At 70.3% G+C, this 114040-nt stretch carries 104 protein-coding genes and 1 riboswitch (2 of these 105 running past the window's edge); of the genes, 62 read left to right on the top strand and 42 right to left on the bottom strand.

Going from position 1 to position 114040, the window contains the following annotated elements:
- The 3 genes from OG246_RS03595 to sucD all read left to right on the top strand — a co-directional run.
- Nucleotides 1-584 carry the 3' portion of a hypothetical protein gene (locus OG246_RS03595; protein ID WP_266455683.1) on the top strand. The gene continues 547 nt to the left of window position 1, outside the view, so 584 of the gene's 1131 nt are visible here — the last part of the coding sequence; its start codon lies beyond the left edge, outside the window; it ends in the stop codon at nt 582-584.
- A gap of 454 nt (nt 585-1038) precedes the next feature.
- Complete coding sequence (gene sucC, locus OG246_RS03590; RefSeq protein ID WP_266455681.1) at nt 1039-2232, top strand: ADP-forming succinate--CoA ligase subunit beta; 1194 nt, start codon at nt 1039-1041, stop codon at nt 2230-2232.
- A gap of 21 nt (nt 2233-2253) precedes the next feature.
- Nucleotides 2254-3138 carry a succinate--CoA ligase subunit alpha gene (gene sucD, locus OG246_RS03585; protein ID WP_266455678.1) on the top strand — a complete coding sequence of 295 codons (885 nt, stop codon included), beginning with the start codon at nt 2254-2256 and terminating at the stop codon, nt 3136-3138.
- A 91-nt stretch (nt 3139-3229) separates the two neighbouring features.
- Here the strand turns inward: sucD and OG246_RS03580 are convergent, their stop codons facing one another.
- Complete coding sequence (locus OG246_RS03580) at nt 3230-4390, bottom strand: helix-turn-helix domain-containing protein (RefSeq protein WP_266463838.1); 1161 nt, start codon at nt 4388-4390, stop codon at nt 3230-3232.
- A gap of 108 nt (nt 4391-4498) precedes the next feature.
- Here OG246_RS03580 and OG246_RS03575 point away from each other — a divergent pair, with 108 nt between their 5' ends.
- Nucleotides 4499-6073: a DUF6350 family protein gene (locus OG246_RS03575; RefSeq protein WP_266455675.1), complete on the top strand. Its 1575-nt coding sequence runs from the start codon at nt 4499-4501 to the stop codon at nt 6071-6073.
- 222 nt (nt 6074-6295) lie between these two features.
- On the opposite strand, the gene OG246_RS03570 is transcribed toward OG246_RS03575, so the two are convergent.
- Entirely contained in the window at nt 6296-7210 is a 915-nt protein-coding gene (locus OG246_RS03570; RefSeq protein WP_266455672.1) for a hypothetical protein, read from the bottom strand.
- Nucleotides 7211-7638: 428 nt separating this feature from the next.
- Here OG246_RS03570 and purN point away from each other — a divergent pair, with 428 nt between their 5' ends.
- The 3 genes from purN (at nt 7639) to OG246_RS03555 (ending at nt 10350) form a co-directional block, all read left to right on the top strand.
- Nucleotides 7639-8268 carry a phosphoribosylglycinamide formyltransferase gene (gene purN, locus OG246_RS03565; protein WP_266455669.1) on the top strand — a complete coding sequence of 210 codons (630 nt, stop codon included), beginning with the start codon at nt 7639-7641 and terminating at the stop codon, nt 8266-8268.
- Nucleotides 8265-9833 (top strand): bifunctional phosphoribosylaminoimidazolecarboxamide formyltransferase/IMP cyclohydrolase, encoded by a 1569-nt coding sequence (purH, locus tag OG246_RS03560; RefSeq protein WP_266455666.1) that lies wholly within the window; start codon nt 8265-8267, stop codon nt 9831-9833. Before purN ends, purH begins: the two co-directional genes overlap by 4 nt.
- A 154-nt stretch (nt 9834-9987) precedes the next feature.
- Complete coding sequence (locus tag OG246_RS03555) at nt 9988-10350, top strand: hypothetical protein (RefSeq protein WP_266455663.1); 363 nt, start codon at nt 9988-9990, stop codon at nt 10348-10350.
- Between the two features lie 127 nt (nt 10351-10477).
- Here the strand turns inward: OG246_RS03555 and OG246_RS03550 are convergent, their stop codons facing one another.
- Nucleotides 10478-11065, bottom strand: coding sequence for an RDD family protein (locus OG246_RS03550; protein WP_266455661.1), 588 nt, complete (start codon nt 11063-11065; stop codon nt 10478-10480).
- Between the two features lie 255 nt (nt 11066-11320).
- On the opposite strand from OG246_RS03550, the gene OG246_RS03545 reads away from it, so the two are divergent.
- The 4 genes from OG246_RS03545 to OG246_RS03530 all read left to right on the top strand — a co-directional run bounded on the left by OG246_RS03545 (nt 11321) and on the right by OG246_RS03530 (nt 16252).
- Complete coding sequence (locus OG246_RS03545; protein ID WP_266455658.1) at nt 11321-12175, top strand: bifunctional methylenetetrahydrofolate dehydrogenase/methenyltetrahydrofolate cyclohydrolase; 855 nt, start codon at nt 11321-11323, stop codon at nt 12173-12175.
- On the top strand, nt 12165-12848 hold the full coding sequence (locus OG246_RS03540; RefSeq protein WP_266455655.1) for a DUF3017 domain-containing protein: 684 nt from the start codon (nt 12165-12167) through the stop codon (nt 12846-12848). The genes OG246_RS03545 and OG246_RS03540 overlap by 11 nt, the downstream gene beginning before the upstream one ends.
- Before the next feature lie 682 nt (nt 12849-13530).
- Nucleotides 13531-14799: an XRE family transcriptional regulator gene (locus OG246_RS03535; protein ID WP_266455652.1), complete on the top strand. Its 1269-nt coding sequence runs from the start codon at nt 13531-13533 to the stop codon at nt 14797-14799.
- A 463-nt stretch (nt 14800-15262) separates the two neighbouring features.
- Nucleotides 15263-16252: a malate dehydrogenase gene (locus OG246_RS03530; protein ID WP_266455649.1), complete on the top strand. Its 990-nt coding sequence runs from the start codon at nt 15263-15265 to the stop codon at nt 16250-16252.
- Nucleotides 16253-16336: 84 nt separating this feature from the next.
- Here OG246_RS03530 and OG246_RS03525 read toward each other — a convergent pair whose 3' ends face one another.
- Entirely contained in the window at nt 16337-17206 is an 870-nt protein-coding gene (locus tag OG246_RS03525; protein WP_266455646.1) for a bifunctional helix-turn-helix transcriptional regulator/GNAT family N-acetyltransferase, read from the bottom strand.
- Nucleotides 17207-17444: 238 nt separating this feature from the next.
- On the opposite strand from OG246_RS03525, the gene OG246_RS03520 reads away from it, so the two are divergent.
- The 5 genes from OG246_RS03520 to OG246_RS03500 all read left to right on the top strand — a co-directional run bounded on the left by OG246_RS03520 (nt 17445) and on the right by OG246_RS03500 (nt 24857).
- Nucleotides 17445-18965, top strand: coding sequence for an aldehyde dehydrogenase family protein (locus tag OG246_RS03520; RefSeq protein ID WP_266455643.1), 1521 nt, complete (start codon nt 17445-17447; stop codon nt 18963-18965).
- A 103-nt stretch (nt 18966-19068) separates the two neighbouring features.
- Nucleotides 19069-20601: a GMC family oxidoreductase gene (locus OG246_RS03515; RefSeq protein ID WP_266455640.1), complete on the top strand. Its 1533-nt coding sequence runs from the start codon at nt 19069-19071 to the stop codon at nt 20599-20601.
- Nucleotides 20598-21893: a glycine betaine/L-proline ABC transporter ATP-binding protein gene (locus OG246_RS03510; protein WP_266455638.1), complete on the top strand. Its 1296-nt coding sequence runs from the start codon at nt 20598-20600 to the stop codon at nt 21891-21893. The genes OG246_RS03515 and OG246_RS03510 overlap by 4 nt, the downstream gene beginning before the upstream one ends.
- The gene (locus OG246_RS03505) at nt 21893-23848 is read left to right on the top strand and encodes a proline/glycine betaine ABC transporter permease (RefSeq protein ID WP_266455637.1); all 1956 of its coding nucleotides are present in this window, start codon (nt 21893-21895) and stop codon (nt 23846-23848) included. Before OG246_RS03510 ends, OG246_RS03505 begins: the two co-directional genes overlap by 1 nt.
- A 70-nt stretch (nt 23849-23918) precedes the next feature.
- Nucleotides 23919-24857, top strand: a complete 939-nt coding sequence (locus OG246_RS03500) for an ABC transporter substrate-binding protein (RefSeq protein ID WP_266455636.1) — start codon at nt 23919-23921, stop codon at nt 24855-24857.
- 223 nt (nt 24858-25080) lie between these two features.
- On the opposite strand, the gene OG246_RS03495 is transcribed toward OG246_RS03500, so the two are convergent.
- Both OG246_RS03495 and OG246_RS03490 read right to left on the bottom strand, forming a co-directional pair.
- Complete coding sequence (locus tag OG246_RS03495) at nt 25081-25794, bottom strand: isocitrate lyase/phosphoenolpyruvate mutase family protein (RefSeq protein WP_266463835.1); 714 nt, start codon at nt 25792-25794, stop codon at nt 25081-25083.
- A gap of 74 nt (nt 25795-25868) precedes the next feature.
- Nucleotides 25869-26381 (bottom strand): carboxymuconolactone decarboxylase family protein, encoded by a 513-nt coding sequence (locus OG246_RS03490; protein ID WP_266455634.1) that lies wholly within the window; start codon nt 26379-26381, stop codon nt 25869-25871.
- A 47-nt stretch (nt 26382-26428) separates the two neighbouring features.
- Here OG246_RS03490 and OG246_RS03485 point away from each other — a divergent pair, with 47 nt between their 5' ends.
- Nucleotides 26429-27826 (top strand): PLP-dependent aminotransferase family protein, encoded by a 1398-nt coding sequence (locus OG246_RS03485; RefSeq protein ID WP_266455632.1) that lies wholly within the window; start codon nt 26429-26431, stop codon nt 27824-27826.
- A 111-nt stretch (nt 27827-27937) separates the two neighbouring features.
- On the opposite strand, the gene OG246_RS03480 is transcribed toward OG246_RS03485, so the two are convergent.
- Nucleotides 27938-28795: a hypothetical protein gene (locus OG246_RS03480; protein WP_266463832.1), complete on the bottom strand. Its 858-nt coding sequence runs from the start codon at nt 28793-28795 to the stop codon at nt 27938-27940.
- Between the two features lie 145 nt (nt 28796-28940).
- Here OG246_RS03480 and OG246_RS03475 point away from each other — a divergent pair, with 145 nt between their 5' ends.
- Both OG246_RS03475 and OG246_RS03470 read left to right on the top strand, forming a co-directional pair.
- Nucleotides 28941-29291: a hypothetical protein gene (locus OG246_RS03475; protein WP_266455630.1), complete on the top strand. Its 351-nt coding sequence runs from the start codon at nt 28941-28943 to the stop codon at nt 29289-29291.
- A gap of 31 nt (nt 29292-29322) precedes the next feature.
- Complete coding sequence (locus OG246_RS03470) at nt 29323-30519, top strand: glutathionylspermidine synthase family protein (RefSeq protein ID WP_266455627.1); 1197 nt, start codon at nt 29323-29325, stop codon at nt 30517-30519.
- 6 nt (nt 30520-30525) lie between these two features.
- Here the strand turns inward: OG246_RS03470 and rocD are convergent, their stop codons facing one another.
- Entirely contained in the window at nt 30526-31740 is a 1215-nt protein-coding gene (rocD, locus tag OG246_RS03465) for an ornithine--oxo-acid transaminase (protein ID WP_266455625.1), read from the bottom strand.
- Nucleotides 31741-31854: 114 nt separating this feature from the next.
- Nucleotides 31855-31941, top strand: a riboswitch (ZMP/ZTP riboswitch).
- Nucleotides 31942-31982: 41 nt separating this feature from the next.
- On the opposite strand from rocD, the gene OG246_RS03460 reads away from it, so the two are divergent.
- Nucleotides 31983-33431 (top strand): glycine hydroxymethyltransferase, encoded by a 1449-nt coding sequence (locus tag OG246_RS03460; protein WP_266455623.1) that lies wholly within the window; start codon nt 31983-31985, stop codon nt 33429-33431.
- Nucleotides 33432-33505: 74 nt separating this feature from the next.
- On the opposite strand, the gene OG246_RS03455 is transcribed toward OG246_RS03460, so the two are convergent.
- The 3 genes from OG246_RS03455 to OG246_RS03445 form a co-directional block, all read right to left on the bottom strand.
- On the bottom strand, nt 33506-34249 hold the full coding sequence (locus OG246_RS03455) for a hypothetical protein (protein ID WP_266455621.1): 744 nt from the start codon (nt 34247-34249) through the stop codon (nt 33506-33508).
- 301 nt (nt 34250-34550) lie between these two features.
- Complete coding sequence (locus OG246_RS03450; RefSeq protein WP_266455618.1) at nt 34551-35432, bottom strand: hypothetical protein; 882 nt, start codon at nt 35430-35432, stop codon at nt 34551-34553.
- The gene (locus OG246_RS03445) at nt 35425-36138 is read right to left on the bottom strand and encodes an RNA polymerase sigma factor (RefSeq protein WP_266455616.1); all 714 of its coding nucleotides are present in this window, start codon (nt 36136-36138) and stop codon (nt 35425-35427) included. Before OG246_RS03445 ends, OG246_RS03450 begins: the two co-directional genes overlap by 8 nt.
- A gap of 77 nt (nt 36139-36215) precedes the next feature.
- Between OG246_RS03445 and trpS the strand changes: the two genes are divergently transcribed.
- A complete protein-coding gene (trpS, locus tag OG246_RS03440) occupies nt 36216-37229 on the top strand; it encodes a tryptophan--tRNA ligase (RefSeq protein ID WP_266455613.1) in 1014 nt (337 codons plus the stop codon).
- Nucleotides 37230-37429: 200 nt separating this feature from the next.
- Entirely contained in the window at nt 37430-38014 is a 585-nt protein-coding gene (locus OG246_RS03435) for a 2'-5' RNA ligase family protein (protein ID WP_266455611.1), read from the top strand.
- 30 nt (nt 38015-38044) lie between these two features.
- Here OG246_RS03435 and OG246_RS03430 read toward each other — a convergent pair whose 3' ends face one another.
- Both OG246_RS03430 and OG246_RS03425 read right to left on the bottom strand, forming a co-directional pair.
- On the bottom strand, nt 38045-38800 hold the full coding sequence (locus OG246_RS03430) for a decaprenylphospho-beta-D-erythro-pentofuranosid-2-ulose 2-reductase (protein WP_266455608.1): 756 nt from the start codon (nt 38798-38800) through the stop codon (nt 38045-38047).
- A complete protein-coding gene (locus OG246_RS03425) occupies nt 38797-40158 on the bottom strand; it encodes an FAD-binding oxidoreductase (RefSeq protein WP_266455605.1) in 1362 nt (453 codons plus the stop codon). The genes OG246_RS03430 and OG246_RS03425 overlap by 4 nt, the downstream gene beginning before the upstream one ends.
- 142 nt (nt 40159-40300) lie before the next feature.
- On the opposite strand from OG246_RS03425, the gene OG246_RS03420 reads away from it, so the two are divergent.
- The 3 genes from OG246_RS03420 to OG246_RS03410 all read left to right on the top strand — a co-directional run bounded on the left by OG246_RS03420 (nt 40301) and on the right by OG246_RS03410 (nt 42955).
- Nucleotides 40301-40909, top strand: a complete 609-nt coding sequence (locus OG246_RS03420) for a phosphatase PAP2 family protein (protein WP_266455603.1) — start codon at nt 40301-40303, stop codon at nt 40907-40909.
- Nucleotides 40910-41055: 146 nt separating this feature from the next.
- Nucleotides 41056-41931, top strand: a complete 876-nt coding sequence (locus tag OG246_RS03415; protein ID WP_266463829.1) for a decaprenyl-phosphate phosphoribosyltransferase — start codon at nt 41056-41058, stop codon at nt 41929-41931.
- A 76-nt stretch (nt 41932-42007) separates the two neighbouring features.
- Complete coding sequence (locus OG246_RS03410) at nt 42008-42955, top strand: YihY/virulence factor BrkB family protein (RefSeq protein ID WP_266455601.1); 948 nt, start codon at nt 42008-42010, stop codon at nt 42953-42955.
- Here the strand turns inward: OG246_RS03410 and OG246_RS03405 are convergent.
- Nucleotides 42909-44195 (bottom strand): D-alanyl-D-alanine carboxypeptidase, encoded by a 1287-nt coding sequence (locus OG246_RS03405; protein ID WP_323178275.1) that lies wholly within the window; start codon nt 44193-44195, stop codon nt 42909-42911. The genes OG246_RS03410 and OG246_RS03405 overlap by 47 nt on opposite strands.
- A 91-nt stretch (nt 44196-44286) precedes the next feature.
- On the opposite strand from OG246_RS03405, the gene OG246_RS03400 reads away from it, so the two are divergent.
- The 5 genes from OG246_RS03400 (at nt 44287) to OG246_RS03380 (ending at nt 48918) form a co-directional block, all read left to right on the top strand.
- Nucleotides 44287-44550, top strand: a complete 264-nt coding sequence (locus OG246_RS03400) for an SCO4848 family membrane protein (protein WP_266455595.1) — start codon at nt 44287-44289, stop codon at nt 44548-44550.
- 16 nt (nt 44551-44566) lie between these two features.
- A complete protein-coding gene (locus OG246_RS03395; protein WP_266455593.1) occupies nt 44567-45898 on the top strand; it encodes a metallophosphoesterase in 1332 nt (443 codons plus the stop codon).
- A gap of 65 nt (nt 45899-45963) precedes the next feature.
- Complete coding sequence (locus OG246_RS03390) at nt 45964-46647, top strand: hypothetical protein (RefSeq protein WP_266455590.1); 684 nt, start codon at nt 45964-45966, stop codon at nt 46645-46647.
- Between the two features lie 181 nt (nt 46648-46828).
- The gene (locus tag OG246_RS03385) at nt 46829-48385 is read left to right on the top strand and encodes an ABC transporter substrate-binding protein (RefSeq protein WP_266455587.1); all 1557 of its coding nucleotides are present in this window, start codon (nt 46829-46831) and stop codon (nt 48383-48385) included.
- Nucleotides 48386-48513: 128 nt separating this feature from the next.
- Nucleotides 48514-48918: an ATP-binding protein gene (locus OG246_RS03380; RefSeq protein WP_266455585.1), complete on the top strand. Its 405-nt coding sequence runs from the start codon at nt 48514-48516 to the stop codon at nt 48916-48918.
- A 106-nt stretch (nt 48919-49024) separates the two neighbouring features.
- Here the strand turns inward: OG246_RS03380 and OG246_RS03375 are convergent, their stop codons facing one another.
- Nucleotides 49025-50500, bottom strand: coding sequence for a HAMP domain-containing sensor histidine kinase (locus tag OG246_RS03375; RefSeq protein ID WP_266455582.1), 1476 nt, complete (start codon nt 50498-50500; stop codon nt 49025-49027).
- Nucleotides 50497-51186 (bottom strand): response regulator transcription factor, encoded by a 690-nt coding sequence (locus OG246_RS03370; protein WP_266455579.1) that lies wholly within the window; start codon nt 51184-51186, stop codon nt 50497-50499. The genes OG246_RS03375 and OG246_RS03370 overlap by 4 nt, the downstream gene beginning before the upstream one ends.
- Nucleotides 51187-51344: 158 nt before the next feature.
- On the opposite strand from OG246_RS03370, the gene OG246_RS03365 reads away from it, so the two are divergent.
- A complete protein-coding gene (locus tag OG246_RS03365) occupies nt 51345-53753 on the top strand; it encodes an MMPL family transporter (RefSeq protein WP_266463826.1) in 2409 nt (802 codons plus the stop codon).
- 58 nt (nt 53754-53811) lie between these two features.
- Here OG246_RS03365 and OG246_RS03360 read toward each other — a convergent pair whose 3' ends face one another.
- The 4 genes from OG246_RS03360 to OG246_RS03345 form a co-directional block, all read right to left on the bottom strand.
- On the bottom strand, nt 53812-54573 hold the full coding sequence (locus tag OG246_RS03360) for a TetR/AcrR family transcriptional regulator (RefSeq protein WP_266455576.1): 762 nt from the start codon (nt 54571-54573) through the stop codon (nt 53812-53814).
- Between the two features lie 10 nt (nt 54574-54583).
- On the bottom strand, nt 54584-55207 hold the full coding sequence (locus OG246_RS03355; protein ID WP_266455574.1) for a thiol-disulfide oxidoreductase DCC family protein: 624 nt from the start codon (nt 55205-55207) through the stop codon (nt 54584-54586).
- 5 nt (nt 55208-55212) lie between these two features.
- Nucleotides 55213-55620: a hypothetical protein gene (locus OG246_RS03350; RefSeq protein WP_266455572.1), complete on the bottom strand. Its 408-nt coding sequence runs from the start codon at nt 55618-55620 to the stop codon at nt 55213-55215.
- A 114-nt stretch (nt 55621-55734) separates the two neighbouring features.
- Nucleotides 55735-56145, bottom strand: coding sequence for a VOC family protein (locus OG246_RS03345; RefSeq protein ID WP_266455569.1), 411 nt, complete (start codon nt 56143-56145; stop codon nt 55735-55737).
- A gap of 219 nt (nt 56146-56364) precedes the next feature.
- Here OG246_RS03345 and OG246_RS03340 point away from each other — a divergent pair, with 219 nt between their 5' ends.
- The 7 genes from OG246_RS03340 (at nt 56365) to OG246_RS03310 (ending at nt 62899) form a co-directional block, all read left to right on the top strand.
- The gene (locus OG246_RS03340) at nt 56365-56757 is read left to right on the top strand and encodes a hypothetical protein (RefSeq protein ID WP_266455566.1); all 393 of its coding nucleotides are present in this window, start codon (nt 56365-56367) and stop codon (nt 56755-56757) included.
- Entirely contained in the window at nt 56754-59231 is a 2478-nt protein-coding gene (locus OG246_RS03335) for a DUF4132 domain-containing protein (RefSeq protein ID WP_266455563.1), read from the top strand. Before OG246_RS03340 ends, OG246_RS03335 begins: the two co-directional genes overlap by 4 nt.
- A gap of 179 nt (nt 59232-59410) precedes the next feature.
- On the top strand, nt 59411-60124 hold the full coding sequence (locus OG246_RS03330) for a thioredoxin domain-containing protein (RefSeq protein WP_266455561.1): 714 nt from the start codon (nt 59411-59413) through the stop codon (nt 60122-60124).
- A gap of 140 nt (nt 60125-60264) precedes the next feature.
- Nucleotides 60265-60768, top strand: coding sequence for a TM2 domain-containing protein (locus OG246_RS03325; protein ID WP_266455558.1), 504 nt, complete (start codon nt 60265-60267; stop codon nt 60766-60768).
- Nucleotides 60761-61168 carry a DUF2752 domain-containing protein gene (locus OG246_RS03320; protein ID WP_266455556.1) on the top strand — a complete coding sequence of 136 codons (408 nt, stop codon included), beginning with the start codon at nt 60761-60763 and terminating at the stop codon, nt 61166-61168. Before OG246_RS03325 ends, OG246_RS03320 begins: the two co-directional genes overlap by 8 nt.
- Before the next feature lie 308 nt (nt 61169-61476).
- The gene (locus OG246_RS03315; RefSeq protein WP_266455555.1) at nt 61477-61740 is read left to right on the top strand and encodes a TM2 domain-containing protein; all 264 of its coding nucleotides are present in this window, start codon (nt 61477-61479) and stop codon (nt 61738-61740) included.
- 166 nt (nt 61741-61906) lie between these two features.
- On the top strand, nt 61907-62899 hold the full coding sequence (locus tag OG246_RS03310) for a hypothetical protein (protein WP_266455553.1): 993 nt from the start codon (nt 61907-61909) through the stop codon (nt 62897-62899).
- Between the two features lie 77 nt (nt 62900-62976).
- On the opposite strand, the gene OG246_RS03305 is transcribed toward OG246_RS03310, so the two are convergent.
- From OG246_RS03305 to OG246_RS03285, 5 genes are all read right to left on the bottom strand, one after another.
- Entirely contained in the window at nt 62977-63756 is a 780-nt protein-coding gene (locus tag OG246_RS03305) for a succinate dehydrogenase iron-sulfur subunit (RefSeq protein ID WP_266455551.1), read from the bottom strand.
- Nucleotides 63756-65510, bottom strand: coding sequence for a succinate dehydrogenase flavoprotein subunit (sdhA, locus tag OG246_RS03300; protein ID WP_266455549.1), 1755 nt, complete (start codon nt 65508-65510; stop codon nt 63756-63758). Before sdhA ends, OG246_RS03305 begins: the two co-directional genes overlap by 1 nt.
- Before the next feature lie 23 nt (nt 65511-65533).
- Nucleotides 65534-66025, bottom strand: coding sequence for a succinate dehydrogenase hydrophobic membrane anchor subunit (locus tag OG246_RS03295; protein WP_266455547.1), 492 nt, complete (start codon nt 66023-66025; stop codon nt 65534-65536).
- A 5-nt stretch (nt 66026-66030) separates the two neighbouring features.
- The gene (gene sdhC / locus OG246_RS03290; RefSeq protein WP_266455538.1) at nt 66031-66411 is read right to left on the bottom strand and encodes a succinate dehydrogenase, cytochrome b556 subunit; all 381 of its coding nucleotides are present in this window, start codon (nt 66409-66411) and stop codon (nt 66031-66033) included.
- A 166-nt stretch (nt 66412-66577) separates the two neighbouring features.
- Nucleotides 66578-67234, bottom strand: a complete 657-nt coding sequence (locus OG246_RS03285; protein ID WP_266455536.1) for a 2-oxo-4-hydroxy-4-carboxy-5-ureidoimidazoline decarboxylase — start codon at nt 67232-67234, stop codon at nt 66578-66580.
- A gap of 611 nt (nt 67235-67845) precedes the next feature.
- Between OG246_RS03285 and OG246_RS03280 the strand changes: the two genes are divergently transcribed.
- The 5 genes from OG246_RS03280 (at nt 67846) to OG246_RS03260 (ending at nt 72296) form a co-directional block, all read left to right on the top strand.
- A complete protein-coding gene (locus tag OG246_RS03280; protein ID WP_266455534.1) occupies nt 67846-69423 on the top strand; it encodes a glycoside hydrolase family 20 protein in 1578 nt (525 codons plus the stop codon).
- A gap of 171 nt (nt 69424-69594) precedes the next feature.
- Nucleotides 69595-70437, top strand: a complete 843-nt coding sequence (locus OG246_RS03275; RefSeq protein ID WP_266455531.1) for a DUF4328 domain-containing protein — start codon at nt 69595-69597, stop codon at nt 70435-70437.
- Between the two features lie 91 nt (nt 70438-70528).
- Nucleotides 70529-71032: a hypothetical protein gene (locus OG246_RS03270; protein WP_266455530.1), complete on the top strand. Its 504-nt coding sequence runs from the start codon at nt 70529-70531 to the stop codon at nt 71030-71032.
- Between the two features lie 123 nt (nt 71033-71155).
- Nucleotides 71156-71743, top strand: coding sequence for a hypothetical protein (locus tag OG246_RS03265; RefSeq protein ID WP_266455528.1), 588 nt, complete (start codon nt 71156-71158; stop codon nt 71741-71743).
- 172 nt (nt 71744-71915) lie between these two features.
- Complete coding sequence (locus OG246_RS03260) at nt 71916-72296, top strand: hypothetical protein (RefSeq protein ID WP_266455525.1); 381 nt, start codon at nt 71916-71918, stop codon at nt 72294-72296.
- Nucleotides 72297-72393: 97 nt separating this feature from the next.
- Here OG246_RS03260 and OG246_RS03255 read toward each other — a convergent pair whose 3' ends face one another.
- The 4 genes from OG246_RS03255 to OG246_RS03240 all read right to left on the bottom strand — a co-directional run bounded on the left by OG246_RS03255 (nt 72394) and on the right by OG246_RS03240 (nt 77618).
- Nucleotides 72394-75129, bottom strand: coding sequence for an FG-GAP-like repeat-containing protein (locus tag OG246_RS03255; protein ID WP_266455524.1), 2736 nt, complete (start codon nt 75127-75129; stop codon nt 72394-72396).
- A gap of 170 nt (nt 75130-75299) precedes the next feature.
- The gene (locus OG246_RS03250; protein WP_266455522.1) at nt 75300-76871 is read right to left on the bottom strand and encodes an SMI1/KNR4 family protein; all 1572 of its coding nucleotides are present in this window, start codon (nt 76869-76871) and stop codon (nt 75300-75302) included.
- 112 nt (nt 76872-76983) lie between these two features.
- The gene (locus OG246_RS03245; protein WP_266455520.1) at nt 76984-77394 is read right to left on the bottom strand and encodes a PIN domain nuclease; all 411 of its coding nucleotides are present in this window, start codon (nt 77392-77394) and stop codon (nt 76984-76986) included.
- Nucleotides 77391-77618, bottom strand: coding sequence for a type II toxin-antitoxin system VapB family antitoxin (locus OG246_RS03240; protein WP_266455517.1), 228 nt, complete (start codon nt 77616-77618; stop codon nt 77391-77393). Before OG246_RS03240 ends, OG246_RS03245 begins: the two co-directional genes overlap by 4 nt.
- Nucleotides 77619-77807: 189 nt before the next feature.
- On the opposite strand from OG246_RS03240, the gene OG246_RS03235 reads away from it, so the two are divergent.
- On the top strand, nt 77808-78197 hold the full coding sequence (locus OG246_RS03235; RefSeq protein ID WP_266463823.1) for a hypothetical protein: 390 nt from the start codon (nt 77808-77810) through the stop codon (nt 78195-78197).
- Between the two features lie 152 nt (nt 78198-78349).
- The gene (locus OG246_RS03230) at nt 78350-78967 is read left to right on the top strand and encodes an RNA polymerase sigma factor (RefSeq protein ID WP_266455515.1); all 618 of its coding nucleotides are present in this window, start codon (nt 78350-78352) and stop codon (nt 78965-78967) included.
- Nucleotides 78968-79054: 87 nt separating this feature from the next.
- On the opposite strand, the gene OG246_RS03225 is transcribed toward OG246_RS03230, so the two are convergent.
- Nucleotides 79055-79228, bottom strand: a complete 174-nt coding sequence (locus tag OG246_RS03225; protein WP_266455514.1) for a hypothetical protein — start codon at nt 79226-79228, stop codon at nt 79055-79057.
- A 57-nt stretch (nt 79229-79285) separates the two neighbouring features.
- Here OG246_RS03225 and OG246_RS03220 point away from each other — a divergent pair, with 57 nt between their 5' ends.
- The 3 genes from OG246_RS03220 (at nt 79286) to OG246_RS03210 (ending at nt 82616) form a co-directional block, all read left to right on the top strand.
- On the top strand, nt 79286-80296 hold the full coding sequence (locus OG246_RS03220; RefSeq protein WP_266455512.1) for a hypothetical protein: 1011 nt from the start codon (nt 79286-79288) through the stop codon (nt 80294-80296).
- Nucleotides 80297-80676: 380 nt separating this feature from the next.
- Complete coding sequence (locus OG246_RS03215; RefSeq protein ID WP_266455509.1) at nt 80677-81339, top strand: RNA polymerase sigma factor; 663 nt, start codon at nt 80677-80679, stop codon at nt 81337-81339.
- The gene (locus OG246_RS03210) at nt 81339-82616 is read left to right on the top strand and encodes a hypothetical protein (protein ID WP_266455507.1); all 1278 of its coding nucleotides are present in this window, start codon (nt 81339-81341) and stop codon (nt 82614-82616) included. The genes OG246_RS03215 and OG246_RS03210 overlap by 1 nt, the downstream gene beginning before the upstream one ends.
- A 221-nt stretch (nt 82617-82837) precedes the next feature.
- On the opposite strand, the gene OG246_RS03205 is transcribed toward OG246_RS03210, so the two are convergent.
- On the bottom strand, nt 82838-83692 hold the full coding sequence (locus OG246_RS03205) for a L,D-transpeptidase family protein (RefSeq protein ID WP_266455504.1): 855 nt from the start codon (nt 83690-83692) through the stop codon (nt 82838-82840).
- 240 nt (nt 83693-83932) lie between these two features.
- On the opposite strand from OG246_RS03205, the gene OG246_RS03200 reads away from it, so the two are divergent.
- Both OG246_RS03200 and leuE read left to right on the top strand, forming a co-directional pair.
- Nucleotides 83933-85513, top strand: coding sequence for a methylmalonyl-CoA mutase (locus tag OG246_RS03200; protein WP_266455501.1), 1581 nt, complete (start codon nt 83933-83935; stop codon nt 85511-85513).
- 55 nt (nt 85514-85568) lie between these two features.
- Nucleotides 85569-86216 (top strand): leucine efflux protein LeuE, encoded by a 648-nt coding sequence (leuE, locus tag OG246_RS03195; RefSeq protein ID WP_266455498.1) that lies wholly within the window; start codon nt 85569-85571, stop codon nt 86214-86216.
- On the opposite strand, the gene OG246_RS03190 is transcribed toward leuE, so the two are convergent.
- Complete coding sequence (locus OG246_RS03190) at nt 86197-87627, bottom strand: FAD-dependent oxidoreductase (RefSeq protein WP_266455495.1); 1431 nt, start codon at nt 87625-87627, stop codon at nt 86197-86199. The two genes, leuE and OG246_RS03190, sit on opposite strands and share 20 nt — an antisense overlap.
- A 68-nt stretch (nt 87628-87695) precedes the next feature.
- On the opposite strand from OG246_RS03190, the gene OG246_RS03185 reads away from it, so the two are divergent.
- Nucleotides 87696-88346 (top strand): TetR/AcrR family transcriptional regulator C-terminal domain-containing protein, encoded by a 651-nt coding sequence (locus OG246_RS03185; protein ID WP_266455492.1) that lies wholly within the window; start codon nt 87696-87698, stop codon nt 88344-88346.
- A 3-nt stretch (nt 88347-88349) separates the two neighbouring features.
- Here OG246_RS03185 and OG246_RS03180 read toward each other — a convergent pair whose 3' ends face one another.
- Complete coding sequence (locus OG246_RS03180; protein ID WP_266455489.1) at nt 88350-89429, bottom strand: class I SAM-dependent methyltransferase; 1080 nt, start codon at nt 89427-89429, stop codon at nt 88350-88352.
- Nucleotides 89430-89543: 114 nt separating this feature from the next.
- Entirely contained in the window at nt 89544-90653 is a 1110-nt protein-coding gene (locus OG246_RS03175) for an acyltransferase (RefSeq protein ID WP_266463821.1), read from the bottom strand.
- A 282-nt stretch (nt 90654-90935) separates the two neighbouring features.
- Between OG246_RS03175 and OG246_RS03170 the strand changes: the two genes are divergently transcribed.
- From OG246_RS03170 to OG246_RS03160, 3 genes are read left to right on the top strand one after another with little or no spacing between them, the layout of a single operon-like run.
- The gene (locus OG246_RS03170) at nt 90936-92414 is read left to right on the top strand and encodes a glycosyltransferase family 29 protein (RefSeq protein ID WP_266455486.1); all 1479 of its coding nucleotides are present in this window, start codon (nt 90936-90938) and stop codon (nt 92412-92414) included.
- The gene (locus OG246_RS03165; protein WP_266455484.1) at nt 92411-94747 is read left to right on the top strand and encodes a glycosyltransferase; all 2337 of its coding nucleotides are present in this window, start codon (nt 92411-92413) and stop codon (nt 94745-94747) included. Before OG246_RS03170 ends, OG246_RS03165 begins: the two co-directional genes overlap by 4 nt.
- A 3-nt stretch (nt 94748-94750) precedes the next feature.
- Nucleotides 94751-96508: a hypothetical protein gene (locus tag OG246_RS03160; protein ID WP_266455482.1), complete on the top strand. Its 1758-nt coding sequence runs from the start codon at nt 94751-94753 to the stop codon at nt 96506-96508.
- Nucleotides 96509-96575: 67 nt separating this feature from the next.
- On the opposite strand, the gene OG246_RS03155 is transcribed toward OG246_RS03160, so the two are convergent.
- The 5 genes from OG246_RS03155 to OG246_RS03135 all read right to left on the bottom strand — a co-directional run bounded on the left by OG246_RS03155 (nt 96576) and on the right by OG246_RS03135 (nt 101935).
- Complete coding sequence (locus tag OG246_RS03155) at nt 96576-97844, bottom strand: NAD(P)/FAD-dependent oxidoreductase (protein ID WP_266455480.1); 1269 nt, start codon at nt 97842-97844, stop codon at nt 96576-96578.
- Entirely contained in the window at nt 97841-98281 is a 441-nt protein-coding gene (locus OG246_RS03150) for a GtrA family protein (protein WP_266455478.1), read from the bottom strand. The genes OG246_RS03155 and OG246_RS03150 overlap by 4 nt, the downstream gene beginning before the upstream one ends.
- A complete protein-coding gene (locus OG246_RS03145; protein WP_266455477.1) occupies nt 98271-99374 on the bottom strand; it encodes a glycosyltransferase family 2 protein in 1104 nt (367 codons plus the stop codon). The genes OG246_RS03150 and OG246_RS03145 overlap by 11 nt, the downstream gene beginning before the upstream one ends.
- Before the next feature lie 243 nt (nt 99375-99617).
- A complete protein-coding gene (locus tag OG246_RS03140) occupies nt 99618-100949 on the bottom strand; it encodes an alpha-2,8-polysialyltransferase family protein (RefSeq protein WP_266455475.1) in 1332 nt (443 codons plus the stop codon).
- Nucleotides 100949-101935, bottom strand: coding sequence for a glycosyltransferase family 2 protein (locus OG246_RS03135; protein ID WP_266455473.1), 987 nt, complete (start codon nt 101933-101935; stop codon nt 100949-100951). Before OG246_RS03135 ends, OG246_RS03140 begins: the two co-directional genes overlap by 1 nt.
- A gap of 177 nt (nt 101936-102112) precedes the next feature.
- On the opposite strand from OG246_RS03135, the gene OG246_RS03130 reads away from it, so the two are divergent.
- From OG246_RS03130 to OG246_RS03110, 5 genes are all read left to right on the top strand, one after another.
- Nucleotides 102113-103486, top strand: a complete 1374-nt coding sequence (locus OG246_RS03130; protein ID WP_266455467.1) for a DUF6716 putative glycosyltransferase — start codon at nt 102113-102115, stop codon at nt 103484-103486.
- 77 nt (nt 103487-103563) lie between these two features.
- Nucleotides 103564-104874 carry an N-acylneuraminate cytidylyltransferase gene (locus OG246_RS03125; RefSeq protein WP_266455465.1) on the top strand — a complete coding sequence of 437 codons (1311 nt, stop codon included), beginning with the start codon at nt 103564-103566 and terminating at the stop codon, nt 104872-104874.
- 14 nt (nt 104875-104888) lie between these two features.
- On the top strand, nt 104889-105824 hold the full coding sequence (locus OG246_RS03120; protein WP_266455464.1) for an N-acetylneuraminate synthase family protein: 936 nt from the start codon (nt 104889-104891) through the stop codon (nt 105822-105824).
- 29 nt (nt 105825-105853) lie between these two features.
- Complete coding sequence (locus tag OG246_RS03115; RefSeq protein ID WP_266455462.1) at nt 105854-106984, top strand: hypothetical protein; 1131 nt, start codon at nt 105854-105856, stop codon at nt 106982-106984.
- Between the two features lie 89 nt (nt 106985-107073).
- On the top strand, nt 107074-108234 hold the full coding sequence (locus tag OG246_RS03110) for a low temperature requirement protein A (RefSeq protein ID WP_266455460.1): 1161 nt from the start codon (nt 107074-107076) through the stop codon (nt 108232-108234).
- A 13-nt stretch (nt 108235-108247) separates the two neighbouring features.
- On the opposite strand, the gene OG246_RS03105 is transcribed toward OG246_RS03110, so the two are convergent.
- The 3 genes from OG246_RS03105 to OG246_RS03095 all read right to left on the bottom strand — a co-directional run bounded on the left by OG246_RS03105 (nt 108248) and on the right by OG246_RS03095 (nt 110013).
- Entirely contained in the window at nt 108248-109282 is a 1035-nt protein-coding gene (locus tag OG246_RS03105) for a hypothetical protein (protein ID WP_266455458.1), read from the bottom strand.
- Nucleotides 109279-109821, bottom strand: a complete 543-nt coding sequence (locus OG246_RS03100; RefSeq protein ID WP_266455456.1) for a SigE family RNA polymerase sigma factor — start codon at nt 109819-109821, stop codon at nt 109279-109281. Before OG246_RS03100 ends, OG246_RS03105 begins: the two co-directional genes overlap by 4 nt.
- A gap of 66 nt (nt 109822-109887) precedes the next feature.
- On the bottom strand, nt 109888-110013 hold the full coding sequence (locus OG246_RS03095; RefSeq protein ID WP_266455453.1) for a hypothetical protein: 126 nt from the start codon (nt 110011-110013) through the stop codon (nt 109888-109890).
- Between the two features lie 435 nt (nt 110014-110448).
- Between OG246_RS03095 and OG246_RS03090 the strand changes: the two genes are divergently transcribed.
- From OG246_RS03090 to OG246_RS03080, 3 genes are all read left to right on the top strand, one after another.
- Nucleotides 110449-111687 carry an amidohydrolase gene (locus tag OG246_RS03090; RefSeq protein ID WP_266455450.1) on the top strand — a complete coding sequence of 413 codons (1239 nt, stop codon included), beginning with the start codon at nt 110449-110451 and terminating at the stop codon, nt 111685-111687.
- 370 nt (nt 111688-112057) lie between these two features.
- Entirely contained in the window at nt 112058-113113 is a 1056-nt protein-coding gene (locus tag OG246_RS03085) for a BMP family protein (protein ID WP_266455447.1), read from the top strand.
- Nucleotides 113114-113415: 302 nt separating this feature from the next.
- Nucleotides 113416-114040: the 5' portion of a BMP family protein gene (locus OG246_RS03080; RefSeq protein WP_266455445.1), read on the top strand. Its footprint extends 425 nt past the window's final position; the window shows 625 of its 1050 coding nt (coding positions 1-625); its start codon is at nt 113416-113418; the stop codon falls past the right edge of the window.

The raw sequence follows: 114040 nt of genomic DNA, 5'->3' as shown, positions 1-114040 counted from the left end.
ACGACACCGCCTCCGTCCTGCCGCCCGTCGCAGTGACCGCCGTGCACGGCGTCGTCCCGGTCGCCGGGCAGGCAGTCGGGGACGCGGGCGCGCTGGCGTACGGCGTCGTGGGCGACGTCCAGCCCTTCGCGGGCGGTGTCGTGGGCGGGGTCCCGCCGCTCGCGTACGGCGTGGTCGGCCAGGTCGGACCCTTCGCGCAGGGCGTCGTCACCGACGACGTGCAGCCCTTCGCCGGGGGTGTCGTCGGCGCGGTGCGGCCTGTCGTGCGGACGGTCGTCGAGACGGTGCGGCCGGTCGTCGAGACCGTGCACGGCGTCGAAGGCAGCGCCACCGCCTTCGCGTACGGCGTCACGGGTGACGTGCGGCCGCTGGCCGACGGTGTGGTCGGTGAGGTCGACCCGTTCGCGGGCGGTGTCGTCGGCCAGGCCGGCTCCTTCGCGCAGGACCTGACCGGAACGGTCCAGGAGACCGGCGGCCCCCTCGCGGGCAACGCCGTAACCGGCGTCCAGGGCGTGGCCGACTCGATCACGCCGGGCTACGCGCAGAACGCCGAGTACGCCCAGTACGGGACGTACGGCATCTGACCCCGGCCCCCCATGCCGTACTACGGCGGCCGGCGAAGCCGTAGTACGGCATCCGACCGACTCCGCGGGGGCGATGGTCCCGGACGGCCGAATGCCGTCGGTCCGTCCGACCGGAACCTCGCGGAAGGGCCGGGTGGTCCCCATTGGGGTGGAGACCACCCGCCCTGGGCCCCTTCGGGGCTGTTAGAGGGGCCTCGCCAGGCAAACCCCAGCCTGGCGAGGCCCCTGCCCGGCCCTCGCGTCCCTCTCCTGGCCGGATCTGTGACAGGTATCACCGCTCAGGTGTGACCTGCGATTTAGGGACCCGCGTCCGGCGGCGATAACCTGCGAGACGGACATGCCGCGCGCTCGGACACCGTGTGCGCCACCCTTGTGACAGCGGACGTCACGTTGCCCTTCGCGGCACGCCCACGCAGACAACGAACCGCGAGATCACTGATAGGGACGGACGCGCGTGGACCTGTTCGAGTACCAGGCGAGGGACCTCTTCGCCAAGCACGGTGTACCGGTGCTGGCCGGTGAAGTCATTGACACGCCTGAGGCAGCCCGCGAGGCGACCGAGCGTCTTGGCGGCAAGTCCGTCATCAAGGCGCAGGTGAAGGTCGGTGGCCGAGGCAAGGCCGGCGGCGTCAAGCTCGCCGCCACCCCGGACGAGGCCGTCGCTCGCGCGACGGACATCCTCGGCATGGACATCAAGGGCCACACGGTCCACAAGGTGATGATCGCCGAGACCGCGCCCGAGATCGTCGAGGAGTACTACGTCTCGTACCTCCTCGACCGCACCAACCGCACCTTCCTCGCCATGGCGTCCGTGCAGGGCGGCGTGGAGATCGAGGTCGTCGCGGAGGAGAACCCGGAGGCCCTCGCGAAGGTCCCGGTCGACGCCAATGAAGGCGTGAGCATCGAGAAGGCCCGCGAGATCGTCGCGCAGGCGAAGTTCCCGGCCGAGGTCGCGGAGCAGGTCGCCGAGATCCTCGTGACCCTGTGGGACACCTTCATCAAGGAGGACGCCCTCCTCGTCGAGGTCAACCCCCTCGCGAAGGTCGCCTCCGGCAAGGTCATCGCCCTCGACGGCAAGGTGTCCCTGGACGAGAACGCGGAGTTCCGCCAGCCGGACCACGCCGCGCTCGAGGACAAGGACTCGGCCAACCCGCTCGAGGCCGCCGCCAAGGAGAAGAACCTCAACTACGTCAAGCTCGACGGTGAGGTCGGCATCATCGGCAACGGCGCGGGTCTCGTCATGAGCACCCTCGACGTCGTCGCGTACGCCGGTGAGGCGTATACATCGGTGAATGGCGGCGGCGTGAAGCCGGCCAACTTCCTCGACATCGGCGGCGGCGCCTCCGCCGCGGTCATGGCGAACGGCCTGGAGATCATCCTCGGCGACCCGGACGTCAAGTCCGTCTTCGTCAACGTCTTCGGTGGCATCACCGCCTGTGACGAGGTCGCCAACGGCATCGTCCAGGCCCTCCAGCTGCTCAAGGACAAGGGCGAGGAAGTCACCAAGCCCCTGGTCGTGCGCCTCGACGGCAACAACGCCGAACTGGGTCGCAAGATCCTGTCGGACGCCAACCACCCGCTCGTGCAGCGCGTGGACACCATGGACGGCGCGGCCGACAAGGCCGCCGAGCTCGCGGCTGCGAAGTAAGGGACGAGGGAAACAACCGCCATGGCTATCTTCCTCAACAAGGACAGCAAGGTCATCGTCCAGGGCATGACCGGTGCCACGGGCATGAAGCACACCAAGCTCATGCTGGCCGACGGATCGAACATCGTCGGCGGCGTCAACCCGCGCAAGGCGGGCACGTCGGTCGACTTCGACGGCACCGAGATCCCGGTCTTCGGCACGGTCGCCGAGGCGATCGAGAAGACGGGCGCCAACGTGTCCGTCCTCTTCGTGCCGCCGGCCTTCGCCAAGGCCGCCGTGGTCGAGGCCATCGACGCCGAGATCCCCCTCGCGGTCGTCATCACCGAGGGCATCGCCGTCCACGACTCCGCCGCCTTCTGGGCGTACGCGAAGTCGAAGGGCAACAAGACCCGCATCATCGGCCCGAACTGCCCCGGTCTCATCACCCCGGGCCAGTCGAACGCCGGCATCATCCCGGGCGACATCACGAAGCCGGGCCGCATCGGCCTGGTCTCGAAGTCCGGCACGCTGACGTACCAGATGATGTACGAGCTCCGTGACATCGGCTTCTCGTCGGCCGTGGGCATCGGTGGCGACCCCGTCATCGGCACCACGCACATCGACGCGCTGGCCGCCTTCGAGGCCGACCCCGACACCGACCTGATCGTGATGATCGGTGAGATCGGTGGCGACGCCGAGGAGCGCGCCGCGGACTTCATCGCGAAGAACGTGACGAAGCCGGTCGTCGGCTACGTCGCCGGCTTCACCGCGCCCGAGGGCAAGACCATGGGCCACGCCGGCGCCATCGTCTCTGGCTCCTCCGGCACGGCCGCCGCGAAGAAGGAGGCCCTCGAGGCCGCCGGCGTCAAGGTCGGCAAGACGCCGACCGAGACGGCGCAGCTGGCCCGCGAGATCCTCAACGGCTGACGTTTCCTGGTCGAACGCACGGACGGGCCCGCACCCCCTCACCGGGGTGCGGGCCCGTCCGCGTACTCAGCGGGCATCCGGTAACTCGTACTCAGCGGGCCTCCGGTACCAGCCTCTCCGGGCCGCTCACCGTCTGGGACTTGAGGAAGGCGTGCAGTTCCAGCTGCTCGTCGGAGAGCGGGCCCGAGGCGGCACGGGGCGGCACACCGCGGATCGTCGCGCCGGGGGCCATGGGGGGCTCGTAGTGGTCCGGAGCCGTGCGCAGGGTCAGCGAGGTGGCGCCGATGAGCAGGACCGTGAACGCGATGGCGGCGCGGGTCCAGGTGCGGGCGCGGTGTTCGCTGCCGTAGCGGACGGAGCGGGGTTTCGCCGCGCGCAGCCGCTCCGTGGCGGCGAGCACGGTGAGACGCCGGTGCAGTTCCTCGGGAGCGGCCAGTTCCGGCAGGCGCTCGGCGACCGCCTCACGCGCGTGCAGCAGCCGGTTGGCCGCCGCGGGCGTGCTCGCCTCCGTCTCGGCCGCGGTCTCCGGCAGATCGAGCCCGACCCCGTCGTACAGCAGCAGCGTGCGCCGGTACATCGGCGGCAGCTTCAGGAATACGTCGAGCAGCGCGCGGTCCGCCGCATCGGCGGGCGGCGCCTCGGGGTGCCGGTGTCGGGGGCGGAGCCGGTGCCAGGGTGAGAGCGCGTACTCGTACGCCGTCGCCCGCACCCACCCGGCCGGATCCCGGTCCACGGCCACCTCGGGCCAGCGGTGCCAGGCCAGTTGGAACGCCCGCTCCACGGACTCGCGCGCCAGTTCGCGCCGCCCGGTGAGCAGATACGTCTGCCGGACGAGGGCGGGGGTGCAGAACGCGTAGAGAGCGTCGAAGGCCTGAGGTGGCGTCAGGGCGGGGGGTGGGGGTGCGGGTTCCTCGTCGGAATCCGCCTCTGCTTCCGCTTCGGCCTCGACGCTGGGATCCGCCTCGGCTTCGGCGTACGGCTCCTGACGGGCGGTCACCTCGGCCTCGGCCTCGACGCCGGTCCGGCCTTCGGTTTCGGCGCTCGTCGTCGCCGGATCCTGCGCGGTCAGCAGCTCGACGTACGCTTCCAGTTTGCTCCCGCGTGGCGTCGTACGGCCGGTCTCCCATGAGCGCACCGTCTCGCGGGTGACGCCCATCTTGTCGGCAACGTCGGCCTGGCTCAGCGACTTGGCCTCGCGCAGGCGGCGGCGCTCCTCGGGAGAGGGCAGCGGGGGCGCAGGGCTCTGTGTCAGCTCGGACTCCACAGCGCGCCCCTTCGTACGAAAAAGTACATAGCTGCATATTGAGCGACACATCGGGGGTTCGCCTGTTACGACGAGAAAGCGCGTGTCGTTGGGAGCATGACGTGCGTGACCCAAATGACCGACCGCAGGCTGTCGTTGTCGCCCCTGCTCACCCGGATGCGCGACCGATCCCCCGGACTGGCCGCCAGCCTCCTGGGTGGCGCCCTCGCGGCGGGGCTCGGACTCGGCTCGTTCGCCGTCCTCGTCATGGTGCTGTGGATCAGCTCCCCCTACCCCGACAGCGGACCGGGCGGCGCCCTGCACGTGGCCGCGGCCCTCTGGCTACTGGCCCACGGCGTCGAACTCGTCCGCACCGACACCCTCTCCGGAGTGCCCATGCCGGTGGGTGTCACACCGCTGCTTCTCGTCGTGCTGCCGGTGTGGCTGCTGCACCGGGCGGGGCGCGACGCCGCCGACGCCGAGTCGGAAGCCGCGCCGCGGACGGCGTGGGCCGGGGTCGTCGCCGGCTATCTGTCCGTCGGCGGCGCCGCCGCGCTGTACGCCTCGGGCGGGGAGCTGCGGCCCTCCTGGGTGTGGACCGCCGTATGCCTGCCGCTGCTTGCCGCGGGGGCGGCGGGGGCGGGGGTGTGGACGGCGTACGGGCGTCCGCGTGGGCCCATGCCCCCGTGGGGGCACCGGGGGCTCGCTGCCCTGCCTTCGGGTGTACGTCGTCACGTGGACGCCTATGCGCTCGAGCCGGACGCCCGTCGGTTCCTCGCGAGCGCGGCGCGGGCCGCCGGGGCCGGGGCGGCGGTGCTGGTCGGGGGAGGGGCGTTGCTCGTGGCCGTGTCGCTGGTGTGGCACGGGGGTGCGGCGCGCGGTTCGTTCCTTCAGCTCACCGAGGTGTGGTCGGGGCGCTTCGCCGTACTGCTGCTGTGCCTGGCGCTCGTGCCGAACGCCGCGGTGTGGGGGGCGGCGTACGGGCTCGGGCCCGGGGTCGTCCTGGGGGCGGGGCAGGTGGCGGGGCCGTTGTCCTCGGCTGCGCCGGGGTCGCTGCTGCCGGCCTTTCCGCTGTTGGCCGCGGTGCCGGGGGCGGGGGCGCCGTTGAGCTGGGTGGGTGGGGTTGTGCCGGTGGCTGCGGGGGTGACGGTGGCGTGGTTCGTGGTGGCTTCGGCTGTGCCGGGGGGTGGGGTGGTGTGGTCCCGGGGGCGGGCCGTTTGCTGTGTGCTGCTTGCGGCCGGGTTGTGCGGGGTGGTGCTCGCGGTGCTGGCCGGGGTGGCCGGTGGAGCGCTCGGGGTTGGGGGGCTGGCTCATTTCGGGCCGGTGTGGTGGCAGGTGGGGGTGGCTGCGGGGTTGTGGACGGTGGGGGTGGGGGTTCCTGTGGTGGTGGGGGTGCGGGGGTGGCGGGTTCGCGAGCGTCGGGCTTGGAGGGTGGGGGTGTTGTTGCCTTCGTGGCTCTCGCGGGCCGAGGGGGACCGGTCGTCTCCGGTTGAGGCCCCGGAGGGGTCCCCGTCCGATGTCCAGCAGGTGGCGGCTGACCCTAGCCTCGACCTGTACGACTTCCTGCCCTCCGACTCCACGGGGTCTGCGTGGCACGAGGACGTGCCTCGCGAGGCCCGCTGGGCGGCGCTGAAGGAGGCGTCTGCTCCTGGGGAGCCGCTGGAGCCGCCGGAGCCGCCGGAGTCGGGTTGAGGTGTGGGGGCTGGGGGTGGTTTTTTCGCCCCCTCCGCCCCTACCCGTCCCTTGTTTCTGGGGGCTCCGCCCCCAGACCCCCGTGTCGCGCTGACGCGCTCGTCCTCAAACGCCGGACGGGCTGAACAAGCAGGATTTTCAGCCCCTCCGGCGTTTGAGGAGCGGGGTCTGGGGCGGAGCCCCAGGAGCAAGGGACGGGTAGGGGCGGAGGGGGCGAAAAACCTACCCCTGCGTCCCCAGCACCCCCCGCAGCTCCTTCGGCAGAAGGTCGTTGCAGGACTTCTTCGCGACGTTCGTGAGGGCGTCGTTGGTGCAGGCGTAGTAGTCGCTGTAGACGAGCTGGGCGGTGAAGCCGGCGGCGACCATGGCGATGGCGAGGGATGCGGTGACCAGGCCGCTCACCGCGGCGGACTTCTGGGGCCGGGCGTTCGCCGGGTCCGGCGCCGGGCTGTCCGGATCCGGGGTGCGGGGCTTGGCGCGCAGGGCGCTGATGCCCCAGTAGAGGGCGAGCGCGCCGAGCAGCAGAGCCACGTACGGCCAGCTGAAGAGGGCGAAGAAGAACGCCCACATACCGGAGAGCAGGGCGAAGCGCGCTTTGCGCTGCGCCGGATCCGTCGGGTCCCAGCGCATACCGGTACCCGGACCACTGCCGGACCCTTCCGGACCGCCCTGCCCCTGCCCCTGCCCCTGCCCCTGCCCCTGCCCCTGCCCCTGCCCCTGTCCTTGGGACGCACCGGGACGGTCGCCGAAGCCACCACCGCTGGACGGCCCCGGCTGCCGGTCGCTCCACTGGCTGCCCCACGGGGACGACCCGTCGGGCTCACCGTGCTCGCCCGAACCCGACCCCTCGGAGCCCTGCCCGTTCGCAGGCCTCCGCGGCTGCCACGGCCGGTCGGGAGCCCCCTCCGGCGGCGGAGCGAACGGATTGTCGTCCGAGCCAGAAGAGCCAGAAGAGCCAGAGGAGCCCGAGGGAGGCGCGTCCGGGCCCTGCGCGCCCGAGCCCCCGTTGCCGTCGGCCGAGCCGTGCTCACCCGAAGGGGCGGAGTCGGGCGTGCCCCCGCCTTCCCGCGGCGGCACAGGCGAAGGGCGCCGCTCGCGCAGCAGGAGCGGAGGGAGTCGGAGACTGCGGTCCGGCATCAGGTGAGCGTCTTCCCCTTGGTGGTTCTGGCGGGCGGCGTGTCCACGGAGCTTGGTGCCCGCCCGTGACTCGCGCCCCGGGCAGCCGACCGTTCGGCGTGCGTACCCAGGACTGGCGCCCCGAGCTTTCGTGTCCGGGACGACCGCCCCGGACCCTCACGTACCCGTCCCAGATCAACGCCCCGCGTGCGCAAGGCGTTCCCCGTGCTGGACGGTGTTCCCAGGTGGATCCTCCCCAGACGCTACCTTCCGGCCACGCCCCCGTCCCGTGGGGGCCGCCCGGTGTGCCGGTATCGTTGCTGACGGTCGGCCGCTTCGTAGACTTCCCCGTATCCCGGGGCGCGATGCATTCGTACGAATGTACAAGTGTGGGCGAAGGTGCAGAACGAGCCGGCCGTGCAAACGCTCCCCCGAGAAAGGGCCCCACCGTGGCCGCCAAGCCCGTGGCCAAGCGCCTGGTCGTGCTGGTCTCCGGATCAGGTACGAATCTGCAGGCACTGCTCGACGCCATCGCGGAGGCGGGGCCCGAGGCCTATGGGGCCGAGATCGTCGCCGTGGGCGCGGACCGGGACGGCATCGAGGGTCTCGCGCGCGCCGAGCGGGCCGGGCTGCCCACCTTCGTGAACCGCGTCAAGGACTACGACACCCGGGACGAGTGGGACGCGGCGCTCGCCGAGTCGACCGCCGCCCATGAACCCGACCTCGTCGTCTCCGCCGGGTTCATGAAGATCGTGGGGAAGGAGTTCCTCGCCCGGTTCGGCGGCCGGTTCGTCAACACGCACCCCGCGCTGCTGCCCAGTTTTCCCGGCGCCCACGGCGTGCGCGACGCACTCGCGTACGGCGCGAGGGTCACCGGATGCACCGTCCACTTCGTCGACGACGGCGTCGACACCGGCCCGATCATCGCCCAGGGCGTGGTCGAGATCCGGAACGAGGACGACGAGAGCGCTCTGCACGAGCGCATCAAGGAAGTCGAGCGAAGGCTGCTCGTGGATGTCGTGGGGCGGCTCGCCCGCAACGGCTATCGCATTGAGGGACGAAAGGTAGTTATCCAGTGACCGCCACCGCCGAGAGCAACAAGCGGGCCATTCGACGCGCGCTCATCAGCGTGTACGACAAGACCGGCCTCGAAGACCTGGCGCGCGGGCTGCACGAGGCCGGTGTCGAGCTCGTCTCCACCGGCTCCACCGCGTCGAAGATCGCCGCGGCGGGCGTCCCCGTCACCAAGGTCGAGGAGCTGACCGGCTTCCCCGAGTGCCTGGACGGCCGCGTCAAGACGCTGCACCCGAAGGTCCACGCGGGCATCCTCGCCGACCTGCGACTCCCCGACCACCAGCGCCAGTTGGCAGAGCTCGGCGTCGAGCCGTTCGGCCTGGTCGTGGTGAACCTCTACCCGTTCCGCGAGACCGTCGCCTCCGGCGCGACGCCCGACGAGTGCGTCGAGCAGATCGACATCGGCGGCCCCTCGATGGTCCGCGCCGCCGCCAAGAACCACCCGTCGGTGGCCGTGGTCACCAGCCCCGCGCGGTACGCGGACGTCCTTGCCGCGGTCAAGGACGGCGGCTTCGACCTCACCACCCGCAAGCGGCTCGCCGCCGAAGCCTTCCAGCACACGGCGGCGTACGACGTGGCGGTGGCGAGCTGGTTCGCGGCCGACTATGCGGCAGCCGACGACAGCGGCTTCCCCGACTTCCTGGGTCACACCTACGAGCGCAAGAACACCCTGCGCTACGGCGAGAACCCGCACCAGGGTGCCGCTCTCTACGTCGACGGCACGGGTGGTCTCGCCGAGGCCGAGCAGCTGCACGGCAAGGAGATGTCGTACAACAACTTCACGGACACGGACGCCGCGCGCCGTGCCGCGTACGACCACGACGATCCGTGCGTCGCGATCATCAAGCACGCCAACCCGTGCGGGATCGCGGTCGCGTCGAGCGTCGCCGAGGCGCACCGCAAGGCGCACGCCTGTGACCCGCTGTCCGCGTTCGGCGGCGTCATCGCGGTCAACCGGCCGGTGACGAAGGAGATGGCGGAGCAGGTCGCCGACATCTTCACCGAGGTCATCGTGGCGCCCGAGTACGAGGACGGCGCCCTCGAAGCCCTCACCAAGAAGAAGAACATCCGCGTGCTCCGCGCCCACCACGGCCCGAAGACCCCGGTCGAGGTCAAGCAGATCGACGGCGGCGCGCTGCTCCAGGTCACCGACCGCCTCCAGGCCGACGGCGACAACCCGGCGAGCTGGACCCTGGCCACCGGCGACGCGCTCAGCCAGGGCGAGCTGGACGAACTGGCCTTCGCCTGGAAGGCCTGTCGGGCCGTCAAGTCCAACGCGATCCTCCTCGCCAAGGACGGCGCCTCCGTCGGCGTCGGCATGGGTCAGGTCAACCGTGTCGACTCCGCCAAGCTGGCGGTGGAGCGCGCCGGCGCCGAGCGGGCCCGTGGCTCGTACGCGGCCTCGGACGCGTTCTTCCCGTTCCCCGACGGCCTGGAGATCCTCACCGAGGCGGGCGTCAAGGCCGTGGTCCAGCCCGGCGGTTCGGTCCGCGACGAGCTGGTGATCGAGGCCGCGAAGAAGGCGGGCGTGACGATGTACTTCACGGGGACGCGGCACTTCTTCCACTGAGCCGGGCCGTCTTCGGCCCGGCGGCGATTCGTCGGCGGGCCGAAGGGTTCTGTTCCCGCCTGCGGAATGGCGCATACCCGGGTGCAGAACCCCTCGCTCCGCTGGAAGTGTCGGAGGCCGACCCAACTCGGCCCCGGCGCTCGGAGGTTCAGTCATGCGGAGCAGGCTCAGCGGGATCAGTCGTCTTGCCGTTGTCGGTGCGGCGCTGGCCGTCGCGCTCGGTACGACGGCGCTCGGAACGGCCTCCGCCGCCCAGGACGCGGCGGCGGTGGACTGCGCGAAGGGGTACGTGTGTCTCCTGCCCCTGTTCGGGAACGGGACCCCGGTCCTGGTGAAGGAGGGGGACAGCGCCAAGTACGATCCCGCGCTGACGGTCGCGGAGGTCACGAACAACACGGCCGTGACGTACTGCGTGGGCGGTGACCTGAACTATCCGCTGGGGGCCGGCCGGACCCAGACCGGGACCAGCGGGGTGACCTCCGTGACCCCGTCGTCCGGGGGCGCTTGTCTGCTCTGACCGCAAGGCCACGCGAGGGGCGCACCGCCGTGAGTGGTGCGCCCCTTTAGCAGGTATCCGCAGCGACGCGAACTGCCCAGCGGTGCCGGAGTGTTCCGGAGTGCTGTCGCTCGCGTCGGCGTATCCGCTACGACGTGCGGATCACGATCGACGAGCACACCTTGTCGGCGAAGGTCTGCTTCTTGGCGTCCCACGCCGGCCACAGCCAGCCCAGGTAGCACGCCAGGCTGTCGAGGAAGTGGGCGAGCCGGCGGACGAACGCCATGCCGACGCCGAGCGGCTGGCCGTCGATCTCGCGCACCAGGCGGATGCCGAGGGCCTTCTTGCCGAGGGTCTGGCCGGTGCGGCCTTCCTGGATCAGCTGCCAGATCGCGAGGCCGATGAGGGCGATGGCGCCGATCGCCATCAGCGCCGGAGTGTCCTTGCCGGCGATCACGATGCCGTAGGGGACGGCGAACACGAGCATGTCGACCAGGGTGCCGAGGAAACGCTGGCCCCAGTTCGCGTACGGCGGCTGGGCGCCGTAACCCGGCTGCTGCGGGTAGCCGTAACCGGGCTGCTGCGGGTAGCCGTAACCCTGCTGCGGCGGGACGCCGGGGGGTGTCTGCGGGGCGCCGTAGCCGGCGGGCTGGCCCTGCTGGGGATAGCCGTAGCCGGGCTGGCCCTGCTGCGGGTTCTGCGGCTGCTCATACGGGTTGGGTGAGCCGAAACTCATGGCGAATTTCCTCCATGCAAAGGGCGGGGACGGCGCGGATTGCGCGGAGGAACGTCACGATTTTGAGCGGTATGCCCCCCAACACGGACCGCGATGGTGCACCGCATATCGTTCTGCGGCAGGCCAGTTCTTGTCCAGCCGATAGGCACATATGTTGTGCAGCTGCAATCTTCGTGATCTTCCCGGCCGGTCCGCCCGGCCGCGACCACTGCGCCCGATTGGAACCAGGTACCGGTCATCCGGGAGGATGGGGTCATGACCGCCCAGATTCTCGATGGCAAGGCCACCGCAGCCGCGATCAAGTCCGACCTGACCGCCCGCGTGGCGGTCCTGAAGGAGAAGGGCGTGGTGCCCGGCCTGGGGACCGTCCTGGTCGGGGACGACCCCGGCAGCCAGAAGTACGTCGCCGGCAAGCACCGCGACTGCGCGCAGGTGGGCATCGCCTCCATCCAGCGCGAACTGCCCGCCACCGCCACGCAGGAGGAGATCGAGGCGGTGGTACGGGAGTTGAACGAGGACCCCGCCTGCACGGGGTACATCGTCCAGTTGCCGCTCCCCAAGGGCATCGACGAGAACCGCATCCTGGAGCTGATGGACCCGGACAAGGACGCGGACGGGCTGCACCCGATGAACCTCGGCCGCCTCGTGCTGAACGAGCCGGCCCCGCTGCCCTGCACGCCCAACGGTGTCCTCACGCTCCTGCGCCAGTACGGAGTCGAGATCAAGGGCGCCGAAGTGGTGGTCGTCGGCCGTGGCGTGACCATCGGGCGCCCGATGCCGCTCCTGCTCACGAGGCGCAGCGAGAACGCGACGGTCACCCAGTGCCACACCGGCACCCGTGACCTCGCCTCCCACCTCAGGCGCGCCGACATCATCGTCGCCGCCGCGGGCTCCGCGCACCTCGTCCGGCCCGAGGACGTGAAGCCGGGCGCGGCCGTCCTCGACGTCGGCGTCTCACGCGGTTCCGACGGCAAGATCGTCGGTGACGTCCACCCGGGCGTGGCCGAGGTCGCCGCCTGGATCTCCCCGAACCCCGGCGGCGTCGGCCCGATGACCCGTGCCCAGCTGCTCGTCAACGTGGTGGAAGCGGCGGAGCGCAGTGTCGGCTGACGGCAACTCCGGGAAGACCGAAAGCAAGACCGACGGCAAGACCGACGAGCCCGCCGGAGAGCCGGCCGTCGTGCGGAACGCGCTGAGTAACGGCGCGCAGCCCGTCGTACGGGATGTGTCCGGCAACGGCGCCGAGCCGGCCGTACGGGACACACCGGGCGTCAATGGCCAGTCGTCGGCGGCCCGCGCCGGCGATGAGCCCGGCGGGCCCGACGCGGAGGGTGACGCCGACGAGCCGGTCGTCGTCGACCCGGTGAGCGCACCCGATGCCGAAGGGAACGCTCGCCGCACCACTCGGCGCTTCCCGAAGTTCACGCGGGACACCGCGCGGCCCGAGGGCGGCGGCCGGGCGGCGCCGAGGGACGCCCCGGCGCCCGCGCGCCAGTGGCCGATCCTCGCCGTGCTCGCGTTGGTCGGGCTCGGCCTGCTGCTGACCGCCTTCGACGTGTTCCGCTACGGCACGATCCTGATCGGCGCCGCGCTCCTTGTGGGCGGTGTGCTGCGCTGGACACTGCCCGACGTGGGCATGCTCGCGGTCCGCTCCCGCTTCACGGACCTGGTCACGTACGGCGTGCTCGGCGTGGCCATCGTGCTGCTCGCGATGATGGCGCAGCCCGATCCGTGGCTGGAGATCCCGTTCCTGGACGACACCCTGCACTTCACCGTCCGCTGAGGGGACCCCCGGGTTCCCACGCTTTTCCCGCGGCCGGCATGACGCGGCCCGTCCCCTCCCCCGAGCAAGGACGGGCCGCGGTCGGGCGGGTGTTCCGCCCGGAGACAACATTTGTGCACGGGAACAGGCTGTTCAATATCTGTCAGTTCGCTGTGGCACGGAAGTGACCGTTCCGCTACGGTGTCCGCGCCATGCAACGGAGACCGCGCCCGGCGGGCCTCCGTCGAAGCGGAACTCCATCAACTCCCGTCGAGGGAAGGGTAGTTCGTGACCCTCGGGTGAGCTGACCGCTCCCGGGGCGCGTGAGGTCACTCCCGTGTTCCGGATGTGTCGATGTCTTGACAAGTTCAAGGATTTACTCCGATCCAGCCCAACGGTCGAGTTAACGTGGCCAATCGGGACGGTCCGGGACGTCCTGTGCGCAAGCCAGGAGTTCGACCGGTCGTACAACAATGCCGATGGGACACTGGACCGCAGCCAATGGGCGTGCAACGGTGCATGCCTCCGCCCGAATGCTCCCGTGCGCCCCCATCCCGGGAACTGAGATCCTTACCGAGCGCATCCCTGTGGGTAGCCAGAACGGGGACTCGGCGAAGGGGCGCCGTGCGCGGGGGAACAGTGAGTCACGTACGGGGGAAGAGACCAGTCGCGTACGGGGTGAAGGAAGTAGGGGGGAGAAGCAATGCCTCGTTGGAGGGCCTTGCCGGATGAACTCGATCCGCAGGTCAGAGAGTTCGCCAGCCAGCTGCGCCGGCTCGTCGACCGCAGCGGCCTGAGCATCGCCGCCGTGGCCGACCGCACCGGCTACAGCAAGACGTCCTGGGAGCGTTACCTCAACGGTCGGCTCCTCGCGCCCAAGGGTGCGATCGTCGCCCTGGCCGAGGTGACCGGCACCAATCCCATGCATCTGACAACCATGTGGGAGCTCGCCGAGCGTGCCTGGAGCCGTTCGGAGATGCGCCACGACATGACCATGGAAGCGATCCGGATCTCGCAGGCGCGCGCCGCGCTCGGCGAGTTCGGGGCGCCCCCGGCGAACGGGAGCGGCGGCAAACAGGCCCGCAAGGGCGGCAGCGCCACCGTGACACCGGGGGTCGCCGGTCCTGCGGGGGTGTCACCGACGGTGCCGCCGCAGCCGTCGGCCGCCGACGCGGAGGACTCGTCGGGCGGGGGTTCCTCGCGCGGAGCTTCGCCGCACGCCGCTTCGTCGCAGGGGACCTGGTCGCGCGAGGCGCCTTCGTACGGGGGTGGCTCGTCCGGTGGGGCCGGGCGGGGCGGCGGGTGGGGGGTCGTCGCCACGCCGTCCTCCGGCGGGGCCGGGCAGTTCGGGCCGACGGGTCCGTCCGGTCCGTCCAGTCCTGTGGGAGTTGCCAGTTCTGCCGGTTCTGCCGGTGCGGCCGGGGGTCCGCCCCGGGATGCCCGGCCTTCCGGTGGGGGCGGGGGTTCGCCCGACGGGGCGCGGCGCAAGCGGCGGCTCACCATGTTCCTCGCGGGGGTCGTCGGCGCGCTCGTTGTGGTCGCCGCGGCCGTGTACCTCACCAGGGGCGATGACACGAAGGACGAGAGCAAGCCCGAGACGCCGACGACCTCTGTGGCCGCTCCCGATCCCGAGCTGCCGGCCGGAGTGAACTGCTCCGGCGCGGACTGCACGGGCAAGGACCCGGAGAACATGGGCTGCGGCGGCGAACTGGCGACGACCGCCACCAGCGTCACCGTCGGCACGGCCCTCGTCGAGGTCCGTTACAGCGAGACCTGCGCCGCCGCCTGGGCCCGCATCACCCAGGCCGCCGTGGGCGACACGGTCGAGGTGTCCTCCGGCACAGCGGCCAAGCAGACCGGGTCGGTCGACGCGGACACCGACGCCTACACCCCGATGGTGGCCGTGAAGGACGCCGGCGATGCGAAGGCGTGCGCGACGCTGGCGTCGGGCGAGACAGGCTGCACGCAGTAGGGGAGGGGTTCCAGCCCGTCCGGCGTTTGAGGACGAGCGCGCAGCGCGAAAAGGGGGGTCTGGGGGCGCAGCCCCCAGGTACGGGAAGGGTAGGGGCGGAGGGGGCGAAAAAAACCTCCCCCCACCCTGGAATGCCCGCCCGCATCCGGGGCAGACGCACGTTACCCCCACGGGATCCGGAACATCCGGTACCCCATCGGCGGCCGCCGAGCCCACTCTCCCGAGCCCGGCGGCCGCCTCCCACCCCCCTCTGTGGGCTGGGCCACACGGACCCGGACACCGGGGCTCCCGGATGCGCGATAGCCTGACGGCGGATCTCTCTTGACGCCAAGAGATCGATCATCGGTACCCCTGATCGATCAAAGCGATCGGTACCCCTGACCGGTCGAAGCGGCGGACGCAGGGGAGCTCCTGCACCCCGGGGCAGGGACGCCCCACCGCCAGCTGTCATACGGAGAACGCCATGACCCGCACTCCCGTGAACGTCACCGTCACCGGCGCGGCCGGCCAGATCGGTTACGCCCTGCTCTTCCGCATCGCCTCCGGCCAGCTGCTCGGCGCGGACGTGCCGGTCAAGCTGCGCCTCCTGGAGATCACACCGGCGCTGAAGGCCGCCGAGGGCACCGCAATGGAGCTCGACGACTGCGCCTTCCCGCTCCTCCAGAGCATCGACATCACGGACGACCCGAACGTCGCCTTCGCCGGCACCAACGTCGGCCTGCTCGTCGGCGCCCGCCCCCGCACCAAGGGCATGGAGCGCGGCGACCTGCTGTCCGCCAACGGCGGCATCTTCAAGCCGCAGGGCAAGGCCATCAACGACAACGCCGCCGACGACGTCAAGATCCTCGTCGTGGGCAACCCGGCGAACACCAACGCGCTCATCGCGCAGGCCTCCGCCCCCGACGTACCGGCCGAGCGCTTCACCGCGATGACCCGCCTGGACCACAACCGCGCGCTCACGCAGCTCGCGAAGAAGACGGGTTCGACGGTCGCCGACATCAAGCGCCTGACCATCTGGGGCAACCACTCGGCCACCCAGTACCCCGACATCTTCCACGCCACGGTCGCCGGCAAGAACGCCGCCGAGGTCGTGAGCGACGAGAAGTGGCTCGCCGAGGACTTCATCCCGACGGTCGCCAAGCGTGGCGCCGCCATCATCGAGGCCCGCGGTTCCTCGTCGGCCGCCTCCGCCGCCAACGCCGCCATCGACCACGTCCACACCTGGGTCAACGGCACCGCGGACGGCGACTGGACCTCCATGGGCATCCCGTCGGACGGCTCCTACGGCGTCCCGGAGGGCCTCATCTCCTCCTTCCCGGTCACCACGAAGGACGGCTCGTACGAGATCGTCCAGGGCCTGGACATCAACGAGTTCTCCCGCGCCCGCATCGACGCGTCGGTCCAGGAACTGGCAGAGGAGCGCGAGGCGGTCCGCGCCCTCGGCCTGATCTGAGTTCCTTGCTTCTCCTGATCCCCGGGCGGCTTCGGCTGCCCGGGGATCAGTGCGTTCCGCCCCGAGGACCGGCTGAACGACCGGCTACCGCAGCCGCTTCTCGAACCAGTGGGCCGCGTACACGTTGTCGTCGTAGCGCGGGATCTCCGTGTAGCCGCATGCCCGGTACATCGCCTGTGCCTCCGTGAGTACGGCATGGGTGTCGAGCCGCACGAGTTCGTAGCCGCGCGCGACGGCCTGGTGCTCGAGGGCGTCGAGGATCCGTCGGGCGAGTCCGAGCCGTCGGGCGGTGGGGCGGACCCACACGTGCCGGATCTCGCCGACCCCGGGTTCGAGTCCGCGCAGCGCCCCGCATCCCACGGGACGCCCTTCCTCGTACGCGACGACGAAGGCGCCCCGGTCCCCGGACACTTCGTGAGGCCGTACGAGGGCGGCGGGATCGAAGCCTTCCGGGAACCGTCCGTCGATGTCGGCGGCGTACGCGGCGAGGCAGTCGCGGGCGTCGCGTGAGGCGCCGTCGACGGTCTCGACGGTGATCCCGGCCAGCCGCAGCAGCCGTTCGGCGACGGCGACGGCGGCGGTGAGCTCGCCGCGCTGCCGCTCGTCGAGGCCGCCGAGCAGTCCTTCGGCGAGCTTGTCGGCCCGCCGGTTCTGCTCCTTCACCTCGCTCCGCCCGGCCGGCGTCAGCTCCGCGAACCGCAGCCGGCTGTCGTCGGCGTGCACACTCACCCGCAGGAGCCCCTGCGTCTCCAGGGCCCGCACCATCCGGCTCAAGTACCCGGCGTCCAGGCCGAGTCGACTCCTCAGCTCCCTGAGCGAGGCACCGTCCCCGATCTCGAACAGCAGCCTCGCCTCGCCGAGCGGCCGGTCCTGCCCGAGGTAGTGATCGTCGAGCACTCCGATGCGCCGGGTGAAGTAGCGGTTGAAACGCCGCAGCGCACGCACGTCGTCCATTGACACGGTCTCCATATTTCTTTGACTTTAGTCAAAGGAATAGCTCACGTCTACTGGTCGGTTCGCACCCTTATCCCATGGTTTTTCAGTGACACGGCGCACTTTCGGTCACGGATTGTGCATGCACCCGAGGTCGGAGGGCAGGTGCTCACGGTCCCCGGGAGCGACACGCGTGTGACGCATGGGCACGCGTGGGCCCGCAGGGGCACGGAAACAGGAACGGAAGGCAACAGCGAACATGGCCGGACAGCAGGCAGAACAGGCACCGCGGACCATTCACGTGGGCGGGGAGTGGCTCGACGCCGTCTCGCGCACCACCCGCGAGATCGTCGACCCCGCGGATGCCAAGCCGTTCGCCGTGGTCGCGGAGGGTGACGAGCGGGACACGGACGCGGCCGTCGCGGCGGCACGCCGAGCCTTCGACGAGGGCCCGTGGCGCCAGGCGCCCACCGCCGAGCGCGCCGCCCTGCTGCGCCGCGTCGCCGATCTCCTCGTACGCGACCGCGAGGAACTCGGGCTGCTGGAGAGCCGCGACGCGGGCAAGACCCTCGAAGAGGGGTGCGTGGACATCGACTGTGTCGCCGACGCCTTCCGGTACTTCGCCGATCTCGTGGTCGGGGAGGGCGGCGGGCGCGTCGTCGACGCGGGCTCCGACGACATCCACAGCGTCGTCGTGCACGAGCCCGTCGGCGTCTGCGCGCTGATCACACCCTGGAACTACCCGCTGCTCCAGGCCAGTTGGAAGATCGCTCCCGCTCTCGCGGCCGGCAACACCTTCGTCGTCAAGCCGAGCGAGATCACCCCGCTGACCACGATCGCCCTGATCCGGCTGCTCGCCGAGGCCGGGCTGCCCGCCGGTGTCGCCAACATCGTCACCGGGCCCGGACACACCGTCGGCGCCCGGCTCGCCGAGCATCCCGGCGTCGACCTCGTCTCCTTCACCGGCGGTCTCGTCAGCGGCACGAAGGTCGCGCAGGCCGCCGCCGTGACGGTGAAGAAGGTCGCGCTGGAACTCGGCGGCAAGAACCCCAACGTCGTCTTCGCCGACGCCTGTGCGACGGAGGAGGGGTTCGACACCGCCGTCGACCAGGCCCTCAACGCCGCCTTCATCCACAGCGGTCAGGTGTGCTCGGCAGGCTCCCGACTCATCGTCGAGGAGTCCGTGCGCGAGCGCTTCGTCGCCGAACTCGCCCGCAGGGCAGGCGCCATCCGGCTCGGGCGCGGCACCGAGGACGGTGTCGAGTGCGGCCCGCTCGTCTCCGAGCAGCAGCGGGAGAAGACGGAGGCGTACGTCGCCTCGGCGCTCGCGGAGGGCGCGGTGCTGCGCGCCGGGGGCAGGCGCCCCGAGCCGTCCGAGGCCAGGCCCGCCACCGGGTACTTCTACGAGCCGACCGTCCTCGACCAGTGCCACCGCGAGATGCGGGTCGTGCGCGAGGAGGTCTTCGGGCCAGTCCTGACCGTGGAGACCTTCCGCACCGAGGACGAGGCCGTCGCGCTCGCCAACGACACCGAGTACGGACTCGCGGGCGCCGTCTGGACCGCCGACGCGGGCCGTGCCCGCCGCGTCGCCGGACGGCTGCGGCACGGCACCGTCTGGATCAACGACTTCCACCCCTATCTCCCGCAGGCGGAGTGGGGAGGCTTCGGCAAGAGCGGTGTCGGGCGGGAGTTGGGGCCTGCCGGCCTCGCCGAGTACCGCGAGACCAAGCACGTCTACCAGAACCTCGCGCCGAAGCCCGTGCGCTGGTTCGCGGGCTGACCCGCAACTCCCGTAGCCCCACCCTGCTGACCCCCAACTCCCGTATGCCCCACACCGCTGCCCCCAACTGCCGCAAGCCCCCCACACTTTGGAGCACCGCCCCATGCCCGAAAACAGCCATACCTACGACTACGTCGTCATCGGCGGCGGCACCGCGGGCTCCGTCATCGCCTCCCGCCTCACCGAGGACCCCGACGTCACCGTCGCCGTCATCGAAGGCGGCCCCAGCGATGTCGGCCGCGACGACGTCCTCACCCTGCGCCGGTGGATGGGCCTGCTCGGCGGGGAGTTGGACTACGACTACCCGACGACCTCGCAGCCGCGCGGCAACTCCTTCATCCGGCACAGCCGCGCCCGGGTGCTCGGCGGCTGCTCCTCGCACAACACGCTGATCGCGTTCAAGCCGCTGCCGTCCGACTGGGACGAGTGGGAGGCGGCGGGCGCCAAGGGCTGGGGCGCGGTGCCGATGGAGGCGTACTTCGCGCGGCTCCTCAACAACATCGTCCCGGTCGACGAGAAGGACCGGAACGCCATCGCCCGCGACTTCGTCGACGCCGCACAGACCGCGCTCGGCGTGCCGCGCGTCGACGGTTTCAACAAGAAGCCGTTCACCGAGGGCGTCGGCTTCTTCGACCTCGCGTACCACCCCGAGAACAACAAGCGGTCGAGCGCGTCGGTGGCGTATCTGCACCCGGTGATGGACGAGCGGCCCAACCTGACGCTGCTACTTGAGACTTGGGCGTACAAGCTGGAGCTGGAGGGCACGCGTGCGACCGGCGTGCATGTGCGCACGAAGGACGGCGAGGAGATCCTCGTACGGGCTCAGCGCGAAGTCCTGCTGTGTGCGGGCGCCGTGGACTCGCCGCGGCTGCTGCTGCACTCCGGGATCGGGCCCGCGCCGGACCTGGAGCGGCTCGGCATTCCCGTCGTGCACGACCTGCCCGGCGTCGGCGAGAACCTGCTCGACCACCCCGAGTCCGTGATCGTCTGGGAGACGAACGGGCCCATCCCCGAGAACTCCGCGATGGACTCCGACGCCGGCCTGTTCGTGCGCCGGGACCCCGAACACGCGGGCCCCGACCTGATGTTCCACTTCTACCAAATCCCGTTCACGGACAACCCGGAGCGGCTGGGCTACCAGCGCCCGGAGCACGGCGTCTCCATGACCCCCAACATCCCCAAGCCACGCAGCCGCGGCCGGCTGTACCTGGAGAGCGCAGACCCGGCGGTCAAGCCCGCCCTCGACTTCCGGTACTTCACGGACGAGGACGACTACGACGGCCGCACCCTCGTCGACGGCATCAAGATCGCCCGCGAGATCGCCAAGTCCGAACCGCTCGCCGGCTGGCTCAAGCGCGAGGTGTGCCCGGGTCCTGAGGTCACGGACGACGAGGAGCTCAGCGCCTACGCACGGCAGGTGGCGCACACCGTGTACCACCCGGCGGGCACCTGCCGGATGGGCGCCGCCTCGGACGAACTCGCCGTCGTAGACCCCGAGTTGCGCATCCGCGGCCTCGACGGCATCCGGATCGCCGACGCGTCCGTCTTCCCGACGATGCCCGCCGTGAACCCGATGATCGGGGTGCTCATGGTCGGGGAGAAGTGCGCCGAGCTGATCGGGGGTGAGGTGCGATGAGTACGACGCCCCAGACGGTGACGCCGGTCTTCTCCGTACGCAACCTGTGGAAGGTCTTCGGCCCGAAGGCCGACCGCGTCCCCGCGGACCCCGGACTTGCCGCGCTCACACCCGCCGAACTGCGGTCCCGCACCGGCTGCACGGCCGCCGTCCACGACGTCAGCTTCGATGTGCACAAGGGCGAGGTCTTCGTCGTCATGGGCCTGTCCGGCTCGGGCAAGTCCACACTCGTGCGCTGTCTGACCCGGCTCATCGAGCCGACGTCCGGCGCGCTCGCCATCGACGGCGAGGACGTCCTCGCCATGGACGGGGCCCGGCTGCGCGAACTGCGCCGCCACCGCGCCGCGATGGTCTTCCAGCACTTCGGCCTGCTGCCGCACCGCTCGGTCCTCGACAACGTCGCGTACGGCCTGGAGATCCAGGGGATGTCCAAGGCGGCGAGGCGGGAGCGGGCGCGGGAGATCGTCGCCAAGGTCGGCCTCGAAGGCATGGAACAGCGGCGGCCCGCACAGCTCTCCGGCGGTCAGCAGCAGCGCGTCGGGCTCGCCCGGGCACTCGCCGCCGACCCCGAAGTCCTGCTGTTCGACGAGCCGTTCAGCGCGCTCGACCCGCTGATCCGGCGCGACATGCAGGAGGAGGTCATCCGGCTCCACCGCGAGGAGGGCCGCACGATGGTCTTCATCACCCACGACCTGAACGAGGCCCTGCGCCTGGGCGACCGCATCGCCCTGATGCGCGACGGCCGGATCGTGCAGCTCGGCACCCCGGAGGAGATCGTCGGCTCGCCCGCCGACGACTACGTGCGTGAGTTCGTACGGGACGTTCCGCGCGAGCAGGTGATGACGGTGCGGTCGGCCATGCGGGCGGCGTCCGCCGAGGAGGCTGGCGGCCGGGGGCCGGCCGTGGCGCCGGGCGCGACCGTCTCGGAGGCGATCGAGGCGGTGGCGCGGGCGGGCGCTCCCGCACGGGTGATGGAGCGGGGGCGGTGTGTCGGGGTGGTGGACTCGCCCTCGCTGCTCGGGGTGGTGGCCGGGGTGTCCCCGAACGGCGGGGACGGCGGCAATGGCAGCGACGTCGGCCATGGCAGCGACGGCGGCAACAGCGGTGCCGATGGGAGCCGCGGCTTCGATGCCGACGAACGCTTGGTCGGCTTTGGTGCCGACCAACGCCCGGACGGCTTCGATGCCGGCGAAGGCTCGGACAGTTTCGGTGTCGGCGAAGGCTCGGACAGTTTCGGTGCCGGTGAACGCCAGGACAGCTTCGGTGCCGTCCCCGGTGAGGAGGTGGCCTGATGGCCGCAGTCACCGCACCCGCCGGCCATACAGGACCGGCCGACCGGGCCAGAGGCCTCCTCCGCCACCGAGCCGCAGGCAAACTCCTGCTGCTCGCCCTGGCGGCAGCCGTCTTCGTTCCCGTCCTCAACTCCCACTGGGCGAGCGGCACTTGGCCCCACGCCCTCACCGTCGACCTCACCGGACCCCTCGGCAGGGCCAGCGACTGGATCATCGACAACCGGGACAGCCACCCGCTGTTCCTCTACTTCTTCGGGTACGTCAGCAACGCCGTCACCCTCGCCGTACGCGCCGTCTACCTGGTGCTGCTCGGCGCGGGCTGGGCCGGGGTGACCGCGGTGGCGGCCCTCGTGGCCTGGCGCGTCGCGGGTCTGCGGCTGGCCCTCGGTACGGCCGCCGCGTTCTGCTCCTGCGGACTGCTCGGCATGTGGGTGCCCACCATGCAGACGCTGGCGCTCATGGTGGTCGCCGTGCTCGCGTCCGTCGCGCTCGGCGCGCTGCTCGGCCTCGCGGCGGGGCTGTCCGACCGTACGTACCGCGCGCTGCGACCGGTTCTCGACACCATGCAGGTACTCCCGGCGTTCGCGTACCTCCTCCCGGTCGTCCTGATCTTCGGCATCGGAGTCCCGGCCGCCGTCCTCGCGACCGTCGTGTACGCGGCGCCGCCCATGGCCCGCCTCACCGCGCTCGGCCTGCGTGACGCCGACGGAGGTGTCATGGAAGCGGTCGCCTCACTCGGCGCCACGGCCCGCCAGCGCCTCCTCACCGCCCGCCTCCCACTCGCCCGCAAGGAACTCCTCCTCGGCCTCAACCAGACGATCATGATGGCGCTGTCCATGGCCGTCATCGCCTCCGTGATCGGCGCGGGCGGCCTCGGCGACCGCGTCTACCAGGCCCTCGCCTCCGTCGACGTGGGCGCCGCGCTCGCGGCCGGAGTCCCGATCGTGCTGCTCGCGGTCGTGCTGGACCGGGTGACGGGAGCGGCGGGGGAGCGGCTGGGGGAATCCGACGGGAGCCTCCTGCACTGGGGTTACTCCGCCGTCGCAGCCCTCGCCGTCGCGGTCGCCGGACGCCTCACGGGCCGCCTCGACTGGCCCGACGCCTGGACCGTGCCCATCGCCGAGCCCGTGAACCGGGCCGTCGACTGGATGACCGACCACCTCTACTCGGGCGTCCCGTACATCGGCGGAACGGCCGACTGGGCGGCCCACTTCACGACCTGGATCCTCAACCCCCTCCGGGACGGCCTGCAATGGCTGCCCTGGTGGTCCGTCCTGCTGATCGTCGCCGCGCTCGCCTGGCTGATCGGCACCTGGCGCACGGCACTCACCGCGGTCCTCGCGATGGCCGCGATCGGCGTACTCGGCGTCTGGAAGCCGTCGCTCGACACGCTGTCGCAGGTGCTCGCGGCGGTCGCCGTGACCCTCGTCCTCGGCCTCGCCACCGGCATCGCGGCGGCACGCAGCGAGCGCGTCGAACGCCTGCTGAGGCCGGTGCTCGACGTCTTCCAGACGATGCCGCAGTTCGTGTACCTGATCCCGGTGGTGGCGCTGTTCGGCGTGGGCAGGGCGCCCGCGGTGGCGGCGGCCGTCGTGTACGCGCTGCCCGCCGTCGTCCGCATCACCACGCAGGGCCTGCGCGCCGTCGACCCCGCCGCACTGGAGTCGGCCCGCTCGCTCGGTGCAACCAGCGGGCAGCAACTGCGCCAGGTCCAGCTGCCGTTGGCCCGCCCGGCGCTGCTCCTCGCCGTCAACCAGGGCGTCGTACTCGTCCTCGCCGTCGTCATCATCGGCGGTCTGGTCGGCGGCGGCGCGCTCGGCTACGACGTCGTATTCGGCCTCGCACAGGGCGACTTGGCGACCGGCCTGGTCGCCGGCACCGCGATCGTCTGCCTCGGCCTGATGCTCGACCGGGTCACGCAGCCGACGGAACGCCGTGCCAAGAAGGGAGCGTGACATGTCTCGTACGCGGATGACGTGTTGTAAGCGAATGAGGTCTCGTACGCGATTGAAGTCTCGTACGCGAATGACGGCCGCCCTTGCGGTACTGGTCCTGGCGACCGGCTGCGGCGCCGCCGACATGACCAAGCAGGCCTCGCCCTTCGCCAACGCGCAGGGCGCGAAGACCGTGACCCTCTCCGTGCAGTCGTGGGTCGGCGCGCAGGCCAACGTGGCCGTGGCGCAGTACCTGCTCGAACACGAGCTGGGCTACCGCGTCGACACCGTCCAGGTCGACGAGGTCCCCGCGTGGGACGCGCTCAGCCAGGGCCGGGTCGACGCGATCCTGGAGGACTGGGGCCACCCCGACCAGGAGAAGCGGTACGTCGAGGACAAGAAGACGATCACTCCCGGCGGCGGGCTCGGGGTGACCGGGCACATCGGCTGGTACGTCCCCACGTACTTCGCCAAGCAGCACCCGGACGTCACCGACTGGAAGAACCTGAACAAGTACGCCGATCAGCTCCGCACGGCGGAGAGCGGCGGCAAGGGCCAACTCCTCGACGGCTCCCCGTCGTACGTCACGAACGACAAGGCACTCGTCGACAACCTGAACCTCGACTACCAGGTCGTGTTCGCCGGTTCCGAAGCGGCCCAGATCACGCAGATCCAGCAGTTCGCGAAGGAGCACAAGCCCTTCCTCACGTACTGGTACGCCCCGCAGTGGCTCTTCAAGAAGGTCCCCATGACCGAGGTGAAACTCCCGGCATACAGGGACGGCTGCGACGCCGACACCACAAAGGTCGCCTGCGCCTATCCCCACACCTCCCTCCAGAAATACCTCAACACCGACTTCGCCCACTCCGGCGGCAAGGCGGCAGCCTTCCTCAAGAACTTCAACTGGACAACCGAGGACCAGAACGAGGTATCCCTGCTGATCGCCAACGACAAGCTGTCGGCCCAGGAGGCGGCGAAGAAGTGGGTGGGGTCCCACGAGGCGACGTGGAAGGCATGGCTTCAGCCATAACCGCCCCCGCCGTGGGCATGCGTGCCTCCGCAACCGCCCCAGCTGTGGGCATGCGTGCCGCTAGGGGCGGCAGCCCACCCACCCGTCCGTCATAGCTGTGGGCATGCGTGCCGCTAGGGGCGGCACGGGTGGGCACAGCGGCACCCTGCAAGCGCGGGCAAGCGCACCCACCCCGACCCCAGCCCCCACGCCGGGCGCCCCGCAGGAAGGCGCCCGGCAAGCACTACCCCAACCCCGCGACAACCCCGCGCAACGCATCGACAGAGCACCGCAGCAACCCAGGCCCGAACGTAACCCGCGTAGCCCCGAGTCCGCCCAATTCCCTCACCGAGCCCCCCTCAGGCCGCCCGAGAAAATTGACCGGCCCCAGAATCCCCGCCCGCAACAGCGGAACCACCTCCACCGGAGCCCCGATCGGATACACACAGTCCGCCCCGGCCCCCACGTACAACCCGGCCCGCTCAATAGCCGCCCTCGGATCCGCGACCCCCCGTACAAACGTGTCGATCCGAGCGTTGACGAACAGCTCCCCACCCGCCACGTCCCGCACCTCCGCAAGCCAATCGGCATGCCGAGAGGGCTCCTTGAGCACACCCCCGGCGGAGTCCTCGAGGTTGCAGCCGACCGCCCCGGTCTCGAGGAGCCGCTCCACCAGCTCCGCGGGCGCGATCCCGTACCCGTCCTCGACATCCGCGGACACGGGCACGTCGACGGCCCGTACGATCCGCGCGACCGCCGCGAACATCTCGTCCGCCGGCGTCTCCCCGTCCTCGTACCCGAGCGACGTGGCGACCCCGGCGCTGGGAGTGGCGAGCGCCGGGAACCCGGCGTCCGCGAACACCCGCGCGCTGGCGGCGTCCCAGGGCCCGGGGAGAACCAGGGGATCGCCGGGCAGGCGGCTGTGATGCAACGCGCGGAAAACCTCGACCTTGCTCACAACCGATGCCTCTACCTCGCTGACAACCGATACCTCGCTCACAACTGGTACCTCGCTCCCGACCGGTACCGCGCTCACGACTTGTACTGCCCCGCCTCGTAGTGCCCCGGCACCAGCCGGCACGCCACCCCGAACCGGTTCCACGCGTTGATCACCGTGATCGCGGCGATCAGCTGAGCCAGCTCCCCCTCCTCGAAGAGCCCGGCGGCACGCTCGTACACCGCGTCCGGCACGAAGCCGTCCGTCAGGACAGTCACCGCCTCGGTCAGTGCGATCGCCGCGAGCTCCTTCTCGGTGTAGAAGTGCGGCGACTCCTCCCACGCGCTGAGCTGCACGATCCGCTCGACGCTCTCACCCGCCGCGAGCGCGTCCTTGGTGTGCATGTCCAGGCAGAACGCGCAGTGGTTGAGCTGCGAGGCGCGGATCTTCACGAGCTCCAGGAGGACGGGGTCCACGCCCTGCCGGGCCGCCGCGTCGAGCCTGACCATGGCCTTGTAGACATCGGGGGCGAGCTTGGCCCAGGGGAGACGGGCGCTGGGCTCGGGGGCGTACGCCGTGGGTTTCGTCGTCATGGTCTTCGTCGTCATGGTGAGGACCCTACGAGCGGAGTAGCCCAGGGGTATGGTCCATTCCCATGGCAAAAGCATGGGCCAATTTGGGGGTCGACCTGCATGTCGAGCCGACCGGGCCCGGCGTCCGCAGAGGTCTGACGGACGCCCTGCGCGAGGCGGTCCGCAGCGGCAGACTCGCCCCCGGAACCCGCCTCCCCTCCTCCCGTTCGCTCGCCGCCGACCTGGGCATCGCCCGCAACACGGTCGCCGACGCGTACGCCGGTCTCGTCGCCGAGGGCTGGCTCACCGCACGCCAGGGCTCGGGCACCCGCGTCGCGGAACGGACGCTGCCGCAACCGGCGCCCGCGTCGGCCGGGGCGCCCCGCACCCGCGAGCCGGGGCGCCCCGCGTACGACCTGATCCCCGGCAGCCCCGACCTCGCCTCCTTCCCGCGCACCGAGTGGCTCAAGGCCGCCCGCCGAGCCCTGACCCGCGCACCGCACGACGCCCTCGGCTACGGCGACGCGCGCGGCCGCCCCGAACTGCGCACCGCCCTCGCGGGCTACCTCTCCCGCGCCCGAGGCGTACGGGCCGACGCGGACCGCATCGTCGTCTGCTCCGGTTTCTCGGACGCCCTGACGCTGCTCGGCGCGGTGCTGCGGCAGCGCGGTCTGCGTTCGCTCGCCGTGGAGTCGTACGGCCTCGACGTGCACTGGAACCTGCTGCACCGCTCGGGCCTGCGCACCGTCCCCCTGCCCTTCGACGAACTCGGCACCCGCACGGACGACTTGACTGGCGTACGGGCCATGCTGCTGACCCCCGCGCACCAGTTCCCCATGGGAGTGCCCCTCCACCCCGACCGCCGGGCAGCCGTCGTGGACTGGGCCCGCCGCACCGGAGGCCTGATCCTGGAGGACGACTACGACGGCGAGTTCCGCTACGACCGCCAGCCGGTCGGCGCCCTGCAAGGCCTCGACCCCGACCACGTGGTGTACTTCGGCACCGCCAGCAAGTCCCTCGCCCCAGGCCTCCGCCTGGGCTGGCTGGTCCTGCCGCCGTCGCTCGCGGGCGAGGTCATGGCGCTGAAGGACGGCGGCGGTTGGTCCTCCGGTGTCCTGGACCAACTGACCCTCGCGGAGTTCATCACCTCCGGCGCCTACGACCGCCACATCCGCGCCGCCCGCCTCCGCTACCGCCGCCGCCGCGACGCACTCGTCTCCTCCCTCGCCACCCGCGCCCCCGCAGTCCGGGCCACCGGCATCGCGGCAGGCCTGCACGCCGTCCTCCAACTCCCGCCCGGCACGGAGCAGTCGGTCCTACGCGCGGCGGCGTGGCAGGGCCTGGCCGTCCACGGCCTGTCCCGCTACCGCCACGCGGCCGCGGTCACCGAACCGCTCGACGCACTGGTGGTGGGTTACGGCACGCCACCGGACCATGCGTGGTCGGGGGCGTTGGAGGCGTTGTGCAGGGCGCTACCGTAGGTTTTTCAGCCCGTCCGGCGTTTGAGGACGAGCGCGTCAGCGCGATGCGGGGGTCTGGGGGCGGCAGCCCCCAGGAACGGGACGGGAAGGGGCGGAGGGGGCGAAAAAACACTACGCACCCCCCTCCGGCGCCTCCCCGAACCGCGCCAGCGCCAACGCCCCCAGCACCGCAACCACAAACCCGAGCACCGCCAGCCACTCCAACCCCTCCCGCGTACGATCCCCCAGCCACACCACCCCCACCACCGCGGGCCCGACGGTCTCCCCAACGACCATCCCGGCAGTGGCCACGGTCACCGACCCCCGCTGCAAGGCGGACGTGAGAAGAAGAAACGCCGCACCCCCACCGACGAGAAGCGCGTACGTCGCCGGATTGCGAAGCAGGGACCCGACCGCAAGGTCGTCGACAAGCCGCACCGCCACCTCAACCACCCCGAACCCGAACCCGGCCCCGAGCCCCAGGACGAGCGCCCGCCCCCGCTCGGGCAAGCGCCCACCCGCCGCCCCCAGCAGCAGCACGCCCACCGCGGTCCCCAACATCGCGTACTTCAGCGCGATGGACCCCGCCCGGTCCCCCTCGGCCCCCGACGCCAGCCCCAACATGGCGAGCCCCGCACACACCACCCCCACCGCACCCCACTCGACCCGGCTCAGCCGCACATGCAGCAGCCGCGCCGCGACCACCGCCGTCACCGCCAGGCTCGCGGCGAGCGCGGCCCCCACCGCGTAGATGGGCAGCGACCGCAGCGCCACGATCTGGAGCAGGAACCCGACCCCGTCGAGCGCGAGCCCCACGAGATACCGCCACTGCCGCACCGCCCGCAGGAGCAACGCGGCATCCGCACCGGCCCCGCCGCCCGTCCCGCCGTCGCCCGTCCCGCCACCGGCGGACGCCGCCTCGCGCGCGGCCATCGCCTGCAACACCGTCGCCGTACCGAAGCAGACCGCCGCACCGAGGGCGCAGATCATTCCAAAGAGCACGAAGTGACTGTAAGTGTCCCCGGGGGAGGGATTACCCAAGGGGGTCAATGGACGGCCACCGAAGTCGATCTTTAATCTGGTCGCTGAAGAGCATCTGAGCAGGACATCTGAGCAGGACAACGGGGGCACGGACATGGCGGATTCACGACGGCAACTGCGCTCGGGCACGGTCGTGCTCGGCGGCATGGGACTCCTCGCGGTGGCACTGACCGCCTGCTCCTCGGACCCCGACAAGCGCTGCGTCGACCGCGACAGCTACACCGCCACCAAGGGCTACGAGGTCGTAGCCGACAAGAACTGCAAGACCACCACCTCCGTCAACGGCAGCTACTACTACGGCGGCAAGAAGAAGAGCGGCTGGGTCAAGGGCGGCTCCTTCACCAAGTCGGGCTCGGGCAGCGGTTCGGGCAGCGGCGGCAGCGGCGTCGACCGGGGCGGCCTCGGAAGTGACAGCGGCAGCGGCAAGGGAAGCTCCGGCGGCTGAGCGACACGGATCCCGATCGAAGACGTACGCCATGGAACGCCGAACCATCGAGCCCCGCGACGGCTGGCAGCAGACCGTCGAGCAACAGGGCCTGATCTACCCGCTCACCCGCTACCCCGACGACTCCCTGCGCCCCTACTGGGACGAGAGCGCGTACTACGCCTTCTCGCTCCCCGAGGTCGAGGCGCTGGAGGAGGTCGTCGAGGAACTGCACCGCATGTGCCTGGTCGCGGCCGAGCACATCGTCGAGCGGGACCGCTTCGCCGACCTCGGTATCACCGACCCGCGCGTCGCGGGAGCGGTCGCCGAAGCCTGGCACCGACGAGCCGAACTCCCCTCCGTCTACGGCCGCTTCGACCTCCGCTACGACGGCACGGGTCCCGCCAAGCTCCTGGAGTACAACGCCGACACCCCGACGTCGCTCGTCGAGGCGGCCAGCCCCCAGTGGTTCTGGATGGAGGACCGGTTCCCGGGCGCCGACCAGTGGAACTCCCTCCACGAACGCCTCGTCGCCGCCTGGAAGAAGCACGCCGCCCTCCTCCCGCCGGGCAGCCCCCTCCACTTCGCCCACTCCGCCGCCGACGAACTCGGCGAGGACCTCATGACGGTCGCCTATCTCAAGGAGACCGCCGAACAGGCCGGACTTGACACGGACTGGATCCCGGTGGAGGAGATCGGCTGGGACCCCCTCTCCGGCCGCTTCGTCGACAACCAACTCCGTTTCATCCGCAGCTGCTTCAAGCTCTACCCCTGGGAATGGCTCACCACCGACCGCTTCGCCGACCACGTCCTGGACACCCTCGACAACGGCGGCGGCACGGGTACCACGCTGTGGATCGAGCCCGCCTGGAAGATGCTCCTCTCCAACAAGGCCCTCCTCGCCATCCTCTGGGAGCTCTACCCGGGACACCCCAACCTCCTCCCCTCCTACCTCGACGGCCCCCGCGAACTGGCGACGACGACGGGCTACGTCGCCAAGCCCCTCCTCGGCCGCGAGGGCGCGGGCGTGACGGTCCACCAGCCCGGCGCCTCACCCGTCGCCTCATCCGTCGCCCGTGAAGAACCCTGCTGCTACCAGGAATTGGCCCCTCTTCCTTCCTTCGACGGCAACCGTGTCGTCCTCGGCGCCTGGGTCGTCGAGGACGAGTCGGCCGGCCTCGGCATCCGCGAGTCCACCGGCCTGATCACGGACGAATACGCCCGCTTCCTGCCCCACGTGATCCTTTAGCCGGATCTAGGCCCCCAGTACCGCGCGGAGCTGGGCGAGCCCCCAGTCCAGGTCCTCCTTGCTGATGACCAGGGGTGGGGCGATCCGAATGGTGGCCCCGTGGGTGTCCTTGACCAGGACACCCCGGTCCATCAGCTTCTCGGAGATCTCCCGGCCCGTGCCGTACGCCGGGGCGATGTCGACGCCCGCCCACAGCCCGCGCCCGCGCACCTGTGTCACATGGCCCGTGCCCGTCAACAGCCCCAGCTCGCGGTGCAGATGATCGCCCAGCTCGGCGGCCCGCCGCTGGTACTCGCCCGACCGCAGCATCGCGATCACCTCGAGCGCCACCGCACAGGCCAGCGGATTCCCCCCGAACGTCGACCCGTGCTCACCGGGCCGGAACACCCCGAGCACCTCGGCCGAGGACACCACCGCGGACACCGGGACGACCCCGCCCCCGAGCGCCTTGCCCAGCACATACACATCGGGCACGACCCCCTCGTGCTCACAGGCGAAGGTCCGGCCGGTCCGCCCGAGGCCCGACTGGATCTCGTCCGCGATGAACAGCACGTTCCGCTCACGCGTCACCTCCCGCACCCCCTGGAGGTAGCCCTCCGGCGGCACCAGCACCCCCGCCTCCCCCTGGATCGGCTCAAGGAGCACCGCGACCGTCTCCTCGGTGACCGCCTCCCGCAGCGCCGCCAGATCCCCGTACGGCACGATGTCGAAGCCCGGCGTGTACGGGCCGAAATCCGCCCGGGCCTCCACGTCCGTGGAGAAGCTGATGATCGTCGTCGTACGGCCGTGGAAGTTGTCGCTCGCCACGACGATCCTCGCCGCCCCGTCCGGAACCCCCTTGACCCGGTACCCCCACTTCCGGGCCGTCTTCACAGCCGTCTCCACCGCCTCCGCGCCCGTGTTCATCGGCAGCACCATCTCCATGCCGCACAGCTCCGCCAGCTGCGCGCAGAACTCGGCGAACCGGTCGTGATGGAACGCCCGCGAAGTCAGCGTCACCCGCTCCAGCTGCGCTCTCGCCGCGTCGAGCAACCGCCGGTTGCCATGTCCGAAATTCAGCGCCGAGTATCCGGCGAGCAGGTCGAGGAAGCGGCGCCCCTCGACATCCGTCATCCACGCCCCGTCCGCCGTCGCCACGACGACCGGCAGGGGGTGGTAGTTGTGCGCACTGTGCGCGTCGGCCGCGGCGATGTACGCCCGCGTGGTCTCCGTAGTACTCACGGGGTCTCCGTTTCCTACAGCACAGGGGAATGGGGGCCGACTGGTGGCCTATTCCTATCGTCGCTCGCATGGTGGACCAGGGCCCCCTGTGATCCGGCGCGCCCGGTAGGCTGACCGGCGAGCCGTGACTGGCGCGCTGGGATGGGACCGACCATCGGGGAGCGGCTCGGATTGTGAGTGCCGTGCGCCTGGGCCGAACCGTGAATCGTGAACGCAATACGCCACGCCGTCCGGAGGCCGACATGCCAGAGCAGCCCCTTTCCACCGAGTCCACCGCCTTCCGCAGCGCCCTTGACGTGATCCGGGCCGTGGAGCCCCGGGTCGCCGACGCCATCGGCCAGGAAATCGCCGACCAGCGCGACATGCTCAAACTGATCGCCTCCGAGAACTACGCCTCCCCGGCCACCCTCCTGGCCATGGGCAACTGGTTCAGCGACAAGTACGCCGAGGGCACCGTCGGCCGCCGCTTCTACGCCGGCTGTCGCAACGTCGACACCGTCGAAGCCCTCGCCGCCGAGCACGCCCGCGAACTCTTCGGCGCCGAGCACGCCTACGCCCAGCCGCACTCCGGCATCGACGCCAACCTCGTCGCCTTCTGGGCCGTCCTCGCCCAGCGCGTCGAGGCCCCCGCCCTGGAGCGGGCCGGCGTCCGCAACGTCAACGACCTCACCGACGCCGACTGGGCCCAGCTCCGCCGCGACCTCGGCAACCAGCGCATGCTCGGCATGTCCCTGGACGCCGGCGGCCACCTCACCCACGGCTTCCGTCCGAACATCTCCGGCAAGATGTTCGACCAGCGCTCCTACGGCACCGACCCCGCCACCGGCCTCATCGACTACGAGGCCCTGCGCACCTCCGCCCGTGAGTTCAAGCCCCTGATCATCGTCGCCGGCTACTCCGCCTACCCCCGCCTGGTGAACTTCCGCATCATGCGGGAGATCGCGGACGAGGTCGGCGCCACGCTGATGGTCGACATGGCCCACTTCGCCGGCCTCGTCGCAGGCAAGGTCCTCACCGGCGACTTCGACCCGGTTCCGCACGCCCAGATCGTCACCACCACCACACACAAGTCACTGCGCGGCCCGCGCGGCGGCATGGTGCTGTGCGACGAGACCCTCGCCGAGCAGGTCGACCGCGGCTGCCCGATGGTCCTCGGTGGCCCCCTTCCGCATGTCATGGCCGCCAAGGCCGTCGCACTCGCCGAGGCCCGTCGCCCCGAGTTCCGCGACTACGCCCAGGCCGTCGTCGACAACGCCCGCGCCCTCGCCGAGGGCCTGATGCGCCGCGGCGCCACCCTGGTCACCGGCGGCACCGACAACCACCTGAACCTGATCGACGTCGCCTCCTCCTACGGCCTCACCGGCCGTCAGGCCGAGACCGCCCTCCTCGACTCGGGCATCGTCACCAACCGCAACGCCATCCCCGCCGACCCCAACGGCGCCTGGTACACCTCCGGTATCCGCATCGGCACGCCCGCGCTCACCACCCGTGGTCTGGGCACGACCGAGATGGACGAGATCGCGGGCCTGATCGACCGCGTCCTCACCGCAGCCGAGGCCGGCACCACCGCCAAGGGCAAGCCGTCCAAGGCCCAGCACATCCTGGACCCGAAGATCTCCGACGAGATCTCCCACCGGGCCACCGACCTGCTCACCGGCTTCCCGCTCTACCCGGAGATCGACCTCGGCTGACCTCGCGCCCGGGGCTGGTCGTCAGAGGGTCCGCGAGCCTCAGGGGCCTCAGTGGCCTCACGGGCTCGCGAGCCTCACAAGTCGATCAGCTCCTGCCGCGGGCCCGGCTCCCGCTCCTCGCGCTCCTCGCGTCGGCGGGCCGGTGACAGCCGACGTGCCATCCCCGGGAGAATCGGCCGCAGCACCAGCGCCAGCACCGCTCCGGCCGCGACTCCCGGTATCGCCCACCACCAGTCCGTGCCGTCGCCCGTCGTCGCGGCTGCCGTCGTGCCGGACTGCTCGGCGGGCGCGGGTGCAGGTGAGGCTGAGGCGTCCTCCGTCATCTGCCACGGCGCCGGATAGTCGGCGGCCCCGGATCCCTCGCCCGCCGGCTTGCCGAGCACTCCGAGTTTCTTGAACAGAGTGCGCACCTCGTCCGGTTGCCCGGCCTTGTGCCAGAAGCCGTTCATGGACTTCGGCACGTTGGTCGCCGTGTGTATCCAGACGTCCCCGCCCCCTGCCGTGTCCGGATACACGCGGTCGACCCGCCAAGGCGACACGTCATGGACCAGCCACGTGACATTGATCTGACGGCCGCTGCCCACACCCAGCCCAGGCGGCTCCTCGGGTGTGCCTCTGCCCGGCTCGCCGAGCAGGCTCTGCAACTCCCCGTACTCCTTGTCCGAGTAGTACAGCGCCGCGCTCTCCTCGCTCTCCGGCGAGACCACCAGCACACTCGTCGGGCCGCCTGCCGTCGCAGCCGGCGCACTCAGCAGCACCACGGCAACGGCCATCGCCAACGCTCCCGGCGCCGCGACCAGTTCACGAATCCTGCGCATCCGAACCCCCAACCAGCCAGTCGAGCAATGTGCGGCCGCCCACACGCCGCGTGTCACTTCTGGTACACCGCTCGACCCGCCGGGGTTCCCATTCCGCCCGGACCAGTTCCTCGACTAGGACCTGTCCGGCCGATCCCGGCGGAGACGCGGGGTGTGGCACGCACATCTGCGGCGTTGTCGTCGGTCACCGACGCTCCGCGTCGACTCCCTCCTCCGCCTTGCAGCTGCACGCACCACACCCCGCTCACCGGCACCATCAAGGCACCGCGGCTTCCCTCCACCGTGATCGGCCGGACAGGTCCTAATTCCCGGACCGGTTGACGGACTTGGCGATCTCCACCGCCCGCGACCTGGACGCGACGCCCTCCAGCCGAAGGGTCGTGTCACCCCCGTGCATCCAGAGCAGAGTCGGTCCGGCGGTCCGCTGGGAGCGGGTGAACCGGTCGCCGTGCTCGTCCACCAGCCAGAGCTCAAGGAGATGGGGCCTGGGGAACCACAGCGCCTGATTCGCGTAGTCCGTGCTCGCGCCCAGGGGCACATACTCCGGCTGCTCCCGCACCATCTTGGTGAACATCGGGTCGAGTTGGGCCGCGAACTCGTCGAGCCGGACCGTGTGCCCCTGCTCGCGCCAGCACAGGGTCACCAGGAATCGCCCCTTCGGCTCACGCGTCACCACCACCGCCCCCGGCGTCCCCAGGGCAGGGGGCACGAGTGGTGCGAAGCCCGCACGCCGCTCGGCCTCGGCGAGTGTGACCGAGGTGCCGTCGCAGCCGGGCACCTCGGCACCGGGCGAGGGCACCGCCGAAGGGTCGTACCGCACCTCGACCCCGCCGAAGCCGAACCAGTCCGTGACCGCGGCGCGCACCGGAGGCGTGAGCACTAGGACCGTCAGCAGCCCGCACAGCCCCGCGGTCAGCGCGCGCCAGCGCACCCGCGCCCAGCGGCGCACCCCACGGAGCCGCTCGCCGCGCCCTGGAGGCTCGGCGACCGGGATCGGCACCTGCCCGGCGAGTATCTGCTCCAGCACCCGCTCGACCATCGACTCGCTCCCGGCCACCCCCGGCTCGTCCAGCGAGCGCCCGAGCGCCCGCAGCTCATCGGGCAGCCGCGAGACACCTTCACGCCCACGCCGATCCCGGTCGCCGGAGGACCCCGCGCCCCCGGGCTCGTACGGCTCACTCATGCTCATCACCTCCTTCCCGGGACTCCTGACGATCCCGAGACCTCTCACCTTCCCGTGACTCCACACGCCCCCGGGATTCCACACCCTTTCGGGATCCCTCACCTTCCCGGGACCCGCCGGCACCTCCAGGCTCGAAATCCGGCAGCAGTCGCCCCAGCTTCCGCAGGGCGCGGTTGAGCCGTGACTTCACCGTGCCGCGTGGCCAGCCCAGGGCCTGAGCCGTCTCCGGTTCGTCCATCTCCAGCAGGTAGCGGTAGGTGACGACGAGCCGGTGGTCCTCGCTCAACTGGTCCAGGGCGGCCAGCAGTGCCGCGCGGCGCTCTATCTCCAGGGCCGCGGCCGCCGGGTCCGCCGATTCCGGTATCAGCGGCTCCGCTTCCACCAGTGCGGCCTCACGGCCGGCCAGCGTCCGCTGGCGCACCGCCGTCCGCACTGTGTTCCTCGTCTCATTGGCGACGATCGACAGCAGCCACGGCTTGAACGCCGCGCCGTCCCGAAAGCGCCCCAGCGAGCAGTAGGCCTTGATGAAGGCCTGCTGCACCACGTCCTCCGCGTCCGCACCCGCCCCCAGCGCCTTGGCCGCCCTGATCGCGATGCCCGTGTGGGCGCGCACCAGCTCCGCGTACGCCTCCGGGTCTCCGGCGCGTACCCGTGCGATCACCACGGCCTCGTCGACGACGATGCGGCCCCCCTCCCGCGTCCTCACACTCTTGTTACACCGCCCGGGCCCAATCGGTTCCCACCTGTTCCCGAGCAATGAGAGACACTTGAGAGAATGAGGGCATGGCCTCTGATCGTCCCCGCGTGCTCTCCGGAATCCAGCCCACCGCAGGCTCGTTCCACCTCGGCAACTACCTCGGCGCGGTCCGCCAGTGGGTGGCTCTGCAGGAGTCCCACGACGCCTTCTACATGGTCGTCGACCTGCACGCGATCACCCTCCCGCAGGACCCCGCGGACCTGCGCGCGAACACCCGGCTCGCCGCCGCGCAGCTGCTCGCCGCGGGGCTCGACGCGGACCGCTGCACGCTCTTCGTCCAGAGCCACGTCCCCGAGCACGCCCAGCTCGCCTGGGTCATGAACTGCCTCACCGGTTTCGGCGAGGCGAGCCGCATGACCCAGTTCAAGGACAAGTCCGCGAAGCAGGGTGCCGACCGTGCTTCCGTCGGCCTCTTCACGTACCCGATCCTCCAGGTCGCGGACATCCTGCTGTACCAGGCCAACGAGGTCCCGGTCGGTGAGGACCAGAGGCAGCACATCGAGCTCACGCGGGACCTCGCCGAGCGCTTCAATGGCCGCTTCGGCCAGACGTTCACGGTTCCGAAGCCGTACATCCTCAAGGAGACGGCGAAGATCTTTGATCTCCAGGACCCGTCGATCAAGATGAGCAAGTCGGCGTCCACTCCGAAGGGCCTCATCAACCTGCTCGACGACCCGAAGACGACGGCCAAGAAGATCAAGAGCGCGGTCACCGACACGGACACCGTCATCAGGTACGACACCGAGCAGAAGCCGGGTATCAGCAACCTGCTGACCATCTACTCGACCCTCACAGGAACCGGTATCGCCGAACTGGAGGAGAAGTACGCCGGCAAGGGCTACGGTGCGCTGAAGACGGACCTCGCCGAGGTCATGGTCGACTTCGTGACGCCGTTCCGGGAGCGCACCCAGCAGTATCTGGACGACCCGGAAACGCTCGACTCGATCCTGGCCAAGGGTGCCGAGAAGGCGCGTGCCGTCGCCGGGGAGACGCTCTCCCAGGCGTACGACAGGGTCGGCTTCCTGCCTGCCAAGCACTGACAACCCGTACTGGCTTGCGGACCGCGGCCGCCCCGGCGGCCAGGACGACAGCGTGTCCGAAAGCCAGTACGAGACGAGCACAACACCCGTACGACAGCCGGTAACGGGCGGCACCGCCGTACAGTCGATAGCCGTACCAGCCGAGCGGCCTGCCCTGCCCGCGAGGACCGAGAAGAACCGATACGACGACAGGAGACGACGTGGGGACCGTAACGATCGGTGTGTCGATCGCGGTCCCGGAGCCTCATGGCAGCCTGCTCCAGGAGCAGCGCGCGGGCTTCGGTGACCTCGCGGCTTCCGGCATCCCCACGCACGTCACCCTGCTGCCGCCGACGGAGGTCGACGACTCGGCGCTGCCCGCGATCGAGGCGCACCTCGTCGAGGTCGCCGCCGCCGGGCGCCCCTTCCCGATGCGGCTCTCCGGGACGGGCACCTTCCGCCCGCTGTCACCCGTCGTGTTCGTACGGGTCGTCGAGGGGGCCGAGGCCTGCACCTGGCTGCAGAAGCAGGTCAGGGACGCCTCCGGGCCCGTGGCGCGCGAGCTGCAGTTCCCGTACCACCCGCACGTCACCGTGGCGCACGGCATCGACGACGAGGCGATGGACCGGGCGTACGAGGAACTCGCCGAGTACGGGGCCGCGTGGCCGTGCAGCGGGTTCGCGCTCTACGAACAGGGTGCGGACGGGGTCTGGCGCCAGCTGCGGGAGTTCGTCTTCGGCGGCGCGGTGGTGCCTCCGCAGGCCTGCGCGCCGGCGGAGCACGACACCACCTTGCCCGCGCTCTGACCGGGCGCGCCGCGCGCCCCCGGACAGACCCTAGATCGGCAGCCGCCTGAACACCGGGCGCGGTACGTGCCGCAGCGCCGACATCGCGATCCGCAGTGCGCCCGGCACCCACACCGTCTCCGAGCGCCGCCGCAGGCCCGTCTCGATGGCCGTCGCGACCGCCTCGGGAGTGGTGGCCAGCGGCGCCTGCGCCAGACCGGCCGTCATCTTCGTGACGACGAACCCGGGGCGTACGACCATCACGTGCACGCCGGTACCGTGCAGCGCGTCGCCCAGGCCCTGCGCGAAGGCGTCCAGGCCCGCCTTGCTGGAGCCGTAGATGAAGTTGGAGCGGCGGGCGCGCTCGCCCGCGACGGAGGACAGCACCGCCAAGGAGCCGTGCCCCTGGGCCTGGAGTGCCCGCGCGCACACCAGGCCGGCCGAGACCGCGCCCGTGTAGTTGGTTTGCGCGACCCGTACCGCCGACACGGGATCCTGCTCGTCCCGCGCCTGGTCGCCGAGCACGCCGAACGCGAGCAGCACCATGTCGATGTCGCCCTCGGCGAAGACCTTGCCGAGCAGGGGCTCGTGGGACTCGGGGTCGAGGGCGTCGAAGGCGACCGTACGGGCGTCCGCGCCCAGCCCGCGCAGGTGCTCGGCAGCCCGCTCCAGGGCGGGCGAGGGCCGTCCCGCGAGCCACACCGTCCGGGTGCGCCGGGCGATCAGACGGCGCGCGGTGGCCAGCGCGATCTCGGACGTGCCGCCGAGGATCAGCAGGGACTGGGGGAGACCGAAGGCGTCCTTCATGACAACTCCTGGAGATTGAGACGACGGGACAGGTCCGACGTGAACACCCCACGTGGATCCAACTCGGCCCGCAGCGCACGGAACTCGGCCAGTCGTGGATACATGTCACCCAGCAGCTCCGGCCGCAGCCGCGAGTCCTTCGCGAGGTAGACGCGCCCGCCGGCCCCCGCGACCTCCTCGTCCAGCTCGTCGAGGAATGCCGAGAGGCCGGGCAGCCCGGCCGGGATGTCGAGGGCGAGGGTCCAGCCGGGCATCGGGAAGGACAGCCAGCCCGGATCGCCCTCTCCGAAGCGTTTGAGAACGGCGAGGAAGGACGGGCACCGGTGCCCCGAGATCCTCTCGACGATCCGCCGGAGTGCCTCCTCCTGGCCGTGTCCGACGACGAACTGGTACTGCACGAAGCCACCGCGCCCGTAGATCCGGTTCCAGTGGGGGACCCCGTCGAGAGGGTGGAAGAAGGTGGAGATCTTCTGCAGTTCACCGGCACGCGCGCGTGGCGCCTTCCGGTACCAGAGCTCATTGAAGAGGCCGACCGTCGAGCGGCCGAGCAGCCCCTCCGGCACGAAGGAGGGTGCGGCGGGGAACTGCGAGGGACGGAACGCCAATGGGTGTCTACGCGCGCGTGGGAGCAGGGAATCGAGCGGCGCGTGGTCGCCGCGGGTCAGCACCGAGCGCCCCATCGACGTTCCGCGCGCGAGGAGGTCGATCCAGGCGACCGAGTACCGGTAGCGGTGGTCCGTGGCGGTGATGCGGGTCATCAAGTCGTCGAGATCCGCCGCGCGTTCCGTGTCGACGGACATCAGCGAGGTCTCCACGGGCTGGAGCCGGACGGTCGCCTTGAGGATCACGCCGGTGAGGCCCATGCCGCCCGACGTGGCGTCGAAGAGCGGGGTGCCGGGGTCCACCGTGCGGATCTCGCCGTCCGCGGTCAGCAGCTCGAAGGAGAGCACATGGCGGGCGAACGAGCCCGATCCGTGGTGGTTCTTGCCGTGGATGTCCGCGCCGATCGCGCCGCCGACCGTCACATAGCGGGTCCCGGGCGTGACCGGCACGAACCAGCCCAGCGGCAGCAGCACTTCCATCAGCCGGTGCAGACTCACTCCGGCGTCGCAGAGCACGGTTCCGCCGTCGGCGTCGATGGTGTGGATCCGGTCCAGGCCCGTCATGTCGAGTACCGCGCCGCCCGCGTTCTGTGCCGCGTCCCCGTACGCCCGTCCCAGGCCCCGTGCGATGCCTCCGCGTGCCCCGCACTCACGGACGGCGGCCGCCGCCTCCTCGTAGCTGCACGGGCGGACCAGGCGGGCGCGGGTCGGGGCGGTGCGGCCCCAACCCGTGACGGAGACGGTGTCGGCGGGCATGACCGTGACCGTAGCGTCGGTAAGGGGGTATTACGTCCCGACCTCTCCCACCCTCATGGGTCCTCACCGAAATGGGTGATTAATGGGATGTCGTCATAGATTGTCTTAGTTCTGCGGTCGCTCCCTAGAAGAGTGAGATCACATGGACGAACTTGACGACGACGTTGACGGCAGCCTGCGCGACGACGTTGACGGCAGCCTGCGCGATGACGTTGACGGCAGCCCTCGCGATGACGCTGGTGGCGAGCCCGGCGGCATCGACCACCGGCTGCTGTCGGCGCTCCACGAGTGCGGCGCCGACTCCCGTGTAGCGGCCGTCGCGCGCGCCCTGTCCTGGAGCGGGGAGCACGGCGCGCTGTGGCTGGCCGTGGGGATCGCGGGGGCGGCCGTCGACAGGGAGCGGCGCGGAGCGTGGTTGCGCGCGACGGCGCTCACGGCCACCGCGCACGCCGTCAGCATGGGCGTGAAACGGATTGTGCGCCGTCCGCGCCCCGCACATGTGGTGCCGCTGGTGCGTACGGCCGGACGGCACTCCTTCCCCAGCTCGCACGCCACCTCGGCGGCGGCCGCGACGGTCGCGTACGGCGCGCTGGGGGCGCTCGGGGGGCGTGCGATCCCGCCGGTCGCTGCGGCGATGTGCGTGTCGCGGATGGTCGTCGGCGTGCACTACCCCTCGGACGTCGCCGCGGGTGCTGCGCTGGGGGCCGTGACGGCTCGGCTCGGTGCTCGCTGGATCGGGGGGCGGTCGTGACGGAGCGCACGGAGCGGGCGGAGCGCACGGAGCGCGTGGAGGGGGTGGAGCGTTCTGAGCGGGTGGCCGGCACTGTGCTTCTGGAGTGCGCGCCGTTCGCTCCGGCGCGCGCGAAGAGTCTCACGCCCTTCGGGCGGCTTACGCGCCTGGCTCGGGGGCTGTTCATCACCGCGCGCCCCCGCCAGTGGGTGAAGAACGTGCTCGTCGTGGCCGCGCCGGCCGCCGCGGGCCAGCTCTTCTCGCGGCACGCGCTCACCCAACTCTCGCTCGTCTTCGTGCTCTTCACGGCCTGCGCGGCCGCCGTGTACCTGATCAACGACGCCAGGGACGCCGCCGCCGACCGCGCCCACCCCGTCAAGCGCCGTCGCCCGGTCGCCGCGGGCCAGGTCCCCGTCCCGGTCGCCTACGCCGTCGGAGGCGCCCTTGCCGTCCTCGCGCCGACCGCCGCAGCCTGGCTCTGCCCGCCGGTCGTCCCCGCGCTGCTGACCGCGTACATCGGGATGCAACTGGCGTACTGCGTCAGCCTCAAGCACGTCCTGGTCGTCGACCTCGCCGTCGTCACCAGCGGGTTCCTGATGCGGGCGATGATCGGCGGGCTCGCGCTCGGTATCCCGCTCTCGCGGTGGTTCCTGATCACCACCGGCTTCGGGGCTCTGTTCATGGTCTCGGCGAAGCGCTACTCCGAAGCCGTGCAGATGGCCGGGAAAGCGGGCGCCACGCGCGCGTTGCTCACCGAGTACACCACCGGCTACCTGCGCTTCGTCTGGCAGCTGGCCGCCGGGGTCGCCGTCCTCGGCTACTGCCTGTGGGCCCTGGAGGAGGGCGGGGTGCCCAGCACCGGCGTGCTGCCGTGGCGGCAGCTGTCGATGATCGCCTTCATCCTGGCCGTTCTTCGGTACGCCGTCTTCGCCGACCGGGGAACCGCGGGCGAGCCCGAGGACGTGGTGCTCCGGGACCGTGCGCTCGCGCTCATCGGGGTGGTGTGGCTGGCGATGTACGGGCTCGCGGTGGCGAACTGGTGAGCCTCGGCCAACGGCACCGGTCCGCGTTTTGGGGTACCCGCACATTGGTTTTCCGAGGCGAGGGCAGAGTCGGATCATGGACTGGTTGAAGAAGCTTCCCGGCGTGGGACCGTTGGTCGCCCGTCTGATGGCCACGCACGCGTGGCGGTCGTACGAGCGGCTCGACCGGGTGAAGTGGACGCGGCTCGCCGCCGCGATGACCTTCATCAGCTTCATCGCGCTCTTCCCGCTGCTCACCGTCGCCGCCGCGATCGCCGCCGCCACGCTGAGCAGCGAGCAGCAGGAGGAGCTCCAGGACAAGCTCGCCGAGCAGGTGCCGGGCATCTCCGACCAGCTCGACATCAACTCGCTGGTCCAGAACGCCGGCACGATCGGCCTCATCGCGGGCGCCGTTCTGCTGTTCACCGGCATCGGCTGGGTCGGCCAGATGCGGGAGTGCCTGCGGGCGGTGTGGGAGCTGCCGGAGCCGGAGGAGAACCCCCTCCTGGCCAAGCTCAAGGACGCGGGCGTGCTCGTCGGGCTCGGTGGCGCCGTGCTCGTCACCATCGCCGCCTCCACCGTCGCGTCCACGACGGTCGGCTGGACGGCCCGGCAGATCGGTATCGACGAGGACGGCTGGGGCGGGGTCCTTCTGCAGGGCGCCGCGTTCGCCGTCGCCGTACTCGCCGACTTCCTGCTCCTGCTGTACGTCCTGACGCTGCTGCCCGGTGTCGAGCCGCCGCGGCGTCGGCTCGTCGTCGGAGCGGTGATCGGCGCCGCCGGTTTCGAGCTGCTCAAGCTGCTGCTCAGCAGCTATATGCAGGGGGTCGCGTCGAAGAGCATGTACGGGGCGTTCGGGGTGCCCATCGCGCTGCTGCTGTGGATCAACTTCACCGCGAAGCTTCTGCTGTTCTGCGCCGCCTGGACGGCGACGCAGAGCGCGGAGGATGAGCCCGATGTGGCGGAGGAGGGGGCCGAGGTGGAGGCTGAGGAAGGGGTCAGCGGCGCCGGCGCATCAGGTCCGGCAGCGGCCAGCGGCGGTTGACCAGGAAGCCGCCTGCCGCGATCAGTACGAGGAGGCCGCCCGTGATGGCCAGGGCGATTCCCACGCCGCTCGAACCGTCGCTCGCGTCCGCCGACGCGGCCACCGGCTTCGTGGACGCCTCGCCCGAGCTCTTCGCGCCCGGAGTGGTCGCGTTCGCGCCCGGCTGCGCGCTCGAGTCGATGCCCTGCGGCGGCACCAGCTCGCCCACCGGTTCGACCTTGCCCGCCGCCTTGAAGCCCCAGTCGAGGAGGGCGGCCGCTTCCTTGTAGACCTCGTTGTGCTCGTCCTTCTCCGGGTTCATGACCGTGACCAGCAGCACCTTGCCGTCGCGTTCGGCGACGCCGGTGAAGGTGGCGCCCGCGTTCGTGGTGTTGCCGTTCTTCACACCTGCGATGCCCTGGTACTGCGAGATGTCGCTGTCACCGGTGAGCAGCCGGTTGGTGTTCTGGATCTCGAAGGACCCGCGGGTCGTCTTGCCCTTCTTGTCCTTCGTCGTCTCGCCCGGGAACTTCGCCGACACCGTCGACGCGTACTCGCGGAAGTCCTTCTTCTGCAGCCCGGAGCGGGCGAACAGCGTCAGGTCGTACGCCGATGACACCTGGCCCTTCGCGTCGTAGCCGTCGGGGCTGACCACGTGCGTGTCGAGGGCCTGGAGCTCCTCGGCGTGCGCCTGCATGTCCTTGACCGTCTGGTCGACGCCCTTGTTCATCGCCGACAGGACGTGCACGGCGTCGTTGCCCGAGCGAAGGAAGACGCCGAGCCACAGGTCGTGGACCGTGTACGTCTCGTCCTCCTTTATCCCCACCATGCTGGAGCCGGAACCGATGCCGGCCAGGTCGGAGGGCACGACCTTGTGCTCCGTCGTCTTCGGGAACATCGGCAGCAGCGTGTCGGCGAACAGCATCTTCAGGGTGCTCGCCGGGGGCAGTCGCCAGTGCGCGTTGTGCGAGGCCAGGACCTCGCCGGACTCCGCGTCGGAGACGATCCAGGAGCGGGCGCTGAGGTCCTTGGGGAGCACGGGGGCGCCGGTGCCCAGATTCACCTGGGTTCCGGCCTGGCCGAGCTGCTCGCCGCCCACCGTCGACATGTTCGCCGGGGGTGTGGCCGACGGCGAGGTGGTGGCCGACGGGGTGGCCGACGGGCTCGCATCCGCGAAGGCGGGGGCCGTGAGCGAAAGGGACAACAGGGTGGCGGAAGTGACCAGCAAGGATCGCGTGACGGTCTTATTGGTGGCGGGCACGGTCGAGAAAGTACAGGGCGCCGGGCGCGAAGTCCCAACCCCCTCCCCACCCCGGCGCCGGGTACCGGCCGGCGACGGCGATACTGAACCCATGAAGCTCACCCGCCCCGTCTCCTGGTTCCTGCTCGCCTTCGGGGTGTGGAGCTGGGTCATCTGGATCACTTTCATCAAGAATCTGTTCAAGGACGGCAGCGGGCTCGCGTTCGACGACGCGGGGGATCCGACGGCGTACCTCTGGGTGCACCTGACGCTCGCCGTCGTCTCCTTTGTGTTGGGGACGGTTGTCGGGGGCATCGGGTTGCGCGGGGTCCGCGCCTTGCGCGAGACGGCGTCGTCTCAGACGTCGTCGTCATAACCGGGGGTACGAGACCGTGGTCGTCGTCTTTGTGATCATCCTGGTGGCTGTGGTGGCCGCCATCGTGGCACTGCACTGGTACGAGTGGCGCCGCCTGGTGCGCGACACGACCCGCGGGCCGGGGCTTGCCCGCCGTGCGGGTGCCGTCGTGTTCGTCGCCGGGCCCGTGCTGATGGTCACGGCTCTCGTCGCCGAGCGCGGCGGTGCGCCGTTCTGGCTCCAGCAGACCTTGGCCTGGCCCGGGTTCCTGTGGCTGGCGCTGTTCATCTACCTCGGTCTTGCCCTGTTTGTGGGGGAGGTCGTACGGCCGTTGCTGCGGCGGTTCCTGGAGCGGCGGGGGACTGCTGCCGAGCCTGACGTGTCTGCCCCGCCCGCGGTTGTCGTCGGGTCGGGGCCGCACCGGAGCATCCGTCCTCGGGCTGGCGCGGAATCGGTTGCTCAAGAGGGTGGCGGCGTTGACGCGCCAGCCGCTGCGGGCGGACGTTCCGGTACGTCCCCTTCTGACGGTTTTGCGGGAGGCGGGCCGTCTCGGCGTCTCTTTGTCTCCCGGGTGGTCGGGGGTGTCGCGGCTGCTGCGGCGGTAGGGACTGTTGGGTACGGGACGTACGGCGTTCTGCGTGGGCCCTCGGTCAAGCGGGTGACCGTGCCGCTGGCCAAGCTGCCTCGGTCCGCGCACGGGTTCCGGATTGCGGTGGTGAGCGACATCCACCTGGGGCCGGTTCTTGGGCGTGGCTTCGCGCAGCGTGTTGTCGACACCATCAACTCCACCCAGCCCGATCTCATCGCGGTGGTCGGTGACCTGGTCGACGGCAGTGTGAAGGATCTCGGGCCCGCGGCTGCTCCTCTCGCCCAGCTCAAGGCCCGGCACGGGGCGTTCTTCGTCACCGGCAATCATGAGTACTTCTCCGGTGCCGAGCAGTGGGTCGAGGAGGTACGACGGCTCGGTCTGCGCCCGTTGGAGAACGCTCGCGTGGAGCTGCCCGCCTTCGACCTCGCCGGGGTGAACGACGTGGCGGGCGAGAGCGAGGGCCAGGGCCCCGACTTCACCAAGGCGCTCGGCGACCGGGACACGTCAAGGACGAGCGTCCTGCTGGCCCACCAGCCGGTCCAGATCCACGACGCCGTCGAACACGGCGTCGACCTCCAGCTCTCCGGCCACACCCACGGAGGCCAGCTGTGGCCGGGCAACTTCATCGCAGATCTCGCGAATCCGACTCTGGCCGGGCTGGAGCGGTACGGGGACACGCAGTTGTACGTGAGCCGGGGTGCGGGGGCGTGGGGGCCGCCTACGCGGGTGGGGGCGCCCTCGGACATCACGGTGGTGGAGCTGGCTTCGCGGCAGGCCTGAGGCTGTCCGGCTCTTCACAGGTTCCTGATCTTTGATGGCGCCTTGTGACCACGCCCAGAAGGATCATGTTCTCGTCCGCAGCGGGAAGGCTGAGCCTCGGCTGGCTGCTGGCGGCGCTATTCGTAGTGTTCTGGACGTTCTGCAGGGTGTGGCATCTCCCAGGCGGACAGTCGTCCACGGAACAGCACCTCCGTGACTACGGGAATGCGGCCCGGCTCGCCCCCATCGCAATGTCGATCCTGCTTGTCGTCCACGCAAGCGGGACCCTGCGCCGCGCGACCTCCGGGTGGGACAGGGTGATCAGGACCTGCTGCCTGTCGGGTGGGGTGATGTGGGCCGGGTCCTTCGTATGGATGTGGACGTCCTGGCAACAGGCGGGATCCGGCCCGAGGGCGCTGGCCATCGTCGCGCTTTGCCTGTGCCTGGCCGGTGCCGCGCTCTGGTACGTCCATGAAGCCCGGGCTCGGGGTGAGGAGGGGCAGCCTCCGCTGCTCGACGTGCGAGAGGTGTACAGCAGCCTGCTTGCCCTGCGTACTTCGGGTGAGGGCCGGTTCGCCGTCGTACTGGCCCCTTTGGCTCTGGTCGGTTGGATCTACTCCCTCATCCTGCGGTGGACGGGGTGGGCCGGTCTGCTGGGACTGCGGGACGGGATGGAGAAGGATCTGTTCGAGCTCGTCAGCCGCTTTGTCGGGGCTCTCGCGGTGCTGCTTGCCTTGGTTCACTTTGTGAACCGCGAGCGCCGGCGCTGAGTCGCAGCGACGCCGTCCTCTCCTGTCCGGAGGGGAAACCCCCATGACTCCCCGCGGTAACTCGCTTACCCACAAGCCGATTTGAGCCACCCGATACCTCTTCCCTCGGTTGAAACTCCTGTGGTTAGGTGACCCGCGTCACTGGGGAGTGGCGCGGGGGCGGGGCCTGGGGAGGCAACCGATGCGATCCGTTCGCATACGGATTCTTGCGACGTTGTTGGTGTTGGCGGGCGCGGGAGTCGGCGGCTGGCAGTTGTTGCCGTCGCAGGGGGACAGGAACAGGACGATCACGGTCGGGACGACGGATGTGGTGACGTCGCTCGACCCGGCGGGTGCGTACGACGCCGGGTCCTGGGCCTTGTTCAGCAATGTGTTCCAGACGCTGCTGACGTTCGAGCCGGGGGGTGCCACCCCTGTGCCGGACGCGGCGGAGAGCTGTGGCTTCGTGGGGAGTGGGCTGCGGACGTACCGCTGCACGCTGCGCGACGACCTGACGTTTCCGAGCGGGCTCAGGATGACCGGCGAGGATGTGAAGTTCTCCTTCGACCGGGTGAAGGACATCAACTCCGAGGTGGGTCCCGCCAGTCTCTTCGGCACGCTCGGTTCCGTGGACGCCAGTGGTCAGACGGTCACCTTTCATCTGTCCTCGCCCGACGCGACCTTTCCGTTCAAGGTGGCCACCGGCGCCGGCTCGATCGTCGACCACACCCGCTATCCGAAGGACGGTCTGCGCACGGACACCGGTGCGGACGGCACTGGGCTGTATGTGCTGAAGAGGTATACGAAGAACTGGCGCGCCGTTCTGAATCCCAACCCGCGTTACAAGGGCGCCGTCAAGGACACCGGCCGGCCCATCGAGCTGCGCTACTACGCCGACTCGCAGGCGCTGAACAGGGCCTGGAAGGCGGAGGAGTTCGATGTCGCCACCCGTCAGTTGCCCCCCGAGGTGCTCTCCGAGCTCACGGCGAGCGATCCCAATCAGCGGGTCACGGAAGCCGACAGCCCCGAGAGCCGCAATCTCGTGCTGAATGTCCGCGCGGACTCGCCACTGCACGACCGCCGTGTACGTCAGGCCATCGCCGCGCTGATCAACCGCGAGCAACTGGTCAGCGAGACGTACAAAGGGACCACCGATCCGCTGTACGGGCTCGTCCCCACCGGCATCACCGGCCACTCGACCTCGTTCTTCGACGCCAATCCCAAGCCCGACGCGAACAAGGCGCGGGCGCTGCTGGAGGAGGCCGGGGTGCAGCTGCCGGTCCGCTTCACCTACGGGTATGCCGAGGGGCGGGGCGTCGCGAAGGAGGAGGCCGCCGAGCTGAAGCGGCAGCTCGAGGCGGGCGGGCTGTTCGCGGTGGAGACCAAGGGGTACGAGTGGACCGACTTCCAGAAGCGTTACGCGGACGGGGAGTTGGACGCATGGGCGGTCGGCTGGGTCGCCGACTTCCCGGACGCGGACACCTTCAGCGCCCCGCTCGTCGGCACCGGCAACAGCATGAAGAACGGGTACAGCAGCAAGGACGTCGACCGGCTGATTCTGGCCACTCAGAAGAATGAGGACCGGAGCGTCACCACCGCCGACTTCCGGGAGTTGCAGGACGTCGTGGCCCGCGATGTTCCGCTGATTCCCCTGTGGCAGCGCAAGGAGTACGTGCTCAGCAGTGAGGACGTCGGCGGTGGCCAGTATCTGTCGGACGGGACCGGTGTCTTCCGCCTCTGGCGGCTGAGCTGGATATGACAAGTGGCGCGATCTCCCGAGTATGACAAGTGTCGTGATCCTGTGGGTCGGTACTCACCCGAGTGACAGCGCACCCTCGCTCAACGCAGCATCATGTGTCGGAGATGTGTGCGGGGTGAGGAGTCGATGTGCTGAGACGCAACTCGTTCCGGCTGCCCCGGCATCCGGCATCCGTCGGTCTCGCCCGGCACCGGGTGCGGGACCATCTGGCCGACTGGGGCCACAGCATCGACGACCCGGTCCTCGCGGACGCCGTCCTGCTCGTCTCGGAGCTGGCGACCAACGTGGTGCGCCACGGCCCGCTCCTTGAGCGGGAGTTCGAGGTCGCGGTGACCGCCCTCGCCGACGGCTCCTGCTTCATCGAGGTCTCCGACGAAGGCTTCACCGAACCCCGGCTGCGGACGGTCGCCGAGTGGGAGGAGACCGGCCGCGGGCTCCACATCGTCGAGAGCATCGCCGAGGCGTGGGGGGTGTGGAGCCGGGGGCGCTACGGGAAGACGGTGTGGGTGGTCGTGGCGGCGTCGTCCGCGTGACGGCCCTCATCCGACCTCTCACCAGGGCGCGTGGCGACGACAACCACGTGATCCGTATTTAGTCAGGCGAACTCGCGCAGGCCGAGCAAGGGCCCGACAAGCGCGCTCAAGCCCGCTGCCGCGCCGGCAGCGACACCGTCACCGCCAGCCCCGCACCCGGCGACGTCCGCACCGCCACCTCGCCCCCGTGCGCCGTCACCACACCCTGCACGATCGCCATGCCGAGCCCGCTGCCCGCCCCGCCGCCCGCCCGGAAGAACCGGTCGAAGATACGCGCCGCGTCGTCCGCCGCGAGACCGGGACCCTCGTCCGCGACACACAGTCGTACGACACCGTCCTCGCGCTCCAGACCGAGCCGCACCGGCACCTCCGCGGGCGTATGGGTGCGTACGTTGCCCACGAGATTGCCGAGCACCTGCCGCAGCCCCGACTCGTCGGCGTGCACGAGGAGCGTGCCGTCGGCGCCGACGGTCACCGGGCGGTCCGGCTGCTGGGCCCGCAGATCCTCCGCCGCGTCCCGGACCAGACGGCTCAAGTCGACGTTCTTGAAGCGCAGTTCGGGCCGCTGGTCGAGCCGGGCCAGGGTGAGCAGCTCGTCCACGAGGCGCCCCATGCGGTCGGCCTCCGCGTGCATCCGGTCCCAGGCCCGCCTGCGCTCGGCCGGATCGGGCAGCATGCCCTTCTCGATCAGCTGGAGGTAGCCGCGTATCGCCGACAGCGGTGTGCGCAGCTCGTGCGAGGCGTCCCCGACGAACCGGCGCAGCTGGGCCGCGCTCTGCTCACGCGTCCGGTGCGCCGACTCGACCTGGTGGAGCATGGAGTTGAGGGCGATCCGCAGCTGCTCGACCTCCTGGGTCGGATGGCGGTTGGAGGGCACCCGCCGGGTCAGATCCCCCTCGGCGATCGCCGACGAGGTCTCCACCATGTCCTCGAGCGGCCGCATCCGGCGGCGCACGCTGAACATCGTCAGGCATCCGAGCAGCGCCAACAGCAGTGTCCCGAAGGCCACATCGAGTTTCAGCGCCTTCGCGATGCCCGTGTGCAGCCCGTCCGTGGAGTTGGCGAGCAGGACGTACGTGCCGTCCGCGAGCCGCGTCCCGGTCGCCCGGTAGTCGGCGCTGTTCACGTTGATGTCCTGCGGTTCGGTGTCGCCGACGAGTGCGCGCGGGTTGTCCACGGCAGCGGCCAGTGCGCGCTGGGCGTCGGTCGGCTTGATGCCGCCTATCGCGATGACCGCCCCGTGCGTGTCGACCGCCGCGTAGATCGAGTCCGGCTTCGGCGACTCGTCCGTCTGCGGTACGAGCCGGTCGCGTATGAACGCCAGCGCGCTCAGCGAGTCGATCTGCCGCATGGTGAGCTGCGAACTGCCCAGCGAGTCGCGTGTCTTGACCAGCTCGGCGTCGACCTGGTCGAGCAGGTAGTGCCGCATGCCCATCAGGCTCACGGCGGTCGCCATGATGATGCCCAGGGCCAGCAGCGCCACGTTCGCGAGCGTCAGTCCGCCGCGCAGCGAGTGGATCCCGTGGTGGCTGTGCGGACGGCGGATCCGCACGGGCGGTATCACCACGCGCCAGACACTCATGCGAGCCCGTATCCGACGCCCCGCCGGGTCTGTATCACCGGCGGCCCCAGCGGTTCCAGCTTGCGGCGCAGATAGCTGATGTACGTCTCCACGACGGTCGACTCGGCCGAGTGCTCGTACTGCCATACGTGGCGCAGGAGTTGCTCCTTGGGGACGATCCGCCCGCCGTTGCGGACCAGGAAGCGCAGCAGGGCGTACTCGGTGGGGGTGAGCTCCACCGTGCGGTCCCCGCGGTGCACGCGGTACGTCGTCTCGTCCAGCTCCAGATCGCCGTACCGCAGGGGCGGCCGCTCCGGCAGGATGTCCGCCGGGCGCGTGCGGCGCAGTACGGCGGTGATCCGGGCGACGACCTCGTCGATGTTGAACGGCTTGGTGATGTAGTCGTCGCCGAAGCCGAGCGCGCCCACGATCTCGGCCGGCGCGTCCCGCGCGGTGAGGAACACGATCGCCAGGTTCGGCTGCCGCAGGCGCAGTTCACGGCCCAGCGCCCGCCCGTCGCCGTCCGGCAGCATCACGTCGAGCAGCGCCGCGTCGGGGCGGGTGCGCTCGGCGAGCGTGAGCGCCTGGCGGACTGTGCTCGCCACCATCACCTCGAAGCGGTGGTAGCGCAGGGCGATGGTCAGGACGTCGGCGATGCTCGGCTCGTCCTCGACGACGAGGACGGTGGCCCCCTCCAGAGCGGTCATGCCCCCAGTATCCGCGCCCCCACTGACAACGGGCCCGTTCCCTCTCCTTGGAGTTCCTTGAGAGTCATGGGCGGGCGGTGCCCTGCGGAGGGAGGTGCGGAGATCCTGAGGGCTCAGGACCCGGGGGACCCGACGAAGGAGCGTTGAGCGTGGCGACATTGGCACGGTGGTGCTATCGGCACCGGCTGGTGGTCCTGTTGCTGTGGGTGGGGGCGCTGTTCGGACTTGGCTTCGCGGGTTCGGCCGCGGGCACGAACTATGCGGACACCTTCTCTCTTCCCAACACGGACTCCAAGAGCGCGTACGACCTGATGGAGAAGGCCTTCCCGGAGCGGGCGGGCGACACCGACACGGTGGTGTGGAAGGTCGACAGCGGATCGGTGCGGGACGAGTCCGTACGGTCCCGGATCGAGCCCGCGCTCGTCGAGATCGGCAAGATGAAGGGCGTCGGCGACGTCACGAACCCGTACGCGGCCGGGGGCGCCGCGCAGATCAGTGAGGACGGGCGGATCGCCTACGCCCAGGTCACCTTCGCCGAGCAGGCGAACGCGGTACCGAAGGAACTCGTCCAGGACGTCGTCGACACCTCGCAGGACGCCGAACGTGCGGGCCTCGAGGTGGAGTTGGGCGGTCAGGCGATCCAGCGGGTCCAGGAGCCGCCGACCGGCCTCGCCGAGCTGGTGGGCGTCGCGGCGGCCGCGATCGTCCTGTACCTGGCCTTCGGCTCGTTCCTCGCGATGCTGCTGCCGATCGGCATCGCCATCTTCGGCGTGGGCACCGGCATGTTCTCGACCCAGCTCCTCAGCCATGTCACGAACGTGCCCGAACTCGCCTCGCTCCTCGCCACGTTGATCGGTCTCGGCGTCGGCATCGACTACGCGCTGTTCATCGTCACCCGGCACCGGCGCGGCATCATGCGCGGCGAGAAGCCGGAGGACGCGGCGGTCACGGCCCTCAACACCTCGGGCCGGGCAGTGCTGTTCGCGGGCGGCACGGTGGTCATCGCGCTCGCCGGAATGCTCGTGATGAACATGCGCTTCCTGGACGGCGTGGTCGTCGGCACGGCGGTCACCGTCGTGCTGAGCGTCCTCGCGGCCATCACCCTGCTGCCCGCACTGCTCGGCCTGCTCGGCACCCGGGTGCTCAGCCGCCGCCAGCGGCGCAGGCTCGCCGCCGAGGGACCGCAGCCCGACCGTACGAGCGGCCTGGCGGTGCGCTGGTCCGCGAACGTCGAGCGGCACCCGCGAAAGGTCGCCGCGCTGGCCGTGGTCGTCATGGCGGTCCTCGCGCTGCCTCTGCTGTCGCTCCGGCTCGGCACGACCGACCAGGGCAACGACGATGCGTCGTCGACGACCCGACAGGCGTACGACCTGCTGGCCGAGGGCTTCGGCCCCGGCTTCAACGGCCCCCTCCAGGTGGTCACGGAGAGCCCCGACACCACCGCCCTGGTCACCGGCATCCGCGAGACCGAGGGCGTCGCCCAGGTGGTCGCCCTGCCGCCCGGCCAGGGCGTCACGGTGATCCAGGTCGTGCCGACCACGTCACCGCAGTCCGTGGAGACGGACGAGCTCATCGACACCCTGCGCGACCAGGTGATCCCGGAAGCGGGCGTCACCGCCCATGTCGGCGGCGTGACAGCGGTCTCCAAGGACTTCTCGTCCGTGACCGCGGACCGGCTGCCGTACTTCGTCCTGGCGATCATCGGCCTGGGCTTCCTGCTCCTGATGGTCGCCTTCCGCTCGATCGTCGTACCGCTGACAGCAGCGGTGATGAACCTGATCGCGGCCGCCGCGTCCTTCGGCGTACTCGTCGCGGTCTTCCAGTACGGCTGGGGCCTGGACATCCTGGGCCTCGGCAAGGAAGGCCCGATCAACTCCTTCCTGCCCGTCATCATGCTCTCGCTCCTCTTCGGCCTCTCGATGGACTACCAGGTGTTCCTGGTGAGCCGGATGCACGAGGAATGGGTGCACACGAAGGACAACGCACGGGCGGTCCGCGTCGGCCTGGCGGAGACCAGCCGCGTCATCAACTCCGCCGCCCTGATCATGGTTTGCGTCTTCCTGGCCTTCGTACTGAGCGGCGACACGGGCGCCGCGATGGCGGGAGTCGGCCTGGCGGCAGCCGTCGCACTGGACGCCTTCATCCTCCGTACGGCCCTGGTGCCGGCCGCGATGCATCTGCTCGGCAAGTCCAACTGGTGGCTGCCCGCCGGACTGGAGAAGCGGCTGCCGCATCTGGCCGTGGAGCCGAAGGAGGACGGTTCGGGGCCCGCCCCTGCCGCGGCCTCGTCCGGCGCGACGGTGGTCCACGGCTTCGTCCGCGACGGGGAGGGCGCCCCGGTCGACGGCGCGGTCATCCTGCTGCTCTCGAAGGGCGGCCGCCAGCTCGATCGCGTGACGTCCCTGGCGGACGGCTCGTACATCGTCTCGGTCCCGGTCCCGGGCACCTATCTGGTGGCCGCGACGGCTCCTTCGTACGCGCCCCGCGCACGGCATGTGGTCGTGACCGATGAACCGCTGGTGCACGACGTGGAGTTGGCGGACGGGGAGGTCGACGCCGTCAACTGAGGGGGTTGGCCGAAGTGCAGGGGCGTGCTCCGGAGGGTTGTTCTCCGGAGCACGCCCCTCAGCGCTTCTTCGCGGGGTCCGGCAGCGCGTTCGTCATCCCCGGCAGGAAGTCCGTGAACAGCTCGTGCACCTCGTGGACGAGCGGCCGCAGGATGCGGAAACGGGCCAGGGAGACGCCGCGTGCGGTGAGGCGGGCGCCGCGCTCGGCGAGCCGGTAGCTGCGCTCGCGTCCCTCGGTCCGGTCGAAGACCCAGTACAGGACGAGTCCCATCTGGGAGAGCCACATCAACTCGGGGAGCGCCTCGCGGAGTTCCTCGGGCACCTTGGTCTTGGCCCCGGCGAGCGCCTCCCGGTGAACGCTGATGGCCTCCTCGCGCGCGTGCTCCGACTCGGGGGAGAAGGGACTGAGCGGGCTGTCCGGGTCGGCGGCGTTCTTGAAGAACTGCACCGCGAACTCGTGGTACGGCGTGGCGATGTCCAGCCACGCCTTCAGCACCCCGCCGAGCCGGGCCTCCAGATCGGTCTCCCGGTCCAGTACCTCCCGGACCGCCGCCTGATGCTCCTTGGCGATCCGGTCGTAGAAGCCCTGGATCAGGTGCTCCTTGCCGGCGAAGTAGTAGTACGCGTTGCCGACGGAGACCCCGGCCTCCTGGGCGATGGCCCGCATGGTCGTCTTGTCGTACCCCCGTTCCTGGAACAGCCGCATCGCCGTCTCCAGGATCAGGGCGCGGGTCTGCTCGCTCTTGGCGGGGCCCTTTTCAGGGCCCTTCTCCGGAGGGAGCGTTTTGTCGGAGCCGGGGCTGTCTGTCGGTACTGGCACGAGAAGGAGCCTAACGAGTGGAACAGGTGCCGCTGTCGCAGCCGGGAGGGTTGTCGGTCCGGCCTGCGGGAGGGGTGTTGGTCCGGCCTGCGGGAGGGTTGTCGGTCCGGACTGCCGGAGGAGTGTTGGTCCAGTCGGTCGGAGGGTTGTAGGTCCAGCCCGACTGAGGGTGGTAGACCCATCCGTCACCGCTGTAGTAGGCACTCCCGCCCCAGCCGCTGCCGCTCCAGCCGCCGCTTCCCGCCTTTCGGCTGTCCCTCCACTTGGCGGCGGCGAGCATCGCGCCCTTCGCGAGGTGCGCACCCGCCGGTGTGCTCAGCCGGTGAGCGAGCGGCCGGTGCTCGCGCAGCGCCCACAGGCATACGACCCAGGCGGCGGACCCCCGGTAGACCTGTCCGCCGTCCCCCACGACGGTGATCTCCTCGAGGGCGGCCCGCTGGTCCAGCGCCGGGAACCGCTCCCCGGCCTCGGCGGACCCGGCCGGAACGAACCGGAGCGGCACCAGCTGCGGCTGCTTGCCCAGCCAGTCGCGCAGGAAGGTACAGAGCGAGCACTGGGCGTCGTACAGGACGGTGAGCCCGAGGACCGGGACGCGCGCGGCGTCCCGGTCCCGGGTGGCTGGGATGCCGGCCATCGGGGTCACGCCCCGGCCGACGGAGCGATCCAGTCGGTCGGCGCGACGGGCGGCAGCTGCTCCCGCTCCATGACGCCCCGGCGCCGGATCTTGTTGAGCACGTACACGTTGCCGAGGTGCATGACCCCGAGCACGAGCAGCACCACACCGAGCTTGGTCGACAGAGCCTCGAAGACCTCGCGGGCGTCTCCGATCTCGTCGTCCCCGTTCAGGTAGAGCGCGACGAAGCCCAGGTTGACCAGGTAGAAGCCCACCACCAGCAGGTGGTTGACGGCATCGGCGAGCTTCTCGTTCCCGTGCAGCACGTCGGCCAGAAAGATCCGCCCGTTGTGGCTGAGCGTGCGCGCCACCCAGACGGTCAGCGCGATGCTGACCAGCAGATAGATGACGTACGAGACGACCGTGAGGTCCATGTCCCCACCCCTCCATGCTTTCTTGAACGCGTTCAAAACGCTGTCGAGAAAGAATGTAGACCCGCTTTTGAACATGTTCAAGTCGAGGGAGATGGTGGGGCGGGGTGAGGGTGGTCACGCTTGCCGGCTGAGCTCCGGCCGCTTGCTGTAGTCGGTGAGACCGATGACGTTGCCCCAGGGGTCGGCGAACTCGACGGTCCATCCGGTGGCGCCGCGGAAGGGCGCGTCGAGGGCCTCGATACCCGCCGCAGCCAGCACCCCGGCCACGGCCCGCGCGTCCCGCACCTCCAGCCACACCCGAGGCGACGCCCACACCGGCGCCCGCCGACTCAACTCCTCGTCCAGCCGCAGCAACACCCCCGGCGTCTCCTTCCCCACCTTCAGCAGGGCGATCCCGGCCTCGTCGAGCCGAAACGCGACGGGGAAGCCGGCCCGCTCGTAGAAACCGACGGCCTCGTCGAGATTCCCGACGGGCAGGAGCATGTTGTCGAAACCGAGCAGCTCGTACGACTCATCATCTGACATGTCGTCAGATTAGGTGGGTGCGCTTCGGGCGGCTCGGGGGCTGACCGTGGGGGTCACCCGTTGGGGGGAGGCGGGTGACATCCCATGGGTGCGCTGAGTCGGCACGCGAGACTCCGCCGCATGGGGGCAACCTTGAGCTCCGCATCGGAGTCGATCGACGGGAGTCTCGGCTTCTCGCGGGCCGCGTGATTGTCAGTGGTGCCTCGTACTGTCGGCGGCATGGGAATGGTGATGTTCGTCGACGAGACGACCAGTGGGGGCCGGGGCGCGGGCTGGGGGCTCGAGATCGCCGAGGAGCGGCTCAGTGCGCGTGAGTTGATCCGGCGGCGGGTCTTTCAGGAGGTCGCCGAGTACAACGCGCGTATGCCGAGGGTGTTCCAGGGGCTTGTGCAGCCGGAGGACGCGGAGCGCGTGCTGAACGGGTACGCGTTGCGGACTCCGCGGCGTATAGATCCCGATGCCCAGACCGAGCTGGCGCTCAAGGCGTTCGCGGGCAATGGTTTCCTGCTGCTCGTCGGGGACCGGCAAGTGACCGATCTCGACGAGGAGATCGAGCTGCTGATGGGCACCGAGGTCACGTTTCTCAAGCTCGTCGCCCTGGTGGGTGGATGATGACGAACACTCCTCGATCCCACCTGCAGCGGGTACGGAACCAGGCCGACGCGGGGAATATGGGCAAGCTCGCCGACGAGGTACTCAAGGCGGCCGTCTCCAGCAATGGCCACTGGGGTGGCGGTTGGGCCGAGATCCTCGAGCTTCTGCGGAGCCTGCCTCTGGAAGAACGGCAGCGTCTCGCGCACGCGCTGGTGGACCGCTTCCACTCGCTGACCGAGGAGTCGGCGGCCCGGCCGAACGTGCTGATGCTGCTCGGCATCATCGGCCGTGATCTGCCCGACGACTTCTTCCTCCCCACCGAGCGCCTGGCGGAGCTGGTGACGCTCGGCGGACGGCACTCCTTCTGGTACGCCAGCCGATTCGACGTCCTCGCGGAGGCGGAGCTCGCGACGGGCCGACCGCTTCCGCCCGCCGTCGTCGCCGTCTTCCGCCGCACCGCCATGGTCGCCTACCGCTCCGACTCCCTCGCCGAGCTGGTCAAGAAGCTCCCGGACCCCGTCCTCAACGTCGGCGAGGAGTGGGCCGAGCGGGCCATGGAACAGATCGCCGGACCGGGCGACCTCTGGCACGCCCTGCTCTCCCACGCCATCACAGCCACCGCGTCCAAACCCACCGCCAAGTGGGACAAGCAGGCCCGCCTCCTCATCGACACTCTCGGCGCGGACCACGTCCGGGACACTGTGCTGCCCTGGCTCGCCCTCGTCGGCCGCCCCCGGACCTTCCCGCTCGAACGCCAGACGTACGAACCGGACATCAACAGCGCCTACGACCCCTACAACGCCGACGCCCTGCGCGGACTCGCCTGGCTGCTCTCCCTCCTCCCGCCCCACCCCGACACGGCCCGGGCGCTCGGCGTGCTCGTAGAGACCTCGCTCAGGAAGGTCGCGGGGCTCGGACCGCGCAACCCCAAGGTCGCCAACGCCGGCGTGATCGCCCTCGCCCGCATCGACAGCGAGTCCGCCCTCGCCGAACTGGCCCGGCTGGCCACCCGGGTGACGTACAAGAACACCGCGAAGCTGCTCGACGGCGCACTGGAGGCGCGGGCCACCGCACTCGGGCTGAGCCGGGAGGAGATCGAGGAGCTGGCCGTCCCGGCGTACGGGCTCAGCGAGGTGGGCCGTGCCCGCCACCAGTTCGGCGAGGTCACCGCCCTCCTCGACGTCCACGGCGGCAAAGCGGTGCTGAGCTGGCGCAGGGCCGCCGGCAAGGCGGTCAAGAGTGTGCCCGCAGCCGTGAAGCGGGACCACGCCGACGAGCTCAAGGAACTCAAGGCCGCCGTCAAGGACATCGACAAGATGCTGTCGGCCCAGAGCGAGCGCCTCGACCGGCAGTTCCTCGCCCGTCGCACCTGGACGTACGCCACCTGGCGCGAGCGCTACCTCGACCACCCCCTCGTCGGCACCCTGGCCCGCCGCCTTCTCTGGACCGTTGACGGCACCCCGGCCGGATTCGCCGACGGTGAGCTGCGCACCCTCACCGACGACCCGGTGAGCGGAGCAGCGGAGGTCGAGATCTGGCATCCCGTGGGACGCGAACCCGCCGAGATCGTCGCCTGGCGGGACTGGCTGGAGCGGCACGCGATCACCCAGCCCTTCAAGCAGGCCCACCGCGAGGTGTACCTGCTCACCGACGCCGAGCGCACCACGGGCACGTACTCGAACCGGTTCGCGGCGCACGTCCTGCGCCAGCACCAGTTCAACTCCCTTGCCGCGATCAGGGGCTGGCGCAACAAGCTGCGCCTGTGCGTCGACGACTCGGCACCGCCGGCCAGCCGTGAGCTGCCGCAGTGGGGGTTGCGCGCCGAGTACTGGATCGAGGGCGACGGCGAGGAGTACGGCGAGGACACCACCGAGTCCGGCAGCTATCTGCGGCTGCGCACGGACCAGGTCCGCTTCTACCCGATCAACGCCCCGGAGAACTGGGCTTCCTGCTACGGCGGCGAGTACAGCATGTGGCTGCGTGACGGGCAGGACCCCGTCGAGCCTCTTCCCCTCAGCGAGATCCCGGTCCTGGTCCTCTCCGAAGTCCTGCGCGACGTCGACCTGTTCGTGGGCGTGGCGAGCGTCGGCAATGATCCGACCTGGCAGGACGGCGGCCCCGGCGGCCGCTTCCAGGAGTACTGGTCCTCGTACGGCTTCGGTGAGCTGAACCAGAGCGCCGAGACCCGCCGCCTCCTCCTCGACCGCCTGATACCCCGCCTCGCGATAGCCGACCGCTGCACCCTGGAAGGCCGATTCCTGCACGTCAAGGGCGAGCGTCACACGTACAAGATCCACCTCGGCTCAGGCAACATCCTGATGAGCCCGAACGACCAGTACCTGTGCATCGTCCCGAAGTCGAGCGGCACCGCCCCGCAGACCGGTTACCTGCCCTTCGAGGGCGACCGGACGCTCGCCGTCATCCTCAGCAAGGCGATGATGCTCGCGAAGGACACGGAGATCACGGACCCGACGATCCTGAGCCAGCTCTGAAGCCGAGCGACAGCTATGGACAGGCATGGGCCGGGAGATCGCTCCCGGCCCGAGGGCGGTCGCCTGCCGACAGATATCAATGGCAGGGATACGCGCGCGTGCTCTACTGTCCGGCGTGATCCGGGGAGGGACGCGAGTTGCTCGTGCGTGGTGGTGGGGGAAGATTCGCGGCGGTCGTTGTGACCGGCGTGCTGGGGTTGTTCCTGGGCGGCTGCGGTCAACGCGCAGGGCAGGCGGAGCCGGAGAGGACAGCCGCGTACGCCGGTCTGGGGGAGTTGCCCGAGAAGCTTGACGCGGACGGCACCACCATCGTCGTAGGGGATCCCGAGGCCTCGCTGACCGTCCACCTCTACGAGGACCCGCGCTGCCCCTACTGCGAGGAGTTCGAGTCGACGGGCGGCGGGCCCGCGCTGCGCGCCCTGACCGAACGGCGTGAGGTGAAGGCCGAGTACACCCTGGCTTCCTTCCTGGACGACAGAATGGGAGGCAGCGGCTCGAAGAAGGCGGTCAACGCCCTGCGTGCCGCGCTGGAGGAGGGGAAGTTCGCCGAGTACCACGCCGTGCTCTACGAGAACCAGCCCGAGGAAGTCGTCGACGGCTTCACCGAGGCGTATCTCCTCGAGCTGGCCGGCGAGGTCGACGGGCTGCGCGGCCAGGCCTTCGACTCCGCCGTCAAGACCATGAAGTACCGCGACTTCGTGACCAAGTCCGAGCAGGCCTACGAAAGTGCCGGTGAGGACGATCCGCGGGGCCCGGGGACTCCCACCGCTGTGATCAACGGCGTGCGCGTCCCCGAGGGCTCCGCGGCGGTTCTCTACGACCAGGAGCTGTTCAACCAGTTGCTGGAAGAGATCAAGGCGCAGCCGGGGCGATGGGCGTCCTTGGGGCTCTGAGTCGCCCGGTCCTCAGGATGCCGACCTGTGCCGACTTCTCTCCCGGCCCTCTGCTCCTGCAGTATGACCGACAGCCTTGTCGGCCACATGGCCGACAAGCGTGCCCAGCGTCCCTCGCGCGAAGATCAGGAGTGACCCCCTTGACCGAGCAGCCCCAGCCCCCCGAGCAGCCCCAGCAGCCCTCGGACCAGCCGCCCGGCTACGGCTATCCGAACCCCGGTCCTGTCCCGCCCGACGGTGCGAACCCGTACGGGGCCGGCCAGGCGGGCGCCTACCAGCAGCCGGGTCCGGGGGCGTACCAGCAGCCGGGCGGGTACCAGCAGCCCGGGCCGTACGGCTACCCGCAGCAGGGTTACCCCATGGGTGCCGTGCCGCCCGGCATGTACACCGGCGACCCCAACGCCCCGTACGGCTACGACCCTTACGGCCGCCCGTACTCCGACAAGTCGAAGATCGTCGCGGGGATTCTCCAGCTCACCCTCGGCAGCCTCGGCATCGGGCGTTTCTACATAGGCAGCGTCGGTATCGGCATCGCCCAGCTCTTCACCTGCGGTGGTCTGGGCATCTGGGCCCTGATCGACGGGATCCTCCTGCTGACCGGCAACACCGCCACGGATTCCCAGGGGCGGATCCTGCGTGGCTGAGCCCGGGTCCGGGCGAGGGACCGTCCTGCGGCACCCGGCGACGGCACCCCTTGCGGTGTTCGTCGCCGGGGTCGCGGGCGCCGGCTATCTCTACGGCACCGATCCGCACGAGCCGGGGCATCTGCTGCCCCAGTGCCCGTTCCGCTACCTCACCGGGCTGCTCTGCCCGGCCTGCGGCGGCACCCGCATGGTGTACGACCTGATGCATGGCCAGTTCACCGCAGCCTGGCACGACAACAGGATGCTCCTGCTGGCTTCCCCGTTCGCGCTGGTGTTGTTGGGGCGCTGGTTCGTGGAAGGGATGCGAGGGCGTCGCTGGCGTCCGACGCTGAGCCCGCGGGCCCAGGCGTTGGTGCTGGTGGTGGCCGTGGCATGGACCGTGGCCCGCAACGTCGTGTGAGCAGGGTGAGCCGGATGAGTCGCCCTGAGGGCACCCGTGTTGAGGCAAGGGCCCTTGCCTGTCTGTCGGCCATGACTTCGCTGAGAATTGGCCAGAATTTGATCACGGAACAGGAACGATCCAGAACGATCTAGCGTTCTCTCTCCCACCCTCCCCTGCAGTTTCTCTATGCTTCCGACGTCACAGGGGGGATGGCGCGGTTCGTCATACGTCATCGCAAGTAGGCGTTTTTTGCCATGGGTTCCCTCCTGGATTCCCCCGGAGCACTCCGCTCCGGTCTCTCATCGGTCATCCCAGGAGCAACTTCCATGTCTGTCCCCACCCCTGACGCACCGTTCGGCGTCGACCACCAGGGCCGCCCCCTGTCCGACAAGTCCAAGATCACCGCGGGCCTCCTCCAGCTCTTCCTGGGTGGCCTCGGTGCCGGTCGCTTCTACGTCGGCTCCACGGGCGTGGCCATCGCCCAGCTCTTCACCTGCGGTGGTCTGGGCATATGGGCCCTGATCGACGCGATCCTGTTCTTCACGAGCAACGACCGCACGGACAAGCAGGGTCGTGTGCTGCGCGGCTGATGCCGCCCCAGACGACGGGGGCCCGCACCCGGCACGGCGATGATGCCGATGGCCGATGCGGGCCCCGGCTCACGTCGGTTCCCAGGGACCACAACCAGGTCCTGGGAACCGGCGTTTTGTCGTGCGCGGCCGGTCGTTGTCAGTGGCGCGTATTAGCGTCGGGGGTATGGATCTCGTGATGTCGCCCTGGGAGGCCGGGGAGAGGGTGGAGTACGTCCAAGAGCTGGTCGGCAAGGGTGACTTGGACAAGCTCGCGCAGGTGCTGCTCTTCTCGTCGGCGGAGCACGAGGGGGTCGGCGTGGGTGCCGTGCTGCGGACGATGCCCCAGGGTGATCGCGAGGTGCTCGCCCAGGCCTTCGGCGAGTACGTCGGCACTACGCGTGGCGTGGGCGACGGCCGGGAGCGGGGACTTGTGCTGCTGGCCCTGGTCACGAGGACGTCGGCCGCCGGCGCCTGGTGCGATGCCTGGAACGCGTTGCTGGAGAAGTGGGCCGAGCGGTACTGGTACGCGCAGACGATGGACGAGCTGTGGGTCCTGAGCGGGGCACTTCTGGACGCGGGGCGGTCCCTCTCGGGTGAAGTCGTGGGCCTGCTCCGCCGGTCCGAGCTGGAGGGCTTCTGGGATCACGTTCCGACCGCGTCGATCCTGGAGCGTCTCACCGAGCCCGTGCTCAACCCCGGTGAGCCTTGGGCCGACTCGGTGCTTGCCGAGTTGCCCACGCTCGGGGCGGAATGGATCGTCCTCGTACGACATCTGCTGGCCGTGCCCGGTGGTGCCCACACTCGGGCCTGGGACCGGCGCGCCGCCGAGTTGACCGACGCCCTCGGCCCGGAGAGGGTTCGCCGCACCGCCGAGGTGTGGCTGGAGCGGGCCGCGGAGGGCGCCGGCGGCTCCGATGGCGCGTATGACCGGTACAACCGTCCCGCCATACGGGGACTCGCCCTGCTGCTCTCTCTGTTGCCGGCTCACCCGCGCACCGTGCGTGTCCTCGGCGCCTTGGTCGAGCGGCCGCGGGTGAAGGCGACGGTCGCGGGCTCCGGTGTGCAGGCACTCGCCCGTCTTGCGGGTGGGGCCGGGCGCCCGGAGCTGGAGCGGCTCGCCGACTGCGTCACGCACAAGGTGACCCTCAAGCAGATACGGGCGGCGTTGGCCGTGTGAGGTGCCGGCAAGCGCGAAGCCCCGCCCCCGGCTTGCAAACCGGGAACGGGGCCCACAGTGACGTACGACCAAAAACCTCAGAACCGCCGAGTGATCAACGCCCGCTTGACTTCCTGGATCGCCTTGGTGACCTCGATACCTCGAGGGCAGGCGTCCGTGCAGTTGAACGTCGTGCGGCAGCGCCAGACGCCGTCCTTGTCGTTCAGGATCTCCAGGCGCTGCTCACCCCCTTCGTCACGCGAGTCGAAGATGAAGCGGTGTGCGTTGACGATGGCGGCCGGGCCGAAGTACTGGCCGTCGTTCCAGAAGACCGGGCACGAGGACGTGCACGCCGCGCACAGGATGCACTTCGTGGTGTCGTCGAAGCGCTCGCGGTCCTCGGCGGACTGGAGGCGTTCCCGGGTCGGCTCGTTGGTGTCCTTCGTGATGAGGAAGGGCATCACGTCGCGGTACGCCTGGAAGAACGGCTCCATGTCGACGATCAGGTCCTTGAGGACCGTCAGGCCCTTGATGGGCTCGACCGTGATCGGCTTCTCGGGGTTGAGGTCCTTGATCAGCGTCTTGCAGGCAAGGCGGTTCTTGCCGTTGATGCGCATGGCGTCCGAGCCGCAGATGCCGTGCGCGCAGGAGCGGCGGAAGGTGAGGGTGCCGTCCTGGTCCCACTTGATCTTGTGGAGGGCGTCGAGGACGCGCTCCTTCGGGTCGATCTCCAGCTGGAAGTCTTCCCAGGTCGCCTCCGCCGAGACTTCGGAGTTGAAGCGGCGGATGCGGAACGTGGCGGTGATGTACGGGGAGTCGGCGAAGCCTGCCTCAGGCTTGTCGGCGGGCTCCGCCTTGTCCAGGGTCGGTGTTGCCATCAGTACTTACGCTCCATCGGCTGGTAGCGGGTCTGGACGACCGGCTTGTAGTCGAGACGGATGGACTCGGTGCCGTCGTCGCCGACCTCGCGGTACGCCATGGTGTGGCGCATGAAGTTGACGTCGTCGCGGTTCGGGTAGTCCTCGCGGTAGTGACCGCCGCGGGACTCCTTGCGCGCCAGTGCGGAGGTCGCCATGACCTCGGCCAGGTCGAGCAGGTTGCCCAGCTCGATGGCCTCCAGGAGGTCCGTGTTGAAGCGGCGGCCCTTGTCCTGGATCGAGACGTTCCGGTAGCGCTCGCGCAGCTCCGCGATCTTCTCGACCGCCGTCTTGATCGTCTGCTCGGTGCGGAACACCATCACGTTGGCGTCCATGCACTCCTGCAGCTCGTTGCGCAGGACTGCGACGCGCTCCGTGCCCGTGGAGTTGCGCAGGTGCTCGACCTGCGACACGACCTGGGAGGACGGGTCCTCGGGCAGCTCGACGTAGTCGGCCTTCGCCGAGTACTCGGCGGCGGCGATACCGGCGCGCTTCCCGAACACGTTGATGTCGAGGAGGGAGTTCGTGCCGAGGCGGTTCGCGCCGTGCACCGACACGCACGCGACCTCGCCGGCGGCGTACAGACCGGGAACCACGGTCGTGTTGTCGCTCAGCACCTCACCCTGGACGTTCGTCGGGATGCCGCCCATCGCGTAGTGCGCGGTGGGCTGGATCGGGATCGGGTCCGTGTACGGCTCGATGCCCAGGTAGGTGCGCGCGAACTCGGTGATGTCCGGGAGCTTGGCGTCCAGCTGCTCCGGGGGAAGGTGCGTCAGGTCCAGGTAGACGTGGTCACCCTCGGGGCCGCAGCCGCGGCCCTCACGGATCTCCGTGTAGATCGAACGGGAGACCACGTCTCGCGACGCGAGGTCCTTCATGACCGGCGCGTACTTCTCCATGAAGCGCTCGCCGTCCTTGTTGCGGAGGATGCCGCCCTCACCGCGGGCGCCCTCCGTCAGCAGGATGCCCATGCGCCAGATGCCGGTCGGGTGGAACTGGAAGAACTCCATGTCCTCCAGCGGCAGCCCGCGACGGTAGACCGCGGCCTGGCCGTCACCGGTCAGCGTGTGCGCGTTCGACGTCACCTTGAAGAACTTGCCGGTGCCGCCGGACGCGTAGATCACGGCCTTCGCCTGGAAGACGTGGATCTCGCCGGTCGCCAGCTCGTACGCCACGACACCGGCCGACCGCTTGACGCCGTCGACCTCGACGATCAGCTGGTCGAGGACGTAGAACTCGTTGAAGAACTCCACGCCCTCCTTCACGCAGTTCTGGTAGAGCGTCTGGAGGATCATGTGGCCGGTGCGGTCGGCCGCGTAGCAGGAGCGGCGCACCGGCGCCTCGCCGTGGTTGCGGCTGTGACCGCCGAAGCGGCGCTGGTCGATCGTCCCGTCGGGCGTCCGGTTGAAGGGAAGGCCCATCTTCTCCAGGTCGAGGACCGAGTCGATGGCCTCCTTCGCCAGGATCTCGGCGGCGTCCTGGTCGACCAGGTAGTCACCGCCCTTGACGGTGTCGAAGGTGTGCCACTCCCAGTTGTCCTCTTCCACGTTGGCGAGCGCGGCGGCCATGCCGCCCTGCGCGGCGCCCGTGTGGGAGCGGGTGGGGTAGAGCTTCGTCAGCACGGCGGTGCGGCTGCGCTTCGTCGACTCGATCGCGGCGCGCATACCGGCGCCGCCTGCGCCGACGATGACGGTGTCGTACTTGTGGATCTTCATGAGTGGTTGCCTCAGCCCCGTGCCTAGCGGATGTTCGGGTCGAAGGTGAAGATCACCAGCGTGCCCAGCAGAATCGTGAACACCGTGGCGGTGTACAGCAGGCCCTTCAGCCACAGGCGCGTGTTCGCGCGCTCCGCGTAGTCGTTGATGACCGTACGCAGGCCGTTGGCGCCGTGCAGCATCGCGAGCCACAGCATTGCGAGGTCCCAGACCTGCCACCAGGGGGACGCCCAGCGGCCGGCCACGAAGGCGAAGCCGATCTTGGAGACGCCGCCGTCGAGGACGAGCTGGATGAGCAGGTGGCCGAGGACCAGGACGACCAGGACGATGCCGGACAGGCGCATGAAGAGCCAGCCGTACATCTCGAAGTTGCCGCGGGTCGACTTCGGGGTCTTCTTGGTCCGCTTGCGCGGGGCCTCGATGAGCGGCGCCGGGTTGTCGACGCTGTACGTCGACAACTCGCCCGCGCCTTCGACGGGGCCGATGCCGGATGCGGCGGTTTCAGTGGTGGACATCTGCGTCAGCTCCCGAAGACTTCGCGGAATGCGTGACCGAGGACGGGGTAAAGGGCCCCCACCATCAGCACGACCCAGATACCGACGACGGACCACAGCATCTGCTTCTGATAGCGCGGGCCCTTCGACCAGAAGTCGACGGCGATGACACGCAGGCCGTTGAGCGCGTGGAAAAGGATGGCGGCGACGAGGCCGTACTCCAGCAGCGCGACGAGCGGCGTCTTGTACGTGGCTACGACCTTGTCGTAGTCCTCGGGGGATACACGAACGAGAGCGGTGTCCAGCACGTGTACGAACAGGAAGAAGAAGATGAGGACGCCGGTGACTCGATGAGCCACCCAGGACCACATTCCTTCCCGGCCGCGGTACAGCGTTCCAGCCGGCACGGAAAACCCTCCGGGAGCGGGGATTGGGGCCGCGCCGGCTTCGGTGTCGGACGGGCCCGGCCGGGTACGGTCCACCGGCCCTGGCCATCGTAGCGACGCTTTGTCGGAACGCTTACAGCGGCCCCACTGGTGTGATCAAACAGGCAATCAAACAGGCACGTACGGGCTATCGGGCCGCCCGGAATCCATGCGTTTCGACGATTCCGGGTTCTTCGCCCATGTCGGCCCAGCTGCCGTCTCCGCTGCCGTCCCCGTCGCCGTCCCTGTCCGTTTCGAACATGTTTGCAAGGCGGGTGAGCCTGCCCCGGGCGAGTCGCCTGAGCTCCTCGGCCGCGAGGACGCGCTCCTCCTCGGGGTCGTTGGCGAGGCGGGAGCGGATTCCGGCGAGCACCTGGTCGAGGGCCTCGTCCGGGGCGAAGCCGTCCAGGCAGATGACGAACACGTGCCCGAAGCGGCTCTCGTACGCGGCGTGCGCGGCGCTCAGTGCGGTGTGGGCGGCGGAGTACGCGCCGTCCGGGAGCAGCGTGAGCGACTCGCCGGCCAGCGCCTCGGCGAGGTCGGCGGGCGTCAGGTCGTACGCCGCCTCGTCGGCCGCGGCGAGTAGCGCGTCCAGATCCGGGTAGGGCCGGTGCTCGACCAGGCGGTGGGCCCAGCGCAGGCTGCGGCAGCAGGTGAGGAGGGCGCGCTCGACCGTGTCGGCGGGTGCGGTGTTGAACCGCTCCGGGCGGGCGGGCGGGGACGGCGCCGCGCTCTTCTGCTCGGGGAGGTGGGGGAGACGGTGCGGGGGCAGCGTGTGTCCTCGGCGGTGGGATTCGCGTGACATCCGGTGGGCGTCACGTGCGGATGTCACGTGTGGTTCGGCAGGGGAAGGAGGGAAAGTTGTGATGCTCACGCTATCGAGGAGTGTCGGGAGCTGTCCGACGGATGCCCGAATTTCACCCGGACGGGAGTGTTTCGGAACGTGTGGTGGACGGTTGGGGTGGGGAAGGGGGCCTAGGTTCACTGAGGGGGACTTACGAACTGGTTCTGTACGACCTGGCGATGCGACCTCGGTGGCGAAGTGAGCGGCGTGATGCGGATCGTGATGTGTGATGTGGCGGGGATCGGGTGTGCGGGTGCGGGTGGTTGGGGTTTTCGCCCCCTCCGCCCCTTCCCGTCCCGTTCCTGGGGCTCCGCCCCAGACCCCGCTCCTCAAACGCCGGAGGGGCTATTTCTAGCCCGTCCGGCGTTTGAGGACGAGGCCGTTCAGGCCGATACGGGGGTCTGGGGGCGGAGCCCCCAGGAACAAGGGACGGGTAGGGGCGGAGGGGGCGAAAAACTCCCGGCCGTCGCCGGAGTCGGCGCCCTGCGGAGCGTCGCCCCGTGAGCCCCGGTCGGCGGCGTGCGCCGGTGCGGGGGACTGGGTGGGTTCTGGTGGCGGGCGGGGGAGTCGTCGTGGCCGGGGCCGCCGCGCTCACCGTCGCGTTCTGGCCCGCCGGGGACAGTGGCGAGCCGGCGGGGGCGCAGGTGCCGACGGGCGGTACGTCGGTGAGCGCGTCCAGCGTCGGGCCGACGGCGCCCACCAGCGCCTCTCCCTCGCCGACACGGACGTACCCCCTGTCCCAGACCCCCCGCACCATCCCCGCCGTACGCGAACACACCCCCGCCAGGGGCCCCGGCTGGCGCCCCGCCACCGGCGCCCGCGTGGTCGTCGCCGACAGTGACCTCGCCGACGAGGGCCGGCTGCTCGCCGGAGAGCTCAAGATGTCGTACGCGGGGGAGACGGAACCCCGGTCCGGGGACGTCGAGTTGGGCCTCGACGACGGAACCTCGGGCGTGGAGTCGTACACCCTGACCGTCAAGAACGGTCGGGTGACGATCACCGCCCCCGGCGACGCGGGCGTCTTCTACGGCACGCGCACGCTCAAGCAGGAGGTGAACGGCGGCGGCACGGCGCCCGAGGGCGTCGTACGCGACCGGCCCGCGAAGCCGCAGCGCGGGTTGATGCTGGACATCGCGCGCAAGCACTTCACGGCGGACTGGATCGAGGACCGGGTCCGGGAGCTGGGAGACCTGAAGTTCAACCAGCTCGGCCTGCACTTCTCCGACGACCAGGGCTTCCGCATCGAGTCCGACACGCACCCGGAGATCGTGTCGAAGGAGCACCTCACCAAGGCGCAGATCCGCGAGATCCTCGACCTCGCCGCGAGCCGGCACATCACCGTCGTCCCCGAGATCGACTCGCCCGGTCACCTGGGCGCGGTCCTCGCCGCGCACCCCGACCTCCAGTTGCGCAACGCGCAGGGCGTCGCCTCGCAGGGCTCTCTGGACATCTCCCAGCAGGCGTCCGCGGACCTCGTCGACGAGCTGCTGAACGAGTACGCCGGTCTCTTCCCCGGCGCCTACTGGCACCTCGGCGGCGACGAGTACCGGGCGCTGACGGTCGCGAACCCCGCGGCCTCCTACCCGCAGCTGGCCACCGCGGCCGTGAACACCTACGGCGCGGGCGCCGGCATCGCCGACCTCGCGACCGGGTGGCTCAACGACCGCGCCGAGGTGATGCGCGGGCACGACCGGACGCTGCGGGCCTGGAACGACGGGTTCTTCCCCGGGGGCCAGGTGCAGGCCGACAGCGATCTGCAGGTGGCGTACTGGACGGGCAAGGAGATCGGTGCGCGCAAACCCGTCGAATACCTCAGCGCGGGGCGCGAGTTGATCAACTACAACGACGAGTACCTCTATTACGTCCTCGGCGAGCCGCAGACCTTCGTCTACCCGACCGGGCAGCGCATCTACGAGCAGTGGACCCCGCTCGTGGTGCGCGGAACGACGCCGGTCCCCGCGAAGTACGACGGGCAGATCCTCGGCGGGAGTTTCGCGGTGTGGTGCGATCTCGCGGGCTCGCAGACCCAGGACCAGGTGGCGGCGGGGATCAGGATGCCGTTGCGTGCGACGGTCCAGAAGCTGTGGGATCCCGGCAAACCCGCGCTGTCCTGGGCGGACTTCAAGAAGCTGGCGGACCGGCTGGGCTGAATCGGCTGGACGTACGGGCAGGGCGAACCGTATCTTCCGCTTGCGTATTCGATACATGCAGTCGATTGCCGGGTGTGCCCTTGGGAGGGGCACGCCCGCTTCTTGTGTCGGCAGGGCTGTCGGCACGGTTCTGTCGGCACGGTTCCTGTGCCGGTGATTCGGGGGATTCCCATGTTCTGCAAGAAGTGTTACTTCGCCACGGCGTCGACGTCAGAAGGCCTGTGCGCCGACTGCGCCGATGAGGCGGCGTCGGTGTCCGCCGGTGTGCCCGCGCCCGCCGGTGGTCCCGTGCCCGCGCCACTGCCCGCGGCGCCACCCCTGCCGACGGGTCCGATGACTCTGCCGCACGGCCCCGCCTGGCTGCGTTCGCCGGTCGGCCTCGGCAAGTCCGTCGCCATACTCCTCGGCCTTGTCATCGCCACGGACCTCTTCGCGGTCTGGGCAGACCTCAAGATGTACGACGTGACGGGCTTCATCGTGGACGGCGACTACAGCGATGCCGTCCAGCGGGAGGCCGAACACGCGGACACGGTCTACGCCGTGGCCGGGTACATGCAGACGACCTCCCTCGTCGCAGCCATCGTCGTCTACCTCATCTGGTTCCAGCGGATGAGGGTCAACGCCGAGGTGTTCAACCCGTTCGGGCACAGCAAGAGGCGCGCCTGGGTGATCTGGGGCTGGTTCGTACCGATCGTGAACCTGTGGTTCCCGCGCCGGGTCATGCTGGACATCTGGGATGCGAGCACCCCCGTGGGCTCCCGCGGTTCGCACGGGCTGGTCAACGCCTGGTGGACGCTGTGGATCATCTCGCTGATCGCGGACCGGGCCGGGTCCACCTCGTACCGCAACGCCGAGACGCCCCAGGAGATCCAGGACGCGACCAGCCAGATCATGCTGGCCGACGTCATGGACATCGCGGCGGCCGTGCTCGCGATCCTCGTCGTGCTGCGGCTGACGCGGATGCAGAACGAGAAGGCGCACCAGGGCCAGGGCCCCCTACCGGTCGGCATCTGACCGCGGGGCGGATTGCCCGATTAGGTAGCGAACTCCCGTACGCCTGTGGTGTATTCGGCCCGAGCCGAACCGAGACGCCGGGGGGACGGGAATGGGCTACTGGGGGTACTACGTCGTGGGCAGGAGCGAGCAACCGCTCGCGGAGCTGGACGCGTTGGCGGGGGCGCCGGGCATGGTCCTGCAGGCCATGGCGCCCGGCGGCTGGCAGGTGTGGGAGTACCCGAGCGGTGACGGGGACGTCGGGAGCATGAACACGCTCGCCCGGGAGACCGGGGCGCCCGCGCTGTTCGGGTACGTCATGGACAGCGACTGCGTGGTCGTCGAGGCGGCCGCGCCGGAGAGCGGCGCGTGGACGACGTGCCTGGCGCGGGCCGCGATGGCCGGGTACCTGGGGGCGGGTGAGGAGGGGCTCACCGTCGACGACTACTTCCTGGAGCCGGCCGACGCCGCCGAACGGGCCGTCGCCTGGGCCGCCGAAGCCGGGCACACGGTGGTCGCCGGGCCGCTGCTCGACGTACTGACCGCGAATCCCGACCTGTTGGCCGAAAACCTGCTATTCAGGTTCCTGGACCGGCTCGGCGTCGTACCTCTGTGAGCTTCTTTCAGCTCCTGTGACACTCCCGGTCTGTCGCACGCAGTAAGGGGAGGTGCGGGCTCCGTTAGAAACAGGCGCCCTGTCCTGGTGTTCGCGGAGTTCGAGTAGGTCGAGGGAGGCGCGATGAGCCTGGTGGAACTGATTGCTCTGGCCGACGAGCGTGGGCTGGCGGCGAGCGGGCTGGCTTGTTTGGACCGGTGCGTTCCCTTGCTGGGCGGCGATGACGACGATGTGCTGCGGCCCCTGTGGACGAGCCTGGTGGATGGGGAGGCTTGGGGGGAGCGGGTCGAGAAGGCGCGGGCAGATCTGGGCGAGCCGGGGGACTCCGACGCCGACGTCGGCTCTACCTCCGGTGCCTCGCCCGACGACCAAGCCGCGTTCCTCGTCCGCCGCATGCTCGCGACCGTTCCGCTCGACTCCTCCCTCGATGCCCTGCGGGCGTGGGCCGACGCCTGTTCCGTGGCGGCCCTGCGGATACACGAGCTCCTCGACATCGCCGCCGACGGCACCTCCTCGGTAGAAGCCCGTCGCGAGGGTCGTACCGACGGCATGTCACCGCTCGTCGCCGCCGAACTCCGGCGCCAGATCGCCATCCTGGAGCTGCTCGCGGACCGGGGCGCGGGCGGCCTGCGGCTCGTCCTGGGCCAGTCGACGGAGGGGCGGCGGGTGTTGCGGGCGGTGGTGTCGCGCCGGGCGCGGGGGCGGGCGTAGGCGGCCTGACCGGGTGGTCCGTACGACGCCCTCCGCCTCGTAAACCCGCTCGCTGCGAGAGTCCTGTGCCCGTCCTGCGGGCGCTGTGGGCACCGTGGGGCGATCCCGCACCCGTGTCGGGGAGTCGCTGGATCCGCGTGACGAATTCCGTTCGGAGGGCGCTCTTCCGAGTGTGAACGCAACTCGAGCAACCCGGCCCCAAGCTGCGACGAAGCCCATTCGCTGGGCGGCGGACGCGGTCGCGACGATGCGCGAGGGGGCGCGGCTGCGCCTCGACTACTCCGCGCAGAGCCTGTGGCGCGTCGACCGGCTGATCGAGGAGATACGCAGGGAGGGAGCGCCGTACGCCGCCGTCGAGACGGTGCTGCGCGGCTTCGGGGCGTACGGCGGTGAGGTCGTCGCCCGGTGCACGGGGGCGGAGTGGTGGGAGACGGGCGGCGACCACTGGATACGTACGCCCGACGGGCGGTTGTGGGACCCGATCGACGAGGCCCGCCGCTGTTACGCGGGCGACGGGTCGCTGCGGCTGCTGTGCCGGGAGGCCACGCGCTGAGCCCGCGAGCCGGCCTGCGATGGCCGATGTGACCCGGCCGGCGATGGCCGATGACCGTCCGCGGCGGCGGAAGCGCCCGCCGCCGCGGAGGTCGGGTCTACGGTGCGACCACCTGGCCGAGGCGGGCGCCCGTGGGCGTACCCAGCGGGGTCCTGCTCAGGATCGCCGTCGTGGACAGGCCGAGGCCGGTGCTGTTGCTCGGGACGTACATGAGGATGCCGTTGTTCGCGTCCTCGCCCTCGGCGCCGAGTGTGAGGTCGGCGCGGCCGTACCCGGACAGGTCGGTGAGGGAGACGGCCGAGCCCAGCTTGTCGTTGGTCTCCGTGGCGCCGGGGACGCCGGTGGTGTCCTGCGAGACGGAGACCGAGCCGGAGCCGGTGAGGCCGGCGGAGGTGCCCTTGACGAGGGTCACCGTGCCCGCGTTGGCGCGGTTGACGCCGTCGCGGGCGAGGTCCTCGCCGGGGGCGCCGGTGAGGACGTCCGCGTAGCCGTCGGCGTTGTAGTCGCCGGTCGAGACCGAGCTGCCGAAGGCGTCGCCGGACTCGTCGCCGCCCGGAACGCCGGTCGTGTCCTGGTGGATGACGGTCATTCCGGTGGTGGTGAAGCCGGTCGCGGTGCCGGGGACCATGGTGACCTGGCCGCCCGCCCTTCCGCCGGACTCGGTGGCGGACGGCTGGCCGATGACGATGTCGTCGTAGCCGTTGCCGTTCACGTCGCCCGCGGCGATCGAGCGGCCGCCCCTGACGCTGATGACGGACACCTTCGTCAGGCCGGACGCGCCGCCCTTGAACCAGGTGACGCGGCCGATGCCGCCCGCGTCACGGTAGTTGAGGGCCACGTCCGCGTAGCCGTCCCGGTTGAAGTCGCCGGTCGCGGCATCGGCGTACGCGATCGCGCTCGTCGAGGTGGTGAGGGTGCCGGTCTGGGTCGCGCCGCCGGTGAGGCGGGCGTTCCAGTTGCCGCCCCTGCCGGTGCCCGCGGCGAACACGTCCGCCTTGCCGTCGGCGTTGAAGTCGGCGACCGCGACGGCCGCTCCGAGCTTCGCGCCGGCCGCTGTCACCGTCGAAGTGGCGTACGAGAAACCGGAGTTGAGGGCGGGGCCGTACAGGACGGTGACCGAGCCGCGGTCCGCGTTGCCGCTGGTGTCGTCCTCGCCGGGGGAGCCGACCGCGAGGTCCGCGTAGCCGTCGCCGTTGACGTCGCCCCAGGCGGTCGCGGCGCCGAAGCCGTCACCGGTCTCGGAGGTGCCGGGGACGCCGGCGCTGTTCTGCGTGAGCGTCCGCTTCGAGGCCGCGACCGGGCCGTCGAGACCGCCGGGGACCACGGTGACGATGCCGCCGCCTGCTGTCGGCGTACCGGCGACGAGGTCGCTGACGCCGTCGCGGTCGTAGTCGGTCGTGGCGAGGGCGTGCGAGACGCCGGGGAGCTTGGCCAGGGTGGCGATCTGGGAGAGCTTCTTGTAGAGGTTGGCGCCGGGGCAGGCCGTGGCGTTGGTGTCACGGTGGCCGAAGACGCGCGGCAGGGTGACCGACTGCCCCTTCGCGACCTTGTTGCCGTCGACCCCGGCATCGACGCCGGACGTCAGCGTCACCTTGCCGGTCGGGTCGATGCCGTACATCCCGAACTTCCAGGCGACGATCCGGGCGATGGCGTCGAGCCCTGCGCGGCTCGGCTGGGCGCTCTCGTAGTTGCCGAGGTAGGAGATGCCGACCGTGTTCGTGTTGAAGCCGACGTCGTGCGCGCCGACCACGGGCAGGTCCATGCCGCCGCTGCGGCCCTCGAAGATCTGGCCGCACCTGTCGACGAGGAAGTTGTAGCCGATGTCGTAGTAGCCGCGGGAGAAGTGCTCCTGCTGGATGGTGCGCAGGCGGGCGCGGGACTGCGCGCAGGAGAGTTTGTTGTCGCTGTCCACGCCGGTGTGGTGGATGACGGCTGCCTTGATCTCGGTGCCGTAGGTGGGGGTGCCGTCGTAGGCGGTGGAGGCGCCCCACTGGGACTGGGTGATGATCGGGGGCTTGACGACCGTTGAGGGGCGGGGCGCCGGGACGGTGTTGGTTGGGGTGGGGGTGGGCGTGGGAGACGGCGTGGGGGAGATGGTGTCCGTCGGGGTCGGCGTCACCGTGTCCGTCGGGGTCGTCGAGTCAGTGGGCGCAGGCGTACCCGTGCCCGTACCCGTGTCCGTCGGAGTCGCCGAGTCCGTGGGTGTCGCCGAGTCGCTCGCCGCGGGTGTGGTCTCCTCCGCGGGGTAGGCGTACGCGGCGGGCTCGGCCTGCGTCGTGGACGCGCCCGTCGGACCGGTGCCCGGATCCGTACCCGGGTCGAGGAGCCGCACGTCCATCCCGGCCGGCTGCCCCTTCGCCTCGGTGCCGTCCGCGCCGACCACCCGCACCTCGACGCCGTCCGCGTCGCCGGTCCACAGGGACGCGGTGCCGCCGCGTGTCCCGGCGTGTTCGGCCTCTTCGCCGTCGGCGGAGAACGGGTCGTCCGGCAGCTTCTGCCAGCCCGACCAGGTGCCGCTCTCCCGCTCGCGGTAACGCACCTCGGGGGTGCCCTTCGGCTTCGCCCCCGGGTCGCTCCAGGTCAGCATCACCGCGTTGAACCGGTCGGTGCCCTGCTTGTCCAGGCCCTTTCGGCCGGCGCCCTCGTCCTTGAGCTTCACGGTGTGCACGGCAGGCTTGCGGGAACCGGCGGTCTTGTCGCCAGCGGGCCCCGACGGATTCGCCGCGGCGTACGTGACGACTCCCGCCCCTCCCAGTACGACCGCACCTATCGTCAGCCATGCTCTCCGCTTCAGACTCAGCGGCTTGTACGCATGGGTCGTCCTGCGACTCAACTGCCCCACCCCTAGAAAACGTCAACAGAAAACGTCAACGGAATACGTCAATGGAAAACGTCAACAACGGTCGACAGCCCTGAACAGGGCCACGACAGGCCCACCCGTCACAGGGGTGGCCTGCTTACCCAGCGCACAGAGATCGCAAAGCGTCACCACAGGACCGCGATTCATCCCCCGGCGGTCTTGAGGGTGCCGGTGACGCGGAGGGCGTTCTCGGTGTCGAGGCCGAGGCGGGCCGCCCAGGCGAGCGCGTCGTCGAGGGAGGCTTCCGCGTCTGCCAGGCGGGCGGCGGCGAGAGCGGGGGGCGCGTGGCCCTCGTTCAGCAGGGCGGTCCACTGGCGTCCCGTGAGGGAGAGGTAGCGGAGGTCCGTCAGGCCGGCCAGGACGGCCGGGTCGGGGATGTCGGCTCCGGAGAGGTCGAGGCCGCGCAGGTGGGGGACCGTGTGCAGCGGGGTGAGGTCGGCCGGGGCGGTGGTGGTCAGGTCGAGGGAGGCGAGGTGGGCGTGGCCCCTGAGCGGGGTCAGGTCGCCGCCGTCGAGGGTGATGCGCAGGGATTCGACGGGCAGTTCGCGCACCGGCGTCAGATCGGCGGTGGTGGAGCGGTTGAGGTGCAGTCGGCGGAGACTGGGGGCCGCGGTGAGCGGGGCGAGGTCGACGAGGCCGGTGGCGTCGTTGATGTGGATTGCCTGGAGGGTGGGCGGGACCTCGTCGGGGATGGCCCCGATGATCTGCTGGGGTGCGGGATCGCGGGCGGGTTCCCGCAGGTGGATGTGGTCGCCGTTCTTCTCGTACGCGCCTTGGTCCAGCAGGTCCAGGTAGTGGCCGAGGAGTGAGGTGATCGAGTCGGCGACGTAGGCGGGCCCGTCGTCGTAGTCGCGGCCGGTGCGGATGAGCTGGCCGGGGCGGCCGTTCCGGGCCGGGGCGGTGTCGACGGCCAGGTAGTTGCCGTCCTCGCTGGTGGCGAAGCGCAACCAGCCGGGGTGGCCTCCGCAGCGTCGCACGGTACCGGCCGGGGTGGCGTCGAAGACGACGGCGTCCCATTCCAGGTCCCAGCCGAACCAAGGCCGTTCGCCCGCGCTCCAGTCGGTGTGCTCGGCGACGATGCTCTTGAGCGGCAGCCAGGCGTTGCCCTGGAACAGATAGCGGTTCTCGTACTCGATGCCGTCGCCGTCGGCGATCAGGTAGAGCGCCCGCAGGTCGGCGGGCAGCGGGCGGCCCAGGCGGCGTTCGGCTTCCTCGATCGCGGCGACGGTGGCGGGCGGGGGCAGTTCGTCGGGGTGTCCCAGGATCGCGGCGCGTCGTTCGAGGTAGGCGCGGAAGCGGGCCACGGCCAGTTCGGGGTCGCCCGCCGGTGCGGCGGTGCCGGGTTCCTGGTGCAGGCCGGGCTGGGGCAGCCGGTGGTCGGGGTCCAGCACCACCTGGAATCCGCCGCCCGTCCCGGTCACCCGGCTGATGGCGTCGTTGAAGGCGACGAGCCGGTACTCGCCCGACGGCCGGCACACGATCTCGAGGCTGACGGGTTCCCAGCCGTGCTCTGCGCGCAGTGTCTCCGCCAGCGCCATGAGCTCCATGTAGGGGTTGGGAACGCGGTCGTTCCAGTTGCCGCTCCGCGGGGCGTACTCGCCGGTCACCGAGGTGCCGCCGCGCCCTGCCCGGCCGTGCAGCACCGCGCGCGTCCAGCCGCTCGGGGCCTTCGAGACGATCGCCTCGACTATCGGTCGTACCGCCTGCTCCAGCATGTTCCGCTCCCATGCCCGTTGATGTTGCCGGGCATCATGGCAGCGGCCACTGACAGCGTCGGCAGCACGTCAGGCGGGGGCGAGGCGCTCGGACCCGGACGAGGTGGCCCGGCTAGTCCTTGAGGTCGATCAGGCGGACCGGCTGCCCCGTCGTCCGGGCGATGGTCTCGAAGTCCCGGTCGTAGTGCAGGAGGGTGAGGCCGGCCTCTTCGGCGACCGCGGCGACCAGGAGGTCGATGGCTCCGGCGCTGCGGTGCTCGCCCTTGGTGGTGAGTTGTTGCTGGACGACGCGGGCTCGTCGGTAGATGCCGTCGGGCATGGGGCACCAGGCGAACTGGTTCAGCCTGTCCTGGATGACCTCACGGTCTTTGGCGGAGCGAGCGGAGTACAGCACCTCCAGTTCACTGATGTCGCACAGGGCGACCAGCCCGCCGCCAACGCGGCGCTCCCATTCCTCGGATGCCTGGCGCAGCAGGATTCGTGCCAACGCCGAGGTGTCGATGAGATAGTCCGGGACGGTCACGTGCTATTTCCCCCTCGGTAGTTGCGCTTGTCGAGGAGGAGTTCGACGTCAAGGGCACCTTCTGCCGCGAGGTCCTGCAACTCGTGCAAGGCGCGCAGGCGACGGTTGCGAGCGACGATCTCCCGCAATGCGGTGTTGATCGTGTCGCGCTTCGTCGTCGTGCCGAGCTCTATGGCGGCTGCTTCCAGGGCTTCGTCGTCGAGGTCGATGACGGTGCGGCTCATGAGCGCCTCCTCGTGATACACGGCTTTGTGTATCAATATACATGATCCACTGTATATTCACTGGTCGCGTGTGACGTTCGGCGCCCGCGTTCCGCTTGGTCAGGTGGACCGGTGCGTGACCACGCCCCGGGTGCGGTGGGGATGAGGGGGCGGGGGCTCGTGACGGAGCGGATGTCGATCGATGTGTCGATGCGGCAGCATGCGGGGCAGTTCGTGCGGCAGATCACGGCGCGGAACCGGGTGCCGCTGGATTACTCCGTGAACAGCCTGCGGGTCGTCGACTTCATCGTGGACGGCTTGCGGAAGGGGGAGCCCGAGCGTGGCAGGGTCGAGCATGTGCTGTTCGGGCTCGGCGCGTACACGGGTGAGGTGCTGGTTCGGCGGGCCGGGGCCCGGTGGGTCGAATTCGATGCCGGGCAGCGGGAGTTGTTCGGGCAGCCCGTCGGGGTGCGGATGTCCGACGGGCGGGTGTGGAACCCGCTCGGCAAGGTCGTGAAGCGGTTCGAGGTGGGGGAGCTGGAATCCGTACGGACGTTCTATATGCAGCTGCATGGGCGGGCGTCCCGGCAGATCGCCTGAGGCGGGGCAGGGGCGGGAGGGGTGGAAGGGGTGGCTGATGTGCTGTGACATTTATGTGGGGGCCGACGCTGATGACCATGAGGGCGTCGACACGGCCCGACTGTGTCGAACGGCGTGAAATTCGGGCGAATTCGGTACGAACGAGGACAGTGTTGGGCCAGCGAGGGGAACCCCGCCGCGCGCAGGCGTACGACGGGGAACTGGGCGTCGCCGTCGCGCGGGCGCAGGACGGTGACGAGGCTGCCTTCGCGGTCGCGTACCGGCTTGTGCAGCCCGGACTGCTCGGGTATCTGCGGGGGATCGTCGGTGACGACGCGGAGGATGTCGCGTCCGACGCCTGGCTGGAGATCGCCCGGGATCTGGGCCGGTTCAAGGGGGACGGGGCCGGCTTCCGCGGCTGGACCGCGACCATCGCCCGGCACCGGGCGCTCGACCATCTGCGACGCCTGAAGGTGCGGCCGCGGGCGACCACGCTCGAGCAGGACGTACTGGAACTTCCGGGTACGCACTCCACGGACGACCAGGCGCTGGAGGCCCTCTCCACCCAGGACGCCCTGGAACTGGTCGCCGGGCTGCCCCGCGACCAGGCCGAGGCCGTACTGCTGCGGGTGGTCGTCGGCCTGGACGGGCCCGCCGCCGCGCGCGTCCTCGGCAAGCGCCCGGGCGCGGTACGCACCGCCGCCCACCGCGGCCTGAAGCGCCTCGCGCGCCAACTCGGCGTCGAGGGTGTGACGGATGAGGAACCCCGGACGCTGGGGGAGTCGGGATGAGCGGCAGGAAGCCGGCGGGCAGGCCGAGTGGGCCGGGCACGTCCAGTGGATCGGGCAGGTCGAGCAAGCCGATTAGGTCGGGCAGTCTCAGGGATGGATCCAGACATGGGTGAGCGGCAGAGCGGTGGCGGGACCCCCGACCGTCGGGTCGCGCACCCCGCAGGCGACGAGCCTGTCGTCGGGGCGCGCCCTGCGGACGACGAGCCAGGAGCAGCGGCGGTGCGCCCGGCGGGCGACGATCCTGCCTTCGCGAGGCTGCATGCGGACGACGGTCCTGTCTCTGCGGGGCCGCCTGCGGGCGCCGAGCCAGGCGTCGCGGTGCGTCAGTCGGGCGACGATCCCGCCCTCGTGGTGCCGCCTGTGGGCGACGGTCCTGCCTTCGCGAGGCCGCCTGCGGGCGACGAGTCAGGCGTCGCGATGCACCCCGCGGGCGACGAGCCAGCAGCAGCGGTACGCCCGGCGGGCGACGAGCCTGTCTCCGTGGCGCCGCCTGCGGACGGCGACCCCGCCTCCGTCGATCCCCCCGCGAACAACGACCCCGCCCCCGTCGATCCCCCCGCGAACAACGACCCCGCCCCCGTCGATCCCCCCGCGAACAACGACCCCACCCCCGTCGAACCCCCCGCGAACAACGACCCCACCCTCCCGAAACCGCTTGCGGGCGACCCCCCTGTCGGCGAGATGCACCCCCCGGGTGGTGAAGACCCCGCCGTCGAGGTGCTGCTCGCTGCCGTGCGCCGGCGTGTGGTGAGTGATGCCGGTGCGGAGGCGCGGGCGGTGGCCGCGTTTCGCGCCGCGCGTGACGCGGGCGCGCACGCCGTGCGACCCGCGCGCTCCCGGCGGCGCGACGACTGGCGGCCGCGGGAGCAGCGGAAGGTGGGCCGCTCGCTGCGGACCACGTTGGCCGTGCTGCTGGCGAGCCTGACGCTGGGCGGGGTCGCCGTCGCGGGCATCGGTTCGGTGTTGGACGACGGCGGTGCCGACCGGGACGACACCCGGCCGCCGTCGAGCAGCGCCGCCCCGGAGCGGTCCGGGCCCGGGCCCGCGAACCCGACGCCGCCCGGCCCCGAGCAGACCGCACCGTCCGGCCACCCGTCCCAGGCGAAGGACACCGAGGCCCACTGTCGCGCGTACGACGCGGTCAAGGGCCGGGGCAAGGCACTGAGTTCGACGGCCTGGCAGCGGCTGATCGACGCCGCGGGTGGCGAGGGCAACGTAGAGGCGTACTGCGCCGGGCAGTTGGACCACGAGGCCACCAGATCCCCCGGCAAGGCGAACAGCACGCCCAAGGCAACGCCGAAACCCAAGAAGTCCAAGGACAAGGGCTGAGGGCAAGTAGTCGACCCGGTTCCGGTACAGCCAGGGGAAGCAGCAGGTCCCGCCCTCGCCGATGGCAACGGCCGGGGCCGCCACCCCCCACAGGAGAGGCCCCGGCCGTCGCGCGGCACGGGCCGCGCGGCGGCCCGTACTTTCTACAGCGCCGCGACTGCGCTTTCTGTCACACCCCGCTCCGTCACCACGTCGTTGCACGTTGTACGAACATGGACGCCAAGCGGTTTCACGCCGTAACGTGCCATTCGCGCCGGACTGCGGGGGACGGACTACCGCAACCATCAGCGGCCCAAGACCGCGACCATCAATTGAGCAACCCCGATGGCGAGCAACCAGGTCCGCGAGAGCGGCGCCGGTTTAGGCGCAAAGGGAGTGCGGTGCTGGGGGACGACGCGGAGCTGACTGCCGCGGTGCTTGCGGCACAGGACGGGGACGAGACCGCGTTCCGGACTGTGTACCGCGCGGTGCACCCACGGCTGCTCGGGTACGTCCGGACGCTGGTCGGCGACCCGGACGCGGAAGACGTCACGTCCGAGGCCTGGCTGCAGATCGCCCGTGACCTGGAGCGGTTCAGCGGGGACGCCGACCGCTTCCGCGGCTGGGCCGCCCGCATCGCCCGCAACCGTGCCCTCGACCACATACGGATGCGCGGGCGCCGCCCCGCCATAGGCGGCGACGAGACCGAACTGACCGGCAAGGCCGCCGAGTCCGACACCGCGGGCGAGGCCATCGAGGCCCTGGCCACCAACAGCACCCTCTCGCTCATCGCCCAGCTCCCGCAGGACCAGGCGGAGGCCGTCGTGCTGCGTGTCGTCGTCGGCCTCGACGCCAAGACCGCGGCCGAGACACTCGGCAAGCGCCCCGGCGCGGTGCGCACAGCGGCGCACCGCGGTCTGAAACGGCTCGCGGAGTTGCTCGGCGACGATCCGGAATCCGCCGGCGCACTCGGCGCCGTACCGCCACAAAGAGAACCGCGTACACGCGCGGTGACGTCCGCCGGTGTGACGCATACGCGTTCGCGGACGCAGAAGGACATGTGATGGCCGACGAGCGCTGTGTCTTCCCGGGTGACAACCCACGGCCCCCGGGCCGGTGGCTGGACCGCGACGCCGCCGAGCGTCTGCTGCGCGGAGAACCCCTGGAAGCCGTCGACACCGAGGCCAGGAACCAGGTGGACAGGCTCGCCGGGGCACTTGCCGCGCTGGCCGCCGAACCCACGCTCAGCAGCGACGAACTCCCCGGCGAGGCTGCAGCGTTGGCAGCGTTCCGCAAGGTGCGCGCGGACCGGCACGGCGAGGTGGAACAGCTGGCCCCGCGTCCTCGTACGCACCCTGTCTCCCGCATCACCTCGCACCCCTCCGACGCCGGTCTCGTACGTCTGGGACGTCCCGACTCCGGTGGTCGCCGGGCCCGTTGGGGGCGCCCCACACGCCTCGGTCTCGCCGCCGCGCTGGCCGCCGGGATGATCGGCGGGGTCGCCGTCGCGGCCGGAACCGGAATGCTGCCGACTCCGTTCGGTGACGAGAAGCCGGGCCCTGCCGCCACGGTGACGGCCGCGGCTACGCCGGAGCGCCCGGTCGGCTCGCCGTCGCCGGGTGCCCCGGACGGCGACGACTCCCAGGTCCCGGCGCCCGGCGCCACCACGAACGGCCCGTCCGTCGGCGGCTCCTCGAAGGACGAGGCGGGCGGCGGCGCCACGAGCGGGCAGCAGGGCTCGGACGAGGCGGGGAAGTCCGGCCGTACCGGCGAGTGGTGGAGCCAGACACGTTCGTCCTGCCGCGACGTCCTCGACGGCAAGGACCTGGACGCCGGCCGCAAGAGCGTCCTGGAGGACGCCGCGGGCGGTGGCGGCAACGGGCAGCTGAAGACGTACTGCAACGGAATCCTGGACCGGACGGATACCGGCGGCGACGGCCGGAACGACGCCAAGGACTCGGCCGGGAGCACGAGCTCGGGCGCGGACACCCGCTCCGACCAGGGCTCCGGCCCGGAGGACGGGGGTGGTGACGACGACGGAAACCACATATTCCCGCTGCTCCCGGTGCTCCCGGGCGACAACGACGACAGCCGTGACGACGACGGCCGCAACAACGACGGCCGTAACGACGATCAGGGCAACGGCGATCGCGGCAACGATGACCTCGGTAGCGGAGACGCCGGTGACGGCGCCCGTGACAACGATGGCGTCGGCAACGACAACCCCGGCAACGACGGAATCCTCACCCCGTCCCCGTCCCCGTCCCCATCGCCCTCGCCGTCGTCGTCCTCCCCCTCCACCCCGGCCCAGCTCCTCCCGATTCCCGCAAACCCATCCTGACCTGCGGTTTCGTATCCCCCTGGATTTTCTTGGGCCCCAGGTGTGACATTTCCAGCCGCGGTGGCGCAGTAGTGGGTGAGCCGACTGGTCATCGGCCGTCGCACTGAGCCGGGGTTCCCCCCGTACCCATGGCTCGGTGCACACTGGCGCGGGCGGGACAGGTTCCCCCGGTCCCGCCCGCGCCCCACTCACCTTCCGCGGCACGTGTCACGCGCCGCGTGTCACCAGTAGACGACGACCTTGTCACCCGTGCGGACCTGCGCGAACAGTGAAGCGATCTTCCCCTCGTCCCGGACGTTGACGCAGCCGTGCGAGGCGCCGAAGTAGCCGCGGGCCGCGAAGTCGGTGGAGAAGTGCACGGCCTGGCCGCCGCTGAAGAACATGGCGTACGGCATGGACGAGTCGTAGAGCGTCGACACGTGGTACCGCGACTTGAAGTAGACGCTGAACACACCTTCGCGGGTCGGCGTGTACTGCGAGCCGAACCGCACCTCCATCGTCGACACCGTCCGGCCGTCGACCATCCAGCGCAGCGTGCGGCTCGTCTTGCTGATGCACAGCACGCGCCCCGTCATACAGCGCGAGTCCGGCTCCGCGGCGGGCTGCCCGCCGTACGCGTACAGCTCCCATTTGCCGGGCTCGTGCGTCATCTTCTGCAGCCGCTGCCAGGTGACGGTGTCCATCGCGCCGGTCCGTGGCAGACCCCGCTTGCCCTGGAAGCCCTTCACGGCGGTGGCGGTCAGGTCGTCGTACGTCCCCGTCGGCCCGTCGAAGAGCCAGGCGACCTGCCGCAGCCGGGCCTGCACCTCGCGTACCTCGGTGCCCTCGTCGCCCCGGGACCAGAGGACCTCGGCGGCGACGGGGGTGGGCTTGGTGCTCGGCTTGGGGTCGTCGGGCGAGTCGGTGGGGGAGCCAGAGGCGCTGGGCTTGGGAGTGGAGCCCGCCGTGCCGTCGATCCTCACCAGTGGCGGCTGCTTGCCGTCCGTGTCCACGGCCTGGGCGGTGCACGCGCTGACCGCGGCGAGTGCCACGAGCGCGGCCAGCGACCGCTTCACGTGCCTCGTCAGTCTCGTCATGGGTGGTGTCGTACGCATCGGACCCCCGTCGTGCCGTCGTGTGTCACCTGAGATGCTCCCCGCGCATGACCGGTTGCGAACTACGCGGCATGGTGGAGAGCGAAGCCCATCAAACAGGGCCGTGGGCCGGTCTGTGAGCAAGGTCCCAGCGTGGGCCACTCCACCGGGCGCACGGCCGCCACTACAGTCCGTCGCGAGGTCCGTTCCTACCAGTGGGTAACTTCAGCGGGAGGCACAGCAATGGCGCGCGAAACCGAGTCCGGTCTGCCCATCGAGCCGGTCTACGGGCCGGAGGCTCTGGCGGGCTGGGACCCCGCCGAGAAGCTGGGCGCGCCGGGTGAGTTCCCCTTCACACGTGGTGTGTATCCGTCGATGTACACCGGGCGTCCGTGGACGATGCGCCAGTACGCCGGTTTCGGCACGGCCGTGGAGTCCAACGCGCGCTACAAGCAGCTGATCGCCAACGGCACGATGGGGCTGTCTGTCGCCTTCGACCTGCCCACCCAGATGGGCCACGACTCCGACGCCCCGATCGCGTCCGGCGAGGTGGGCAAGGTCGGGGTCGCCATCGACTCGATCGACGACATGCGGATCCTGTTCGGCGGGATCCCGCTGGACAAGGTCTCCACGTCGATGACGATCAACGCTCCCGCCGCGCTCCTGCTGCTGATGTACCAGCTGGTGGGCGAGGAGCAGGGTGTGCCGGCCTCCCAGCTGACGGGCACGATCCAGAACGACGTCCTGAAGGAGTACATCGCGCGGGGCACCTACATCTTCCCGCCCAAGCCCTCCCTCCGGTTGATCGCCGACATCTTCAAGTACTGCAGGACCGAGATCCCGAAGTGGAACACGATCTCGATCTCCGGCTATCACATGGCCGAGGCGGGTGCCTCGCCCGCGCAGGAGATCGCGTTCACGCTGGCGGACGGCATCGAGTACGTGCGCACGGCGGTGGCGGCGGGCATGGACGTCGACGACTTCGCCCCGCGGCTGTCCTTCTTCTTCGTGGCCCGCACGACGATTCTCGAAGAGGTCGCCAAGTTCCGTGCCGCGCGCCGCATCTGGGCCCGGGTGATGCGCGAGGAGTTCGGCGCGAAGAACCCCAAATCGCTGATGCTGCGCTTCCACACCCAGACGGCGGGCGTCCAGCTCACCGCGCAGCAGCCGGAAGTGAACCTGGTGCGTGTCGCGGTGCAGGGCCTGGGCGCGGTCCTCGGCGGTACGCAGTCCCTGCACACCAACTCCTTCGACGAGGCGATCGCGCTGCCGACCGACAAGAGCGCGCGGCTCGCACTCCGTACGCAGCAGGTGCTGGCGTACGAGACGGACGTGACGGCGACGGTCGACCCCTTCGCGGGCTCGTACGTCATCGAGAGGATGACCGACGACGTGGAGGCCATGGCCGTCGAACTCATGGCCAGGGTCGAGGAGTTGGGCGGCGCGGTGAACGCCATCGAGAACGGTTTCCAGAAGGGCGAGATCGAGCGTTCCGCGTACCGGATCGCCCAGGAGACCGACTCCGGCGAACGGGTCGTGGTCGGCGTCAACCGCTTCAAGCTGGACGAGGAGGAGCCCTACGAGCCGCTCCGCGTGGACCCGGCGATCGAGGCCCAGCAGGCGGAACGGCTCACGAAGCTGCGTGCGGAGCGGGACCGGGCCGCGGTCGACGCGGCCCTCGCCGACCTCAAGAAGGCAGCCGAGGGCACGGACAACGTCCTGTACCCGATGAAGGACGCCCTACGCGCCCGCGCGACGGTCGGCGAGGTGTGCAACGCGTTGCGGGGGGTCTGGGGGACTTACGTGCCTACGGATGCGTTCTGACCGGCCCTCGAAACACGAAGGCGGAGTGTCGTACCCCCGTGCGACACTCCGTTCCATGCTTGGTGTCACTGACCTCCCCACTTACCTCGCAGGCCTCGTCCTGATCGTTCTCCTCCCCGGCCCGAACTCGCTGTATGTGCTGTCGGTCGCCGCTCGCAGCGGCGTACGTACCGGCTACAAGGCCGCGGCGGGCGTCTGGTGTGGAGACGCCGTCCTGATGACCCTCTCCGCTGCCGGGGTCGCCTCGCTGCTGCAGGGGAACGCGCTGCTGTTCGGGATCGTGAAGTACGCCGGTGCGGGGTATCTGACGTGGCTGGCGGTCGGGATGCTGCGGGCCGCGTGGGGGATGTGGCGGACCCGGCGGGTTCGGGCGGAGGCTCCGGCCTCGGTGGCGGCCGCCGAGGAGCGGCCCTTCCGGCGGGCGCTGGTCATCAGCCTGTTCAACCCGAAGGCGATCCTGTTCTTCGTCGCCTTCTTCGTGCAGTTCGTGGACCCGGGGTATGCCTACCCGGCGCTCTCCTTCGTCGTCCTGGGCGCCTTCGCCCAGCTGGCGAGCTTCCTCTACCTCTCCGCCCTGATCTTCAGCGGTACGAAGCTGGCGGCGGCCTTCCGCAGTCGCAGGCGGCTGTCCGCGGGGGTCACGACCGCCGCCGGCGCGCTGTTCCTGGGCTTCGCGGTCAAGCTCACGCTCGCCAGCGCATAGCGGGGCAGACCCGGGCCGCGTACTCCGCCAGCGCCTCCGCCGTAGCGCCCGCCCAGCCGACGTAACCGTCGGGACGGATGAGGAACACTCCGGTCCCGTACGCCTCGTACGCCGGGATCCGGACCGTACGGGCCCCGGTGAGGTCCGGCAGGTCCACGTCCGTGCCGACCGCGAGCAGTGTCCAGTGCGGGCCCCGGAACGCGTCGAAGAGGTGTACGCCGCCGCGGATGCCGTCCGGTGCGCGGTCGCCCGCGTGCAGGGCTTCGGACGGCAGGCCCTCCCGGGTCTCCACCGCGAGTGAGCAACCCCGGTAGCCGAGGCCGAGCTGCTGTGTGGCCTCGCCGCGCCGGACCTCGCCACGGTGGACCTGGGTGGAAAGACCGAGCATGTCCGCGGCGTTGGGCAGCCGCTCCTCCTCGTAGGAGTCGAGGAGGGACTCGGGAGCGTCGCCGCTCAGCACCGCGCCCAGCTTCCAGCCCAGGTTGTACGCGTCCTGGACGCTGGTGTTGAGGCCCTGCCCGCCCGCGGGCGAGTGGACGTGCGCGGCGTCGCCCGCGAGGAAGACACGGCCCTCGCGGAACCGGTCGGCCATCGCGGCCCGGGGCCGGAAGTCGGAGGCCCAGCGCACCTCGGTCACGTCATCGGGGGAGAGGTGCGAGCGGGTGGCGACGACCTTGCGGATGCTGTCGAGGGAGAGGTCGATGTCCGTGCCCTCCGGGAACTGGGCCACGATCTGGAAGTCCTCGGTCCCCGCCAGCGGGAAGACCGCCATGAAGCCCTCGGTGCCGGCGGGCGGGAAGACGTGCACGTTGTCGCGGTCGAGCCCGGTGAGGCGGACGTCCGCCACCAGTACCGGGTTCGGATCCACCGTCTCGCCGGTCATGCCGATGCCGAGCGCGCGCCGAACGGTGGAACGGCCCCCGTCGGCGGCGACGGCGTAACGCGCGCGGACCGGAGCGCCCGCCGCGAAGGTGGCCGTCACTCCGTCCGCGTCCTGCGCGACCCCCACCAGCTCCCGCCCGAACGCCACCTCTCCGCCGAGTTCCGTCAGCCGAGCGAGGAGGATCTCCTGCGTCCGCCACTGCGGCAGCATCCACGGCTCGTGGTACGGCTCGGCCTCCGTCGCCTCGGTCTCGTCGAACATCCGGTGCTCGCCCGCGCGCTCCCCGTCCAGCCAGATCATCCCGACCGGATAGCGGCCGCCCGCCGCGCGGACCGCGTCGAGCACGCCGAGGTCGTCGAAGACCTCCTGGGTGCGGGGCTGCAGACCCTTGCCGCGCGAGCCGGGGAAGAGCCCGTCGGCGCGCTCCACGACGAGGGCACGGGCCCCGCGCCGTGCGAGGTCCACGGCGAGCGCGAGCCCGGTGGGACCGGCACCGACGATGAGTACATCCGAGTCGTACGCGTTCATGCCCAGCTCCTTAACGCTGTTAAGTTCCTTGCTTGGAGCATGCCCTTAACGGCGTTAAGCTGTCAAGCGTGGTTACCCAGAGATCCCCCAAGCTGGACAAGAAGCAGGTCGTCGATACGGCCCTGCGGCTCCTCAACGAGGTCGGCCTCGACGGGCTCACCCTCCGGGCGATCGCCAAGGAGCTGAACGTCCAGGCCCCGGCCCTGTACTGGCACTTCAAGAACAAGCAGGCGCTGCTCGACGAGATGGCGACGGAGATGTACCGCCGGATGGTCGCGGACGCGGGCATCCCTCCCGGCGTCAGCTGGCAGGAGCGGCTCCTGCTGGGCCAGCGTGGCCTGCGCCGGTCGCTGCTCGGCTACCGCGACGGCGCGAAGGTGTTCAGCGGCTCCCGCTTCACCGGCACCGAACACGCCGTCGAACTGGAACTGAACCTCCGCGCCCTGCTGGACGCGGGCTTCACCCTCCCGCAGGCCGCCCGCGCCTCCTCCACCGTCTACCTCTTCACCATCGGCTTCATCACCGAGGAGCAGGGCGTCCAGCCGCTGCCGGGGGAGCGCCGCGAGGGCTACGACATCGAGGAGCGAGCCGCCCGCATGGCCGCCTACCCCCTCGCGGCGGCCGTGGGTGCCGAGGTCTTCCAGGGCTACGACGAGGGGTTCGAGGAGGGGCTGCGCCTCGTGATCGCGGGGATCGAGGCGCGGTACGGGATCAGCTGAGCGTCAGCTCGCCGCCGCCCGCTTGGCGGCGCGGGCCCGGCGGATCGCACGTGTGATGACGGGTGGCAGCAGGTCGAGGGCGATGCGGCGGACGTGGCGGCGGGGGCCCGGGGCGGGCCTGCGGCGGGCCTGGGGCGCCTGGTGGGGCTGTTGGACGGCGGACGGGCTCGCCTCGGACGCGGGCGGGTCCGCCATCGCGGGTTGCGATTCCGCCGGCTGCGATTCCGCCGGCTGCGATTCCGCCGGAGCCGCGACGGCGACGGCGACAGCGACAGCGACCTCGGTCGCGGGCTCCTCCGTGACGACGGTCGTGGCGTGATCGGTGTAGTGCCGGGACGGCGGGAAGGCCGGGGCCTGCATGCCCTTGGCCTTGAGGCGGATGATGCGGTGGCCGGCCGCATGCTGAACGCTGAGGTGGCAGTCCGTCCGCTCCCGGGCCATGGCCAGCAGCTCCTCCTGGACGGGCTCGGGATCGTCCCAAGTCCCGTACAGCTTCTGGGCGCTCAGGCAGATCGGGTGCAGGCCCCTGCTGAGCACGGCCTCCCAGGCGGCCACGGCGACGCCGGGCGTGTGCTCCGAGCGGAAGTCGTCCAGGACGACGATGCCGCCGGGCAGCAGCGCTTCGCGGGCCGCCGCGATGTCCCCGTGGACGTGCTCGTACAGATGCGAGCCGTCGATGTGGACGAACCGGCAGGAGCCGGGAGCGATTTCGGACGGCACCAGCGAGCTGGGTCCCTGCACGACGCGGGGCAGCTCGTCGTGGAAGGAGAGGTAGTTCTCCTCGAAGGCCCGCCGGGTGAGCGCGCTGTACGACTTCGTGGACTCCGCCTGATTGGCGTTGTCGGGGGCGTCTCCCTCGAAGAGGTCGCAGACCGTGTACCGCTCGCCCTCCTGCGCGTGGCGTCCCAGGAAGATCGCGCTCTTGCCCATGTACACCCCGACTTCGAGCAGATCGCCACGCATCCCTGCGGATTCCTGCCGGTCCAGACACCAGTCGAAGAGCATCTGGTCGAGGACGGGGAACCAGCCGGGAACGTCGTCGAGCTGGTGGGGCGGGCGGGTGGCGGCTTGTGTGGCAGTCATGACGATCAGTGTTTCCGCGACTGCCCGGAGAGAGAAATCCCCACGCACGACCAGGTGAACCTGAGGGCAAAATGCGTTTTATCAGACTTTGTCGACCGGTGATGCTGTAAGGGCTCAGGTCCGGGACTTGGCCAGCGCCGAGCGCAGTCGCGGCGTCAGCTGCTTCTCCACGTACCGGTTCATCAGCCAGGCCAGCAGCAGCATGGTTCCGACCGTGAGCAGGAAGGTCCCGTACGACGGGATGTGCAGGGTCTGGTGGTACGCCTTTATCGCCACCCAGCCCAGGTGCTCGTGGACCAGGTAGAAGGGGTACGTCAGGGCGCCCGCGACCGTCAGCCAGCGCCAGTTCGCCCAGTTCAGCCAGCCCAGCGCGATCGCCGCGACCGCCACGAAGCCGAAGGCGACGACGAGGACGATGCCGAAGGTGGTGCGGTGGGCGAAGGCGTTCGGGTCCGCGGCGTTCCACAGCTCGCGTACCGCGTAGTGCTGCCCGATCAGGAAGCTGACGACCACGATGCCCCAGGCGTAGATGTCACGCCGGTCGCGGTGGACGAGGTAGAGGCCGACGCCGCCGATGAAGAACGGCGCGTACTCGGGCATCAGCACGATGTCCAGCAGTGGCATCTGCGCGCCCTGCGCGATCACGTATGCCAGCGTCCAGCCCGCGCAGAACATGATCACCCGCTGCCTGTTGGCCCCGGGCAGCACCACGAACAGCGCGAACAGCGCGTAGAACCGGATCTCCGCCCACAGCGTCCAGCAGACCCCCAGCACCCGGTTTACGCCCAGGGGTTGCTGAAGCATCGTCATATTGACGAGCGCGTCGCTCGGCGACACCGCGTGGTAGGCCACCATCGGCAGCGCGAACACCACCGTCACCAGCACGACCGCCGCCCAGTAGGCCGGCAGCAGTCGCGAGGCGCGGGACGCGAAGAACGACTTCAGCGGCCGGCCCCAGCCGCTCATGCAGATCACGAACCCGCTGATCACGAAGAAGACCTGGACGCCGAGGCAGCCGTACGCGAAATACTCGTGGAGCGTGGGGAACTGGCGTTCGGCGGAGCTTCCCCAGGCCCTGGTGACGTCACCGCCCCGACCGCCGTAGTGGTACGCGGCTACCATCAGGGCAGCGATCAGCCGCAGTCCGTCCAGTGCGCGCAGCCGGGTCTCCCGGGGCCTCGCCCGCTCCGGCCGGGGTACGTCGGTCACCGGACGGACGGTCATGCTGGTCACGAAAAAATCCCCTCGCGGGTGCTCCTGTGGGCGGGTTGTCCCAGCACGTTAGTCCGAATCACAGACTCGGCCTGGTTGACAGGCCAACGATTTTCCCTCCGGTTCCAACGAGTTCACCTGGAAGTCGTTTTAGCTTCCTAATTTTTCTCATCATCGCCCCACCGGCGTGTAAACGTGCGCAAGATCGTGCCATCGGTCAGTCAGCAGCGTCAGTCAGCAGCAGCGAACGCAGCAGTGAACACAGCATTTGCTTTGCAAAAAATCAGGAGTGCCATGACGAGGGTCCAGAACAGACGGGCACGTGCGCGTGGAGGGGAGCTGGACGACTGCTTGCGCGCCTGTGCGGCGCACAGCGGGAAGCTCGTGGGCAGCATCGACCGCCGCCGTATCGAGCTTGCCGAGCAGCTGAGGAAGCTGCTGGTGGCGTGGGGTATGTCCGCCACCAGCGCCCCCGCGCCCGCCCCGACGGGCGGCGGCGCCACCGCCCTGCTCAAGCGCGCCGTCAAGGGCGCGGCGACCCCCTCCTCCGGGATCGACAACGCGCTGCTCGACGCCCTGCTCGCGGTCGCCAACAAGGCGATGGAGTGCGGCTACGACGACGAGCTGAACCTCGCCCTGGTGATCAGCGACACGGTCCTCGCCGAGCGCAAGAACTCCCGCGCCGGCTGGCGGCTGCGCGCCCGGCTCCTCGAGGCCCTCGGTGAGGAGACCGAGGCGCTGGAGGCGTACGAGCGCTACCTCGCGCTCACCACCGACGACGGGTTCGGCGTCGCCGCCCGCATCGGCGGTATGCGTGCCGCCGCGGAGCGGGAACGGGAACTCCTCGCGCTCCTCAAGCGCCAGGTCCCGCGCGCCCAGGAGTTCGCCGGCGGCCCCGTCACCGAGGTGTGGGCCGAGGGCCTCGCCCGGCACGACGCCGGCGACTGGGCCGGCGCGGAGCCGCTGCTGGTCGGCGCGCTGCTCGCGCTGGCCGCCGAGGACGCCCCGGTGAACGACCGGCAGGATCTGCTCAGCCAGTACCTGGACCTGCGCACCGGCGTCTCCCGCGGAGACCTCGCCGCACTCCCCGCGCTCACCGAAACGCTCTCGCTCTACGCCGAGCAGCGCCGGATCCGGGCGCGCGGCCCCGTCGTCGACCCCACCATCGGCGGCGTGCAGTGGCTCACGCTGGGTGAGTTCCGCAACCAGATCGCCGGCAAGTCCGTCTGTCTGATCGCCAACTCCGGCCGGGTCGGCGCCAGTTCGATGGGCGCCGAGATCGACGCGTACGACCTCGTGGTGCGCTTCAACTCGTACAAGATCGACGCGAAGCACACCGGTAGCCGTACCGACATCCACACCACGATCCACAAGCACGGCTTCAACTGGGACAAGCCGGTGACCACCCGGCTCGTCTTCGGCGGCATCTCCGGCGACTGGAAGTACTCGCTGCGCAACCGTCTGGTGCCCGGAGCGCAGCAGTACCTCGGCGACGAGACGCTGCGCTGGCCGCTGCGGAACATCGGCCAGGTCGGCGCCGACCAGTGGTCGGGCATTCCGACCACCGGCTTCAACATGCTGTGGCTGTTGGACTTCCTGGACGTCAGCCCGACCCTCGACCTGATCGGCTTCGACTTCTACGAGAGCGGTGCCTACCGCGTACCGGAAGCCATGAAGCTGGCCATCACATCCGTGCACGAATACACCAGCGAGAAGGAATGGGTCATGCAGCGGGCTCAGAGCGTGACCGACATGAGGATATCCCTGCGATGACCACGACCTCCCTGACCGGAACCGCCGCCGCGGTCCCGGCCGTCGGCGCTTCGGCGGCCGACCTCACCGGCAAGCGGCGCATCGCGTTCGCGAGCTTCGTCGACGAGAACTACCTGCCGGGCTTCCTCGTCCTGCTGCGCAGCCTCGCCCTGTCGAACCCGAACGTGTGCGAGGACTTCGTCGTCCTCTACGACGACCTGCGCCCCGGCTCGATCGCCAAGATCCGCGCCCTGCACCCGCGCATCGTGCTGCAGCGCGTCAACGCCGAGCACTACGACTCGTACGCCAAGGGCGACCAGGACAACTACCTGGTGCGCAAGGCGTACTTCATCCTCGACATCTTCCGGCTGCGCGCGTACGACACGATCATCACGCTCGACACCGACATGGTCGTCCTCGGCGACCTGAGCGAACTGCTGAAGCTGCGCGAGGGCCTTGCGGCCGTACCGCAGTTCTTCTACGGGCAGCACAAGCTCAACTCGGGTCTCCTGGTCATCCAGCGCGAGTACCTGAGCGACGAGTTCTGCGCGAAGATCGACGCCACCGGGCGCAGCGGCGACTACGAGCTCGACAAGCACGACCAGGGCATCCTCAACGCCGTGCTCGACGGTGACTTCGTCCACCTCGACGCCCGCTACAACTACGTCAAGCGGCGGCTCTCCGGCGACCTGCCGGTGCCCGAGGACGTCTCGATCCTGCACTTCACCGGGCGCCACAAGCCCTGGCAGGGCGGCGAGGCCGGGTACGGCCAGGCGGAGGCACGCTGGCGCGAGTTCGAGCTCACCGACGCCGAGTTCCACGGCGCCTACCTGGAGCGCTCCGGCGGTCTCCACCACGACCTGCTGGTCCACTTCGGCACCCCGCACGTCGCCCGCACGGGGGACCCGGAACTCGCCCGCAAGGTCGCCGCGGCCCACATCGCCGCCGGTGACTACCAGGACGCCGTCGACGTGCTCGACAGTGTGCGGCTCCCGGTCGACGAGTCCTGGGCGCACGAGACCCTCGGCCACGCCCTGATGAGCGTCTCCCGCTACGAGGAGGCCAAGGCCGAACTGCTGCTGGCCACCGCCGCCCCCAACCGGGCCGCCACCGCGTACTCCCGCCTCGCCCAGATGGCCTGGGTGCACGGCGAGAACGCCGAGGCCCTGAAGTACGCCACGGCCGGCATCAGCGTCGACCCCACCCACCGCGCCAGCCGCATGTGGGTCACCCGCGCGGCCTCCGTGCCCACCCAGGAGCTCGGTACCCCCGAGGACCAACTCGCGCACGTCGCCTTCTACATGGACCGCCAGGGCAACGCGGGCGACAAGCTGCTGCCGGAGAGCGTCCGGCTCGCCTTCGGGCCCGACACCGGCTCCCGCCGCTGGCACCCGGTACACGCCCACCGGCTGTTCGACGAGGCCGCCCTCAAGCGCGTCAACGAACGCCGCGGCCTGGTCATCGGCGGCGGCGGCCTGTTCATCCCGGACACCATGCCCAACGGCAACAGCGCCTGGCAGTGGAACGTCCCGGACGACCTGCTCAACCGCATCGACGTGCCGATCGCGGTCTTCGCCGTGGGCTTCAACGCCTTCGACGGACAGTCCTACCGCGCCGGACGGTTCCGCTCCTCGCTGCAGCAGCTCGTCGAGCGTTCCTCCTTCTTCGGACTGCGCAACCACGGTTCCATCGCGAAGGTGCGGGCCATGCTCCCCGCCCACCTGCACGACAAGGTGCGCTTCCAGCCCTGTCCCACCACGGTCACCCGCCAGCTCGTCGCCAACTGGCAGGACCCGGCCAAGCGCGAGGACACCATCCTGATCAACGCGGCCTACGACCGCGCGGGTCTGCGCTTCGGCCACGACTACGCCTACTTCCTGGCGCAGATGGCCGACGCGGTACGGGGCCTCGGGAAGCTCGCCGAGGTGCAGTGCGCCGCCCACTCGCTGGACGACGAGAAGATCGCCTTCGACCTGCGCCGCGAGCACGGCATCTCGATGCCCGTCATCCCGATGTACAACTTCGAGAACGACGAGATCCGCGATCTGTACGCCCGCACCAAGCTGGTCATCGGCATGCGCGGGCACGCCGGCATGATCCCGTTCGGCTGCGGCACGCCGATCATCAGCCTGATCTCGCACCCGAAGATGGCGTACTTCCTGAGCGACATCGAGCGGCCCGAGTGGGGCGTGTCCGTGCACGACCGGCACCTCGGCGCCAAGCTCGTGGAGCGCGCCCAGGGTCTGCTGGCCGACCACGCCGCGACCGTCGCCGACGTGCACGGCCGTCAGCAGGAGCTGTGGAAGGTGACCGAGGCGAACGCCTCGGACCTGCGCATCATCCTGGGCGGCTGATCCGTGGCGACCGCCCTGGCCGACGACCTCGACGGCGCCACCCCAGCAGCACAGCCGAAGCAGCGCGTCCGCCGGTCACCCTTGTGGTGGCCGGTGGTCGCGCTGCCGGCCGCGCTGGCCGTGGCATACGTCGTGGTCTTCCGGCGGCTGACCGGCGACCTGGAGTACGTGCTCGGCGCCCTGCGGACCGGTGAGCAGGCCGGCTACTCACCGTCGGAGATCTTCACCCACCGGCCTTACTTCTACCGGTGGTTCATCGCCGGACTCGACAAAATCACCTTCGGCGACCTGATGGTGAGCGAGGCGCTCATGGGCGCGGCGGGCGTGCTGCTCGCCGCCGCGGCCGCCTACGCCCTGTACGTGGCGCTCCTGCGCCACCTCACCGGGCGGGAAGCGGCCCTCACGGCGGGCGCCGTCGGGCTCGCCATGACGCTGGCGCCCCGCAACGACTTCCTCCAGCCGGAGTGGGCGGCGGTCGTCCTCACCGTGCTGGCCGTCGCCGCGACACTCGGCCCCGCGAAGCCCTGGCCGGCGGCGCTGCTCGCCGCGCTGCCCCTGGCGCTCGCGGTGATGATGAAGTACTCCACCGCCGCCTCTGCCGCCATCGGCGTGCTCTTCGTGTACGCCGTCGACCGGGGTCGGGCCGTACGTCTCGCGCTGGTCGCGGTGCCCGGCGCGGTGGCCCTGTTCGCGCTGAGTGTCCTCGCCGGGTCCCACGAGTGGCAGTGGACCGAGGACATGCCGCAGCTCAACCAGGCGTCGATCGGCCGCACCGGCATCCACCCGCGGTTCATCATCGAGCGCTCCGTGGACTTCCTCGCCGACCGCGCCGTGGAGAGCCCGGTGCTGCTGCTCCTGCCCGGAGCGCTGCTGCTTGTGCTCTGCCGGGTACGCGGGCGGCGCCGCCGGGCCGAACTGATCCTGGTGGCCCTGACGATCGGCTTCGGCGCCCAGGCGGTCGTGGTCGTGCAGGGCAACTGGTTCCTGTACCACGGCGCCCAGATGCCCGTGATCGCCGCCGCCGTGTGGGGCCTGGCCGTGGGCGGCGCCCGCCGCTCCCCGCCCTGGTTCTTCGGCGCCGTATCGCTGCTCTACGGCGCGCTGCCCGTGCTGTACACCCACCTGCCGAGAGACCTCCAACGGCCGTACGTCCTCTGGGCCGCGGCTCTGGTCCCCCTGCTCGCCGCTGTCCTGGACGCCTGGCTGGAGGCACGTGTGCGGGCGGCGGGCGTGCGAGCCCCGCGGCCGAGGATCTCTCGCGGGGTGTGGCCGGCCGCGCTGGTCGCCCTGGCCGGCGTGGTGTGCCTGGCCGGGAGCAGCTGGCCGGACTCACCGCACCTCGTGCAGTACGGCAAGGTCCTGACGACGAACACCGCGTACCTGAAGTCCCTGGAGGACTCCGAGCAGGCGGCGGACCGGATCCGGGCCCAACTGCCCGCCGACGCCCCGGTGTTGTATCTCGCCTTCGGTGACGCGGCGTACTTCGTCGACCACCCGGCCCAGTGCCGGTACCCGATCGCCACGTTCCTCCAGCGCACCCGCTACCTCGCGGACGTCACCGAGCTGAAGTCGTTCCAGGAGAACGCCGACTGCGTCGACCACGACCCCGCCCCGTACGCGGTCCTGGACCGGAACTGGTTCCGGCCGGGCAAGGTCGACCCGGCTCTCGCGCGGCGCATCTCCGCCGAGTACGACTGCCCGACCGCCGACGAGAGCGGCAAGGCCAAGCTGGTCCTGTGCGAGCGCAGGAGCGGCACCTGACAGGTCGCTGCCCCGGCCGGTGATAACCGGCCGGGGCAGCGTCCGTTCGGCTTCGGTTCGGCTTTGTTCAGCGCAGGCCGAGCGAGGCCGTGACCTTGCGGGCCAGCGCCACCGAGTAGCTCTGCCCCCGGTCCTGCGGATAGATCTGCGCCATCGTCACCAGCTTGACCCGGCTCATCGGCGTGTCGTGCGGCGGGATCAGCGAGCGGTACTCGGGGGTCACCACCGGCTGGGCGAACCCGGCCTTCGAGAAGTGCCAGTCCTTGATCCAGGACTCGTCGAACTCCGGGTTGATCCGCCGCAGATACGGCACGAACGCCTTCAGCAGCTCGGCAGGCTCGGTCGTGAACCGCCAGTCCTCGCGCTCCACGTAGTTGCCCACGTAGAGGATGTGCCGGCCGCCGTAGACCGAGGGGTCGATCATCCTGGTGTGCTCGACCACCGCGAGGAACGGGAAGTCCGGCTCGTTGATGTTGAGCCAGTAGTACGGGATCACGCTGCGGTCCAGCTCGAGGACGAAGCAGGTCGCGCCGAGGTACTGGTTCTTCCACACGGCGTCGTCCGCGGGCAGCCCGGCCGCCTTGGCGAAGGCGGGCTGCGGAGTGGTGACGATCAGCTGCTCGAACTCGTAACTCGAGCCGTCCGCGCACGTCACCACCGCCGGCGCCTCGTCGCCATCCTGCCGGATCGACTCGACCGCCTTGCCGAACTCGACCTTGCCGCCCAGCTCCTCGACGCCGTCCCGCAGCGCCGCGTACACGCGCTCGAACCCGCCGTCCACATAGCCGAGTTCGAAGGTGCGGCAGTGGATACGGGCCCACAGCCAGGCCATCGACACCTGCTCGGCGCGGTCGCCGAACTTGCCGGTCAGCAGCGGCTCCCAGATCGCCGCGGTGGCCTTGCGGCCCGCCCAGCGGCGCAGCCAGGCCAGCGCGGTCAGATCGTTGAACCGCTCACCGCTGCGCACCGCCTTCAGCAGCGCGGAGGAACCGGCGAACCGCACCGCGTCCAGCGGGGAGAACTCCGGGAAGCGCAGCATGTCGACCGGGCTGGTGAAGTTGATCAGCTTGTCGCCGCGGAAGATGGCCGTGGTCGGCTTGTGGAAGCGCAGCGCGTCACCGAGCCCCAGCTCCTCGATCAGGCCGATCATGGCCTTGTCGCTGCGGAAGATGTGGTGGTAGAAGCGCTCCAGCGGAACGCCGCCCACCTCCAACGACGCGGCGAGACCGCCGAGTTCACCGGCCGCTTCCAGGACGGTGACCTGGTGGCCGGCGCGTACGGCGTCCCAGGCGGCGGTCAGGCCGCTGGCACCCGCGCCGATGATGCCGAGGTTCATGCGAAGCTCCACTTTTTGTTGAGCGCGAACTGAAGCGCCAGGACCAGCGGGAGCGAGCCGACCTTGACGAGGTTGGCGTCGATCCCCAGTGCGTCGGTGAAGGCGAGGAAGAGCAGGTTCGTCAGGGCGATACCGGTCAGCCCGACGGCGTAGAAGCGCAGGAAGCGCACGACGATCCGGTCGCGCCGCTCGAAGGTGAACAGCGCGTTGAGGACGAAGTTGTTGGCGATGCCGAGGGTGGTGCTGATCGCGTTGGCGAACTGCTCGTCCATCCCGGCCAGGTTGTGCAGCAGGAGGAAGACCGCGAGGTCGAGCGCGAGGCCGCTGCCGCCGATGAGGGTGTAGCGCAGCAGCTGGCGCAGGGTGCGCGCGCGACCTTCCGGGGCCTCGTCCGGGGTCACTGTGGGGGCGGCCGTGGAGGTGGTGTCAGACGCCACGGCGACCGTCCCGCTCCTCGGTGCGATCACCGGTACCGGGTCCGTCCCGCTCGTCCTTGCGCCGTCCGATCACCTCGCGCACCAGGTACAGCGGGCGCCCCTGGGTCTCGCTGTAGATGCGCCCGATGTAGCTGCCCAGCACACCCAGGGACAGCATCTGGGTGCCGCCCAGGAACAGCACGACGACCATCAGCATCGTCCAGCCGGAGACGGTGATCTCGGGCCGGAAGAACTTCATGGCCAGCGTGTAGAGGATGCCGACCAGCGACAGCACGAGCACCAGGAAGCCGAGGCGGGTGATCATCTTCAGCGGCGTGGTGGAGAAGCTGGTCATCCCGTCGACCGCGAGGCGGGCCATCTTGCGCAGCGGGTACTTCGTCTCGCCCGCGAACCGCTCGTCGCGGTCGAAGGCCACCGTGGTCTGCCGGTAGCCCATCGAGGCGACGATGCCGCGCACGAAGCGGCTGCGCTCGCGGTACCGGCGCAGCTCGTCGGCGACCCGCCGGTCGAGCAGCCGGAAGTCTCCGGTGTCCAGGGGGATGTCGACCTCGGTGCTGGAACGCAGGACGCGGTAGTACAGGTGCGCGGTGGCCCGCTTGAAGGCGGTGTCCTGCCGGCTGCGGCGGCGCGCGTGCACGATCTCGGCGCCCTCGCGCCAGGCGTCGACCAGTTCGAGGCTGACCCGCGGCGGGTCCTGGAGGTCGGTGTCCATGACGATCACCGCGTCGCCCTGGGCGAGGTCGAGGCCCGCGGTGATGGCGACCTGGTGTCCGAAGTTGCGGGCGAAGTCGACCACCTGGACGCGCCCGTCGTTCTTCGACAGGGCCTTGAGGATGGCGAGCGAGCGGTCCGAGGAACCGTCGTTGACGTACAGCAGCTCGAAGTCGAGCTCCGGACGGCCCTCGATCGCGGCGATCAGCTCGGTGTGGAAGGCGGCGATGCCGTCCTGCTCGTTGTACACCGGCAGGACGTACGAGATCAGCGACCTCTTGGCCGGCTCCGGCTCCGGGTCCGGTTCCGGGGGCGCGAGCGTGACGCCGGCAGGAGCGGGGGACGAGGCGGGGGCAGGCGGACGTATGTCCTGCTGGGTCATCTCCACCCACCCGCAAACCCGAACGGGCGTATGGAGAAAGCTATTTGCTGCATTGGAGGAAGCTATGGAGGCTTGGTTAAGGACGGATGAACGAGCCGGGTCCACGAGTTGTCTGCATAGTCTCCCTTCACCCATTTGAGTGGGCCGCTCGATCACGTCCGGGCAAGCGCGCAGCACGCGGTGGGCGGGTGGATCAGCCAGTGATCCACCCGCCCACCGCGCACTGCTCTCAGGCGCCCGCGTTCAGCGCCGTACCGCCTTGCGCAGCGCACGCGCCTGCCGCACCACCCGGCGTGCCGTGGAGTTGCGGGGCACGAAGGCCAGCCGCTCCGGGATGCCGCCGGGAAGGCCGAGCGAGGTGAGCCGGCGGCGCTTGAAGTAGCGCTGGGTGCGCGGGCCGAAATGCTGGGACAGATAGCGTTCCGTGGCCGGGCGCAGCCGCGGGTGGATCTGCGGCTGCATGGTGAACCCGAGCGCGACGACCAGACCGTTCAGCTCGTCGGTGGGGAGGGCGTCGTTGTCCTTCTTGCCCTCCAGGTCGGGCAGCAGTGCGTCGGCGAGTGCGACGGGCACGCGGTTGCTGTTCTGGTAGGGCGTGAGGCGATCCAGTATCGGTTCGGTACCGATACGGGCGACCGGCAGGTCGTAGAACACGGAGGCCGTGAACAGCGCGGTCGAGAAGCAGCCGACGACCAGAGCGGGCCGGGCCTTCTCGAACAGCACCTCGGCGAGCACCGGTGTGTTCAGGACGGTGAGTTCGACGCCGAGCTTGGCGGCCTCGGTCTCCAGGGCGCGGCTGTAGCTGGCCGGGGCGGTCGGGTGCGGCTTGAAGACGATGCTGCGGTGCCCGCGGTCGACGGCTCCGCGCATCATCCGCACGTGCAGGTCTTCCTCTTCCTTCGCGGAGAGGATGTTCAGGGCCGACAGGTACTGGCCGAGCAGGAGTGCCGCGTTGTCGGGCAGCGCGGGCAGCTCCGGCACGGCGCCGCCGAGCCCGCTCAGCACCTTCAGGAACGCGTCCGCCGGCACGATCTCCGCGGGCACGTCGAACTCGGTCAGCAGCAGCGGTGTCAGTCCGGGCACCAGGTCCAGGTGCAGCAGCCGCCGCACCCGCGTGCCGACCAGCGGGTCGAGCTTGTTGCGGGTGGGCCCGTAGCTCATCAGCCCGTCGGCGTAGACGTCGATGGGAGCCCCGGTGAACAGCTGCGCCACCGTGAAGGCGGGGGTGACCTGGATGGACTCCAGGACCAGCTCCACCCGGTCGTCGCCGAGATCCCACAGCAGCCGCAGATAGCGCTCGAACAGCGGGATGTCGTCGGTGCGCGGCGTCCACGCCCCGGGGTGGAACGGCCGGATGGCCTCGTTCCAGGACAGCACCCCGTCGAAGTGGTCGCTCAGCGACGCGAACCCGGGCATCTCGTCGACGGCGGGGGTGGTCTCCGGAGTCGTGGAGTTGTTGAACACCAGCAGCAGGCGGCGGTCGGCCGCGGTGAACTGGTCGGACTCGATCGCGGCGGCCAGGGTCGCGGCGCCGTACAGCGTCGAGGCGCAGAAGATCTGGGTGGTACGGGACATCAGGCGGCCGCCTTCGCAGTGGTGATCCGGCGCCGCAGCCGCCGCAGTTTCGAGGAACGGCTCAGGTCCATGGTGTCCAGTACGTCACCGAGCGCGTCCTGCGGCATCCGCTTTATGGCCGCCGCGCTCATCGACCGCAGCTGCTTGGCGACGGCCGGTTCGAACTTGTCGATCTCCGAGAGGTGGTGGGCGATGATCGCGCAGTACGTCCGCACCGCCTTGGGCAGCAGCCGGTCGGCGTCCGGGTCGGCCGCGGTCTCCTCGACGACCTGATCGAAGGCACGGATGAAGTCGAGCTGACGGACATCACCGATTTGAGTGAGTGAGGAAGCGACCCCACGCCGGTAGAAGACCCCCAGCAGGCTCACCACGGCGAACGACTCCGCCTCGCGGTGCAGCTTCCAGATCCACGGCCGGTCCTCGGCCGTGCGCAGCCCGTCGGTGAAGTGCAGCAGCCCCCGGTCGAGCAGCCTGCGGTGGTAGGCGCCGGCCCAGGCGTACGCGTAGTCCACCGAGGTCGTCCGGTCGACGGGCAGGATCGCCTCGCGCGGGTTCATCACCTCGTCGCGCCGCCCGTGCGGGGCCCGGTGCACCGTACGGCCGCGGTTGGTGGCCTGTACGTGGTCGGTGCGGATGAAGTCGCAGCCCAACCCCTCAATGGCCGACACGAGTTCACCCAGGTAGCCGGGCGCGAGCCAGTCGTCGCCGTCCAGGAAGGTCAGGTACTCGCCCCGCGCCGCGTCGAGGCCGGTGTTGCGCGCGGTGGCGAGCCCCCCGTTCTCCTTGTGGCGGACGTAGCGCACCTGAGCGACATCCGAAAGTTCTTCGGCCGCTCGTTCCAGGATTGCCGGAGTTTCATCCTTCGAATGGTCGTCCACCAGCACGAACTCGAAGTCCTGCCGGGCGTTCAGGCGGAGGCTTCTGAGAGTGTCCGGTGCGTACTGCTGGACGTTGTAGAACGGCACGATCACGGAGAGCTTTGGCACGCCAGGAAGCCTATGAGGCTGCCCGGATCCGGAACTTTCCGGGACGGGTACGGGGGGTGAACTCGATGTGTCGGAACGGTGCATTCCGTACTCTTCCTGGTCTTCGACGGGCCAGTTGGGCTTGGGGAAGTGTGCTGTTAACTTTTTGTTGAGTTGAGGTTGGGTTATATCTAAGAAATGGTTCCTAGCGTCTTGGGTGTGCCACCAAGTGCAACTAGTACAACGAAATCTCTGCGGATCGCAGTACTCGCGGACTCGGACACCCGATGGAAATGGGGTGCGCTGACCGCGGACCGCATTGCCCCGGGCCCGTCCATGGAAGCCGGATCGCGCGGCGACGCGCAAGTCGGCCCTGCGCTGAGCGGATTCCTGCTGCGCGGCCGGGCCACGCCCACGGCCCGCCAGCTGGCGGAAGTCGGTGTCCGCGCGGACTCCATCCGTGAGGTGACGGCCGTCGAATTCCTGCGCACCATGGAGCGGGAGTCGTACGACGTCGTGATCCTCGCCCTGGTCGGCGGCGCCGTCCAGGCGATGCTGCACGGCCTGCGACGGATCTGGGACGGCCGCGCCGAGCGGCCCCTGGTCGTCACCGGCTATGTCGGAGTCGTATACGAAAAGCTCGCGGACGGCCTCCTGCTGCGGCACGGCGCGGACCTCGTCCTCGCCAACTCCCGTCAGGACGCGGACCGTTTCCGGGCCGTGTACGAGGGGGTGGGCGCCGACGCCTCGGCGGTCACCGAGGTGGCACTGCCCTTCCTCGGGGGCGAGCCCTACAAGAAGGGCAACGACCCGTACACCGTCGTCTTCGCGGCCCAGCCCTCCGTACCGGAGAACCGCAAGGACCGCACGTACCTGCTGAACCGCCTGATCCAGCACGCACGCCTGCACCCGGACCGCGAGGTGCTGCTCAAGCTCCGCTCCAAGCCGGGCGAACACACCACGCACATCGAGGAGTTGCCCTACCAGAAGCTGGTCCAGAAACTGGACCCGCCGGCCAACTTCCGCCTCGTGTACGGGCACATGGGCGAGGTCCTCGACAACACCGACCTGCTGGTCACCATCAGCTCCACGGCCGCCCTTGAATCCCTGCACCGCCGTATCCCCACCGTCGTCCTCAGCGACCTCGGGGTGCGCGAGGCGCTCGGCAACCACCACTTCGTGGGCTCCGGATGCCTGGCCTCCTGGGACCAGCTCGACGACGGACACCAGCCGGTGCCCGACGCGGCCTGGGTCTCCCGGCAGGGCGTCGCCGCCGACGGGTCGTACGAGACGGCCTTCGACGTGGCACGGTTCAGGATCACCGAGCTCCTCGAATCGGCCGAACTCCCGCCGCTCGCCCCGTACTACACGCCCGTCACCGCGCCCGGCTACCTGCCCGGCATCCTCGCCCGCCACCACCTCGGCCCGGACGGCACCCCGCTGCCCGGCGCGCCCGCGGCGGACAAGGAGCCCAGCCCAGTTCGGCAGATAGTGCGCCGTGCGGCCCGTGGCGCCTACCGCCACGGTGTCCAGCGCGTGGCACCTGTGATCCGGAGGATGGGCGAACTGTGAGCGACTCCAACCCAAGCGTCCCGGGCTCTTCGGGCCTCCCACGCCTCTCTCGCCTTCCTCGTCAAGGAGAACAGCGAATGTCCAACTCGGAAGCCGGCCAAGCGGGTCAGGCGGCCCCGGTGCGCCGTGTGCTCGCGGTGATCCCCGCGCGCGGCGGCTCCAAGGGCGTCCCCGCGAAGAACCTCCTCCCCGTGGGCGGTGTGCCGCTGGTGGCCCGCGCCGTGCGCGAGTGCCTCGCGGCGCGCCTCGTGACGGACGTCGTCGTCTCCACCGACGACCAGGCGATCGCCGCCGCCGCCCGTCACGCCGGCGCCGAGGTGGTCCTGCGCCCCGCCGCCATCGCCGGCGACACCGCGACCTCCGAGGCCGCCGTCCTGCACGCCATGGACGCCCACGAGGCCCTGCACGGCTCGCCGGTCGACGTGGTCCTGCTCGTGCAGGCCACCAGCCCGTTCATCGTCCGCGAGGACATCGACGGGGTCTCGGCCGCCGTCGTGGAGAACGGCGCGGACACCGCCGTGACCGTCGCCGCCTTCCACGGCTTCATCTGGCGCGACGCCGACGACGAGGCCACGGCCGTCGACACCGGCGCCACCGCGTCCGTGGGCGGATCGGCGGTGGCGGTCGCCAACGCCAAGGTCACGAGCGGCGGTTACGGCGTCAACCACGACAAGTCCTTCCGCCCGCGCCGCCAGGACCGCCCCCAGGACCTCCTGGAGACCGGCGCCGCGTACGCCATGGACGCCACCGGCTTCCGCGAGCACCAGCACCGCTTCTTCGGCCGTACGGAGCTCGTCCGCACCGACCCCGCGCGGGTCCTCGAGATCGACGACCCGCACGACCTCGCCCGTGCACGGGCGTTGGCGCCGCTGTTCGACGCCAACCGTCCCGGCACGCTCCCGACCGCCGCCGACATCGACGCGGTCGTCCTCGACTTCGACGGCACCCAGACCGACGACAGGGTGCTGATCGACTCCGACGGACGGGAGTTCGTCTCCGTGCACCGCGGAGACGGCCTCGGTATCGCGGCCCTCCGCAAGAGCGGCCTGAAGATGCTGATCCTGTCCTCGGAGCAGAACCCGGTCGTCGCCGCCCGGGCCCGGAAGCTCCAACTCCCGGTCCTCCACGGCATCGACCGGAAAGATCTCGCACTGAAGCAGTGGTGCGAGGAACAGGGCATCGCGCCCGAGCGCGTGCTCTACGTCGGCAACGACGTCAACGACCTCCCGTGCTTCGCCCTCGTGGGCTGGCCCGTGGCGGTCGCGAGCGCCCACGACGTCGTGCGCGGCGCCGCACGCGCGGTCACCACCGTGCCCGGTGGCGACGGCGCGATCCGAGAGATCGCCAGCTGGATCCTCGGCCCTTCTCTCGACTCCCTCGAAAAGTAAGGAACCACACCCCCATGAGCAACTCCCGTCTGCGCAGCTTCGGTTCGAAGACCGCCGGCCCCGGCCACCCCGTCTACGTCGTCGGCGAGATCGGCATCAACCACAACGGCGAGCTGGAGAACGCGTTCAAGCTGATCGACGCCGCCGCCGAGGCCGGCTGCGACGCCGTCAAGTTCCAGAAGCGCACCCCGGAGATCTGCACCCCGCGCGACCAGTGGGACATCGAGCGCGACACCCCCTGGGGCCGCATGACCTATATCGACTACCGCCACCGCGTGGAGTTCGGCGAGGACGACTACCGCCAGATCGACGAGTACGCCAAGTCGCGGGAAATCGACTGGTTCGCCTCCCCGTGGGACACCGAGGCCGTCGCCTTCCTGGAGAAGTTCGACGTCCCCGCCCACAAGGTCGCGTCCGCGTCGCTGACCGACGACGAGCTCCTTCGCTCGCTCCGCGCCACCGGCCGCACGGTCATCCTCTCCACCGGCATGTCCACCCCGAAGCAGATCCGCCACGCGGTCGAGGTCCTCGGCTCGGACAACATCCTGCTCTGCCACGCCACTTCGACCTACCCGGCGAAGGCGGAGGAGCTCAACCTGCGCGTCATCAACACGCTCCAGGCGGAGTACCCGAACGTCCCGATCGGCTACTCCGGCCACGAGACGGGCCTGCAGACCACCCTCGCGGCGGTCGCCCTCGGCGCCACCTTCGTCGAGCGCCACATCACCCTCGACCGCGCGATGTGGGGCTCCGACCAGGCCGCCTCTGTCGAACCCCAGGGCCTCGTGCGCCTCGTCCGTGACATCCGTACCATTGAGGCCTCTCTCGGTGATGGCATCAAGAAGGTCTACGAGTCCGAGCTCGGCCCGATGAAGAAGCTGCGCCGCGTCACGGGCGTCGTCGCGGAGGCGGAGATCGCCGACGCCGCCGGCGAGCCGGTCTCGGTCTGAACCCCTTACGACGGGACGGTCGTACGTCGATGAGCCCCAGCGCCGGTTCCTCCGGCCCCCACACTCTCGCCTTCGTCGAGAGTCCGGTACAGCTCCTGAACGTGCTGGAGTGGGCGTACGCCCATGCCCTCCGGCCCGAGCGGGACAGTTTTCCGGCGCCCGTCGGGGCGCCGGCCGGGGGGGCCGCCGGGCCGCCCGGCGCGGGGCTCACCCTCGTCGTCCTCTCTCCCAACGACCCGATGACCCGCGGCCAGTTGCGCCGCATGGCGGACCTGGCCCGCGACGAGGGCTACGAGGTGCGCTGGGAGGAGGCGCGCGGCGGCACCATGGCGCCCTTCCACACGATCGGCGGCCTCGCCCCGCTGTTGCGCAAGGCCCAACGCATCGTCATGGGGGACCCGTTCTCCCGCTACGTACAACTGCTGCTGACGATCACGAAGGCCCGCGAACTGGTCGTCGTGGACGACGGCACGGCGACGATGGAGTTCGTCGCCCAACTGGCCCGCGGTGAACGCCTGGTGCGCTGGCACCGGCGCGGTGGCCGCCCCGGCCCGCGCGACCTGCTCTTCGCGCCGGTCTCGTCCTCCGCCCGCCGCCGCCTCACCCCCTCCGAGAGACGCTCGGTGGAGGTCTTCTCCTCGATGCCGATCGACTCGGCCCCGGAAGGCGTCCGCCTCACCTCGAACGACTTCTCCTGGACCCGCGCCCGCTTCGGCCCGCCCCGCATCACCAAGGGCGCGGACCTGGTCGGCACGTCCCTGGTGGAAACCGGCGTGGTCGACCCGGACCACTACCTGGAGGCGGTCCGCACCCTCGCCAAGACCCACGGCGCGACCCGCTACTTCGCGCACCGCCGCGAAAGCACGGAGAAACTCCACCGCCTGGCCGTCGAAACGGGCCTGGAAATAGTCCGCCCGGACCTCCCCCTCGAACTGATCGCCCGCCGCGGCCCCATCGGCCGCACGATCCTCAGCTTCCCGTCGACCGTCGTCCACACCCTGCCGCTGGCCCTGGCCGGCACCGAGGTGCGCGTCGCCGTCTGCGACATCGACCCGACCTGGCTCACGGAGAACGCCTCACCGCGGGCACAGGGGTTCCTGTCGGGGGTTACGGGGACGGCGAGGGACGTGACCCGCTTGTCGGCGAGTACGGCGGTCTGACCCGCGCCCGCCCGAGCCCTGGGTATTGTTCGCGCGGGGTACACGGCGGGGGAGGGGGAACCGTGGTGACACGGAGCGAACGGTCGCGGATGGCGGCAACCGAGGGCGGCCACCGGGTGACACCGGCGGAGCTGTTCTTCGACCTGGTGTTCGTGTATGCGATCACCCAGGTCACCGCACTGATGGCGGCCGATCCGACGGCACAGCGGCTGCTCGGCGCGGGCGTGGTGCTCGCGCTGCTGTGGTGGTGCTGGTGCTGCTTCGCGTGGCTGGGCAATGTCGTACGGGCCGACTCCGGGCCGATGTTCGGAGTGCTCATCGCCGTGATGGCGGTCGTCCTGGTCGTCTCCCTCACCGTGCCCGAGGTCTACACCGACGCACCGGGCGGCCTGGACACACCCCTCGTCTTCGTCCTCTGCTACGGCGCGGTCCGCATCCTGCACCTCGTCACGTACTGGCTCTCCGACCGCGAGGACCAGGCCCTGCACGCCACCCTCCGCCGGACCGCCCTGCTCTCGGTGGCACCGCCCTTCGCACTGCTCCTGGTGGGCAGCGCCTTCACCGGGATCACCCAGATCCTGATCTGGCTGGGCGCTGTGCTGATCGACTACCTCGGCATCTACGTCACCGGATCCTCGGGCTGGCGGGTGGCCTCGCCGGGACACTTCTCCGAACGCCACGGACTGATCGTCATCATCGCCCTGGGCGAGTCGATCGTCGCCATCGGCGTCGGGGTGTCCGGACTGCCGCTGAACGCCCCCGTGCTCCTCGCGGCCCCCGCGGGCCTGCTGGTCGTCGCCGGCCTGTGGCGCCTGTACTTCCGTCGCCTCAGCGAGCCCGCCGAGCACCGCCTCGCGGCCCTGGAGGGCGACGACCGCACCCGCTTCGCCCGCGACGTCTACACCTTCCTCCACCTGCCCCTCGTGGCCGGCGTCGTCCTCACCGCCCTCGGCATGAAGAAAGCCCTCCAACAGGTCGCCGACACCGACCACTACGACCTGTCGGAGCCGCTCCACGGGGTCGTCGCCTGGGCCCTCACCGGAGGCGTCGGCATCTTCGTCCTGGCCGCCGCGGCAATCCTGCTCCGGACCACCGGGCGAGCGTCCCCGGTCCTCGTAGCCGGCGGACTCGCCCTCCTGTGCGCGGGCCCGGCCGTCGCGGTCGTCCCGGCCCTGCTCGCCCTCACCGTGCTGGCCGCCGTAACGGCCCTGCTGCTCCTGGACCGCCGGACGGCCACCCACGAGGGGTGATCCGCCCGACGCCCTACGACAACGTCTTCGCGTAGAACTTGTCCTGGTTGGAGTCGTACACGAGCTTGCCGGCGGCGTCGTAGCCCTTGATGCGAGGGGCCGCGGTGACCTGTTGTTCGAGGATTCCGGTGGCGGCGAACCAGCCGTGGTCCAGGGCCGCCTCGCTCGTGCTGCTTCCGTACGTGACGGTCACCTTTGCCACCGAGGAGTCGAAGGTGCCGATGCTGCCCCAACGGAACGGCAGCTTCCAGCCGTTGCTGGTGATGATCGTCTGCTTGTAGAGCTTGCCGCCGTTCATGTCGGGGACGACATGGCCGGTGTCCGGGCCGGCATCCGAGCCGCTGATGTTGATGCCGCTCGCCTTGCCGTCCTTCACGTTGCAGATGAGCCGCGTCTGCTCCTGCTTCGGCTTCTCCCTGACCGCGACGACGAACATGCCGTCGCCGGGGGCGTTGTCGTCCCCGGTGCTGTTCATGGCGAGGAGGACGCGGTAGTCGGCGGCGGTCCCCAGATCCGAGTGCGAGAAGCCCAGGTCGCCGTTGTAGGCGATGCACGCTTCCAGCCCGTCCGCGGCCTCGGACAAGGTGATGCCGTCGACGAGCTGGCCGGGGGTCGCCGGGCCGGTGGGACCGGACGGCGACGGGGATGGGGATGAAGACGGGGGCGCCGAGGTGGGGGGCGCGCTGGAGGTGGGGGAGGCCGTCCCCACCACCGTGTCCGCACCGGCCGGGGAGTCGTCCGCGCGCCCGAAGGCGTACGCCCCCGCGGGCACGGCGGCCAGGGTCACCAGCACGACCCCGGTGGCCGCCGCACGCCGCCGGCTGCCCGTGCGGCCCTGCCGCTGGATGGTGGCGCAGGGGGCGGGCGAGGGCGCGATGGCGTACGCGTCCTCGGCCAGCAACTCCCTCAACTGCGCCTCGAATCGGCCTGGAGCGGAGTGCGCGTCGAGACCCGGACCGGAGGGTGTTCCACCGCCCGGCTTCGAGCCCTTCGACCCCCAGGAAGGGTCCCAGCCCTCGTACATGCCCTCGTTCTCATCCCGGCTCACCGGCTGCCTCCCCGTTCGAACGTCATGGGTCCGGGCGCGTCCATGACCCGCGCAAGACCCGGATACTCACGCAACTTCGCCAGCCCCTTGGAAGCCTGGCTCTTGACCGTGCCCTGCGAACAGCCCAGTACCTCGGCGGTCTCCGCCTCGGAGAGGTCCTCCCAGTACCGCATGACGACCACCGCCCGCTGCCGCGGCGGCAGCCCCGCCAGCGCGGCCATCAGCACGCTCCGCTCGTCGGCCCGTGAGACGGCGTCGTCCTGCCCCGCCCGCTCCGGCGGCGCTGCGGTGAGCCGCTCGGTGACCCGCCGCTTGCGGAAGCGGTCGCTGTTGCAGCTGACCAGCACGCGCCGCACGTACGCCTCCGGGCTGTCACTGCGCCGCACCCGCCGCCACGACCGGTAGGCCTTGGCCAGCGCGGTCTGCGTCAGGTCCTCCGCGTCGTGCGGATCACCCGTCAACAGATAGGCGGTCCGCACCAGATGGGTCCACCGCGCCCTCACGAAGGCCTGAAACTGGGCATCTTCCTCGACCTGCATTCCGCACCCCCTCGCCCCCCAGACCACCGGTTCGGGGAATTTGGTTGCCCGGACGCCGGGAGTCTTCTACGGCTCCTCCTCCCGCCAGGTGAACCCCGCGAGTCCCGCCCCGTCGGCAGGCGCTCCGGTGCCGCGCCGCCGGAGCAGCCAGACGCCCCACCCCAGCACCCACCCCGCGAGGATCATCACCACCAGCCCCCCCGACGACCAGCCCGGCCGTCCCGAGGAACCCGAACCTCGCCAGCATCCAGGGGATCTGGTCCTCACCGCATCCACATGCCCGCATGCGCCGAGCCTGCCCCGCGAGGGACCGGCAATCACGGTCCGTGTCGGAACCGCCGCGTGGCGGTGATGGTTCCGGGATCGCGGGGCGGGCTGTGAGACCGTGGAGAGCGAGTACGGGAATGGGCTCGGGCACATGAGGCGTTTCCACTCGGGAGTCCGCGGGAGACCCTCGGCGGATCGGCTCAAGATCCAATAGCCTGGAAAGCCGGGCGAGTTTACCCATCCCCTTCACTGTCTATGCGCCGTGCGGCCAGATTTTCTTCCCCTAACGGGTTGAAGTTTTGTTGATCGTGGGTCAGTTGGCCGCCCGATCGCCCTACCCTTCAGAGGGTGAACGAAGTCATGTCCCGAGAGTCCGAGGCCGATCTCCCCGGGGAAGCCGTGCTCCCCGGCGCGCTGCCCGAGGCGCTGCGCGCCGAACTCGTCGCGTTCCGCCGCGACTTGCACATGCACCCCGAGCTCGGCAACCACGAGTTCCGCACCACCGCGGCGCTCAAGGCGCGCCTGGAGCTGGCGGGCCTGGAGCCGCGCGTGCTCGCCATCGGCACCGGGCTCATCTGTGACATCGGCGACTGGGACGGCGTACGCCCCCTGCTCGCCCTGCGTGCCGACATCGACGCGCTGCCCATCCCGGACACGAAGGCCGACTGCGCCTACCGGTCGACCGTGCCCGATCGCGCGCACGCCTGCGGACACGACGTGCACACGTCCGTCGTGCTCGGCGCCGGTCTCGTCCTCGCCGAGCTGCACCGCGAGGGGCGGCTGCCGCGGCCCGTACGGCTGATCTTCCAGCCCGCGGAGGAAGTACTCCCTGGTGGCGCCCCCGACGCGATCGAGTCGGGCGTCCTCGAAGGCGTCGGGCGGATCATCGGTGTGCACTGTGACCCGAAGGTCGACGCGGGGCGCATCGGATTGCGGCACGGCGCCATCACCTCCGCGTGCGACCGGCTGGAAGTCGCACTCGACGGCGCGGGCGGCCACACCGCACGCCCGCACCTCACCACCGACCTCGTCACCGCCGCCGCCCGTGTCGCCACCGACGTTCCCGGCCTGGTGGCCCGGCGTACCGACGCGCGCAGCGGGCTCGCCGTGACCTGGGGGCGCATCGAATCCGGGCACGCCTGCAATGTGATCCCGAACCACGCCGAGCTCTCCGGGACCGTGCGCTGCCTGGACCTCGCCACCTGGCGGGCCGCGCCCGACCTCGTGCACGCGGCGATCGACGAGATCGCGAACATGTACCGGGCGAAGTCCGAGATCAATTACATCCGGGGCGTTCCGCCGGTCGTCAACGACCCGGTCGTCACCGACCTGCTGCGCGACGCCATGACCGCCCGGCGCGGGGTGCACTCCATCGAGGACACCGAGCAGAGCCTCGGCGGCGAGGACTTCTCCTGGTACCTGGAGCACGTGCCCGGCGCGATGGCCCGGCTCGGCGTCCGCACGCCCGGCGAGCGCGCCCCCCGCGACCTGCACCAGGGCGACTTCGACGCCGACGAGTCGGCGATCACGGTGGGCGTGGAGCTGTTCACCGCGGCGGCCCTGCTGGACGGGGCGTCCCGCTCCGACGCCGGGGTCTGAAGGGACGGGCGCGGCTCCTCCGCGGTCGCGCCCTCCCGGTCGACTCCGGTCACTCCGGTCGCGTCCTCTCCGCCGACTCCGGTCACTCCGGTAGCGCCCTCCACCCCTGCGTCGTAGCGTGGTGCCGAGACACCCGTAACCGCTTGTCCAGTCACGCATACTCGCAATCCGCACACGGATCGTCACCACGACAGTGGGCGGTCTGTCCTCAAGTGAACCTTTTGGCCCCACGGTTCACAGGGACGTAACCGGCCATCGGCACGAATGGATAACGGCCAAGCCAAACCCCGTTCCCTGGACGGTCTACGCGCGTTAATGTGCGCCGAACTCAGCACCCACTGCGGGGCTTTGGAGAATGGGGAACCTTCAGATGCGTCGGATATCCAGACTGACCCGCGTCGCGGTGGGGGTCGCGTCGCTTGCACTCGCGGCCACGGCCTGTGGCGGTACCAGTAACGAAGCGGGCGACGACAGCAGCAGTGCGAGCAGCGGGGGCAAGGGCCTCGCCATCGCCTACGACATCGGCGGCAAGGGCGACCAGTCCTTCAACGACGCGGCGTACGCCGGCCTTGAGAAGGCGAAGGCCGAGTTCAAGTACGAGACCGCCGACATCGAGCCCACCGACGGTGAGACCGACGCGGACAAGGAGCAGCGGCTCGCCTCGCTGGCCAAGCAGGGCTACAACCCGGTCATCGGCATCGGGTTCGCCTACGGCCCCGCGCTGACGGCCGTCGCCAGCAAGTACCCGGACACCACCTTCGGCATCGTCGACTCCGTGGTCGAGGGCGCCAACGTGGCGTCCCTGGTCTTCGCCGAGCAGGAGGCCTCGTACCTCGCCGGTGTCGCGGCCGCCAAGGCCACCAAGACCAACACCGTCGGCTTCGTCGGCGGCGTGGACATCCCGCTGATCCACAAGTTCGAGGCGGGCTACAAGCAGGGCGTCACGGACACCAACTCCAAGGTCAAGGTCGTCTCGCAGTACCTGACGCAGACCGCCGAGGAGGGTGGCTTCTCCAGCCCCGACAAGGGCAAGGCGGCCGCCGAGGGCCAGATCGAGAAGAACGCGGACGTGGTCTACCAGGCGGCCGGTCTGTCCGGCCAGGGTGTGATCGAGGCCGCCGCCGCGGCGAAGGTCTGGGCGATCGGTGTCGACTCCGACCAGTACAACCAGGCGGCCCTGAGCAAGTACAAGGACTACATCCTGACCTCCGCGCTCAAGGACGTCGGTGGCGCCGTGTACTCGCTCGCCAAGTCCGTGAAGGACGGCAAGCCGCTGACCGGTGTGCAGACGTTCGACCTGAAGGTGGACGGCGTCGGTCTCGCCGACAGCAACCCGAAGATGGCGGAGATCGCCGGTCTCACCGACGCCGTGGCCAAGGCCAAGGCGGGCATCATCGACGGCACGATCAAGGTCAAGACCGAGTAGTGACCGCACCGGCGGCGGGCTGAGGCCCGTCCCGCGCCCGAACGGGCGAACACGATGAAAGTCACACGGAGCGGGCGGATACCGACAGGTATCCGCCCGCTTCCGTGTCCGCGCCGCAGGTCACCCACCGCCACCGCCCCTTTGCGGTCGGCAAGGCTCGACCCACCAAATGAGCGCCGTCGGGCACAGCCGCATAACAAGGTGGACAGAAGGGGTTTTCTAGTTGGTCTACGCGCGTTAATCTGCGGCGAAGCCAGCGCCGAGCCGTTCCGTCAGGCGCTTGTACGACAGGAGCACAACTCATGCGCCGGGTTCCCCGCATCGCGCTCGCAGGCGCTGCGACCGCGTCTCTCGCCCTCGTTCTGTCCGCCTGTGGCGGCACCTCGACCTCCTCGAGCTCGTCGGAGTCGAAGGGCGACCTCGGTCTCGCCATCGCCTACGACGTCGGCGGCAAGGGCGACCAGTCCTTCAACGACGCCGCGTACGCGGGTCTCGAGCAGGCGCAGAAGGAGTTCGGCTACAAGACCGCCGACGTGGAGCCCACGGACGGTGAGACGGACGCCGACAAGACGCAGCGCCTGGTCTCGCTGGCCAAGCAGGGCTACAACCCGGTCATCGGCATCGGCTACGCCTACGCGCCCGCCATCAAGGAGGCCTCGGCGAAGTACCCCGACACCACCTTCGGCATCGTCGACGACTCCACGGTCGAGACGGCGAACGTCGCGGACCTGGTCTTCTCCGAGCAGGAGGCCTCCTACCTCGCCGGTGTCGCGGCCGCCAAGGCCACCAAGACCAACACCGTCGGCTTCGTGGGCGGCGTGGACGTTCCGCTGATCCACAAGTTCGGCGCGGGCTTCGAGCAGGGCGTCAAGGACACCAACTCCAAGGTCACCGTCCTGTCGCAGTACCTGACGCAGACCGCCGAGG

Origin of the sequence: Streptomyces sp. NBC_00620 (genome assembly GCF_026341825.1) — a bacterium.
Taxonomy (GTDB): Bacteria; Actinomycetota; Actinomycetes; order Streptomycetales; family Streptomycetaceae; genus Streptomyces.
The sequence above is the reverse complement of the archived record's forward strand: the minus strand, read 5'-3'. Positions and strand labels throughout refer to the sequence as shown.

Coding starts and splice junctions, on each gene's coding strand:
- sucD (WP_266455678.1), top strand. CDS start 2,254: ATGGCTATCTTCCTCAACAAGGACAGCAAGGTCATCGTCCAGGGCATG.
- OG246_RS03575 (WP_266455675.1), top strand. CDS start 4,499: ATGACGTGCGTGACCCAAATGACCGACCGCAGGCTGTCGTTGTCGCCC.
- OG246_RS03570 (WP_266455672.1), bottom strand. CDS start 7,210: ATGCCGGACCGCAGTCTCCGACTCCCTCCGCTCCTGCTGCGCGAGCGG.
- OG246_RS03555 (WP_266455663.1), top strand. CDS start 9,988: ATGCGGAGCAGGCTCAGCGGGATCAGTCGTCTTGCCGTTGTCGGTGCG.
- OG246_RS03550 (WP_266455661.1), bottom strand. CDS start 11,065: ATGAGTTTCGGCTCACCCAACCCGTATGAGCAGCCGCAGAACCCGCAG.
- OG246_RS03545 (WP_266455658.1), top strand. CDS start 11,321: ATGACCGCCCAGATTCTCGATGGCAAGGCCACCGCAGCCGCGATCAAG.
- OG246_RS03535 (WP_266455652.1), top strand. CDS start 13,531: ATGCCTCGTTGGAGGGCCTTGCCGGATGAACTCGATCCGCAGGTCAGA.
- OG246_RS03530 (WP_266455649.1), top strand. CDS start 15,263: ATGACCCGCACTCCCGTGAACGTCACCGTCACCGGCGCGGCCGGCCAG.
- OG246_RS03525 (WP_266455646.1), bottom strand. CDS start 17,206: ATGGACGACGTGCGTGCGCTGCGGCGTTTCAACCGCTACTTCACCCGG.
- OG246_RS03520 (WP_266455643.1), top strand. CDS start 17,445: ATGGCCGGACAGCAGGCAGAACAGGCACCGCGGACCATTCACGTGGGC.
- OG246_RS03515 (WP_266455640.1), top strand. CDS start 19,069: ATGCCCGAAAACAGCCATACCTACGACTACGTCGTCATCGGCGGCGGC.
- OG246_RS03510 (WP_266455638.1), top strand. CDS start 20,598: ATGAGTACGACGCCCCAGACGGTGACGCCGGTCTTCTCCGTACGCAAC.
- OG246_RS03505 (WP_266455637.1), top strand. CDS start 21,893: ATGGCCGCAGTCACCGCACCCGCCGGCCATACAGGACCGGCCGACCGG.
- OG246_RS03500 (WP_266455636.1), top strand. CDS start 23,919: ATGACGGCCGCCCTTGCGGTACTGGTCCTGGCGACCGGCTGCGGCGCC.
- OG246_RS03490 (WP_266455634.1), bottom strand. CDS start 26,381: ATGACGACGAAGACCATGACGACGAAACCCACGGCGTACGCCCCCGAG.
- OG246_RS03485 (WP_266455632.1), top strand. CDS start 26,429: ATGGCAAAAGCATGGGCCAATTTGGGGGTCGACCTGCATGTCGAGCCG.
- OG246_RS03480 (WP_266463832.1), bottom strand. CDS start 28,795: ATGATCTGCGCCCTCGGTGCGGCGGTCTGCTTCGGTACGGCGACGGTG.
- OG246_RS03475 (WP_266455630.1), top strand. CDS start 28,941: ATGGCGGATTCACGACGGCAACTGCGCTCGGGCACGGTCGTGCTCGGC.
- OG246_RS03470 (WP_266455627.1), top strand. CDS start 29,323: ATGGAACGCCGAACCATCGAGCCCCGCGACGGCTGGCAGCAGACCGTC.
- OG246_RS03460 (WP_266455623.1), top strand. CDS start 31,983: ATGCCAGAGCAGCCCCTTTCCACCGAGTCCACCGCCTTCCGCAGCGCC.
- OG246_RS03455 (WP_266455621.1), bottom strand. CDS start 34,249: ATGCGCAGGATTCGTGAACTGGTCGCGGCGCCGGGAGCGTTGGCGATG.
- OG246_RS03450 (WP_266455618.1), bottom strand. CDS start 35,432: ATGAGTGAGCCGTACGAGCCCGGGGGCGCGGGGTCCTCCGGCGACCGG.
- trpS (WP_266455613.1), top strand. CDS start 36,216: ATGGCCTCTGATCGTCCCCGCGTGCTCTCCGGAATCCAGCCCACCGCA.
- OG246_RS03430 (WP_266455608.1), bottom strand. CDS start 38,800: ATGAAGGACGCCTTCGGTCTCCCCCAGTCCCTGCTGATCCTCGGCGGC.
- OG246_RS03425 (WP_266455605.1), bottom strand. CDS start 40,158: ATGCCCGCCGACACCGTCTCCGTCACGGGTTGGGGCCGCACCGCCCCG.
- OG246_RS03420 (WP_266455603.1), top strand. CDS start 40,301: ATGGACGAACTTGACGACGACGTTGACGGCAGCCTGCGCGACGACGTT.
- OG246_RS03410 (WP_266455601.1), top strand. CDS start 42,008: ATGGACTGGTTGAAGAAGCTTCCCGGCGTGGGACCGTTGGTCGCCCGT.
- OG246_RS03400 (WP_266455595.1), top strand. CDS start 44,287: ATGAAGCTCACCCGCCCCGTCTCCTGGTTCCTGCTCGCCTTCGGGGTG.
- OG246_RS03390 (WP_266455590.1), top strand. CDS start 45,964: ATGTTCTCGTCCGCAGCGGGAAGGCTGAGCCTCGGCTGGCTGCTGGCG.
- OG246_RS03385 (WP_266455587.1), top strand. CDS start 46,829: ATGCGATCCGTTCGCATACGGATTCTTGCGACGTTGTTGGTGTTGGCG.
- OG246_RS03375 (WP_266455582.1), bottom strand. CDS start 50,500: ATGAGTGTCTGGCGCGTGGTGATACCGCCCGTGCGGATCCGCCGTCCG.
- OG246_RS03370 (WP_266455579.1), bottom strand. CDS start 51,186: ATGACCGCTCTGGAGGGGGCCACCGTCCTCGTCGTCGAGGACGAGCCG.
- OG246_RS03355 (WP_266455574.1), bottom strand. CDS start 55,207: ATGGCCGGCATCCCAGCCACCCGGGACCGGGACGCCGCGCGCGTCCCG.
- OG246_RS03350 (WP_266455572.1), bottom strand. CDS start 55,620: ATGGACCTCACGGTCGTCTCGTACGTCATCTATCTGCTGGTCAGCATC.
- OG246_RS03345 (WP_266455569.1), bottom strand. CDS start 56,145: ATGTCAGATGATGAGTCGTACGAGCTGCTCGGTTTCGACAACATGCTC.
- OG246_RS03340 (WP_266455566.1), top strand. CDS start 56,365: ATGGGAATGGTGATGTTCGTCGACGAGACGACCAGTGGGGGCCGGGGC.
- OG246_RS03335 (WP_266455563.1), top strand. CDS start 56,754: ATGATGACGAACACTCCTCGATCCCACCTGCAGCGGGTACGGAACCAG.
- OG246_RS03315 (WP_266455555.1), top strand. CDS start 61,477: ATGTCTGTCCCCACCCCTGACGCACCGTTCGGCGTCGACCACCAGGGC.
- OG246_RS03310 (WP_266455553.1), top strand. CDS start 61,907: ATGGATCTCGTGATGTCGCCCTGGGAGGCCGGGGAGAGGGTGGAGTAC.
- OG246_RS03305 (WP_266455551.1), bottom strand. CDS start 63,756: ATGGCAACACCGACCCTGGACAAGGCGGAGCCCGCCGACAAGCCTGAG.
- sdhA (WP_266455549.1), bottom strand. CDS start 65,510: ATGAAGATCCACAAGTACGACACCGTCATCGTCGGCGCAGGCGGCGCC.
- OG246_RS03295 (WP_266455547.1), bottom strand. CDS start 66,025: ATGTCCACCACTGAAACCGCCGCATCCGGCATCGGCCCCGTCGAAGGC.
- OG246_RS03285 (WP_266455536.1), bottom strand. CDS start 67,234: ATGTCACGCGAATCCCACCGCCGAGGACACACGCTGCCCCCGCACCGT.
- OG246_RS03275 (WP_266455531.1), top strand. CDS start 69,595: ATGTTCTGCAAGAAGTGTTACTTCGCCACGGCGTCGACGTCAGAAGGC.
- OG246_RS03270 (WP_266455530.1), top strand. CDS start 70,529: ATGGGCTACTGGGGGTACTACGTCGTGGGCAGGAGCGAGCAACCGCTC.
- OG246_RS03265 (WP_266455528.1), top strand. CDS start 71,156: ATGAGCCTGGTGGAACTGATTGCTCTGGCCGACGAGCGTGGGCTGGCG.
- OG246_RS03250 (WP_266455522.1), bottom strand. CDS start 76,871: ATGCTGGAGCAGGCGGTACGACCGATAGTCGAGGCGATCGTCTCGAAG.
- OG246_RS03240 (WP_266455517.1), bottom strand. CDS start 77,618: ATGAGCCGCACCGTCATCGACCTCGACGACGAAGCCCTGGAAGCAGCC.
- OG246_RS03235 (WP_266463823.1), top strand. CDS start 77,808: ATGCGGCAGCATGCGGGGCAGTTCGTGCGGCAGATCACGGCGCGGAAC.
- OG246_RS03225 (WP_266455514.1), bottom strand. CDS start 79,228: ATGCAGCCTCGCGAAGGCAGGATCGTCGCCCGCCGGGCGCACCGCCGC.
- OG246_RS03210 (WP_266455507.1), top strand. CDS start 81,339: ATGGCCGACGAGCGCTGTGTCTTCCCGGGTGACAACCCACGGCCCCCG.
- OG246_RS03205 (WP_266455504.1), bottom strand. CDS start 83,692: ATGACGAGACTGACGAGGCACGTGAAGCGGTCGCTGGCCGCGCTCGTG.
- OG246_RS03200 (WP_266455501.1), top strand. CDS start 83,933: ATGGCGCGCGAAACCGAGTCCGGTCTGCCCATCGAGCCGGTCTACGGG.
- leuE (WP_266455498.1), top strand. CDS start 85,569: ATGCTTGGTGTCACTGACCTCCCCACTTACCTCGCAGGCCTCGTCCTG.
- OG246_RS03190 (WP_266455495.1), bottom strand. CDS start 87,627: ATGAACGCGTACGACTCGGATGTACTCATCGTCGGTGCCGGTCCCACC.
- OG246_RS03180 (WP_266455489.1), bottom strand. CDS start 89,429: ATGACTGCCACACAAGCCGCCACCCGCCCGCCCCACCAGCTCGACGAC.
- OG246_RS03175 (WP_266463821.1), bottom strand. CDS start 90,653: ATGACCGTCCGTCCGGTGACCGACGTACCCCGGCCGGAGCGGGCGAGG.
- OG246_RS03170 (WP_266455486.1), top strand. CDS start 90,936: ATGACGAGGGTCCAGAACAGACGGGCACGTGCGCGTGGAGGGGAGCTG.
- OG246_RS03165 (WP_266455484.1), top strand. CDS start 92,411: ATGACCACGACCTCCCTGACCGGAACCGCCGCCGCGGTCCCGGCCGTC.
- OG246_RS03155 (WP_266455480.1), bottom strand. CDS start 97,844: ATGAACCTCGGCATCATCGGCGCGGGTGCCAGCGGCCTGACCGCCGCC.
- OG246_RS03145 (WP_266455477.1), bottom strand. CDS start 99,374: ATGACCCAGCAGGACATACGTCCGCCTGCCCCCGCCTCGTCCCCCGCT.
- OG246_RS03140 (WP_266455475.1), bottom strand. CDS start 100,949: ATGTCCCGTACCACCCAGATCTTCTGCGCCTCGACGCTGTACGGCGCC.
- OG246_RS03130 (WP_266455467.1), top strand. CDS start 102,113: ATGGTTCCTAGCGTCTTGGGTGTGCCACCAAGTGCAACTAGTACAACG.
- OG246_RS03125 (WP_266455465.1), top strand. CDS start 103,564: ATGTCCAACTCGGAAGCCGGCCAAGCGGGTCAGGCGGCCCCGGTGCGC.
- OG246_RS03120 (WP_266455464.1), top strand. CDS start 104,889: ATGAGCAACTCCCGTCTGCGCAGCTTCGGTTCGAAGACCGCCGGCCCC.
- OG246_RS03115 (WP_266455462.1), top strand. CDS start 105,854: ATGAGCCCCAGCGCCGGTTCCTCCGGCCCCCACACTCTCGCCTTCGTC.
- OG246_RS03110 (WP_266455460.1), top strand. CDS start 107,074: ATGGCGGCAACCGAGGGCGGCCACCGGGTGACACCGGCGGAGCTGTTC.
- OG246_RS03100 (WP_266455456.1), bottom strand. CDS start 109,821: ATGCAGGTCGAGGAAGATGCCCAGTTTCAGGCCTTCGTGAGGGCGCGG.
- OG246_RS03090 (WP_266455450.1), top strand. CDS start 110,449: ATGTCCCGAGAGTCCGAGGCCGATCTCCCCGGGGAAGCCGTGCTCCCC.
- OG246_RS03085 (WP_266455447.1), top strand. CDS start 112,058: ATGCGTCGGATATCCAGACTGACCCGCGTCGCGGTGGGGGTCGCGTCG.